Annotated in this window: 100 protein-coding genes, 8 tRNA genes and 2 pseudogenes (1 of these 110 running past the window's edge); 86 read left to right on the top strand and 24 right to left on the bottom strand. The window is 60.2% G+C overall.

From position 1 onward, the window contains the following. The first annotated feature begins 432 nt into the window (after window positions 1–432). The 9 genes from DXD16_RS00005 (at window position 433) to DXD16_RS00045 (ending at window position 8,704) form a co-directional block, all read left to right on the top strand. Window positions 433–696, top strand: a complete 264-nt coding sequence (locus DXD16_RS00005) for an HPr family phosphocarrier protein (RefSeq protein WP_022094575.1) — start codon at window positions 433–435, stop codon at window positions 694–696. A gap of 133 nt (window positions 697–829) precedes the next feature. After that, window positions 830–2,533 carry a phosphoenolpyruvate--protein phosphotransferase gene (gene ptsP / locus DXD16_RS00010; protein ID WP_117654684.1) on the top strand — a complete coding sequence of 568 codons (1,704 nt, stop codon included), beginning with the start codon at window positions 830–832 and terminating at the stop codon, window positions 2,531–2,533. A gap of 74 nt (window positions 2,534–2,607) precedes the next feature. Continuing rightward, the gene (locus DXD16_RS00015; protein ID WP_055250439.1) at window positions 2,608–3,540 is read left to right on the top strand and encodes a 1-phosphofructokinase family hexose kinase; all 933 of its coding nucleotides are present in this window, start codon (window positions 2,608–2,610) and stop codon (window positions 3,538–3,540) included. A gap of 183 nt (window positions 3,541–3,723) precedes the next feature. Further along, on the top strand, window positions 3,724–4,656 hold the full coding sequence (locus DXD16_RS00020) for a 1-phosphofructokinase family hexose kinase (RefSeq protein WP_117564111.1): 933 nt from the start codon (window positions 3,724–3,726) through the stop codon (window positions 4,654–4,656). A gap of 164 nt (window positions 4,657–4,820) precedes the next feature. Continuing rightward, a complete protein-coding gene (locus DXD16_RS00025; RefSeq protein ID WP_117654685.1) occupies window positions 4,821–6,215 on the top strand; it encodes a CCA tRNA nucleotidyltransferase in 1,395 nt (464 codons plus the stop codon). A gap of 127 nt (window positions 6,216–6,342) precedes the next feature. Further along, window positions 6,343–6,419: transfer RNA gene (locus tag DXD16_RS00030), tRNA-Glu, on the top strand. Between the two features lie 22 nt (window positions 6,420–6,441). After that, window positions 6,442–6,518, top strand: a tRNA-Glu gene (locus DXD16_RS00035). 150 nt (window positions 6,519–6,668) lie between these two features. Beyond that, window positions 6,669–7,976, top strand: coding sequence for a lysylphosphatidylglycerol synthase transmembrane domain-containing protein (locus tag DXD16_RS00040; protein ID WP_117654686.1), 1,308 nt, complete (start codon window positions 6,669–6,671; stop codon window positions 7,974–7,976). Window positions 7,977–8,092: 116 nt separating this feature from the next. After that, window positions 8,093–8,704 carry a TetR/AcrR family transcriptional regulator gene (locus DXD16_RS00045; RefSeq protein WP_158551467.1) on the top strand — a complete coding sequence of 204 codons (612 nt, stop codon included), beginning with the start codon at window positions 8,093–8,095 and terminating at the stop codon, window positions 8,702–8,704. Between the two features lie 3 nt (window positions 8,705–8,707). Here the strand turns inward: DXD16_RS00045 and DXD16_RS10425 are convergent. The 6 genes and pseudogenes from DXD16_RS10425 to DXD16_RS00075 form a co-directional block, all read right to left on the bottom strand. After that, a pseudogene (locus DXD16_RS10425) lies at window positions 8,708–8,932 on the bottom strand (DDE-type integrase/transposase/recombinase); the annotation flags it as partial. Between the two features lie 29 nt (window positions 8,933–8,961). Beyond that, the gene (locus DXD16_RS00055; RefSeq protein WP_117654688.1) at window positions 8,962–10,278 is read right to left on the bottom strand and encodes an ABC transporter ATP-binding protein; all 1,317 of its coding nucleotides are present in this window, start codon (window positions 10,276–10,278) and stop codon (window positions 8,962–8,964) included. After that, on the bottom strand, window positions 10,279–11,301 hold the full coding sequence (locus DXD16_RS00060) for an iron ABC transporter permease (protein WP_117654689.1): 1,023 nt from the start codon (window positions 11,299–11,301) through the stop codon (window positions 10,279–10,281). A 22-nt stretch (window positions 11,302–11,323) separates the two neighbouring features. Further along, window positions 11,324–12,895 (bottom strand): ABC transporter substrate-binding protein, encoded by a 1,572-nt coding sequence (locus tag DXD16_RS00065; RefSeq protein WP_117654690.1) that lies wholly within the window; start codon window positions 12,893–12,895, stop codon window positions 11,324–11,326. A 4-nt stretch (window positions 12,896–12,899) separates the two neighbouring features. Then, entirely contained in the window at window positions 12,900–13,433 is a 534-nt protein-coding gene (locus tag DXD16_RS00070; RefSeq protein WP_117654691.1) for a hypothetical protein, read from the bottom strand. A 144-nt stretch (window positions 13,434–13,577) separates the two neighbouring features. Then, window positions 13,578–14,504, bottom strand: coding sequence for a sirohydrochlorin cobaltochelatase (locus tag DXD16_RS00075; RefSeq protein ID WP_117639389.1), 927 nt, complete (start codon window positions 14,502–14,504; stop codon window positions 13,578–13,580). 458 nt (window positions 14,505–14,962) lie between these two features. On the opposite strand from DXD16_RS00075, the gene cobM reads away from it, so the two are divergent. Genes cobM through cobK form a run of 17 tightly spaced genes read left to right on the top strand, consistent with a single transcriptional unit; the run spans window position 14,963 to window position 31,372 of the window. Next, window positions 14,963–15,754 (top strand): precorrin-4 C(11)-methyltransferase, encoded by a 792-nt coding sequence (gene cobM / locus DXD16_RS00080; RefSeq protein ID WP_089571784.1) that lies wholly within the window; start codon window positions 14,963–14,965, stop codon window positions 15,752–15,754. A gap of 1 nt (window position 15,755) precedes the next feature. Beyond that, entirely contained in the window at window positions 15,756–16,940 is a 1,185-nt protein-coding gene (gene cbiD, locus DXD16_RS00085) for a cobalt-precorrin-5B (C(1))-methyltransferase CbiD (RefSeq protein ID WP_233502535.1), read from the top strand. Beyond that, entirely contained in the window at window positions 16,933–17,622 is a 690-nt protein-coding gene (cobI, locus tag DXD16_RS00090; protein WP_117654692.1) for a precorrin-2 C(20)-methyltransferase, read from the top strand. Before cbiD ends, cobI begins: the two co-directional genes overlap by 8 nt. 42 nt (window positions 17,623–17,664) lie before the next feature. Then, entirely contained in the window at window positions 17,665–18,756 is a 1,092-nt protein-coding gene (locus DXD16_RS00095) for a cobalt-precorrin 5A hydrolase (protein WP_233502536.1), read from the top strand. After that, entirely contained in the window at window positions 18,756–19,499 is a 744-nt protein-coding gene (cobJ, locus tag DXD16_RS00100) for a precorrin-3B C(17)-methyltransferase (RefSeq protein ID WP_117654694.1), read from the top strand. Before DXD16_RS00095 ends, cobJ begins: the two co-directional genes overlap by 1 nt. Continuing rightward, the gene (gene cbiE, locus DXD16_RS00105; RefSeq protein ID WP_117654695.1) at window positions 19,487–20,959 is read left to right on the top strand and encodes a precorrin-6y C5,15-methyltransferase (decarboxylating) subunit CbiE; all 1,473 of its coding nucleotides are present in this window, start codon (window positions 19,487–19,489) and stop codon (window positions 20,957–20,959) included. The genes cobJ and cbiE overlap by 13 nt, the downstream gene beginning before the upstream one ends. Continuing rightward, complete coding sequence (locus DXD16_RS00110; protein ID WP_233502537.1) at window positions 20,956–22,338, top strand: cobyrinate a,c-diamide synthase; 1,383 nt, start codon at window positions 20,956–20,958, stop codon at window positions 22,336–22,338. The genes cbiE and DXD16_RS00110 overlap by 4 nt, the downstream gene beginning before the upstream one ends. Continuing rightward, window positions 22,331–23,473, top strand: coding sequence for a nicotinate-nucleotide--dimethylbenzimidazole phosphoribosyltransferase (cobT, locus tag DXD16_RS00115; protein WP_117654696.1), 1,143 nt, complete (start codon window positions 22,331–22,333; stop codon window positions 23,471–23,473). The genes DXD16_RS00110 and cobT overlap by 8 nt, the downstream gene beginning before the upstream one ends. Then, complete coding sequence (locus DXD16_RS00120) at window positions 23,470–24,018, top strand: bifunctional adenosylcobinamide kinase/adenosylcobinamide-phosphate guanylyltransferase (RefSeq protein ID WP_117654697.1); 549 nt, start codon at window positions 23,470–23,472, stop codon at window positions 24,016–24,018. The genes cobT and DXD16_RS00120 overlap by 4 nt, the downstream gene beginning before the upstream one ends. After that, window positions 24,015–24,782 carry an adenosylcobinamide-GDP ribazoletransferase gene (gene cobS, locus DXD16_RS00125; protein WP_117654698.1) on the top strand — a complete coding sequence of 256 codons (768 nt, stop codon included), beginning with the start codon at window positions 24,015–24,017 and terminating at the stop codon, window positions 24,780–24,782. The genes DXD16_RS00120 and cobS overlap by 4 nt, the downstream gene beginning before the upstream one ends. After that, window positions 24,779–25,780, top strand: a complete 1,002-nt coding sequence (locus DXD16_RS00130; RefSeq protein ID WP_117654699.1) for a histidine phosphatase family protein — start codon at window positions 24,779–24,781, stop codon at window positions 25,778–25,780. Before cobS ends, DXD16_RS00130 begins: the two co-directional genes overlap by 4 nt. Then, window positions 25,780–26,754: an adenosylcobinamide-phosphate synthase CbiB gene (gene cbiB, locus DXD16_RS00135; protein ID WP_117654700.1), complete on the top strand. Its 975-nt coding sequence runs from the start codon at window positions 25,780–25,782 to the stop codon at window positions 26,752–26,754. Before DXD16_RS00130 ends, cbiB begins: the two co-directional genes overlap by 1 nt. Further along, window positions 26,751–27,974: a histidinol-phosphate transaminase gene (locus DXD16_RS00140; RefSeq protein ID WP_158551469.1), complete on the top strand. Its 1,224-nt coding sequence runs from the start codon at window positions 26,751–26,753 to the stop codon at window positions 27,972–27,974. Before cbiB ends, DXD16_RS00140 begins: the two co-directional genes overlap by 4 nt. Next, a complete protein-coding gene (locus DXD16_RS00145) occupies window positions 27,967–29,466 on the top strand; it encodes a cobyric acid synthase (RefSeq protein WP_233502538.1) in 1,500 nt (499 codons plus the stop codon). Before DXD16_RS00140 ends, DXD16_RS00145 begins: the two co-directional genes overlap by 8 nt. Further along, window positions 29,463–29,978, top strand: coding sequence for a cob(I)yrinic acid a,c-diamide adenosyltransferase (locus tag DXD16_RS00150; protein ID WP_117639409.1), 516 nt, complete (start codon window positions 29,463–29,465; stop codon window positions 29,976–29,978). Before DXD16_RS00145 ends, DXD16_RS00150 begins: the two co-directional genes overlap by 4 nt. Further along, window positions 29,979–30,620, top strand: a complete 642-nt coding sequence (locus DXD16_RS00155) for a precorrin-8X methylmutase (protein ID WP_117647861.1) — start codon at window positions 29,979–29,981, stop codon at window positions 30,618–30,620. Beyond that, entirely contained in the window at window positions 30,617–31,372 is a 756-nt protein-coding gene (cobK, locus tag DXD16_RS00160) for a precorrin-6A reductase (RefSeq protein WP_117635183.1), read from the top strand. Before DXD16_RS00155 ends, cobK begins: the two co-directional genes overlap by 4 nt. Before the next feature lie 211 nt (window positions 31,373–31,583). On the opposite strand, the gene DXD16_RS00165 is transcribed toward cobK, so the two are convergent. The 6 genes from DXD16_RS00165 to metK form a co-directional block, all read right to left on the bottom strand. Continuing rightward, window positions 31,584–32,798 carry an ABC transporter permease gene (locus DXD16_RS00165; RefSeq protein ID WP_117654703.1) on the bottom strand — a complete coding sequence of 405 codons (1,215 nt, stop codon included), beginning with the start codon at window positions 32,796–32,798 and terminating at the stop codon, window positions 31,584–31,586. Next, complete coding sequence (locus tag DXD16_RS00170; protein WP_117654704.1) at window positions 32,795–33,568, bottom strand: ABC transporter ATP-binding protein; 774 nt, start codon at window positions 33,566–33,568, stop codon at window positions 32,795–32,797. Before DXD16_RS00170 ends, DXD16_RS00165 begins: the two co-directional genes overlap by 4 nt. Further along, entirely contained in the window at window positions 33,568–34,980 is a 1,413-nt protein-coding gene (locus tag DXD16_RS00175) for an efflux RND transporter periplasmic adaptor subunit (protein WP_117654705.1), read from the bottom strand. The genes DXD16_RS00170 and DXD16_RS00175 overlap by 1 nt, the downstream gene beginning before the upstream one ends. 132 nt (window positions 34,981–35,112) lie before the next feature. Further along, a complete protein-coding gene (locus DXD16_RS00180; protein WP_158548922.1) occupies window positions 35,113–36,837 on the bottom strand; it encodes a L,D-transpeptidase in 1,725 nt (574 codons plus the stop codon). Window positions 36,838–36,986: 149 nt separating this feature from the next. Then, window positions 36,987–38,594 (bottom strand): L-serine ammonia-lyase, iron-sulfur-dependent, subunit alpha, encoded by a 1,608-nt coding sequence (gene sdaAA / locus DXD16_RS00185; protein ID WP_117654706.1) that lies wholly within the window; start codon window positions 38,592–38,594, stop codon window positions 36,987–36,989. Window positions 38,595–38,906: 312 nt separating this feature from the next. Then, window positions 38,907–40,187, bottom strand: a complete 1,281-nt coding sequence (gene metK / locus DXD16_RS00190; RefSeq protein WP_117564087.1) for a methionine adenosyltransferase — start codon at window positions 40,185–40,187, stop codon at window positions 38,907–38,909. Window positions 40,188–40,589: 402 nt separating this feature from the next. On the opposite strand from metK, the gene gltX reads away from it, so the two are divergent. From gltX to DXD16_RS00215, 5 genes are all read left to right on the top strand, one after another. Continuing rightward, complete coding sequence (gene gltX / locus DXD16_RS00195; RefSeq protein ID WP_117564086.1) at window positions 40,590–42,065, top strand: glutamate--tRNA ligase; 1,476 nt, start codon at window positions 40,590–40,592, stop codon at window positions 42,063–42,065. A gap of 210 nt (window positions 42,066–42,275) precedes the next feature. Beyond that, the gene (gene priA / locus DXD16_RS00200) at window positions 42,276–44,729 is read left to right on the top strand and encodes a primosomal protein N' (RefSeq protein ID WP_117654707.1); all 2,454 of its coding nucleotides are present in this window, start codon (window positions 42,276–42,278) and stop codon (window positions 44,727–44,729) included. 18 nt (window positions 44,730–44,747) lie between these two features. After that, window positions 44,748–45,284: a peptide deformylase gene (def, locus tag DXD16_RS00205; protein WP_117654708.1), complete on the top strand. Its 537-nt coding sequence runs from the start codon at window positions 44,748–44,750 to the stop codon at window positions 45,282–45,284. A gap of 325 nt (window positions 45,285–45,609) precedes the next feature. Beyond that, window positions 45,610–46,530, top strand: coding sequence for a methionyl-tRNA formyltransferase (gene fmt, locus DXD16_RS00210; protein ID WP_117654709.1), 921 nt, complete (start codon window positions 45,610–45,612; stop codon window positions 46,528–46,530). Then, entirely contained in the window at window positions 46,527–47,927 is a 1,401-nt protein-coding gene (locus DXD16_RS00215) for an RsmB/NOP family class I SAM-dependent RNA methyltransferase (RefSeq protein WP_117654710.1), read from the top strand. The genes fmt and DXD16_RS00215 overlap by 4 nt, the downstream gene beginning before the upstream one ends. A 141-nt stretch (window positions 47,928–48,068) precedes the next feature. Here the strand turns inward: DXD16_RS00215 and DXD16_RS00220 are convergent, their stop codons facing one another. The 7 genes from DXD16_RS00220 to glgB all read right to left on the bottom strand — a co-directional run bounded on the left by DXD16_RS00220 (window position 48,069) and on the right by glgB (window position 61,463). Then, window positions 48,069–48,305 carry an FmdB family zinc ribbon protein gene (locus DXD16_RS00220; protein WP_117564081.1) on the bottom strand — a complete coding sequence of 79 codons (237 nt, stop codon included), beginning with the start codon at window positions 48,303–48,305 and terminating at the stop codon, window positions 48,069–48,071. Between the two features lie 88 nt (window positions 48,306–48,393). Continuing rightward, window positions 48,394–51,690, bottom strand: a complete 3,297-nt coding sequence (locus DXD16_RS00225; RefSeq protein ID WP_117654711.1) for a 4-alpha-glucanotransferase — start codon at window positions 51,688–51,690, stop codon at window positions 48,394–48,396. 218 nt (window positions 51,691–51,908) lie between these two features. Further along, complete coding sequence (glgA, locus tag DXD16_RS00230; protein ID WP_199408028.1) at window positions 51,909–54,203, bottom strand: glycogen synthase GlgA; 2,295 nt, start codon at window positions 54,201–54,203, stop codon at window positions 51,909–51,911. Between the two features lie 90 nt (window positions 54,204–54,293). Beyond that, complete coding sequence (gene glgD / locus DXD16_RS00235) at window positions 54,294–55,421, bottom strand: glucose-1-phosphate adenylyltransferase subunit GlgD (RefSeq protein WP_117654712.1); 1,128 nt, start codon at window positions 55,419–55,421, stop codon at window positions 54,294–54,296. Between the two features lie 4 nt (window positions 55,422–55,425). Next, window positions 55,426–56,574, bottom strand: a complete 1,149-nt coding sequence (locus tag DXD16_RS00240) for a glucose-1-phosphate adenylyltransferase (protein ID WP_035138263.1) — start codon at window positions 56,572–56,574, stop codon at window positions 55,426–55,428. 106 nt (window positions 56,575–56,680) lie between these two features. Next, window positions 56,681–59,107, bottom strand: a complete 2,427-nt coding sequence (locus tag DXD16_RS00245) for a glycogen/starch/alpha-glucan phosphorylase (protein WP_117654713.1) — start codon at window positions 59,105–59,107, stop codon at window positions 56,681–56,683. 94 nt (window positions 59,108–59,201) lie between these two features. Continuing rightward, on the bottom strand, window positions 59,202–61,463 hold the full coding sequence (gene glgB / locus DXD16_RS00250; RefSeq protein WP_117654714.1) for a 1,4-alpha-glucan branching protein GlgB: 2,262 nt from the start codon (window positions 61,461–61,463) through the stop codon (window positions 59,202–59,204). A 331-nt stretch (window positions 61,464–61,794) separates the two neighbouring features. Here glgB and DXD16_RS00255 point away from each other — a divergent pair, with 331 nt between their 5' ends. The 18 genes from DXD16_RS00255 to DXD16_RS00340 all read left to right on the top strand — a co-directional run bounded on the left by DXD16_RS00255 (window position 61,795) and on the right by DXD16_RS00340 (window position 80,355). Beyond that, window positions 61,795–62,484, top strand: coding sequence for an HAD family phosphatase (locus DXD16_RS00255; protein ID WP_117654861.1), 690 nt, complete (start codon window positions 61,795–61,797; stop codon window positions 62,482–62,484). A 9-nt stretch (window positions 62,485–62,493) separates the two neighbouring features. Further along, complete coding sequence (locus DXD16_RS00260) at window positions 62,494–63,135, top strand: thiamine diphosphokinase (RefSeq protein ID WP_117654715.1); 642 nt, start codon at window positions 62,494–62,496, stop codon at window positions 63,133–63,135. A gap of 103 nt (window positions 63,136–63,238) precedes the next feature. After that, window positions 63,239–63,314: transfer RNA gene (locus DXD16_RS00265), tRNA-Ala, on the top strand. Window positions 63,315–64,084: 770 nt separating this feature from the next. After that, window positions 64,085–64,636, top strand: coding sequence for an antiterminator LoaP (gene loaP, locus DXD16_RS00270; RefSeq protein ID WP_233502539.1), 552 nt, complete (start codon window positions 64,085–64,087; stop codon window positions 64,634–64,636). A gap of 66 nt (window positions 64,637–64,702) precedes the next feature. Further along, window positions 64,703–65,452, top strand: coding sequence for a sugar transferase (locus tag DXD16_RS00275; protein ID WP_233502540.1), 750 nt, complete (start codon window positions 64,703–64,705; stop codon window positions 65,450–65,452). Window positions 65,453–65,493: 41 nt separating this feature from the next. Then, complete coding sequence (locus tag DXD16_RS00280) at window positions 65,494–66,138, top strand: sugar transferase (RefSeq protein WP_117654718.1); 645 nt, start codon at window positions 65,494–65,496, stop codon at window positions 66,136–66,138. A 2-nt stretch (window positions 66,139–66,140) separates the two neighbouring features. Beyond that, window positions 66,141–67,361: a glycosyltransferase family 4 protein gene (locus DXD16_RS00285; protein WP_158551471.1), complete on the top strand. Its 1,221-nt coding sequence runs from the start codon at window positions 66,141–66,143 to the stop codon at window positions 67,359–67,361. Window positions 67,362–67,378: 17 nt separating this feature from the next. Beyond that, window positions 67,379–68,596 (top strand): nucleotide sugar dehydrogenase, encoded by a 1,218-nt coding sequence (locus DXD16_RS00290; RefSeq protein WP_117654720.1) that lies wholly within the window; start codon window positions 67,379–67,381, stop codon window positions 68,594–68,596. 30 nt (window positions 68,597–68,626) lie between these two features. Next, a complete protein-coding gene (gene wecB, locus DXD16_RS00295; RefSeq protein WP_117654721.1) occupies window positions 68,627–69,727 on the top strand; it encodes a non-hydrolyzing UDP-N-acetylglucosamine 2-epimerase in 1,101 nt (366 codons plus the stop codon). 47 nt (window positions 69,728–69,774) lie between these two features. Next, window positions 69,775–71,034: a glycosyltransferase gene (locus tag DXD16_RS00300; protein ID WP_117654722.1), complete on the top strand. Its 1,260-nt coding sequence runs from the start codon at window positions 69,775–69,777 to the stop codon at window positions 71,032–71,034. Further along, complete coding sequence (locus DXD16_RS00305) at window positions 71,031–72,104, top strand: EpsG family protein (protein WP_117654723.1); 1,074 nt, start codon at window positions 71,031–71,033, stop codon at window positions 72,102–72,104. Before DXD16_RS00300 ends, DXD16_RS00305 begins: the two co-directional genes overlap by 4 nt. A gap of 19 nt (window positions 72,105–72,123) precedes the next feature. After that, window positions 72,124–73,380, top strand: coding sequence for a hypothetical protein (locus DXD16_RS10185; RefSeq protein WP_158551473.1), 1,257 nt, complete (start codon window positions 72,124–72,126; stop codon window positions 73,378–73,380). Further along, a complete protein-coding gene (locus DXD16_RS00315) occupies window positions 73,352–74,827 on the top strand; it encodes a lipopolysaccharide biosynthesis protein (protein ID WP_117654725.1) in 1,476 nt (491 codons plus the stop codon). The genes DXD16_RS10185 and DXD16_RS00315 overlap by 29 nt, the downstream gene beginning before the upstream one ends. Before the next feature lie 75 nt (window positions 74,828–74,902). After that, complete coding sequence (locus tag DXD16_RS00320; RefSeq protein WP_117654726.1) at window positions 74,903–76,033, top strand: DegT/DnrJ/EryC1/StrS aminotransferase family protein; 1,131 nt, start codon at window positions 74,903–74,905, stop codon at window positions 76,031–76,033. Beyond that, complete coding sequence (locus DXD16_RS00325) at window positions 76,030–77,253, top strand: ATP-grasp domain-containing protein (RefSeq protein ID WP_117654727.1); 1,224 nt, start codon at window positions 76,030–76,032, stop codon at window positions 77,251–77,253. Before DXD16_RS00320 ends, DXD16_RS00325 begins: the two co-directional genes overlap by 4 nt. 639 nt (window positions 77,254–77,892) lie before the next feature. Then, entirely contained in the window at window positions 77,893–78,780 is an 888-nt protein-coding gene (rfbA, locus tag DXD16_RS00330; protein ID WP_117654728.1) for a glucose-1-phosphate thymidylyltransferase RfbA, read from the top strand. 2 nt (window positions 78,781–78,782) lie between these two features. Further along, window positions 78,783–79,802, top strand: a complete 1,020-nt coding sequence (gene rfbB / locus DXD16_RS00335) for a dTDP-glucose 4,6-dehydratase (protein ID WP_117654729.1) — start codon at window positions 78,783–78,785, stop codon at window positions 79,800–79,802. Between the two features lie 373 nt (window positions 79,803–80,175). Next, entirely contained in the window at window positions 80,176–80,355 is a 180-nt protein-coding gene (locus DXD16_RS00340) for a hypothetical protein (protein WP_117654730.1), read from the top strand. Window positions 80,356–80,400: 45 nt separating this feature from the next. On the opposite strand, the gene DXD16_RS00345 is transcribed toward DXD16_RS00340, so the two are convergent. From DXD16_RS00345 to DXD16_RS10260, 3 genes and pseudogenes are all read right to left on the bottom strand, one after another. Beyond that, complete coding sequence (locus DXD16_RS00345; RefSeq protein WP_117654731.1) at window positions 80,401–81,009, bottom strand: hypothetical protein; 609 nt, start codon at window positions 81,007–81,009, stop codon at window positions 80,401–80,403. Between the two features lie 130 nt (window positions 81,010–81,139). Then, a pseudogene (locus DXD16_RS00350) lies at window positions 81,140–81,394 on the bottom strand (hypothetical protein); the annotation flags it as partial. A gap of 15 nt (window positions 81,395–81,409) precedes the next feature. Further along, window positions 81,410–81,583 (bottom strand): hypothetical protein, encoded by a 174-nt coding sequence (locus DXD16_RS10260; RefSeq protein WP_158551475.1) that lies wholly within the window; start codon window positions 81,581–81,583, stop codon window positions 81,410–81,412. 97 nt (window positions 81,584–81,680) lie between these two features. Between DXD16_RS10260 and DXD16_RS10335 the strand changes: the two genes are divergently transcribed. The 17 genes from DXD16_RS10335 (at window position 81,681) to DXD16_RS00445 (ending at window position 95,975) form a co-directional block, all read left to right on the top strand. After that, window positions 81,681–81,857 (top strand): hypothetical protein, encoded by a 177-nt coding sequence (locus tag DXD16_RS10335; RefSeq protein ID WP_199408030.1) that lies wholly within the window; start codon window positions 81,681–81,683, stop codon window positions 81,855–81,857. A 69-nt stretch (window positions 81,858–81,926) separates the two neighbouring features. Further along, window positions 81,927–82,385: a Panacea domain-containing protein gene (locus DXD16_RS00355; protein WP_158551258.1), complete on the top strand. Its 459-nt coding sequence runs from the start codon at window positions 81,927–81,929 to the stop codon at window positions 82,383–82,385. Beyond that, window positions 82,382–82,654, top strand: a complete 273-nt coding sequence (locus tag DXD16_RS00360) for a hypothetical protein (protein ID WP_117654734.1) — start codon at window positions 82,382–82,384, stop codon at window positions 82,652–82,654. The genes DXD16_RS00355 and DXD16_RS00360 overlap by 4 nt, the downstream gene beginning before the upstream one ends. A gap of 55 nt (window positions 82,655–82,709) precedes the next feature. After that, window positions 82,710–83,327 (top strand): hypothetical protein, encoded by a 618-nt coding sequence (locus tag DXD16_RS00365; protein ID WP_147326436.1) that lies wholly within the window; start codon window positions 82,710–82,712, stop codon window positions 83,325–83,327. A 1,243-nt stretch (window positions 83,328–84,570) separates the two neighbouring features. After that, a complete protein-coding gene (locus DXD16_RS00380; protein ID WP_117654738.1) occupies window positions 84,571–85,878 on the top strand; it encodes a nucleotidyltransferase in 1,308 nt (435 codons plus the stop codon). Between the two features lie 10 nt (window positions 85,879–85,888). Then, window positions 85,889–86,425, top strand: coding sequence for a hypothetical protein (locus tag DXD16_RS00385; RefSeq protein ID WP_117654739.1), 537 nt, complete (start codon window positions 85,889–85,891; stop codon window positions 86,423–86,425). A 364-nt stretch (window positions 86,426–86,789) separates the two neighbouring features. Further along, window positions 86,790–88,811 carry a P-loop NTPase fold protein gene (locus DXD16_RS00390; protein WP_158551476.1) on the top strand — a complete coding sequence of 674 codons (2,022 nt, stop codon included), beginning with the start codon at window positions 86,790–86,792 and terminating at the stop codon, window positions 88,809–88,811. Window positions 88,812–89,206: 395 nt separating this feature from the next. Next, on the top strand, window positions 89,207–90,301 hold the full coding sequence (locus DXD16_RS00400) for a hypothetical protein (RefSeq protein ID WP_117654742.1): 1,095 nt from the start codon (window positions 89,207–89,209) through the stop codon (window positions 90,299–90,301). 266 nt (window positions 90,302–90,567) lie between these two features. Continuing rightward, entirely contained in the window at window positions 90,568–91,158 is a 591-nt protein-coding gene (locus DXD16_RS00405; RefSeq protein ID WP_117654743.1) for a hypothetical protein, read from the top strand. A 23-nt stretch (window positions 91,159–91,181) separates the two neighbouring features. After that, on the top strand, window positions 91,182–91,724 hold the full coding sequence (locus DXD16_RS00410; protein WP_117654744.1) for a hypothetical protein: 543 nt from the start codon (window positions 91,182–91,184) through the stop codon (window positions 91,722–91,724). Continuing rightward, window positions 91,724–91,987 (top strand): hypothetical protein, encoded by a 264-nt coding sequence (locus tag DXD16_RS00415; RefSeq protein WP_117654745.1) that lies wholly within the window; start codon window positions 91,724–91,726, stop codon window positions 91,985–91,987. The genes DXD16_RS00410 and DXD16_RS00415 overlap by 1 nt, the downstream gene beginning before the upstream one ends. A gap of 3 nt (window positions 91,988–91,990) precedes the next feature. Continuing rightward, window positions 91,991–92,197, top strand: a complete 207-nt coding sequence (locus tag DXD16_RS00420) for a nucleotidyltransferase family protein (RefSeq protein WP_117654746.1) — start codon at window positions 91,991–91,993, stop codon at window positions 92,195–92,197. Between the two features lie 79 nt (window positions 92,198–92,276). Continuing rightward, a complete protein-coding gene (locus DXD16_RS00425) occupies window positions 92,277–92,465 on the top strand; it encodes a hypothetical protein (protein WP_118449418.1) in 189 nt (62 codons plus the stop codon). A gap of 495 nt (window positions 92,466–92,960) precedes the next feature. After that, window positions 92,961–93,830, top strand: a complete 870-nt coding sequence (locus DXD16_RS00430) for a DUF3825 domain-containing protein (protein ID WP_158551478.1) — start codon at window positions 92,961–92,963, stop codon at window positions 93,828–93,830. Window positions 93,831–93,968: 138 nt separating this feature from the next. Then, window positions 93,969–94,043 (top strand) — tRNA-Val (locus tag DXD16_RS00435). Between the two features lie 369 nt (window positions 94,044–94,412). After that, the gene (locus DXD16_RS00440; protein WP_117654749.1) at window positions 94,413–95,567 is read left to right on the top strand and encodes a hypothetical protein; all 1,155 of its coding nucleotides are present in this window, start codon (window positions 94,413–94,415) and stop codon (window positions 95,565–95,567) included. 335 nt (window positions 95,568–95,902) lie between these two features. Continuing rightward, window positions 95,903–95,975, top strand: a tRNA-Ala gene (locus DXD16_RS00445). Window positions 95,976–96,184: 209 nt separating this feature from the next. Here the strand turns inward: DXD16_RS00445 and DXD16_RS00450 are convergent. Further along, window positions 96,185–96,260: transfer RNA gene (locus DXD16_RS00450), tRNA-Ile, on the bottom strand. 618 nt (window positions 96,261–96,878) lie between these two features. Here DXD16_RS00450 and DXD16_RS00455 point away from each other — a divergent pair. The 20 genes from DXD16_RS00455 to DXD16_RS00550 all read left to right on the top strand — a co-directional run bounded on the left by DXD16_RS00455 (window position 96,879) and on the right by DXD16_RS00550 (window position 114,264). Then, window positions 96,879–96,951 (top strand) — tRNA-Ala (locus DXD16_RS00455). 75 nt (window positions 96,952–97,026) lie between these two features. Then, entirely contained in the window at window positions 97,027–99,060 is a 2,034-nt protein-coding gene (locus tag DXD16_RS00460) for an ABC-F family ATP-binding cassette domain-containing protein (RefSeq protein ID WP_117654750.1), read from the top strand. Next, on the top strand, window positions 99,047–99,343 hold the full coding sequence (locus DXD16_RS00465; RefSeq protein ID WP_168170409.1) for a hypothetical protein: 297 nt from the start codon (window positions 99,047–99,049) through the stop codon (window positions 99,341–99,343). Before DXD16_RS00460 ends, DXD16_RS00465 begins: the two co-directional genes overlap by 14 nt. A gap of 9 nt (window positions 99,344–99,352) precedes the next feature. Next, window positions 99,353–100,036 (top strand): site-2 protease family protein, encoded by a 684-nt coding sequence (locus tag DXD16_RS00470; protein WP_117654751.1) that lies wholly within the window; start codon window positions 99,353–99,355, stop codon window positions 100,034–100,036. A gap of 84 nt (window positions 100,037–100,120) precedes the next feature. Further along, complete coding sequence (locus DXD16_RS00475; RefSeq protein ID WP_117654752.1) at window positions 100,121–100,933, top strand: ScpA family protein; 813 nt, start codon at window positions 100,121–100,123, stop codon at window positions 100,931–100,933. Between the two features lie 11 nt (window positions 100,934–100,944). Further along, a complete protein-coding gene (gene scpB / locus DXD16_RS00480) occupies window positions 100,945–101,664 on the top strand; it encodes an SMC-Scp complex subunit ScpB (RefSeq protein ID WP_117654753.1) in 720 nt (239 codons plus the stop codon). Beyond that, complete coding sequence (locus DXD16_RS00485) at window positions 101,651–102,622, top strand: pseudouridine synthase (RefSeq protein ID WP_117654754.1); 972 nt, start codon at window positions 101,651–101,653, stop codon at window positions 102,620–102,622. The genes scpB and DXD16_RS00485 overlap by 14 nt, the downstream gene beginning before the upstream one ends. A 66-nt stretch (window positions 102,623–102,688) precedes the next feature. After that, a complete protein-coding gene (gene cmk / locus DXD16_RS00490) occupies window positions 102,689–103,375 on the top strand; it encodes a (d)CMP kinase (protein WP_117654755.1) in 687 nt (228 codons plus the stop codon). A 3-nt stretch (window positions 103,376–103,378) separates the two neighbouring features. Beyond that, window positions 103,379–104,107 (top strand): lysophospholipid acyltransferase family protein, encoded by a 729-nt coding sequence (locus tag DXD16_RS00495; protein WP_117654756.1) that lies wholly within the window; start codon window positions 103,379–103,381, stop codon window positions 104,105–104,107. A 2-nt stretch (window positions 104,108–104,109) separates the two neighbouring features. After that, a complete protein-coding gene (locus DXD16_RS00500) occupies window positions 104,110–105,009 on the top strand; it encodes a 4-hydroxy-3-methylbut-2-enyl diphosphate reductase (RefSeq protein ID WP_117654757.1) in 900 nt (299 codons plus the stop codon). Between the two features lie 2 nt (window positions 105,010–105,011). After that, window positions 105,012–106,454 (top strand): DUF512 domain-containing protein, encoded by a 1,443-nt coding sequence (locus tag DXD16_RS00505; RefSeq protein WP_117654758.1) that lies wholly within the window; start codon window positions 105,012–105,014, stop codon window positions 106,452–106,454. A 10-nt stretch (window positions 106,455–106,464) separates the two neighbouring features. Continuing rightward, complete coding sequence (der, locus tag DXD16_RS00510) at window positions 106,465–107,799, top strand: ribosome biogenesis GTPase Der (RefSeq protein WP_117654759.1); 1,335 nt, start codon at window positions 106,465–106,467, stop codon at window positions 107,797–107,799. Next, the gene (gene plsY / locus DXD16_RS00515) at window positions 107,792–108,475 is read left to right on the top strand and encodes a glycerol-3-phosphate 1-O-acyltransferase PlsY (protein WP_117654760.1); all 684 of its coding nucleotides are present in this window, start codon (window positions 107,792–107,794) and stop codon (window positions 108,473–108,475) included. Before der ends, plsY begins: the two co-directional genes overlap by 8 nt. A 9-nt stretch (window positions 108,476–108,484) precedes the next feature. Continuing rightward, window positions 108,485–109,492, top strand: a complete 1,008-nt coding sequence (locus DXD16_RS00520; protein WP_117654761.1) for an NAD(P)H-dependent glycerol-3-phosphate dehydrogenase — start codon at window positions 108,485–108,487, stop codon at window positions 109,490–109,492. An 18-nt stretch (window positions 109,493–109,510) separates the two neighbouring features. Continuing rightward, window positions 109,511–110,182 carry a ribulose-phosphate 3-epimerase gene (gene rpe / locus DXD16_RS00525; RefSeq protein ID WP_022095090.1) on the top strand — a complete coding sequence of 224 codons (672 nt, stop codon included), beginning with the start codon at window positions 109,511–109,513 and terminating at the stop codon, window positions 110,180–110,182. A gap of 6 nt (window positions 110,183–110,188) precedes the next feature. After that, window positions 110,189–111,367 (top strand): cysteine desulfurase family protein, encoded by a 1,179-nt coding sequence (locus tag DXD16_RS00530; protein WP_117654762.1) that lies wholly within the window; start codon window positions 110,189–110,191, stop codon window positions 111,365–111,367. Continuing rightward, the gene (locus tag DXD16_RS00535; protein ID WP_117654763.1) at window positions 111,364–112,173 is read left to right on the top strand and encodes a Nif3-like dinuclear metal center hexameric protein; all 810 of its coding nucleotides are present in this window, start codon (window positions 111,364–111,366) and stop codon (window positions 112,171–112,173) included. Before DXD16_RS00530 ends, DXD16_RS00535 begins: the two co-directional genes overlap by 4 nt. Continuing rightward, window positions 112,170–112,889 (top strand): zinc ribbon domain-containing protein, encoded by a 720-nt coding sequence (locus DXD16_RS00540; protein ID WP_117654764.1) that lies wholly within the window; start codon window positions 112,170–112,172, stop codon window positions 112,887–112,889. Before DXD16_RS00535 ends, DXD16_RS00540 begins: the two co-directional genes overlap by 4 nt. Before the next feature lie 3 nt (window positions 112,890–112,892). Continuing rightward, window positions 112,893–114,107, top strand: coding sequence for a bifunctional phosphopantothenoylcysteine decarboxylase/phosphopantothenate--cysteine ligase CoaBC (gene coaBC, locus DXD16_RS00545; RefSeq protein ID WP_233502558.1), 1,215 nt, complete (start codon window positions 112,893–112,895; stop codon window positions 114,105–114,107). An 80-nt stretch (window positions 114,108–114,187) separates the two neighbouring features. Next, window positions 114,188–114,264 (top strand) — tRNA-Pro (locus DXD16_RS00550). 521 nt (window positions 114,265–114,785) lie between these two features. Here the strand turns inward: DXD16_RS00550 and DXD16_RS00555 are convergent. After that, window positions 114,786–115,343, bottom strand: partial view of an IS3 family transposase gene (locus DXD16_RS00555; RefSeq protein WP_199408035.1) — the 3' portion only. 348 nt of this gene lie beyond the right edge of the window; only the last 558 of its 906 coding nucleotides appear in the window; the start codon falls outside the window, past its right edge — the gene reads right to left on this strand; it ends in the stop codon at window positions 114,786–114,788.

Here is a 115,343-nt window from a genome sequence, read left to right on the forward strand (position 1 = left end):
CAATGTTTTATGTCCTGCTCATATCGTCTCTGCCGGCAGTTTGGGACAGTCCTCAGTCCACAAGAGGGTATAGATAGGCTCCATCAACTAGATCAACCAGGCGAACAAAAAATTAGCCAGAATTCCGTTCGCACGATATTGCTCTGGACCGACCGAGTTTCCGCAGCTTGCCTGCCGGGCGGGGCGGTTAAGTTTGTCGCGAGTTCCGCACGCAAAGGAAAGCACTTAATGTGCTTTCCGTCTTGCGCAGGACTGTAGAGCAGCAAACTTAACCGCCCCGCCCGGCAGGCGAACGTACAGGAACGACATCTGTCCAACAATTCGTGCGAAACACAATGAAAAACCGTTTGATGTGAGTTAATATAAACAACGTCGTGAATCTGACTCCTGCCGCATACACGACAGGGGTTAAACACAAAAAAGGAGTCAATTATGGTTTCTGAGAAGGCTACCCTCGTCAATCCGCAGGGTCTTCACATGCGTCCGGCTGGCCTCTTCGCCTCCACCATGGGCAAGTACGCCTGCGACGTGACGGTCGTCACCCCCGAGAAGGAGGTCAACGGCAAGTCCCCGATGGCCCTCATGGCTGCTGGTATCCCCTGCGGTACCGAGGTCGAGGTCAAGTGCGACGGCGCCGACGAGGCCGAGGCTCTGGCTGCTGCCATCGAGCTCATCAAGAGCGGTCTTGGCGAGTAGAACTCAAACGGGTCGCATGTTGAACAATTAAGTTCATACTTGGGGGCGCAGTGACCTGTATCAAGGTAGCTGCGCTCTTTTGTCATGGATATGGCAAAACGCTTTATCACATGGCACGGAGAGAGGAATGGGAATGTATCAGGGAGTCAACGCATCCGAGGGCATCGGAATCGGCACCGTTATGGTCGCCGTCGATCCCGACTTGACGTTTGAACCGCACGAGGTCGCTGATTCGGCAGCAGAGAAGGAGCGCTATCAGACCGCTCTTTCGGTCTTCTGCGAGAAGACCCAGGCTCAGGCCGACCACATGAAGGAGACGGTGGGCGAGGCCGAGGCCGAGATCATGAGCGGACACATTGTCCTGGCTCAGGACCCGGGCATGACCGACGCTATCAACGCCGCCATTGACGGTGGCACCTGCGCCGAGCAGGCGCTCATGGACACCTCGACCATGTTCGAGAACATGTTCCTGTCCATGGACGACGAGATGTTCCGTCTGCGCGCGGCCGACATCGCCGACATCCGCACCGGTATTCTGGCCGAGCTGCTGGGCAAGGAGGTCGTCGACCTCTCCGTCCTGCCCGAGAACACCGTCGTTGTCGTGCACGACCTTACGCCGTCCATGACCGCCACGATCGATAAGGCCCACGTTGCCGGTATCGTCACCGAGACCGGTGGCCGCACGTCGCACTCCGCGATCATCGCGCGTGCCCTCGAGATCCCGGCCGTCCTTTCGGTTGCCAACAGCTGCACCGCACTGCGCAACGGCATGACTGTCGTCGTCGACGGTGGCAAGGGCGTTGTCGAGGCCGATCCCGACGAGGAGACGCTCGCTGCCTACACCGCCAAGGCCGAGGCCTTCGCTGCCGAGAAGGCAGCCCTCGAGGCCTTCCGCGGCAAGCCTTCTGTGACTGCCGATGGCATCAAGAAGATCATTGCCTGCAACATCGGCAACCCCGATGACGTGCCCAACGCGCTCGATCACGACGCCGAGGCTATCGGCCTGTTCCGTTCCGAGTTCCTGTTCATGGACTCTGCTGAGCTTCCTTCCGAGGAGGAGCAGTTCAACGCCTACCGTAAGGTCGCCAGCGCGCTCAAGGGCGCTCCGGTCATCATCCGCACGCTCGATGTGGGTGGCGACAAGGAGATTCCGTACCTGCACATGGTCAAGGAAGAGAACCCCTTCATGGGCTTCCGCGCCGTGCGTTACTGCCTGGCCAACCCCGACCAGTACAAGGTCCAGCTCCGCGCCCTGCTGCGCGCCAGCGCCTTCGGTGACGTCAAGATCATGATCCCGCTCGTCACCTGCGTCGAGGAAGTCTTGGCTGTCAAGGAGCTCGTCGAGCAGTGCAAGGCCGAGCTGACCGAAGAGGGTCGCAAGTTCAACGAGAACATCGAGGTTGGCATCATGGTCGAGACGCCTGCCGCCTCGCTGCTCGCTGACCGCCTGGCCGAGGTCGCCGACTTCTTCTCTATCGGCACCAACGACCTGATCGGCTACACCATGTGCGCCGACCGTGGCAACGACACCATCTCCAACCTGTACCAGGTTTACTATCCCGCCGTGCTCCGCTCGCTCAAGAACATCATCGAGAGCGGCGTGAAGGCCGGCATCATGGTCGGTATGTGCGGCGAGGCCGCTGCCGATCCGTTGCTCGAGCCGCTGCTGATCAGCTGGGGCCTGGAGGAGTTCTCGATGAGCGCTCCGTCCATCCTGCGCGCCCGCAAGACCATCAGCCAGTGGACCAAGGCCGAGTGCGACGAGCTCGCCGAGAAGGCGCTCGCCTGCAACACCGCTGCCGAGGTCAAGGCACTGCTCGAGTCCGCAGCTCGCTAATTTGGTATCAGAGGTAACCGCGTGGTTGGAATGGGCCGGCCACGCGGCCCTCACATATACAGGGGGTACTGTAAATGTTCTACACGCTAACCGCTAACCCGGCTGTCGACATGACGGTTTCGAGCTCTCCGCTCGAGCCCGATGAGAACGTCCGCACCGGCTCGGCCAGCTACACGGCTAACGGCAAGGGCCTCGACGTGTCCTTCGCCTTTAAGAAGATGGGCGTCGACACCGTCGCGCTCGGTTTCTTCGCCGGCTTCACGGGCAAGTTCATCGTCGAGGAGGTCATGAACCTGGGTTGCCTCTGCCGCCCGGTCTGGACCGACGGTATCACGCGCATCAACACCTACGTCAACGATGGCCAGCACGAGTACGGCATCCTGAACCCCGGTGCTCCGATCACGCCGCAGCATCAGGAGGAGCTCTACAACATCCTGGACACCGCGGGCGACCTTGAGTGCCTGATCGTCTCCGGCTCCGTGCCTCCCAAAGCTACGCCCGACTTCCTGGCTCAGGTCATGGAGCACGCTCAGGCCCGTGGCGCCGACGTCGTCCTGGACCTGTCCTCCGACAAGCTCAAGGAGCTCGCTCACAAGAAGCCGCTGCTCATTAAGCCGAACCATCACGAGATGAAGGCTATCTTCGGCGTGCCGGTCGACACCGACGACGAGGTCCGCGTTGCCATGAAGCTGGCTCACGAGGCCGGCGTCCAGAACGTGCTGCTCACCCGTGGTAGCCGCGGTGACGCTTACTTCTCCAACGGCGAGGACATCTGGTATGCCAAGCGTGAGTTCAACATCAAGCTTGTCTCTTCCGTCTGCGCCGGCGACTGCACCCTCGCTGCGTTCCTGCACAAGTGGTACAGGGATCGCGACAACGTCGAGGAGGCCATGAAGCTCGCTATGGCCACCGGCGCCAACGTTGCTGAGTCCGTCGGCATCGGCGACTTTGGTCACGTCGACGAGTACAGCAAGCGCGTTGCCGTTCGCAAGCTCGATCGCAAGTAAGCGAAACACGACAAACTCGTGCGCATACGGCGTCCCGGTTTCGACCGGGGCGCCGTTTTTTGTCCCACTCGAACCTCGGAGCCGCGCTTCACGCGTTCCACACCGTTCACCGAGTTGTTGTAGCCTTTTGCCGAAGCGTGGAATATACTTTCATTAACACGTTGCTTCGTGAAAGGAACATTCATGATTTACACGCTTACTGCAAATCCCGCTATTGACTACAACATCTCCTGCGATGGCTTGTCCGCCAACACCGTTACCCGCACCCGTAACGCTGTCTACACCCCCAACGGCAAGGGTCTCAACGTTTCGTTTACGCTCGACCACTACGGCGTCGACACCACGATCCTTGGATTCTTCGCCGGCTTCTCGGGCGAGTTCATCGTTAAGGGCGCCGAGGCCCTTGGCGTGCCCGTCAAGCCTGTGTGGACTGACGGTATCACGCGTGTCAACGTGTTCCTCAACGCCGGTCCCGACACCGAGTACAACATGGTTAATGCCGGTGCCGCCATTAACGAAGCCAACGAGCAAGAGATGTTTGAGCTCATCGATTCGCTTGACGACATGACCTGCCTGGTTATCAGCGGCTCGTTGCCCCCCAACACCTCCGAGGGCTTTCTGGCAGAGGTCCTGCGTCGCGTGAAGGCGAAGGGCGCCGAGTTCGTGCTCGATATCTCGAGCCATCAGCTGGCCGACCTCATTGCTATGGAGCCGTTGCTCATTAAGCCTAACGACGACGAGCTGCTCGACATCTTTGGCATTAAGGTGAGCGGTGGCGACGACGAGTCCGTCAAGGGCGCTATGGCCGAGCTTCATGCCAAGGGCGCCAAGAACGTGCTGCTGACCCTGGGTGGCGCTGGAGCGTACTTCTCCAACGGCGAGCACATCTGGTTTGCCAACCGTACCTTTGAGGTCAAGCTGCTGTCGACCGTCTGCGCCGGTGACTCTTCGCTGGCCGCCTTCCTGTCCGTGTGGCACGACGCCCCCGAGCGCGTCGAGGACGCCCTGCGCCTCTCGATGGCCACCGGCGCCAACGTGGTCGAGTGCCCTGGTCTGGGCGACTTTGCCAAGGTCGATGAGTATCAGAAGGGTATCGCCATTCGTCAGGTCTGCTAGTTCCGGCACCTTGCCTGAATAGTTCGATTATTTCGCATCCGTCTCAGACCAGGACGGATGCGTTTTTGTTTATCGGACTTGCGTGTGCAGTGGAGGCCGTTTCTTGTTAGACTTCTTGCAGACGCAATCGATAGCCAATTTGATAGTCGCAGGAGGCCATAGGCATGTGCAATGTTTCGCTCAACGGTACGAAGCCGACCGATGCCTCCATCCGTGTCCTGCGTGCGCTTGAGGCAGCCGGTCTTGAGGCTTGGTACGTGGGCGGTTGGGTACGTGATGCCCTGATGGGGCGCCCCAGCCACGATGTTGACATGTGCTGCAGCGGCCTGTGGCAGGAGTCCAAAGCGGCGCTCGAGGCGGCTGATATTGCCGTGGTTGAGTCGGGCATCAAATTTGGCGGCATCACGGCTATTTGCGATGGCGAGCGTATTGAGGTCACCACGTACCGCCTGGATGGTTTTTATACCGACGGTCGTCATCCCCAGAGCGTGGAGCGTGCGGCGTCGCTTGAGGACGATCTGGCGCGTCGTGACTTTACCGTTAACGCTATGGCCTGGCATCCCGAGCGCGGTCTTGTCGACCGCTACGATGGCCAGGGCGACCTGAAGCGTAAGCTCATCCGCGCTGTTGGAGATCCCAAGCGTCGTTTTAACGAGGACGCGCTTCGCATGCTGCGCGCGGTGCGTTTTGCCTGCCGTCTGGATTTTATGATCGAGCCTAGGACCAAACAGGCACTTGCCGAGTGCGCGCCGCTGCTCGATGCCGTGGCGCGCGAGCGCGTGGGCATTGAGCTCGAGGGCATCCTTTCGACGGGCCACGGGGGAGACGCGATGCTGCGCTACCCCGAGCTTGTTTGCGCCGCCGTGCCCGAGCTCGCGTCCGCTCGCGGGTTTGATCAGCGCAGTGTCTATCATGCGTTTAACGTCTACGAGCATATCGCCCGCGTGCTGACGGTGGCAGGGGAGCTGGCGCTGTGCGACGGCGTCGCGCCCTCGTCGAGCCTTATGTGGGCGGCGTTTTTGCACGACGTTTCCAAACCCGAGTGCTTAACGGTCGATCACGACGGCAGCGGACACTTCTATGGTCATCCCGAGCTCGGCGCCAAGAAGGCGCGCGTCATCATGGATCGCCTAGCGCTCTCGCACGATTTGGTGCGCGATGTGTGCCTGCTGATCAAATACCATGACAAGCCGCTGCGTCCCGAGCGCTCCTGCCTGCTCAATATGATGCGCGCGCTTTCGGGCGAGGGTGTCGATACGCCGCGTCTGATGGACGAGCTCATGGACCTTAAGCGTGCCGACACGCTCGGCAAGGCGCCCTCGTGCTTCTATTACGTCGAGACGATCGAGGAGATGCGTACGCTCGCCCACGATTTGCTGCAGGCGGGGGAGCCTTATACGCTCAAGATGCTTGCCATCAACGGCGGCGACCTGATTCGCGCCGGCGTCAAGCCGGGGCCGGAGCTGGGACAGCTTCTCAACGCCGCCCTCGACGCCGTGATCGAGGACAACATCCCCAACAACCGCGAAGCCCTTTTGGTTCATCTCAACTTGAATTAGCTAATTAGTTGACCTGCGCGTTCCATAACCTGTCGACAATTTTTCGGCAATTTGGAATTTCTTCTTGCGCTGATGTTTTTTGTCCCGTAATATATTTCCTCGTAGCACGGCAGTGCAGATGTCATGTGGCCCGTTCGTCTAGCGGTTTAGGACGCCGCCCTCTCAAGGCGGAGATCACCAGTTCGAATCTGGTACGGGCTACCACTTCTTTTCTGCCGAGGCCTATGGCCCGTTCGTCTAGCGGTTTAGGACGCCGCCCTCTCAAGGCGGAGATCACCAGTTCGAATCTGGTACGGGCTACCACGCATCTGATACCCGGTCTTTCCACGGAAGGCCGGGTTTTTTATTATCAAACAACTGTCTGTCATTCCCGTTTGAACAAGAGCTTTGCGTTCTGCTTATGGCCCTTACGGGTACAATAACCAAGATATTTTGACTGTTAGAAGGAGTCTCATGACGGAGTCCTCTCAGCATACGTCCAAGCCCCAGGTCGAGGTTGAGGCCTCGGGCGGCGATGACAATAAGAGCGCACGCCGCGGCGCAATCTTTATCGGCGTTGTGCTGGTGGGTTATATCGTCTATCTGGTGGTAACCGGGCAGATGGGGCAGTTCTGGGCTGCTATGTCGAGCGTCCAGGCGCCCTGGCTCGTTGTCGCGTGTCTTTGCATGTTTATGTATCTGTTCTTTGGCATTGTGGCCTATGCGATCGCCGTCTGGCTCGACCCCAATTCACCCGTCGGCATTCGCGACCTGATCTCGGTCGAGGCGAGTGGCATCTTCTTTGGCAACCTGACGCCCATGATGATGGGCTCTACGCCTGCCCAGATCTACCGCCTGACCAAAGCGGGCCAAAACGTGGGCGAAGCGGGTGCCACGCAGTTCACCCGATTTATTGTGTATCAGTTTGGCCTCGTTGCCTGGGGCGCTATCCTATTGCTTGCTCGCATGCCGTTTTTTGCCGAGCGCTATGGCGACATGACGCTGCTGTGCGTCTTTAGTTTTGGCGGTCACTGCTGCATCCTGCTCGGCATCTTCGCCGTCGCGCTCATGCCTAAGACCGTCACGCGCGTCGCCCATTGCATCATCAATTGGCTCGAGCGCATAGGTGTCTCGGCCACTAAGATCGATGGATGGCGCTCGTTTGTCGATGGCGAGATCTACTCCTTCTCCGAGAAGTTCAAGCTTTCGGCCGGACATTTTTCTTCCATGCTGCTCACCGTGTTTATCACCATGCTGCAGCTCGCGTTTTTCTATCTGGTGCCGTATTTTCTGATGCTCGCCTTTGGCCACCACGAGGTCGACTTTTTCTCGGTCATGGCCGCGAGCGCCTTTGTCCAGCTGCTGAGCTCTGCGGTTCCCTTGCCCGGTGGAACTGGTGGCGCTGAGGGCGGCTTTGCTTTGTTCTTGGGTCATTTCTTTGGGTCGGCTTCGACCGCCGGCTATCTGCTGTGGCGTCTCATTACGTTTATCGCGCCGACCATTTTGGCTGCGCCCCTGCTGGGCCTTAAGAGCGCCCACAACGAGAGCATCCATGCGCGCTGGGATCGCGTGATGCGCAAGCTCGGCCGTACGCCTCAGACGCCCTCTGCGCCCACTAAGCCGCACCCCACGAATGCTGTTACCGTTGATCCCAGGAAGCACGCTCAGAAGGCTTCTGGGACCGCTAAGCCGGCTCATAAAGCCTATGTGCGCCAGACGGGCGACGGTATCCGCGTATCTCCGTCGGCGCTCAATAAGAAGAAGCACCCTAAGTCGCGGTAGGGCAGTCGTGCGTTCTTCATGATGCGGGGCATATTTGAGCTGTATGGGGGATAATCCTCTTACGTAGATTATCTCTCATCTGTTGATGAATGCTCACATTCCGAAGGGACACGTCCATGGACACCAGCAAACCGCGCCTCGACCGCCGCATCGTTCGCAGCCGCAATGCCATCCTTTCTGCGTTTGAGCGCCTGCTGATGGATAAACCGCTTGCCGATATTACCGTGAGTGCCATCGCGCGTGAGGCAAATGTCGATCGCAAGACCTTCTACGTGCACTTTGGCACGGTCGACGGCCTGCTCGATGCCATCGCCGCCGATGTGGTCGAGATGATCGTCGACTCGGTCGAAAAGACGCTTTCCACTATGGGCAGTGACCCCAACGAGCGCGCCCTTGGAGCGGCGGCTACCTTCTTTAAGACCATCAACGAGGCACTTTGCAATAACCTCGTGCTCAATCGTCAGCTGATCGAGAACATTCCGCTCGATGATTTTATGGCTCGTCTTCGTGCGCCGCTCGAGCACGAGATTGCCGAGCGCGATCTGCTGCCCCACGGTCTCAAGGACGAGATGTTCGACTACTATCTGGCGTTTTTGCTGTCGGGTATTATCGGAATCTATCGCACATGGGCGCTGTCTGACGGCTCGGTTCCTATCGAGCGCGTCTCGGAGGTCGCCAACGACCTGACTCTCAATGGCCTGTCGAGTCTGGAATCTCGCTTGGATTAGGCGCAGGCTCGAGTTCGCGAGGCGCTTGTCGGGGTGCAGCCCGATCGACCAGGCGACGAGCATCCCGCCGAAGCAGTCGATGACCGGGCTCAGGTAGACCTTCTCGCCGCCCGGGAGCCTGAACTCGGTGATGTCGGTGAGCCACAGCAGGTTGGGCTCGTCGGCGTGGAAATTCTTGTTTACGAGGTTTTCCGGCGCCTTGTAGACCTCGCCGGCGTAGGAGCTGTAGCCTGAGGATCCTTAAAAGAAAGTCCAGTTTATCCTTTCCACCCCAATTGGGAATCCTCCGATGCGCCTTCGCACGCTCGCATGACCTCGATACCGTGCGAGCGTGCGAACTCGACGAGCTCTGCGTTGCGGGCGTTTATGGTGCCGAAGGCGGCGGGACACACGATAAGGCGCGCGCAGTGGACGAGGAGCTCTTTGGCGCGGGCTATGGTTCTATCCCCGATCGGCTCGAAGGCGCGCTCGGCCACGCATTCCGCCGCCAGGTCGCGCGCGAGCTCGCAGTCGATGTCCCCTTCGTGCAGAACGCCCGTGTAGAACGCCTTGCCCTGCCGGATGAGCTGGCGAAACACAGCCGACCCCGTACCTGCGCCGGCGATGACGAACGTGTGCGCATCGCCGTGCGGGTGTCCAATTTCCACGCTGCCGAAGCGCTCGTTGAAGGTGCCATGCTGAAGGCCGTAGAGCTCGCCAATCGTCTCGCGCGTGAATATGTCCTCAGGTACGCCGGCGCGGAAGACCCGGCCGTCCTTCACGCAAATCACCTTGTCGGCGCTTTTCTGCGCGAGCTCGAGTTCGTGGATGGACATGATGACAGCCACATTCCGCGATTTCGCAAGGTGGCGAAGTATTCGCAGCAGGTCGATCTGGTAGCGGATATCGAGATACGACGTGGGCTCGTCGAGCACGAGCACACGCGGATCCTGCGCGATGGCGCGTGCGAGCATGACGCGCTGGCGTTGCCCGTCGCTTATCTGCATGAAGTCGCGCTCGGCGAGCTCTTCCACATGTGCGGTTTTCATGGCCTCGCCGACCCGACTATGGTCGTCGGGCGAGAGTGTGCCCATTCGTCCGGTGTAGGGATGCCTTCCCGCCTCTACGATATCGCGGCAGGTGAGGAGCTCGGTCCGGGGGCGATCTGTCAGCATAACGGCAAGGTTCCTTGCGAACTCCGCCGTCTTCCATCGGGAAATCTCCCGCCCGTCGAGCTCGACCGCGCCGGCAAGCGGTGCCAGATGGCGTGTGATGGTTTTCAAGATGGTCGACTTGCCCGAGCCGTTCGGCCCGATGAGTGCCACGACGTCGCCCGCGCGAACCTCCAGATCGACGCCTTCTACTACGACCTTCTTGTCGTAGCCCGCCGACAGGTCGCTTATGCGGAAAAGCGGCGCTCCGTCAGCCTGCGTTTCGACCGGAGTTTCGAGGTTCGGCTCCGCTCGGAGGAGGCGTTCCGCGCGCAGTTCCGCACGAGCCGAAAGTGCCTTCTGGCGCTTTCGTGCGAGCTCAGGACTGTCTAAGCATAGAATGTCGCCTCCGAGCGTTTTGGGCCGCGGCACGAATTCCCCCATCTACCTCACCCGCTTCTTCAACATGAGCGCGATAACCACCGGAGCGCCGAAGATGGCGGTGACGGCGCTGATGGAAAGCTCGACGGGAGAGAACAGCGTGCGCGCGATCAAATCGCAGCCCGCGCAGAAGATGGCGCCTCCCAAGAAGCACGCAGGAATCACGCGGATGGGCTTCGACGACTTTAGCGCCGACTTCACGAGATGCGGAACCGCGATGCCTACGAACGACACCGGACCAGCGAACGCGGTCACGCAGGCGGAGAGCATGCTCGCTAGAAGGACGAGCACCACGCGGAAGCGTTCGACGTTCACGCCGGCGCTTTTCGCGTAGGCTTCTCCCAGCTGGAAGGCGGAAAGGGGCTTCGATATCGCGAATACGCATGCGCTCACGGTGATCACCACGACCGCGATGACCGCGATGTCGTCCCAGCTCGAACCCGAGAAGCTACCCAAAGACCAGTTGTGCAGGTTCACGATGGACTGGTCGTCGGCGAAGGCGATGAGGAAGTTCGTCGCCGCCGAGCAGATGTATCCCACCATGACGCCCGCCACGATGAGCATGGCCATGGAACTTATGCGCCGTGCGATGAGGAGCACGAAGCCGATGGTGATAAGGGAGCCCAGAAACGCTGCGGCCACCATGGCCGGCGAGGACATGGCCTGGTTCGCGCCTAGAAGTACGATCATCGTAAGCGCGACGATGAACTTTGCGCCCGAGGAGACGCCCAAGATGAACGGGTCGGCGATGGGGTTGTTGAAAAACGTCTGCAGCAGGAACCCGGAGAGCGAAAGTGCCCCGCCGAGAAGCACGGCTGAAAGCACGCGCGGCAGGCGAATCTCCCAGATGACCTGGCTTTCCATGGAATTGGCCGCGCCGCCTGAAAGGATGCCGGGGATGTGGTCTGCGGGCACGAGCACGCTCCCGATGCACAGGTTGGCCCCGACGAGCACGATGAGGGCAACAGCGAGCAGCGTCGTCACGGCGCGATACCGCGCGGCGCGCCCCGATTCGTCGTATGCCATGGAAAACCGGCTTCTCATGGCGCTAACCGAGCTTCCTCAGATAATGGAAGTCGCTCGCGTCATCGCCGGTGAACGCCCCGTGCAGCTCGTCGATAATGTCGGCGGTAGAAGTCATCTGCTGGTACATGTCGGTGCTTGTGACCCAGACGTTGCCGTTCTTCACGGCTTTGAACTGCGACAATAGCGCGTTTTTGCCTACGAAGTCGTTCAAGGTGGCAACCGATTCGTCGATGGTGCCGTTGTAGACGATGAGGTCGGCATCCTTCGCCGTCGCGTAGAAGCGCTCCATTTCGAGCGTTACTGACGAACCTGACGTCGACGCCGTCTGCGCGTCATCGAGCGCATAGCTGCCGCCTGCAAGCTCGATCATCTGCGCCACGTAGTCGCCCGCCCGCCGCGTGACGGCGGCCCCGTTCGAGTTAATGTAGAAATACGCCACGGTTTTACCTGACGACGCGAGCCTCGACGTTTGCTCGACGCGGGCCTTCTGCTCGTTGAACAGGTGCGCGGCCTCGTCTTCCTTGTCGAATAGGACGCCGAAAAGCTTAATCCACTCGACGCGCCCGAGTGCTTCGGGCTCGCTCGACGACTGTTCGGTGAGCACGACGAGCCCGAGCTTCTGCAGCTTTTCCTTCACATCGGGCGTGTGGTTGATCATGGTGTTCTCGATGGCGAGCGTGCAGCCCGAGGCCGATATTCGCTCGTAGTCGGGCGCGCTGTACTTGCCGCCGTAGGCGATCGCCCCACTTTCGAGTGCGCTTTTGAAGCCCGCGACCGAGCAATCGTCGGCCTTCGTGCCCGACATGATGATATTGTCGTTCGCATCGAGCGCGTCGACCAGGCACATCGTCGCCGACGACACGAGGTACACCTTGTCGGCAGGGCGCCTTATGACCGCGATGTCGGAGCTCAACCCATCAGGTACCTTCGCATCTTGCGGCACCACGAGGAAACGTTCCCCATTCGAAACGCAGATAAGCCGCAGACCGCCTTCGAACTCGTCGACAGTGAAGTGCTCGGCGTATTCAAGCTGAAGCGCCCCTGTTGGCTCCCAGCCACAGCCCAAATCGGCGTTGTGGAAGTCGGCTGCGGCGCTTGAAGCCGTTCCCGCAGGGGAGCCGCCGCTTGCTTCGTCGCCCGATTTCTTCTTCATGGTGGATGAGTCGAAGTGGATCGCGTAGTCGATGGTGTGCGGCGTCGACATGGCGACGGTCTCGGCCGACACGGCGATGTCCTCGTCGAGCGTGACGGGTATCTCGAACGTGGAGTTGCCGCCGTCGTTTACGGGCGCGTAGTCCACGCCGTCGACGGTCATCTTGTCGTAGTTCGAACTCGACCAGGTGATGGTCGCGGTGTAGGTGTCGCCATCCTTCACAATTGTGGTGGGTGAGGCGATGCTTGCGCGCCCTGACCCGCCGGAAAGCGAGACATTCACAGTGTATTCCTGAGAGCCCGCCGTGCCACCGGTCGTGTTCGGGCTCGCACTGCACCCCGCGAAGGAAAGCGCGAGCAGGGCGACGAGAACGCAGACGATCGCGCGCGCCGCGATGCTGCGGCGCTTCCTGTTTTCCCCCTTGGGAAGAATCGACCGCATGGCGTTACTTCAGTGCGTCGGCGCGCAGATCGACGCCGGCGGATTCGAACACAAGCGTGCGGTCGTACCACTGCTCTTTTCTAATACTCCACGCGGCACAGGCGGTGTCCTCGTCGAGCGCATCAACGGGCACGTCGTAGGTGTACTTGCCTTCCGCGTTTTCCACATAGGGGATGAAGTCGGCCTCGCTCGCGGCGGCAGCCTCGTCGCCCGTGCCCATGAAGAGCTTGCCGTAGCCCGTGCCGGAAAGCGTCATCACGCAGTGCATGGAGCCGTTTTCCACGATGAGCTGGGCGTCCACAATCCTGAACATGTTCGAGCTGGAATCGACGGTGATCGGATAGGTGCCGTCGGCCACCTTGTCGGCGGTAATGGGGGCAGCGCTTGCGCCCTCGGGCGCATCGGCCGCCTGTTCGGTCTTTTCCTGGGAATCGGCATCGCTTGCCTTTGCGCTGTCGATTGAATTTCCGCCGCAGCCGGCGAGCGAGAACGCGAAAAGCGCCGCCGACAGGGCGAAGACGAGGGTTTTCTTCAACATGGAGGGGTTCCTTTCAATCGCTTCGACCGCCCGCGCCGTGCGGTGGGCGGGCGGGATGCGAATGCAACGGGCATGCGTCGTCGTCGGGGAAAGGCGCATGCCCGTTGCACGGGGACGCGACCGGCGCTCCCGTGCGCGGCGAGTTTACAGCTTGGCGATGGCGTCGTCCACGTGCGAGACGTAGATGTCGTCGACCGCGACGTTCTGTCCCAGACCCTGGAGCAGGCACGTCACTTCGAAGCCGGCGGCCACGAACTTCGCAGCCCAGCTGTCGGGGTCGGTCTCGTCTGCCATGTCGTTGTTCGCGTGGTCGCCCGCGACCACCATGAACGGCGCGAGCACGGCCTTCTTGTAGCCTGCGGCGCTCGCGGCGGCGATAACATCCTCGCAGGTCGGTTCAGCCTCGACGGTGCCGACGAAGAACTGCGTCAAGCCCTCGTTCTTGAACACTTCCTGCATCTTGGCATAGTCGGCGTTGGAATCGGCTTCGGTGCCGTGGCCCATGAGGCACAGCGCCGTCTTGCCGTCGTCGAAGGACGCCATGTTCTCCTTAATGGCTGCGGCCACCTTCTTGTAGTCATCGTCGGAGGTGAGCAGCGGGTCGCCGAGCGAGATTTTGTCGAACTTGTCGGCGTACTTGTCGAGCTCGTCTTTCACGTCGGTGTATTCCAGGCCACCCATGAGATGCGTCGGCTGCACGACGATTTCCTTCACGCCGTCTTTCACGCAGCGGTCGAGCGCCTCGGTCATGTTGTCGATCGTGATGCCGTCGCGCTTCTTCAGCTTGTCGATGATGATCTGCGCGGTGAAGGCGCGGCGGATGTCGTAGTCCTGCCAGTACTTCTCGCGGATAGCGTCTTCGATGGCGCCGATGGTGATGTGGCGCGAGTCGTTGTAGCTCGTGCCGAAGCTCGTGACGAGGATGACCGGCTTCACGGCCTTCTCCTTTTCGCTCGATTTCTCGGAACTTGCGGAGGTGCTGGAGCAGCCCGCGAGCGTGATTCCGGCGAGCGCGACGGCTCCGGTTGCTGCGGCGCCCATGAAGCTGCGGCGTGACATCTGGTCGGACATGGTTTTTCCTTTCCTCGGTTTGCCGGTCCCCCGGCGACAGTTGCTTGTCGGCACAAGCGAAAGAAAAGCGCACCCCTCGGGGTTCACAAGGAGCTAACGCCACGGCGATGCCGTGAGGAAAAGGCGAAGCAGTCTGGCTTGGGGCGCGAGGCGGTTCGCCCGCGCGTCCTATACAGTAATGTCCCTTGCCCAGGATTCCCACCTGGTTCCCTCCGCAAGCCAGCGCGGGCTGTGCGGACGCCGCGCCGGTCATTTCCTTTTATCCGATTGTCATATGCTCGTTGCCGAATCTTTTACTATGATAGTGGGCACTTGTGAACGTGTCAAAGCCAGGGCGGGCGGCATTGCGCCTCCTGCCTGCGTATTTGCGCCGATTGCCGCTTCGGGCGCCGTGTTTTGCCCGCTGCGCGAATGGCGGCGTAAACGGTTGCGATGAGAAACGGGAAGGGAAGGCTCGGATGATTCATATCGTTGGCGCAGGCTCGGGCGCCGCCGACCTTATCACGCTGCGCGGGGCTCGTCTTCTGCGCGCGGCCGACGTGGTCGTTTGGGCGGGGAGCCTTGTGAACCCCGAGCTGCTCGCCGAGTGCAAGGAATCCTGCGTCGTCTACGACAGCGCGCACATGACCTTGGAGGAAGTGCTCGACGTGATGTGCGCGGCAGATGCGCGGGGCGAGGAAGTGGTGCGCCTGCACACGGGCGACCCGTGCCTGTACGGCGCCATCCAGGAGCAGATGGACGCGCTCGACGCGCGCGGCGTGGACTACGAGGTGGTGCCCGGCGTGTCGAGCTTTTGCGGTGCCGCGGCGGCGCTTCGCCAGGAATACACGCTGCCGGGAATCAGCCAGTCGGTCGTGATCACGCGGCTTTCCGGGCGCACCCCCATGCCTGCGGGCGAGGGCATGCGCACCATGGCGGAAAGCGGCTCGACTATGGTCATCTTCCTGAGCTCGGGTATGCTCGCCGAGCTTTCCGCCGAGCTTTTGGCCGCAGGCCGCAGCTCCGACGAGCCGGCGGCGCTCGTGTACAAGGCGACCTGGCCTGAGGAGCGCGTGGTGCGATGCACAGTGGGCACGCTCGCCGATGCGGGCGCGCGAGAGGGCATCGACCGCACGGCGCTCGTGGTGGTGGGCCGCGTGCTCGGAGCTCGCGGCGGGCTTGCGCACAACGGCGCGCAAGCGGAGTCGTACGAGCGCAGCAAGCTTTACGACCCTTCGTTTGCCACTGGGTATCGGAAGGCGAGCAGCTAGCGTGGCCTTCGATCATTACATATATACCGGGACGACCCGCCTGCGCTGCGGCTACACCACGGGGAGCTGTGCCGCGCTCGCGGCGAAGGCGGCCTGCGAGATGCTCTTGTCACGAAAGCCCGTCGGCCGCGTGTCGATCGTCACCCCCGGCGGGCTGCCCGTCGAGGCGAACGTGGTCGACGTATGTATCGGCGAGGGGTGCGCCCAGTGCGCCGTGCGAAAGGACGCAGGCGACGATGCCGATGTGACCGACGGCGTGCTCGTGTACGCGCGCGTGGAACATGCGGGGTCGGGCACGGGCGCTGCGGGCAGCAAGGGCGTGCCCGCGCGCGAATCGGAAGTTTCCGTCGATGGCGGCGTGGGCGTGGGGCGCGTGACGTTGCCCGGGCTCGAGCAGCCGGTGGGGGCGGCCGCCATCAACGCGACGCCGCGCGCGATGATCACTTCGGCGGTGCGCGAGGTGTGCGCCGCGCACGGCTTTTCTGGAAATATCGCTGTGACGATTTCGGTACCCGAGGGTGTTGCCCTTGCCGAAAAGACCTTCAACCCGCACCTGGGGATAGAGGACGGCATTTCCATCCTGGGCACGACGGGCATCGTCGAGCCGCGCAGCCTTGCTGCCTTGCGCGACAGCATCGAGCTCGAGATCCGGCAGCATGCGGCTATGGGGCGGCGCGGAGTCGTGCTCACGCCCGGCAACTACGGCGCGCAGTTCATCTCGGGGCATTTCCACCTAAACGGTGCGCCGGTGGTCTTCATCTCCAACTTCGTGGGCGATGCGATTGATTGCTGCGTTCGCGAGGGATTTATCAATGTCCTTCTTGTGGGACACATCGGCAAGCTGGTGAAGGTCGCGGGCGGCATCATGGACACCCATTCGCGTACCGCCGACTGCCGCGCGGAGATTCTGGCCGCTCACGCGGCCTTGGCCGGCGCGGGCACGAAGACCGTGCGCGATATCATGTCGTCGGTCACGACCACGGCGGCGCTCGAGGTAATCGAGGCCGCCGGTGTGGGGGACGCTGCGTGCGCCTCGCTCGCTGTGGCAATCGAGGACAGGTTGCGCCGCCGCGCGGCGGGCGGATGCGACATCGCCGCGGTCGTGTTCGACGCCGAGCGCCGCGAGCTTTTCCGCACGTCGGGCGCCGATGCAGTTATCGGGGAATTGGGGGCGACGTATGAGTAAAGGCGTGCTGTACGGGGTGGGCACGGGGCCTGGCGACCCCGAGCTGCTCACGATCAAGGCCGTCCGCACAATCGAATCGTGTCCGGTCATCGCCGCACCGCAGACGGCGGACGGAGCCATGGTCGCGCTCGACATCGTGCGCGGCGCCGTCGACCTTACAGGCAAGACGGTGATTCCCGTGCGATTCTCGATGACGCGCGACGTTGAGCGCCGCGCGGCCGAGCATGCCTCGCTTGTTCGCGAGCTTGTCGCGCACCTGGATGCGGTCCGCGACGTCGCGCTGCTGAACCTGGGGGATCCGAGCATCTACGCCACCTTCCAGCGCATCGCGCCCGACGTGCGCGCCCGCGGGTTCGAGGCGCGCGCCATTCCCGGCGTGCCGAGCTTCTGCGCGGTCGCCGCGGCGCTCGAGCGCGACCTCACGCCCGAGATGTCGTCGCCTCTGCACATCGTGCCCGGCGGCTACGACGACGTGCGCCGCGCAATCGGCTGGCCGGGGACGAAGGTGGTCATGAAGGCGCGCCGCTCGCTTGCGGACACGAAGTGCATCCTTCGCGAGGAGGGCGCCTTCGACGGTGCCGAGCTCGTAGAGGACTGTGGGCTTCCGGGCGAGCGCGTGTACCGCTCGGTCGACGATGTGCCCGATCGGGGCAGCTACTTCTCGACGATGGTGGTGCGCTAGATGAGGGTTTCCTGCATAGCGTTCACTGAGAGGGGGTATGCGTTGGCGGAGCGCACCGCACACGCGCTTTCCGATTGCGCGCAGACAGGTGAAGATGACCCTGGCTGGGACGTTTCCGTTTCGCGCGGGTTCGGCGAGGGGAAGGCCGACCTGCGCGCATGGACGGCGCTCGCGTGGGAAGCGTCGGACGCGCTTCTGTTCGTGGGCGCGGCGGGCATCGCCGTGCGGGCGATCGCGCCGCATGTCGCCTCGAAGGCAAGCGATTCCGCGGTTGTGGCGATCGACGAGGCGGGGCGCTTTGCCGTCCCGCTTTTGTCGGGGCATTTGGGCGGTGCGAACGAGCTTGCGCAAACTGTGGCACGCGCGGCAGGGGCCATCCCCGTCATCACCACGGCGACCGACGTCCGCGGCGTGTGGGCGGTGGATACGTGGGCGCGCTGTGCGGGGCTCGCCGTTTCGAATCCCGAGGCCATCAAGCGAGTGTCGGCGCGGCTGCTTTCGGGCGGGCGCGTGGCGCTCTATTCCGACATGCCGATTTCGGGACAGCCGCCTGAGGGGGTTGACATTGCGTCCGACCGCGCTCGGGCCGATATTGTCGTGTCGCCGTTCGCTGGCGCGAATGCAGGTGCGTCCGTTCGCGCAGCGGAGACGACGGGCGATGTCGTGCCCGCCGGTGAGACGGGGAAGCCGGCGGGCGTGCGGGCGCAGGCGCCTGCGCCCGAGCCGCTTCGCCTTGTCGTGCCCTGCATCGTTGCGGGCATAGGGTGCCGTCGCGGTGCGTGCGCCGAAGCGATCGGGGAGGCGTTTCTTCTCGCGTGCGGGCAGGCGGGTATCTCGCCTTCGGCCGTGCGCGAGGCGGCGACGATCGACGTGAAGGCGCGCGAGGAGGGTCTGCTCGCCTTCTGCCGCGCGCGCAATATCCCACTCGCGACGTATTCCGCAGAGGAGTTGTCGCAGGTCGAAGGCAGCGTTTCGCCATCTGATTTCGTGCGCGCGACGGTGGGGGTCGACAACGTGTGCGAGCGCGCGGCGCTCGCGGACGGGGGTAAACTTATCTTCACGAAGCTCGCTCACGGCGGCGTGACCGTCGCGTTTTCCAAGGTAACTATTGAACTTTCGTTTAAGGAGCGGTGATGGGAAAGCTCTTCGTGGTGGGGATCGGCCCGGGCGCCCCCGACGGCATGACGATTGCGGCTCGGCGCGCGCTCGAGGCGGCCGACATCGTTGTGGGGTACACGAAATACGTGGAGCTCGCGCTCGCCGCCGTGCCCGACGCGGCGCATCTCGCGACGCCGATGATGCACGAGGTCGAACGGTGCCGCCTGGCGCTTTCGCGCGCGCAGAGCGGAGAAGCCGTGGCGCTCGTGTGCAGCGGTGACGCGGGTGTGTACGGCATGGCGAGCCCCGTGCTGGAGCTTGCTGAGGACTACCCCGATGTAGACGTGGAAGTTATCGCCGGGGCCACCGCGGCTCAGAGCGGGTCGGCGGTGCTCGGCGCCCCGCTTGCCCACGACTTCGCGGTCGTGTCGCTCTCCGACCTGCTCACGCCGTGGGAGGTCATCGAGCGCAGGCTCGCCGCCGTGGCGAGCGCCGACTTCTGCATCTGTTTGTACAACCCGCGCAGCAGAAAGCGCGCCGACAGGCTCTCGCGCGCGGCGAAGATTATGCTCGAATGGAAGGCCCCCGACACGCTCTGCGGCTGGGTACGCAACATCGGGCGCGAGGGGCAGCAGTCGGGCATGTGCAGGCTCTCCGAGCTGGGGGAGTTCGATGCCGACATGTTCACCACCGTGTTCGTCGGCAACGCGGGCACGAAGCGCGTAGGCGGCCGTATGGTCACGCCGCGCGGGTATCGGGAGATTCCATGCGAAAGGTAACGATCATCGGGGCGGGGCCCGGAAACCCCGACTTGCTCTCGCGCGCGGCGCTCGACGCGATCAACATCGCCGACGTGGTCATCGGCGCTCATCGCGCGCTTGTCGGCATCGACGTGCCGCCCGACGTGGTGAGATGCGAGCTCGTGAAGACGGCGGACATCGTCGCCGCGCTCACCGATGCGGCGTCGTGGCAGCGCGCCGTGGTCGTGATGACGGGCGATGTGGGGCTGTTCAGCGGCGCGCGCCGCCTGGTGGAGGCGCTCTCCGGCGACGCGCAGGTGGACGTGCGCGTCATTCCCGGCATAAGCTCAGCGTCGTATCTCGCCGCGCGCCTCGCGCGTCCATGGCAGGATTGGCGCTTCGTGAGTGCTCACGGCGTGGCGTGCGACATCGTGGCCGAGGCCGAGCGCGCAGGTGAGCTCTTCCTCGCCACGTCGGGCGGGGAAGACCCCTCGCGGCTTTCGGGCGAGCTTGTGCAGGCGGGCTTTGAGGACGCGCGCGTGACGGTGGCCGAGCGCCTGTCGTACCCCGACGAGCGCATCACCTGCGCGACCGCAAGTGAAATCGCAGGTCAGACGTTCGACGACTTGAACGTGATGCTTATCGAGTTCGCAGGCTGCGCCGGGTCGCCTGCGAACTCTAGCGCAGCCTCCGAGGCGCCGGCCGGCGCGTTTGCGCCCGCGGCGGCTTCTTTCGCGGCGGACTCTGCGGGCGCATCCCGCGCCGCGAGCTCCCGCTGGCCGTACGCTTCCTCGGGCATTCCCGACGAGCTCTTCATCCGCGGCGACGTTCCCATGACCAAGCAGGAGATGCGCGCCGTCGCGCTCGCGAAGCTGCGCCTTACCGCGACCGACACCGTGTGGGATGTCGGCGCCGGCACGGGGAGCGTGTCGATCGAGGCGGCGCTCGTCGCGCGAGCGGGGTCGGTATGGGCGGTCGAGCGCAACGCGGCCGGCGTGCGGCTCATCCGAGAGAACGCGGATGCATTCGGGTGCGGCAACGTGCATGCGGTCCCCGGTGTTGCCCCCGAAGCGCTCGCGAAACTGCCCGTCCCCGACGCCGTGTTCGTCGGCGGGAGCGCGGGCGAGCTTCCCTCCATCGTGGAGGCGGCGCTCGAGAAGAACTCGCAGGTTCGCCTGTGCGTCCCATGCGTAACCGTTGAGACGCTCACCGAGGCGTGCGCGCTCCTCTCGGGTTCGCGCTTTAAGGGGTTCGAGGCCTGCCAGGTGTCGGCCGCCCGCGCCGAGGCTGTAGGCTCGCACCATCTTATGAAGGCACAAAACCCCGTGTTCCTCGTCAGCGCGCGTGGTACGGGCGCGGATGCCGAGGAGCTTGCCGATGTCGGGGCGCTTGTTGAGTCGCCTGTCGGGGAGGACCCCTCTACCGAGGGGAAACCATCCGTTGAGGTGGTCTCGCTTGCTAACTGCAACGCCGCAGGCGGGGAAGGCGGTGCCCGGTGAGCACGTCCATCCCGCGCTTCATGGTCGCTGCGCCCTCGAGCGGGAGCGGCAAGACGGTCGTCACGTGCGCGCTCCTGCGCGCGCTCGCGCGTCGCGGCCTTGCATGCGCGGCCTTCAAATGTGGCCCCGACTACATTGACCCGCTCTTTCACCGCCGCGTCGTGGGTGCGCGCTCGGGCAACTTAGACGGCTTCTTCGCTGACGCCCCGACGCTGCGCGCCCTGCTCGCACGCGGCGCCGCGGGTGCGGATGTCGCGGTGCTCGAGGGGGTCATGGGCTTCTACGACGGCATGGCGCCCGGCGTGGCCGAAGCGAGCAGCTACCAGGTTGCGCGCGACACGGAAACGCCGGTCGTTTTAGTGGTGAACGGGCGCGGGGCGTCTTTATCGCTCGCCGCCGTAATCCGCGGCATCGCCGAGTTCCTGCCTTGTGCGAACGTGCGCGGCGTCGTGCTGAACAGGACGAGCGCCGCTGCCTGCGCCTACGCGGCGCCTGCGATCGAGAAGCACACGGGCGTCGCGGTTTTGGGGAATATCCCCGCCGACGAGACGTTCTCGCTCGAAAGCCGGCATCTGGGGCTTGTGACCGCCGACGAGGTCGAGCAGCTCTCCGCGCGCATCGACAAGATGGCCGAGCTGGTGGAAAAGAGCGTCGACGTCGACCGCTTGCTCGAAATAGCTGCGACGGCCCCCGATATCCGCGAGGAACCTTACCGGTTGGAGCCGATCGCGGGAGCGCGGCCCATCGTCGGCGTCGCGCGTGACGAGGCGTTCTCGTTCTACTACGAGGAGAACCTGCACGCGCTCGAGGACCTTGGTTGCGAGCTGGCCTTTTTCAGCCCCCTGTGTGATAGCGAGTTGCCCCGGGGGACAAGCGCCCTCTATCTGGGGGGCGGCTACCCGGAGCTCCATGCGCGGCAGCTCTCCGAGAACGCGCCGATGCGCGAGGCGGTGCGGCGCGCGGTGGAATCCGGCATGCCGACGGTCGCCGAATGCGGTGGGTTTCTGTACCTGCAGCGCGAAATCGCCGATAGCGAGGGGCGGCGCTGGCCTGTTGCGGGCGCCCTTGAGGGCGCAAGCGAGAACGGGGGAAGGCTGTCCCATTTCGGGTACGTGGAGCTCACTTCCCAACGCGACGGGCTCTACGGGCCGCGCGGCACACGCATCCGCGCGCACGAGTTCCACTACTGGCAGTCCACCTGCCCGGGCGGCGACTTTTGGGCGCAGAAGCCCCGGCGCGACAAGGGCTGGCCGTGCATGTCGACCACCCCGTCCCTGGTTGCGGGCTTCCCGCATGTGTACTATCCTGCGAACCCCGACGTTGCGCGCGCGTTCGCGTCTGCCGCGGCGTCGTTTGCAGAGAGGAGACGGCATGGCTGAAGCAACCGAAACCGCGCTTGCCTGCATCCGCGAGGAAGTCGAGCGCGCGTTCTCGTCGGCGCCGGGCGCCGTGCTCGAAGCCACGCTCTCCCGGATCGAGCCCGCAGACGAGTGCGCCCGTGCCACCGCGTACGCCGCGTGGGACTCCATCGCGCACCCCTTGGGGGGATTGGGCGACTTTGAAGATGCCGTCGCGTGTATCGCCGCAGCTCAGGGGAGCGCCGAGGTGGCCGAGTTTCCCCGTGCGCTCGCGGTATTCTTCTCCGACAACGGGGTCGTTGCCGAAGGCGTGTCGCAAAGCGGGCAAGACGTGACGCGAGCCGTCGCGCGCAACATGTGCGAGGGGGCCGCGAGCGCCTGCCGCATGGCGGCGTTCGCGGGTGCCGAGGTCGTGCCCGTCGACGTGGGCATGGCCCGGGGCATAGAAGACGCGCGCATGGTGCGCGCGAACGTGCGGCGGGGGAGCGGCAACATCGCTCACGGCTCCGCTATGTCTCGCGATGGGGCCGTGCGCGCGATCGAGGTCGGAATCGCCGTCGCGTGCGGGCTTGCCCGCGCCGGCGTGCGCCTTCTCGCCGCGGGCGAGATGGGCATCGGCAACACGACCACCTCGGCGGCGGTGGCCGCAGTGCTCATCCGGGCGGACGCGCGGAGCCTTGTCGGGCGCGGCGCGGGGCTCTCGGACGCCTCGCTCGCGCGCAAGCGCGACGTGGTCGAGCGCGCTATCGACGCGAACTCGCCCGATCCCGCCGACCCGATCGACGTGCTCTCGAAGGTGGGCGGCTTCGACATCGCTGCGATGTGCGGCTTCTACCTGGGGGCCGCGGCCTCGAAGGCGCCGGCGCTCCTCGACGGGGTCATATCCTGCACGGCGGCCCTGTGCGCGGCGCGCCTGTGCCCCAACGCCTTGGGCTACCTCGTGGGCACCCACGCATCAAGCGAACCCGCAAGCCGGGAGCTCCTTCGCGAGCTCGGCATAAAGGCGCCCCTCGACGCAGGCATGCACTTGGGCGAGGGCGCGGGCGCCATGGCGTATCTCCCCCTTCTGGATTCGGCGCTGCGCGTGTACCGGGATGGGAAGACGTTCACGGCGACTGGCATGGCTGCTTACGAGCATTTCGAGGCCGGGAAATGACGGTGACGCTCGTCATCGGCGCCGCCGCGAGCGGCAAGAGCGCCTACGCCGAGTCCCTGTGCCTCGGGCACGACGGCCCCCGCGTGTACCTGGCAACGATGGAGCCCTTCGGGGAAGAGGGCGCCCGCCGCATCGCGCGCCATCGGGCGCTGCGCGAGGGCAAGGGGTTTTCCACCCTCGAGCGAACGCGTGACGTGGGCGCCGCAGTGTCCGGGCTTCCGCGCGGCTGCACGCTTCTTTTGGAGGACGTGGGCAACCTGGTTGCGAACGAGCTCTTCGCGGAAGGCGGCTTGTCCCCACGTGACCCCGACGCTGCGGCGCGTGAGGTGCTCGGAGGCATCGAACGGCTCGCTCAGGCCGCTGCGTATACGGTGGTGGTCACCGTCGACGTGTTCGCCGATGAGATGCGCTACGATGAGGGGACCGAGGCATGGAGGCGCGCGCTCGCGCGCGTGAACGCGGGCGTGGCGGCGCTGGCCGACCGCGCAGTCGAAGTGGTATGCGGGATTCCCGTGTGGATGAAAGGTGAAGGACCTACAAGGTGAAGATAGCAGAGGCAATCGGCGCGGCGTTCGGAACGTTCTCGCGCATCCCCGTCCCGACATCGGCCTGGACCGATTTCGGGTCAACCCATGCGCTTGCCGCGTTTCCCCTGGTGGGCCTTGCGGAAGGGTTCCTCATGACGGCGTGGGGACACGTTGCGAACCTGCTCGGCGTGCCCGCGACCATCGTCGCGGCCGTGCTCGTGGCGCTGCCCGTGGCGGTGACGGGAGGCATCCACCTAGACGGGCTCTGCGACACCTCCGATGCGCTTGCAAGTTGGGCCCCGCGCGAGCGAAAGCTCGAGATCATGCACGATCCGCGGGCGGGCGCCTTCGGGGTCATCGGTGTTGTTGTGTACCTTATTCTGCAGTTTTCCCTGTTCACCGCGCTGCCGCTTACGGCGGGGGCGTTCCTCGCGCTTCTGTGCTCGCTCGTGTTCTCCCGCGCGCTTTCGGGACTCGCCGTTGAATGCTGGCCTGCCGCGCGGGCGGACGGCATGGCCGCGGGGCTCTCGCCTGCGAAGAAGCGCGCGGCTATCGTCGTGCCGCTTTGCGCTTTCGCTGCGGCTTCGGCTGCAGGGATGGTCGCGTGCGCTCAGGCCGTCGGCGCCCTTATGGCGGTGGCGGGGCTTTTGGCGCTCGCGTGGTACCGCCATGTTGCCCTGTCCCGCTTCGGCGGGGTGACGGGGGATTTGGCCGGATGGTTTCTGCAATGGGCCGAGCTCGCGATGCTTGCCATGCTGGTGGCGGGGGGCATGCTCCTATGATGCTCGTGGTAGGTGGCGCGCATTCGGGGAAGAGGACCTTCGTACGCGAAAATCTCGGGTTCGCGGCAGACGATTTGTTCGACGCGGCGCAGTTTGTGGAGGGCGGCGTGCCCGTGGCTTTTGCCGGCCGTGTCGCTTACCGTGCTGAGGAACTCGTACGCGCGCTCGACGCTGACCGGGCGCTCGAGCGGCTGATCGGCTTCGACGTAGTGATTTTGTCCTTGGTCGGCTCGGGGGTCGTCCCTATGCGTGCGGAAGACGCCCAATGGCGCGAGCGCGCGGGGCGCCTGGGATGCGCGCTCGCTGCGCGCGCCGACGTCGTCGTGCGCATGACGTGCGGGATTCCCCAGGTCATCAAAGGAAACCTTGCCGATGCACCTCGAGGGACGCAGGGCGCGGGTGCGCCTTTGGAAGTCGTCTTCGTGCGCCATGGTGCCACGGCGGGCACGGAAGACCATCGCTACAGCGGGGCGGGCACCGACGAGCCCCTGTCGAGTGCGGGCGAGCGCGCTTTGCGCGACCTCGCGTGCGATCGTGACGTGTTCCGTGTTATCACGAGCGGCATGGCCCGCACCGACCAGACGGCGCGCATCCTCTTCCCGAACGCGGAGCTTATGGCGTGCCCCGGTCTGCGCGAGATGGATTTCGGCGACTTCGAGGGGCGAAGCGCCGCCGAGCTTAAAGAGGATGCGCGCTATCGCGCCTGGGTAGACTCCTGGTGCGAGACGCGCTGCCCGCATGGCGAGGGCAAGAGCGATTTCACCCGCCGCGTCATCGCGGCGTTTCGGGAGGCGTGCGAATCGGAGCGCGCCCAGGGGAGTGGGCGCGCCGTCTTCGTCGTTCACGCGGGTACCGTGAAAGCGCTGCTCTCCGAGCTAGCTGTCCCGAAAATGGGATACTTCGACGTGCATACCGAGCCGGGCGGCGCATGGGCCGCCACTTGGGATGGGCGCTGCCTTCGCGACGTTCGCCCCGCTTCGGGGGGCGATGCCCGGTGATGACGATTCTTGCCGTCGCCGCCGGGTTCGCGGCCGACCTTGCCTTCGGCGACCCGCGCTGGCTTCCCCATCCCGTCGTCGCCATGGGGCGCGCGATCACGTGGGCCGAAGGCCGCCTGCGGGGCGCATTCCCGCAAACGTCCGCGGGTACGCGCGCCGCAGGGCTTGTGCTCGCCGTGGCGCTTCCGCTTGCGTGTGGGCTTTTGACCTGGGGAATCCTGCATCTTTGCGGCATGGTTCACTCCGGCTTGCGCTTCGTGGCCGAGGCATGGGCGAGCTATCAGATTCTCGCGGCATGCGAGCTGCGCCGCCAGAGCCTGGCCGTTGCCCGCGCGTTCTCGAAGGGCGGACTTGTCGCGGCGCGCGAAGCCGTCGGGCTCATCGTGGGACGTGACACGTCTGTTCTCGACGAGCAGGGCGTCGCGCGCGCCGCCGTGGAAACGGTGGCGGAGAACGCGAGCGACGGTGTCATCGCGCCGCTTTTCTACCTTTTGATCGGGGGTGCGCCCTTGGGCATGGCGTACAAGGCGGTGAACACGCTCGACAGCATGGTGGGCTACAAAAACGAGCGCTACATCGACTTCGGCTGCGCCTCGGCGCGCCTCGACGATGCGGTGAACTGGATTCCCTCGCGGTTATCGGCCCTGTTCATGATCGCCGTGTGCCCGATCGTCGGGCTCGACGCGCGCGGGGCGGCGCGCATCTGGCGCCGCGACAGACGTCGCCATGCGAGCCCGAACGCGGCGCAGACCGAGTCGGCGTGCGCGGGTGCGCTCGGACTGCGCCTGGCAGGACCCGCGGTGTATTTCGGCAAGCTCGTTGAGAAACCGACGATAGGCGACGCGTCCCGCGAAATCGAGTGGGGCGACATCGCCCGGGCGACAAGGCTCATGCTCGCCGCGTCCGTATGCGCGCTCGTCGTCTTCGGCGCCGCGCGCGCGGCGGTCGTACTCGCCGTGGGGGCGATGGCATGAGGAAAGACCACGCCGCGCCCCGGGCTGCCGGGGGAATCCTGCGCGCCCGCACGCATGGGGGCAGCGCGCAATCGCTCGGCATCGCTTGCGATAGGGGTGCCTCCGACCTCATTGACTTCTCGGTGAACGTGAATCCGGCAGGCCCCTCGCCGCGCGCCGTCGCCGCAGCTTGCAAGGCGCTTTCTCGAATCGACGCCTACCCCGATAGGGAAAGCCTCGCCCTCGTTCGCGCGCTAGCGCGCGACCAGGGCATTCCCGAAGATACTATCGTCTGCGGCGCGGGCGCGTCCGACATCATCTGGCGGCTCGCAGCGGCGGTGCGCCCGAAACGCATCGTCGTGTGCGCGCCGACGTTCTCTGAATATGCGGAGGCGGCATCGTACTACGGCGCATGCGTGCAGGAGTTCCCGCTCTCCGAAGCGGACGACTTCGACGTGCCCGCCTCCTTCGCCCGCGCGATCGAGGGGCCGGGAGACGTGGCGTACCTCTGCAATCCGAACAACCCGACGGGGCGCCTCGTCGACCCCCGTGTGATCGATGCCGCGGCTTGCCGCTGCGAGCAGGTGGGCGCGCTGCTCGTCGTGGACGAGTGCTTCCTCGGATTTGCGCCCGACGCCCGCGAAAGGAGCGTGGCCGCACGCGCCGCGTGTTCGCGCCATGTGGCCGTGCTCTCCGCGTTCACCAAGCTCTACGGAATGGCGGGGTTGCGGTTGGGATATCTGATCAGCGGAAACGCCCAACTCATCGAGGGGATTCGCCGGGCGGGGCAGGCGTGGCCCGTCTCTTCGGTCGCCGAGGCCGCGGGTATCGCCGCCCTGGAAGACGTCGAATACGTCTCGCGCACGCGCGATGTATTGGAGAGCGAGCGAGCGTGGCTTTCCCACGAGCTCTCCTCGCTCGGGCTTTCCGTCGTGCCGTCGGATGCGAACTTCCTTTTAGTCCGCACGCCGGCGAAAGACATCCCCGAGCGCCTGTATAAACAGGGGGTTTTGGTCCGCACGTGCGACTCGTTTTCGGTACTGTCCCGTTTCTGGTGCCGCGTCGCGGTGCGCACGCGCAAGGAGAATGCCCGGCTTGCGATGGCGTTCAGTCGCGTGCTTCGGGCGGAAGGTGCATCGGGCGAAGGCGAACCCGACGAACGGGGCGGCGCTTCTTTCAGCGGCGCTATGGCGGGCGCGGATGGCCGAGGCTCGGCGAAGGAGGTCGATACCCGTGGGTAGGGCGAAGCCCATCATGATCCAGGGCACCATGTCGAACGCGGGGAAGAGCCTGCTTGCGGCGGGGCTGTGCCGCGTGCTTTCGCAGGACGGCCTGCGCGTGACTCCCTTCAAGAGCCAGAACATGGCACTCAACAGCGGTGTCACGGCCGACGGGCTCGAGATGGGGCGCGCCCAGATCATGCAGGCCGAGGCGTGCGGCATCGCGCCCGACGTGCGCATGAACCCCATCCTGCTCAAGCCCGAAAGCGGCCACCGAAGCCAGCTCATCGTGGCCGGCAAGGCGCAGGGAGCCTTCGCTGCGAGGGACTACTTCGCGCGAAAGAAGGCGCTCATGCCGCAGATTTTGGAGGCGTTCGATTCGCTCGCGGAGGATAACGACGTCATCGTCATCGAGGGCGCCGGCAGCCCCGCCGAAATCAACCTTGCCGAAAACGACATCGTCAACATGGGGCTCGCGCGCGCCGTGTCCTCCCCCGTGCTGCTTGCGGGCGACATCGACCCGGGCGGGGTATTTGCCCAGCTCTACGGCACGGTCGCGCTCCTTGCGCCCGAGGACCGCGCGCTTTTGCGGGGGCTTGTGGTGAACAAGTTCCGCGGCGATGTGGAAATCCTGTGCCCGGGTTTGGCCCCGCTCGAGAAGATGTGCGGGGTTCCCGTCGTGGGGGTCGTGCCGTATCTTACGCTTGACCTGGACGACGAGGACTCGCTCGCGCCGCGCCTATCTGCCCGCGAGGCGCGCGGCGTCATCGACGTCGCCGTCGTGCGTCTTCCGCATCTGTCGAACTTCACCGACTTCGACCCGCTTTCGCGCGTGCCCGGCGTGGGCGTGCGCTACGTTTCCTCGACGAGCGATCTGGGCCGACCCGACCTGGTGGTGCTTCCCGGCTCGAAGACTACGCTCGACGACGCGCGCTGGCTTGCGGCTAGCGGCATCGGAGCCTGTGTACGCGCGCTTTCGGGCGCGGGCACGCCGGTGCTCGGCATATGCGGAGGCTACCAGCTTTTGGGAGACGAGCTTTCCGACCCGCACGGCAGGGAAGGCGCTGGCACCGCGCGCGGGCTCGGGCTCATCCCTGCAAGTACGGTGTTCAAGGAGGAAAAGCGCCTCGCCCAGTCGGAGCTGCGCATCACGGGCGCCCAAGGCGCGTTCTCGGCGTGGAACGGCATGACGGCGCGCGGGTACGAGATTCACGACGGCGAAACGACCGTCTTCTGCGCTCCTGCGGGCACGATTGGCGGCAAACCGGAAGGCGCGGCCTGCGGAAACGTGTTCGGAACCTATCTCCACGGCCTGTTCGACGAACCGGGGGTGGCGCTCGCCCTCGCGCGCTCGCTCGCGCGCATGCGCGGCCTGCCCGAGAGCGTCGTGGGTGCTGCGGGCGCGGCGTCCGCGGCCGATCACCGTGCGCGCGAGTTTGACCGCCTGGCCGACGTCGTGCGCGGGGCGCTCGACATGGAGTATGTCTACCGCATTATCGAGGAGGGCGTATGATCCACGTGTATCATGGCGACGGCAAAGGCAAGACCACGGCGGCGATGGGCCTCGCCCTTCGCATGCTCGCTGCAGGCCGCCGCGTCGTCGTCGTGCAGTTCCTGAAAGACGGCGAAAGCGGGGAGGTGCGCCTGCTCGCCGAGCATTTCGGCGTGCCCGTGTTCGCGGGGAAGGCGTCGGACAAGTTTACCTGGTCGATGACGTCGGAAGAACTTGCCGCGACGTGCGAGCTGCACGATGGGAACCTCGCTTCCGCGCTCGCCGAGCTCGAGGGCGCGCAAGAGGGACTGCTCGTGCTCGACGAGGCGCTCGACGCGCTTTCGAAGGGGCTTGTCGACGAGGCGCTCGTGGACCGCGCGCTCGATATGTCCGCGCGCGGCGTCGAAGTAGCGCTCACCGGGCGCGCGCCTTCCCGCAAGATCGTGGAGAAGGCCGACTACATAACCGAGATGCGGTGCGAGAAACATCCCTACGAGCAGGGGATATGTGCAAGGGAAGGAGTGGAGTACTAGATGGATTCCAAGGAGATGGCGCCCGGCGACATCGAGCGGCGCAGCTTCGAGATCATCACCGAAGAGCTCGGCGGCCGCACGTTCCCGCCGCTCGAAGAGCCCGTCGTGAAGCGCGTCATCCACACCACTGCCGACTTCTCGTACGCCGATTCCCTCGTGTTCACCCATGACGCCGCGCACTGTGCGCTCGACGCACTGCGCGCAGGAGCCACGGTGCTCACCGACACGAACATGGCGCTCGCAGGCATAAGCAAGCCCGCGCTCGCGAAGCTCGGCTGCAAGGCCGTGTGCTTCATGGCCGACCCTGATGTCGCCGCGGCTGCGCGCGCCGCGGGCACGACTCGCGCCGTTGCGAGCATGGACAAAGCTTGCGGCATCGAGGGTCCGCTCATCGTGGCCGTTGGCAACGCTCCCACAGCACTTCTGCGCCTCGCCGAGCTCATGGACGCGGGGAAGATCGCGCCCGCTCTCGTCGTTGGGGTGCCGGTCGGGTTTGTGAACGTGGTCGAGGCGAAAGAGGAACTACTCGCGCGACGCGTGCCGGCCATCGTCGCGAGGGGTCGCAAGGGCGGCTCGACCGTGGCGGCCGCCATTATGAACGCGCTACTCTACCAGATCACGCGCACAGGCGGCCCGAAGTGACGGCGCTGCGCATCTTCGCCGGGACCACCGAGGGCCGCCTTCTGTGCGAATGGGCGAGCGGGGTGGGCATCCCCGCTCGTGCCTACGCGGCAACCGAGTACGGAGGCGAGCTTTTGGGCGAGCTTCCGGGCATCGAGGTGCATGCGGGCAGGCTCGACGAGGCCGACATGGATCGCGAGCTTTCCGGCGCGCGCATCGTCGTCGACGCCACGCACCCCTTCGCTACGCTCGCAAGCGGCAACATCCGGGCCGCTTCGCTCGCCGTGGGTGCACAATGCCTGCGCCTTGCGCGCCCTGTCGAGGCGCTGCCCAAAGGCGTCGTGTCGGTCGCGTCGATCGCCTGCGCGGCGCGCTTTCTCTCCGAGAACCCGGGTCGTGTTCTTCTCACGACGGGGAGCAAGGAGCTTGCTCCCTACACGCGCGTCCCCGATTTCGCGGAACGCTTCTTTGTGCGTGTGCTCCCGCTGCCCGGTGCTATAACGAAGTGCATCGACGCGGGGTTTTCGCCGTCGCACGTCATCGGCATGCAGGGGCCCTTCACCCGCGAGCTCAACGAGGCGATGCTTCGGCAGGTGGGCGCCCAGTGGCTTGTGACCAAGGACTCGGGAACCGTGGGCGGCACGGCTGAGAAGCTCGCCGCAGCGCGCGCCGTGGGAGCGCGCTGCATCGTGGTCACCCGTCCCGCCGAGGGAGGCGGGGCCCTTTCGCTTCGGGAAGTGGAAGACGCGCTCTTACGGGAGTTCGCGCGCTAGGCGCTTGCCGCGCCTGCGCGCCCTCCCGCCCGCGAGGAGGAGCGCCCCGAGCAAGCTCGACCCGTACAAGCCCGTCATCCATCAATAGCTCGAGGACGACGCCCAGAACTGGCGCAAACAGCCCTTCAATAAGTTGCGGTGAAATAGTGTCTGTCTTTGCTGCTAGATAGCATATTCAGTCCCTAATTCACCGCAACTTGTTGGTGGTGGCTTACTGGTAGCGTAGGCACTCCACCGGGTTGAGCTTTGCCGCGCGGCGAGCGGGGTAGAAGCCAAAGATTACGCCGATGCCGACGGAGACGGCGAAGGCCAGCAGCACCGTGGCGATTGAAAAGCTCGGTGTGATTTGCCCGCTGGCGCCGAGCTCGCTGAGAACCCCTGATCCTGCGGCAAACATCGCGAGGCCCCAGGCCAGCAGATAGCCAATCAGGACACCCAGCAGGCCACCGGTGACGCACAGTGCCGAGGATTCGGCCAAAAACTGAGAGGTGATATCACGTCGGCTTGCACCAAGCGCGCGGCGAATACCGATCTCGCGGATGCGCTCGGTCACGTTGGTGAGCATCATATTCATAATGCCAATACCGCCCACGAGCAGCGAAATGCCGGCAACCGCTCCCATGATGAGCGAGAAGGCGCCCATAAAGGAATTGAGGGAGTCGATAGCGCTTTTCATGGAGCTTACCGATACGCTATCGTACTCGTCGTCCTTCGAGATGCCCTTTATGCTACGCACCTTGGACTCGATGGTCTTGCAGAGCCTATCCATATCCGTGCCTTCTGCGGCGAGCGCCGTCACGCTCGGAAACGACGGATTGTCATCGCCGTAGAGCTCGGCGATCGCGGCCCGTGGCATGTACAGGTTCAGCGAACCCATGGATTCGTTGCCACCATCGATAACGCCGACAATTTGCACTTCTCCGCTCGACACCTTGATGGTCTTGCCGAGTGCGTCCTGTTCGTTACCGTACAGCTGCTCGGCACCGCCGCGGCCGATGAGCGCCACGCGCGCACCGGATTTTGACTCGATACCGTTGTAGGTGCGCCCTGCGACGATCTTGCTGGCGCCCACGGCATCGAGCATGTCGCTATCGACGCCGTGTGCCATGACGGTATAGCTTTTATCCCCGACCTTGTACTCGGAATAGGCGCTATCGACGATGCCGATCTGCTCAATCTGCGGCACCAGTTTGCGAAGCTTTTCCACATCCGAATCGGTGAGTTCTTGGGACGAATAGATCTCTACCATGCGGGCTGCATTGAGGCCCAGGCTGTTAACTAGGCTGTTTTGGATGCCGCCGATGAGCGAAGTCATGGCGATGACCGAGGCGATGCCAATGACGATGCCAAGGATGGTGAGCAGGCTGCGTCCCTTGTTGGCCTCGAGCGAGTGAAGGGCTTCTTGGACAAGATCGCGGGTGCTCATGCCTTCGCTCCTTTCGGCTGATTGGTGGTTGCAGAAATCGCGGGAAGGTTGTTGACGGCCCCTCGTAACGTATTCGGTGTATGCGCGACATATGCGCCGTCATGGATTCGCCCGTCACGGATGGTTACGGCTCGATCGGCCTCGGCGGCGATGCCGGGGTCATGCGTGATGAGTACGATGGTCTTGCCGCGTTTCTGGAGCTTGTGGAAGGTTTCCATGACGAGCGCCCCGGTTGTCGAGTCTAGATTTCCCGTTGGCTCGTCGGCCAAAATGATGGGCGGGTCGTTGACGAGGGCGCGCGCGATGGCGACGCGCTGCATCTGTCCGCCCGAGAGTTCCGATATTCGGTGGTCCCAATGGTCGACCGGCAGTGTGACGGCTTGCAGCGCGTGCACGGCGCGCATCTCGCGCTGGCTACGCGGCACATTGGTGTAGGACAGCGGCAGCATGACGTTTTCGATCACCGTCAGACGCGGCAGCAAGTTAAAACTCTGAAAGACAAAGCCGATGCTCAGCGCGCGCACCTCGGTGAGCTCATCATCGTCGAGCTCGGCGACGTTGAGCCCTTGCAGGAAATAATCACCCGCCGTCGGCTTGTCCAGGCAGCCCAGGATGTTCATGAGCGTCGACTTGCCCGAGCCCGAGGGGCCGGTGATGGCGACGAACTCACCGGGGTTCACCGCCAGGCTCACGTTGTGCAGGATGTGGGCGCAACCGGCCTCGCTCTCAAAGATGCGGTGCACGTTGCGGATGTCGATGACGGGACGCATTACTTGCCCTCGTCGGCAGACATATTGTCGCCGCCGTCTGCCGTCATGCCTGTGCCGGCATCCGTCACGATGGTGTCGCCGTCGCGTAACTTGGTAACCGGGACGTCTGGGTTGATCTCGTTGCCCTGGTCGTCGCGCTTGACCTGCGTCTTACCGACTACAGCCTCGTTGTCGTTTTGCGTCACGACGGTCACCTTCACGCGGCGCGTCTTCTTGCCTTCCGAATCGGTGGCCAGATTGACGTAATAGTGCTCGCCATCTTCGGTCATCAGCGCCATGGTCGGCACCATAACCACGTCGTCGAGCTTCTCGGTCACTACCGAGACCTCGGCAGTCATACCCGGCTTAAGGCGACTGTCGGGTGCTTCGATGAGGATGTCGACGTTAAAGGTCACGCTGCCGCCGCTACCGGAGCCGGAGTCAGAGTTTGCCACCGAGGCGATAGCCGTGACGGTGCCCTGACTCACGATATCGGGAAACGCGGGATAGGTCACGTTGGCGCTTTGGCCCACGGCAATTTTGGCGATATCCTTTTCGCCCACCTGAACCGTCACCTTCATCTTGGACAGGTCGGCGATTTGCATGCACTGCTTGCCGCCGCTCGTGTCGCCTTCGCCCATGATCGTGCCTCCGGTCACCGTGGCACCGACTTTGGCGTTGAGCTCGACGATGTTGCCCGAGCTGGGGGCCTTTACGGTGCGCTCGGCCGCCTTTGCAGTTGCCTGCTCCAGCGTTGCCTGGGCCGAGGAGAGGTTGCGCTGGGCGGTCGAGACGGCATTTGCGTTGGCGTTTGCGTCCGATGGGCCGGTCGATCCGTCACTGTCCGTTGTCGGTGCGGCCTGTGCGGCCGCGAGCGTCGCCTTTGCATTGTTCAGGTCTTCCTGGGCGGCCGCGACCGCGCGCTGCGCCTCGGAAACAGCGCTATCGAGCGCGTCGTTCTTAATGGTCATGAGCACGTCGCCCTCGTTGACGCTCTGTCCGGCCTGCACGTTGATCTGCGCCACCGTACCATCGACGGAAGGGGAGACGACCGAGGCTGAAATAGGCTTGAGCTGTCCCTTGGCTTCGACTGTGGTGGTAAACGTGCCTTCGGTGACCATGTCGGTCACCGGTCCGTTGGTGCCTGCGGGTTGCGCGTTGATGACCAGCGTTGCGATGATGGCAATGAGCGCGATGGCAACAACGACACCGACGGCGATACCGCGTCGGATGAGCTTTTTGCGCCGACGCTCGGCACGCTTTGCCTTGAGCTTTGCATAGGCTTCTTCATCGGAAATCTCGGCGGTATCGTTCGTGCGTCCGCTCTGCTTTTCGGCATGTACGTTTGTAATCAAAGGAATCGTTTCGGTGGCACCTTCGGGCGTGTACTCGGCATCATCCGGGCCTGGGGTGATGGTGGGGACATTCGGCATAGCGTCTCCTTTATAGAAAGTTCCTCAATAAGTATATGCGCCCGTCGCGTAAGGCGGGCGCATATGGCGGATTCTTTCGGAACTGTTAGATTGGTCGCAGCGGCTCCACGTTGTGGGAATGCGCGCGTTGCACTACGAGTGGACAACCACGCACAGGCCGACTTTGATGCAGTCGTGAAGTGCCTTTGCATCGGCCAGGCGCAGGTTGATGCAACCGTGGCTGCCGCACCACTTGTACGACTCGGCATTATCGAAGCTCTTGTCGTTTTGCCAGGTGGCGTCGTGGAATCCGACCATATTGCCCTCGAACGGCATCCAATAGCTGACCGGGCTCTCGTATTTGGGCTTGCCGGTCTCGGGGTCCTTGGCACCGATAAGCTTGCTGGCGCCATTGTTGCTGTTGATCTGCCATACGCCCTCGGGGGTGGCGTCCTCTCCCGGCTTGCCAGAAATAAAGTTGGCCTCCCAAACGATATTACCGTTCTCGTCATAGTAGCGCGCGTGCTGCTCGGACAGATCGACGTCGATATACGCCTTCCAGTCGGGCTCTCCCTTTGCGGTAAAGGTGTCGGCCTTCTGGGAGTACTTGATCTCGATTTCGCCGGTCTGCTTGTTGTTAATGGCGTCCTCGACCTGCTTGGCGAGCGAGCTGCTGTCGATGGACCAACCAAAGTCACCGCCTTCAACGGCACACTGCTTGCCATCGGCGCGTGTCCACCAGCGAGTGGAGCCCACGGTATTAAAGCCGTTCGCGAGCTCGGCTGCCCAGCTGCTGATTTGCGACGTATCGAGCGTGGGGTTGGCAGGATCGGCAAAGCTGATCCACTGCAACACGGAGCTGCCATCAACCTTTCCGGCATCCTCGCCGTTGAGCTTGAGGGTCACGTTGACGCCCAAGAAGTTGTTGGCGGCATCGCATGCGGCCTGAATCTGATCATCGGTCAGCGTTCCATTGAGCGGCTCATAGGCATCGTTGCCGAGCTTGGAAAGATCTACGGTCTCGGCCAGCGAGGCAAGCTCGAGCTCGGCATACTTAATGACATGCTCGCGGTTGAGTTTTTCGTTGGAGCGCGCCTTCTCGACGGTAAACTTGCCGGCCTGCTCGTCATAGGAGCTATTGGCCTCGAACGTGCCCGAGCGCCCCTCGTTAAACTCGTCGATGGCGGCGCCCAGATCCTTCTCAAACTTCTTTTGGTCAAAAGTGTCGGAGAGCATGGACAGGTCGACGTCTTGATCAAGATCGACTTCGTTGGAGGTAGCGGTTGTTTTGGTCTTTCCGCTTAAGGATTCCACAAGGCGGACCGGCCATACAAAGGCTTCGTTGTGGCTGATGATCTCTTTTGCGGCAGCTTCGCCGTCGACGATGGGCTCATCGGACTCGGGCTGATACGTCCAGCTAAAGTCATCGCCTGTCACGGTGAGCTTATAGTGCTTCCATGCCGAGTTGACCTTGGTGGCGGCAGACGAAGCGTTGGAGAACGAGACGTCGACGCCGGCGATGGTGGTGTTGGGGTAGGCTAGCTGGGAAAACGCTACGACGCCTACGATATAGACAATGACGATAAGACCCAGGACGACAAAGAGCGTCGTCTTTTTGCCCGACTTATTGTTCTCGGCGGGTTTGCGCGCGGGGTCGCGATCGCCTCGACCGTGCTTGGGGGGCTGCTTGGGCGTATTGCTGTTTGCCTGGCGCTGCTGACGTGGCTGACGCTGCTGGTTCGGGCGTTGGGAAGCGTTTGCCGCACCACGCTCCTGACCGTGGCTCGGCGCGATAGGACGCGGCGACTGAACGCCACCGGTGTGCCTGCTCGGCTGCTGCGGATCGGGAATCAGTTGAGTTCGATCGTTTTGCGACATCGTGTGCATATCCTTCGAATTTCGCCTTGCGGCTCATCGTGTTTTTACTGGGCTTGCATTATAGCGATTACCTAGTTGATTGTGGTATGGAAACGGTGGCATTCAAAAGAGGTGGGACATTTGTCCCACCTTCGAGTCGTTCTTTGTCGCTATCCGCACACACCGCATTTTGCACAGGCCGAAAGTGCGGCCGGAGCCTGCGCGATGCCGCCCTTTGCCGTCTCGCGCAGCGTGGCCGGCAACGCGTGGCCCACCGAGAGCATGACGTGTGCCATCTGGTCAAACGGCACCAGGCTCTTAATGCCGGCGAGGGCGAGTTGTGCGGAGCTAAAGGCGGCTGCCACGCCGATGGCGTTGCGGTTTTGGCAGGGCACCTCCACGAGGCCACCGACGGGGTCACAAACGAGGCCCAGCAGATTACTCAGCGCGATGGAACTGGCGTCGAGCGCCTGCTCGGGTGTGCCGCCGAGCATCTGCACCAGCGCGGCGGCGGCCATGGCGGCCGCACTTCCGACCTCGGCCTGACAGCCGCCCTCGGCGCCGGCAACGCAGGCGCTCGTGGTGAGGTTGAGGCCGATGGCGGCGGCGCAATAAAGGGCATCCATGACCTGCTCGTCGTCCAGCTGCAAATGGTCTGCGAGCGCCAGCACGCAGCCGGGCACAACACCCGCGGATCCTGCCGTCGGAGCTGCGACGATCACGCCCATGGTGGCGGAGCGCTCGAGCACGGCCATGGCGCGGGCCACGGCGTCGGTCTGGACGGCGCCCATCAGGCTTATGCTCAGATCGTTTCGGCTGGTGGCATCGACAAGCTTTGCCTCGCCGCCGATGAGGCCGCCGAGCGAGCGCCGTGGATTGGAAATGGGGGCTGTGGTCTCTTCGCGCATGACGTCGAGTACGCGGCGCATGGCGGCGATAGCGTGTGCCTCGCCGGTCAGACGTGCCTCGCGCACGGCCATGACGGCGCCGATGTTGAGCCCCAGTTCCTCGCACGCATCGAGCAGCTGCTCGCCGTCGTCGAAGATTTCCTTTGCCGAGACGCCGGGGGAGAGCGACGAGGCAGAACCGGGGAGTTCGATAAAGGTCGCGTAATCGACATTGTCGAGCTTGCGGAGCATGGGGACGACGGTGTCGTCGGGGGCGCCGTCGGTCTCAAAGACGGAGTAGGCCTGGCCGCCCACTTCGGTGCGGTAGGTGCGGCAGAAGGCGATGTTCACATGGGCGTAGGCGAGCAGGTTGGTGAGCGCTGCGAGCACGCCGGGGACGTCCTGGTGCGCCACGAAGAGCGTGGAATACATGCCCGAGATGTCGACGCCGACGCCGTTAATGCGGCTGATGCGCATCTTGCCGCCGCCTAAGCTCTCGCCGCGGACCTGCGCCGTGGCGCCCGTGGCGTCGACCATATCGATGTCGATGGTGTTGGGGTGGATGGAGGCGTCGTCGCCCTTGATGTCAAAGTGATATTCGAGGCCCTGCCCACGTGCGAGGTCAAAGGCCTGCTTGATGTTCTCGTCATCGGTGTCGAGGCCCAGAATGCCCGCGACGAGAGCGCGGTCGGTGCCGTGGCCGCGGTAGGTGTGGGCGAAGGAATTCCACAGGCCAAAGGTGACTTTGGTGATGCGGCCTTCCAGCAGGCTGGCGGCAACTTGGGCGCAGCGCAGGGCGCCGGCGGTGTGCGATGAGCTGGGGCCGACCATGACGGGGCCCAAGATCTCGAATGCCGAGGTCGTAGCTAGTGTTTGCGGCTTGCCTGCCATGGGTGCTCCTGTTCTATCCCGTCGTTCCGAGGGCTTTGGTATTTGGTCGCCTGCTCTACAGTCCTGGCTCGCACGGAGGCCACATTAAGTGGCCTCCGGCTCGTGCGGAACTCGCGACCGACCAAATACCAAAGCCCTCAGAACTTAGGATACATGGTTGGAGTGGCTGGATGTCAAAATTTATCAGCTGGGGACGTGCTGTTCATTGCGCATCGAAATATTCACACCACCGTGTAAATAAAAAGAAGTACCGGTTGGGGCCGGTACTTCTTTTGGTTCTAATGCTTTGCTGTCTGGGCTCTGCGAACCTATTTACAGGCCGCAGGCTGCTTTGAGTTCTTCGACTCGGTCGGTATTCTCCCAGGTGAAGTCGGCGTCTTCGCGGCCGAAGTGGCCGTAGGCTGCCGTCTTCTCGTAGATCGGTCGACGCAGGTCCAGGTCGCGGATGATCGCGCCCGGGCGCAGGTCGAAGGTCTTCTCGACGGCCTCGACGATCTTGTCCTCGGCAACATGCGCGGTACCGAAGGTGTCGACCATGATTGAGAGGGGCTTGGAAACGCCGATGGCGTAGGCAAGCTCGACTTCGCAGCGGTCGGCCAGACCGGCGGCGACCACGTTCTTGGCGACCCAGCGCGCGGCATACGCGGCGGAGCGGTCAACCTTGGTGCAGTCCTTGCCGCTAAAGGCGCCGCCGCCGTGACGGCCGTAGCCGCCGTAGGTGTCGACGATGATCTTGCGGCCGGTGAGGCCCGTGTCGCCCATGGGGCCGCCCACGACAAAGCGACCGGTGGGGTTCACGTAGATGTCCGCGTTGTCCCACGGCATGTTCTCGGCGGCCATGACCGGGGTGATGACGTGTTCGATGAGGTCGGCCTTGATCTTGCCCATGCCCTCAATCTCGGCGGCGTGCTGCGTGGAGATGACGATGGTCGTGACCTCCACGGGCTTGCCTTCCTCGTAGCGCACCGTGACCTGGGTCTTGCCGTCGGGGCGCAGGTAGGGCAGGGTTCCGTCATGGCGCACGGCAGCCAGGCGCTCGGCCAGGCGGCTTGCCAGGTAGTGCGGCATGGGCATGAGGGTCTTGGTCTCGTTGGAGGCATAACCGAACATCATGCCCTGGTCGCCGGCGCCGATCAGGTCGATCGGGTCGGTGGTAGCGCCGGTCTGGGTCTCGAAGGACTCGTCAACGCCCTGGGCGATATCGGGCGACTGCTCGTGGATGAGGCTCATAACGCCGCAGGTGTCGCAGTCAAAACCGAACTTGGCGCGGTTGTAGCCAATGCGGCGGATGACGCCGCGGGCGATTTCCTGTACGTCGACGTAGGCCTGGGTGCGAATCTCGCCGGCGACGATGACCGTGCCGGTGGTCACGAGGGTCTCGCAGGCGCAGCGGACGTTCTCCACGTTGGCGGGCACACCGTTGGGCGCAATATAGCCCTGCTCCTGCAGCTCTATTTCTTTGGCGAGGATTGCGTCGAGGACGGCGTCACTGATCTGATCAGCGATCTTATCGGGATGACCTTCGGTCACCGACTCCGACGTAAAAACAAAGGACCCGTGTTGGGGTGGGATGGAACGAAGTTCTTCTGACATGATTGTCCTTTCAAAAACGTGTCCCAGCGACCGTTACCATTCCGCCGGGCTCTCTATGCAAGGGCACATCATAGCGCGTAAATCAAACATTCACACCCTTTCCGCACCTACTCATTGGGGACAGACTTAAATGACCAGCCAATAGGAACACTCTTACGGCACCTGGGGACGTTCCTTATGTGCCGTCACTTGGGGACGGTCCTTTTCTGCCGGCAGTCTAGGAACGTCCCCAAGTGACGGCAGTTTGGGACACTCCTGTTCAGTTAGCTTCGAAGAATGTCCCCAACGAATGGTCATTTAAGTCTGTCCCCAATGAGTGTGTCGGTGCCCTTTGTGCGGAGGTTGCTTTGATGCTTTATACTGATGCGGTTAGACATCCATCCTGCAATCGAGGAGATTTCCATGGCATCAGACGTTCGCGTCCGCTTTGCACCCTCACCGACGGGCAAGCTGCACATCGGCGGCGCCCGCACCGCTATCTATAACTGGGCTTTCGCCCGCGCAAACGGCGGCACGTTCATCCTGCGCATCGACGACACCGACCCCACCCGCTCCACCGACGAGAACACGCAGATCATCCTGCGCGCCATGCGTTGGCTGGGCCTGGATTGGGACGAGGGTCCCGAGGTGGGCGGCGACTATGGCCCCTATGCCCAGACCGAGCGCCTGGACCTGTACAAGCAGGCCGCCCAGAAGCTTTGGGACGAGGGCAAGGCCTATCCCTGCTTCTGCACCAAGGAGCAGCTCGACGCCGACCGCAAGGCCGCGCAGGAGCGCAAGGACCCCTTCCAGGGCTATCAGCGTCGTTGCCGCGATCTTGATCCCGAGGAGGCCCGCCGCCGCATCGAGGCCGGCGAGTCCTACGTCCTGCGCATCAAGGTGCCCGAGGACCGCGGCGACGTCGTCATCCACGACGCCGTTCACGGTGAGGTGACCTTCGACGCCAAGGAGCTCGACGACTTTGTCATCTTCCGCTCCGATGGCACGCCCACGTACAACTTCGCGACCGTCGTCGACGACGCTATGATGAAGATCACCCATGTCATCCGCGGCGACGACCACCTGTCCAACACCCCGCGCCAGGTCATGGTCTACGAGGCCCTCGGCGCGCCCGTGCCCACGTTCGCCCACATCTCCATGATCCTGGGCGCCGACGGTAAGAAACTCTCCAAGCGCCACGGCGCAACTTCGGTGGAGGAGTACCGCGACGCCGGTTACCTTTCCGACGCCTTCGTCAACTACCTGGCGCTGCTCGGCTGGTCGCTCGACGGCGAGACCACGATCATCCCGCGCGATGTCCTAGCCAGCAAGTTCTCGCTCGACCGCATCTCCAAGAACCCGGCGACCTTCGATCCCAAGAAGCTCGATTGGGTCAATGCCGAGTACATCAACGGCATGTCCGACGCGCAGTTTGCCGATGAAATCATGGTCCCCGAACTGCACGAGGCAGGTCTCATCGAGGGCAACGTCGAGTACGGCGAGGACTGGATTGATGCGCTTGCCGCCATCGTCAAGCCGCGCACCAAGATGCCGGCCGACGCCGTGACCGTCGCCGCTCCCATCTTTGCTACGGCCGAGACGCTCGAGTATGACGAGAAATCCGTTAACAAGGGCCTGGCTAAGGAAGGCATGGGCGCCATTCTGGATGCCGCCAAGGCCGCGCTCGAGGGCGTGGACAAGTGGACTGCCGAGGCCATCGACGCCGCGCTTGAGCCGCTGCCCGAGCAGATGGACCTCAAGAAGCGCGTGGTGTTCCAGGCCGTGCGCGTCGCCGTCTGCGGCAACATGGTGAGCCCTCCGCTGGGCGAGACCATGGCGCTCGTCGGCCGCGACGACTGCCTGGCGCGTATCGACCGCGCTCGCACGATGGCGCTGTAGTAGACGCGCAAATGCATGTATCCGAGCCCCGTTCACCCGAGCGGGGCTCTTGTTTCTGTACCGATGAGTGGGTTGCTGGGACAAAATAATCAGTAGTGTTTGTCCCATGTTCGAGTGTCGCAACGAGCTCGACACTCGTATCGGCCATGGGACAAACTCTACTGATTGTTTTGTCCCACCCCTTTCAGGTCCGTTCGTTAGAGGTGGTGTATGGCTCAACAACTGTCGCTGTTTGGTTTGCCGGAACCGGAGGAAGCTCCGGTGAAGCCCAAGCCTGCCGCTGCCTCGGCTCAGTCTAAGCCTTCGCCCGAGCCCCCTGCCGCCTACGCGAGCGTGGTCCTCGACATCCCCACCCGTGCGCTGTCGGAACCGTTTGCTTACGGCATCCCCGAGTCCCTTGCCAACGAGGTCCAGATCGGATCCACGGTCCTGGTCCACTTTGGTAACCGTGCCGCCGCGGGCTATGTCGTCGACATTGCGCCTGATCTGGGCGATCTGCCGGGCAACAACTCCCTCGACCCGGTGCGCATCAAGCCCATCGAGGCCATCCTCAGCAAACCGCTCTTTACCGCCGAAGCCGCCCGCATCGCACGTTGGATGAGCCGCGAGTATGTCGCGACGCTTTCCGAGTGTCTGCGCCTGTTCTTGCCTCCGGGTGGCAGCCCGCGTGTGGTCAAGGGCGACGACGGTGTGTGGACGGTTGAACGTCCAGCCGTCAAACCCATCCAAAACCGCTGGGTGATGCTTACGCCCGAAGGCTTTGACTACACGCCGCCCAAGACCGCGGTCCGCCAGCGCCAACTCATCGAGGCGCTCCAGTGTGGTCCTGTCACGACGCGCGACCTCAACCTTCTCTATAACAGTATGTCGGCGACCATCAAGGCGCTCGAAAAGCGCGGCGTCGTGGTGGTTGAGGAGCGCCGTGCATGGCGTGGCTGCAGCGAGCAGACCACGCTGTCCTCGGCAAGCGGCAAGGCGCCGGTCTCCCTTACCAACGGCCAGCAACAGGCACTCGCGCAGATTGAGCGCGCCCGTCTGGACGCTCATGGCGACGTGGTGCTGGTCGACGGCGTCACCGGCTCCGGCAAAACCGAGGTTTACCTCTCCGCCATCGAGCGCGTGCTCGCAGCAGGTCGCTCGGCCTGCGTGCTGGTGCCCGAGATCTCGCTGACGGCCCAGACCGTCGGCCGCTTTCGTTCGCGCTTTGGCGAGACGGTCGCCGTGTTCCATTCGCGGCTTTCGGCCGGCGAGCGCCTGGACCAGTGGGACATGGTTGCCAGCGGTGCGGCCCGCGTGGTCGTGGGCGCCCGCTCGGCGCTCTTTTGCCCGCTCAGCGACTTAGGCCTCATCATCATCGACGAGGAGCACGAGACCAGCTACAAGCAGGGTTCCAGCCCGCGCTACCATGCGCGCGAGGTGGCGGCCGAGATGGCGCGGCGCTATCGCTGCCCTCTCGTGCTGGGCTCCGCCACGCCTTCTGCCGAGGCCCTCGACCGCTGCCGCCGTGGCACGTATAACGGTGCCACTTGGACACGTGTCGAGATGCCCGAGCGCCCGGGACATGCAGTCCTGCCTACGGTTCGGATTGCCGACTTGCGCCGCGAGTTTTCACACGGCAGCCGCTCCATGTTCTCAAAACCCTTGATGGAGGGCTTGGAGCGTGTGGTCGAGCGTCGCGAGAAGGCTGTGCTGCTGCATAACCGCCGTGGCTTTGCGCCGTTTTTGATGTGTCGCGAGTGCGGCTGCGTTCCCACCTGCAACCACTGCTCCACAGCGCTTACGTATCACGAGCGCACGCACACGCTGCAATGTCACACATGCGGATCCTCCTGGCGCGTGCAGCCGTATCCCGCGCCCACGAGTCGTTGCCCCAAATGTGGCAGTCGCTACCTGGCAAAAATGGGCCTGGGCACGCAGCAGATCGAGGACGCACTGCACCAGTTGCTTCCCGAGGACGTTTCCATCATTCGCATGGATGCCGATTCCACGCGTGGCAAGGATGCGCACAAAAAGCTGCTCGAGCAGTTCGATGCGGCGGATTGCGCCGTGTTGCTGGGTACCCAGATGATCGCTAAAGGTCTCGATTTTCCCGAGGTCACGCTCGTGGGCGTGGTCAATGCCGACTTCGCCCTCAAGCTGCCCGATTTCCGCGCAGGGGAGCGCGCCTACGATCTGCTGGAACAGGTGGCGGGCCGTGCCGGTCGCGGCGATCGTCCCGGTGAGGTGATCATCCAGACCTACCTGCCCGAGGATCCGGTCATTCGCGCCGTCGCTAAGCACGACCGTTCGATCTTTACCGACTACGACCTGGACCAGCGTCGCGACGCGCTGTATCCGCCGTTTGTGCGTCTGGTCAACATTTTGGTGTGGTCGGCGAACCGAGACGACGCGCAGGACTACATTGGGCGCATTGCAAAGCTTCTTAAGCGCCGCTGGCATGCCGCCGCGCCCGATTTTTTGCGGGCGGGGAGTGCCGTGCCGCAGGTGCTAGGCCCGGCTTCGTGTGTAATCGAGAGAGCCAAGGACCGTTACCGCTTCCATCTGCTTGTGAAGTCGCCCGTGGGGTACCATGTCTCTTATGATATCGACGCCTGCCTCAAAGAGGTGGGCTCTGTGCGCGGCGTGAGCGTGAGCGTTGACGTCGACGCCTATGATTTGATGTAACAACCCGAAAGGATGGCCATGGAAGCCAACGGAATCGTACTGTCGCCCGACCCTCGTCTGCGCCAGGAGTGCGCCGTCATCGAGGAGATCACCCCGGCGATCGAGGCGCTTGCCGAGAAGATGAAGAAGATGATGTTCGAGAACGGCGGCTGCGGCCTGGCTGCTCCGCAGATCGGCGAGCTTATTCAGCTCGTCACCATCGACTGCGACTACAGCGACAAGAACGACTACGACCCGTACGTGCTCATCAATCCCGTGATTGTCGAGCAAAGCGACCATCTCGTTCCGTATAGCGAGGGCTGCCTATCCATTCCTGGCATTAGCTGTGAGATCGAGCGTCCCGACCATGTCGTCGTCGAGGCGTATGACCTGGACGCCAACCTGATTCGCTATGAGGCCTCGGGCGATCTGTTCTGCGTGTGCCTGCAGCATGAGATCGATCACCTGCACGGCAACACCATGTTCGAGCGACTGAAGCCGATGCAGAGGATCAAGGCAGTCAAGGAGTACCAGGACGCCCTGGCCCGCGGCGCTCGACCGGGCGAGACGGAGTAGGTTTGTCCGTCCCCGGTGCTGAGCGCCCACATATCATCCCGTGCTCAAACATTCTCGCTGCGCTGCGAAACTGCGCGCGGGACGATATAGGCAGGCGCCCCGGGGACTACGTTGACGCTGCTTGTCTCGCCCAGGTGCCGTCGGGCCAGGGATGGGCGTCTTCGCTGATAGGTGCTTTGCTGAAAGAGCTGCTTTTATTGCGGCTCTTTCTTTGGTTTTGGGTATATTTGTTCTTGTTGAAATGTTATTGCGGATGGGCTGGTGACTTGGCTTTCCGCTGTTCTTTGTAGCCGTCTCGGCTTTGGTTGAGAGGAGACTAACTTTTATGCGTATTGTGTTTATGGGTACGCCTGATTTTGCTGTGCCTTCGCTGACTTCGCTTGTTGCGGCTGGTAATGAGGTTGCGCTCGTTATTACTCGTCCCGATGCTGTTCGTGGGCGAGGTAAGAAGCTAGAGCCGTCTCCTGTTAAGGCTAAGGCGCTTGAGCTGGGGTTGCCGGTTGTTGAGGCTAATCGTATGACGCCTGAGGTTGTTGAGGTGCTCCAGGCTGCCCAGGCTGATATTTTCTGTGTGGCTGCTTATGGCTGTATTTTGCCTGATGAGGTGCTGCATATGGCGCCGCTTGGTATTGTGAATGTTCATGCGTCCTTGCTGCCTCGTTGGCGTGGGGCTGCTCCTATTCAGCGTGCCATTCTTGCTGGTGATGAGATTGCTGGCGTTTCTATTATGCGCATTGGGCATGGCGTGGATACCGGCGCCTATTGTGCGCAGGCCTCGACCTCGGTTGCCGGTAAGCATGCTGAGGCGCTGACCATGGAGCTCGCTGAGCTCGGCGGCAAACTGCTTACCGATACGCTTCCCTCTCTTGCCGATGGCACTGCCGTGTGGACTGAACAGGATGAGGCGCTCGTTACCCATGCTGCCAGGATTTCTAAGCAGGAGATGCGCTTGGATCCGCAAATGGCGGCGCTCGATTGCGTGCGTCATGTGCTCGCTTCGTCCGATACCGCGCCTGCTCGTTGCGTGATTGCCGGCAAGACCGTGCGTGTGCTCGATGCTGCGGCGGCTGATGTGTCGCTCGGCGAGGGTCAGGTTCTCGTTAAGGCCAAGCGTGTTTACCTGGGCCTTTCTGATGGCTCGGTTGAACTGCTCGAGGTTAAGCCCGATGGCAAGCGTGCTATGACTGCTTCTGCTTGGTCTGCTGGCCTGCAGGGTGCCGATCTTATCTGGGGTGTTTTGTCATGAGCAGGCTGTCTCCCGCGCGCAAGCTTGCGCTCGATGTGCTGATGGAGGCCGATCGCCGCGGCATGTATGCACGCGACGTGCTGTCCTCTCGCGCATCGGCCAAGGCTATTGACCAGCGCGATTCCGCTTTTGCCGCCCGCTTGGCGCTGGGTGTTGCCGCCACGCAGGGTATTTTGGACGAGCTGCTCGATCAGTTTCTCGATAAGCCCAAAAAGGTTGCGCCGCGCGTTCGCATGGCGCTTCGTATCTCGGCCTTCGAGATGCTCTACCTGCATACGCCGGGCCGTGTTGCCGTAAGTCAGGGTGTTGAACTGGTTCGTTGCGGTGCTAAGTCCGCCGCCGGCTTGGCCAATGCTGTACTGCATAAGGTTGCGGACAATGTTGAGGACTTTGCCACGGCATCCGACGTGGATGAGTCCGAGCGACGCTTGGTTCGTCTGTCGCGCCTGATGGGCTTGCCGCGCTGGCTGTGCGCTCGCATTATGGCGTCGTTTGACACGCCAGAGGGTGCGCTTAACTTTGCCGGCAATCTGGCCCCCGCACCGCTGGCCCTGCATGAGAACGCCTTTGCGACTAAGCCCGATCCGTATATCTCGCAGCTCGTCGCGCCTGTCTTCCCGGGCTGTCATGCTCCGGTCGATGCTCAGGTTTCGGTTGCGTCGGGCGTATTTGAGCGTGCTGCTGCCGTGGCCTCGGACCTTAACGCCCAGCTTATCGCCACAGCTGCCACGCGTCCTGGTAGCTGCCTTGAGATTGGTGCCGGCCGTGGTACCAAGACCTATGTGATGATGTGCCAGGCCAAGCGTGCGGGCTATGAGCGTCAGCATACGGCGCTCGATCTGCATGATCGCAAGTGCGATCTGAATCTCGCTCGTCTGCATAAGGCCGGTATTCAGGGCGTTCGCACGGTTTCGGGTGATGCCTGCGAGCTTAATGAGGTGCTCACATCGTTTGATGCCATGCTTGGCGAGCCGGTTAAGTTCGACACGGTCTTTATCGATGTGCCGTGCTCTGGCACCGGAACCATGCGCCGTCATCCTGAGATACCGTGGCGCCTGACCGAAAAAGATGTGACGGTTGAGCTGCCCAAACTGCAGCTTACGATGCTCAAAGAGGCTGCTGCGCGCGTGGCTGCCGGCGGCGAGCTCATCTATGCGACGTGCTCGGTTTTCGACGAGGAGAACACGCAGGTCGTGGAAGCGTTCTTGAGCTCTCCCGAGGGTGCCGGCTTTAGCGTGGCACCGCTCTCCGAGGCGCAGATTCTGCAACTCCCCGAGTTCGATCAGGCCAAGAAGCTCGTATCCGTACGCCAGAATGATCGAGGCCTCTTCCAAAGCGTGCCGGTAAATGCCGACTCCTACGACGGCCACTTCTGCGCCCGCCTGGTCCACAAGTAACGACTAAGTTGCGGTGAAATAGGGATTGAATAGCGGCTTCTGCCCGCCAAACAGTCCTTATTTCACCGCAACTCATAAGGAAGCCTGGGCAGCTAAAGAAACAGCCCCGCGATTGGTGTCGGTCGCGGGGCTGATTGGTTTCTAGTGGTTATGCGGGCAGTTGGCGCAGCAGCCGCTGGTGGCGCTGGTGCTTGAGCCACCGCTGCGCTGGTCGGTGTTGTAGAAGCCGCTGCCCTCAAACTTGATGCCGCTGGCCGAGAACGTCTTGGCGGCCGGAGCGCCGCAGTTGGGGCACACGACCTCGGGGGTCTCGGACATGGGATGCTCAACCTCAAACACGTTGCCGCAGCTCGAGCACTTGTAATCGTAGCGCGCCATAATACTTCCTTTTCAGCACAAAGCGGGCAGATTACTCTGCCCGCAAAAATTCAAACGTCTGTAACTGTACCCTATATCGGGCGTTTTATCACGCTTCGCCCCAGAATCTATGCGTGTTGCGCAGGAGCTGTGCGGTTTTGCCCTCAGCGGCCGCAACGTCGGCCTCGTCAGCCTGCCAGGTCCAGTTGCCCGTGGCCACGCCCGGTACGTTCATTCGCGTGTCGTCGCCAAGCCCCAGCACGTCCTGCAGCGGCATCATCACCAGGGGAGCGTCGCTTGTCAGCGCGTCGCTCATCAGCTTGGCTGCCACCTCAAGACCGCTCGGCTCGTCGCCGCCCGCAAAGGAGCGCGTGCACCAACCCGCGAGCGTCGACGTGTCGTGAGTCGATGTGTACAGGATCTTGCCGGGCGTAGGGTGCACGCCGCAACGAACGTCGTAATCGCTAAACTCCAGTACGTCCATACCGGGGAAGCCGCAAGTCGAAGCCATGGCGCGAACACCGGGCGTCAGATAGCCCAAGTCCTCGGCGATAAAGTTGAGCGGACCCAGCTCGTCATAGGCGGTCTGGAACAGGTCTTTGCCCGGGCCCGCAAGCCAGCGGCCATCGGCACAGGCCTTGCCGGCGGGGATGCTAAAGTAGCTGTGGAAGCCCAGGAAGTGGTCCAGACGCACGCGGTCGTAGAGCGAGAACGCGCGACGCAGACGGTCCATCCACCAGCTATAGCCGTTCTGCTTCATGTGATCCCAACGGAAGGTGGGGTTGCCCCACACCTGGCCCTCGGGCGCAAAGTTGTCGGGCGGCGCACCGGAAATCTCAATCGCTTTGCCGGTATCGGACAACCAGAAGTTCTCGGGCTCGCTCCATGCATCGGCCGAATCGTCCGAGACATACATCGGGATATCGCCGATGACCTCGATGCCCTTCTTGTGCGCGTAGTTCATGAGCTCGCACCAGGCTAGGTCAAAGCGGTACTGCATGTACGCCTGCAGCTCTGCCTCGTCGTGGAAACGCTTGTCGTCAATCAGGTGCTCGTTGTAGCGCGCGACATCCGTCGGCCAATCGTGGCGCGACTCGCCCTCAAAGTACTTCTTAACGGCCATGTAGACGCAGTATTTCTCGAGCCAATCGGCGTTGCGATGTTTAAACGCGGTGTAGAGCGGATCGGCATCTTCGCCGCCACGGGCCTTCCAGGTTTCAAAGTCGGCGGCCAGCTCCTCGCGGCTCTCGGGCAGCAGGTCGATATTGCCCGCAAAAGCTGAGGGACCGGCGTAAGGGGAGCGGAAGAAGTCCGTTGGGTTGACAGGCAGGACCTGCCAGTAGCGCATGCCCATAGCGGACAGATGGTCGATAAAGCGACGCGTGGGTGCGCCGATCGTGCCGGGCTTGCCGTCATCGGTCGGTACCGAGGTGATATGGCACACAACGCCCGCGCCGTGATCGAGCGGCTCCTGCAAGCGCTGCTCGGCATGATGATAGATGATCGACGAGCCCAGCGGATACAAATCGAGCGTGACCGTGCCGTTGTGGATCTCGCACTCGTGACCGCTGATCACGTCACTCGCGCATTCATCGAGCGCCGGAATCGTCACGCGGTGCGAATTGCGCAGACTACGGTTGATGATAACCGTCGCGGACTCGCCATCCTTGCCCGTGCGGTTGTATGCCAGCACCTCGTCGTTGAGCGCGAAGGCCTTGATCTCGCCGTCAATCATAAACGGCAGTGCGCGGCGTACGGCGGAGGCGTTTTTGACAATAGCCAGCGTGTCGAAGTCGTGCAGTTGGTCCTTGGTCGGCAGGGTGCGGCGGTTGCCCGGATCGGTTAGACCCTCCAGGCCATATTCGTCGCCGTAGTAGATCGAAGGCACGCCGGGGAAGGTCATCTGCATGAGCGTGGCGAGCCAAAAACGGCTCTTGGCCAGGCCCATCGAGTTCTCGTCCAGGCGCCATTTGCTGCGCTCGCACTCGGGCAGCTGCGACTCGTCGGGGCCGCCGCCGAGCACCGAGATGATACGCGGGCGGTCGTGGCTCGACAGCAGGTTGAGCGCGCAGGACAATGCCTCGCTCGGGTAGTTCTCGCGCAGGGTCTCGATATCCTCAGCGGCCTCGTAGGCGTTCTTGTAGCCCATCAAAAAGCCGATGACCATGTCGCGGAAGGGGTAATCCATAGCAGAGTCCAACTCGGAGCCCTGTAGGTAGCGACGCAGATGGCCGTAGCTGATCTTGTTGGAGGCGTCTTCCCAGACTTCGCCGAGCAACAGTGCATCAGGCTTCTCGGCGAGCACGGCCTTTTTGATCTCGGCCAGGAAGTCGTCGGAAAGCTCGTCAGCGACGTCCAGGCGCCAGCCATGAGCGCCGGCACGTAGCCATTTACGGATCACGCCGTCCTTGCCCAGAAGCCGCTCGCGTACCAGCTCGGAGCTCTCATTGATGGCGGGCATGTTGCCCACGCCCCACCAGCAGTCGTACGAGCCGTCCTCGTGGAAATAAAACGCATCGCGCCACGGCGAATCCTCGCTCTGCCACGCGCCCACACCGGGGTAGTTGCCGTAGCGGTTAAAGTAGATCGAGTCGTCGCCTGTGTGGTTGAAGACGCCATCCAGAATGATGGAGATGCCCAGCTTCTCGGCCGCCTGGCACAGCTCGGTAAAGTCCTGCTCGGTGCCCAGGATCGGGTCGATCTTGGTGTAGTCGGCCGTGTCGTAGCGGTGGTTGCTCGCAGCTTCAAAAATGGGGTTGAGGTAGATGGCTGTAAAGCCCAGCTCGGCGATGCGAGGCAGGTCTTCCTGGATGCCCTTGAGCGCCCCGCCGTAGAAGTCCCAGGTTTTGATGGAGCCGTCTTCGGCGCGCTCGTACACGGGCGGCTTGTTCCAGTCCTCGACCATGCGGCGCTGGATTCCGTTGCGTGGTTTTTCGACCTCGGCCAGCGTGCGCTCGCGCCAGTGCTCGTCGCGGGCGTAGCGATCGGGGAAGATCTGGTAGACCATGCCACGCTCGTACCACTCGGGACGCACTTCGCGGTGCTTATAGACGGTAATCTGGAAGGACGGCACCTCGGCGTAGTCGTAAGTTACACCCTCGCCACCGGTGCGACCCTGCGGTGCGCCCAAGCGGACCTCGGGCTGGCCCTCGATATTGCAGATAAAGCTGTACCAGATAAGACAGGGCTCGGTGTACTCAAGCTCTACGGTAAATATGCCGTCGCCCTCGTGCGTCATGGGATACCGAGACTCACCGATCTCATCGACCCAGGTACGCAACGTAAGCGTTGCCTGGTTGGGATCGGCATCCTCCAAAATCACCGAGAGGGAAACGGAAGTTCCAGTGGTCACAGCGCCAAACGGAGTGCGAAACTGCGGCAGACGGCTGTTGTGTATCAATCTCATAGTACGGTCCAGTTCAATAGAATCATGGCCTGCGGGCCATGGGTTTTACGCCTAAGATGTAAGTATATCTGTAGTACACAGGGTGTATAAACAACATCCGTTTACCATCGGCGAACGGTTGTCCTAGAAAATCGTTTTACCAACTATCTACAGCGAAGGGGCGCCCGGTTGGAGCGCCCCTTGCTTAGGGTTTGATGAGGTTTTGGATCGTCTGTGGGCTAGCGGCGCTTGCGGGTGGCCGTTGCCTTACGGACGGACGTCTTCTTGGTCGGAGCCTTTTCCTCGGTCGAAGCGGCGGGGGAGACCGGTGCCTCCTTGGCGGGTTCGACCTTTGCCGTAGCCTTCGGAGCGGTCTTGACCTCAGCGGCCTTCGGTGCCGGCTTGGGCTTTACTGCGGGCTTGTCCTCGGCCTTAGCCTCTGCCTTGGGAGCAGCAGCCTTGGCCGTGGTCTTTTTGGCCGTCGTCGTAGTGCGCTTGCGCGTGGTGGTCTTGGCGGACGGCTTGGCCTCGACAGTTGCCTCGGCCTTGGTCGTCGACTTCGCCGCCGTGGCCTTCTTGGCGGTCGTTGCCTTCTTGGCGGTCGTGGTCGTCTTCTTGGCAGCGGTCTTTGCCGGAGCCTTGGCGGCCGGCTTGGCCTCTGCGACCTCGGCCTTTACCTCGGGAGCAGCCTCGGCCTCGGCGGCTTTCTTGGCAGCGGCGGTGGTGCGCTTGCGCGCGGTCGTTGTCTTGGCAGCGGTGGCCTTGCTCGCAGTCGCAGTCTTGCTCGCAGCGGCCTTCGTGGTCTTTGTCTTCTTAGCCGTCGTCTTACGAGTCGCGGTCTTCTTTGCCGCAGGCTTCGCAGCAGGCTTCTCCACGGACTCGGGCTCAGGAGCAACCTCAGCCTTCACCTCAGGCTCGGCCTTTGCGGGCTCAGGCTCAACCGGCTTCTCCTCGGCCTTGGGCTCATCAGCGGCAGCGGGCTCATTAAGGGGCGCCGCAGGCTCGGCCTCAGCGGCCACCGGTTCAGCAACAGCCTCAGGCTCGTCGACAACAGCCGCCGGCCTCTCAATCTCCGGATGCATAAAGAAGTACAGGTCCAGATACTTGTCGGCCGAGCGTGTCCAGCTAAAGTCCTGGCTCATGGCCTGCGTGACCAGTTGGTTCCAGGCATCGCGGTTGTCCCAGAACAGGCGTGCCGCGCGGAACACGGCGTCGCCCATCTCGTCGCCGTTAAAGTTACTAAACGAGAATCCCGTGCCCTCGCCGGTAAACTCGTTATACGGGATCACGGTGTCCTTCAGACCACCGGTCTCGCGCACGATGGGCAGGGTGCCGTAGCGCATGGCGATGATCTGCGACAGGCCGCAGGGCTCAAACTTCGACGGCATCAGGAACATGTCGGCGGCAGCATACATGCGCTGCGACAGCGCCGGATCGAACTCGATGCGCGCGGCCATGGTGCCGGGGTACTTGTCCTGGAAGTAGCGCAGGCCGTCCTCGTAGTCGCGGTCGCCGGTGCCCAGCACCGCCACCTGCACGCCGCCGGCCAGAATGCGGTCGAGCGCGTACATGACCAGGTCCATGCCCTTTTGGCGCGTCAGGCGCGTGACCATCACCATGAGCGGGCGGTCGTCGCGAACCTCGAGCCCCAGCTCTTCCTGCAGCTTGGCCTTGCACACGGCCTTGCCGGAACGGTCCTCCACGGTGTAGTTGGCGGCAATGCGCTTGTCGGTCGCCGGGTCAAAGCCTGCCACATCAATGCCGTTCAGGATGCCCTGCAGCGCATAGGAGCGCTCGCGCAGCACGCCGTCCAGGCCCTCGCCAAACTCGGGCGTCTGGATCTCGTTGGCATAGGTGGGGCTCACCGTAGTGATGGCGTCGGCATAGCGCAGGGCGCCCAGCATGTAGTTGATGCTGCAGGCGTCGCAACGCAGCTGCGAGGCGGCCGCCGGAATGTGCGCCACACCCAGGATGTCCTCCATCACGGTGTCGCTAAACTGGCCCTGGAACGCCACATTGTGGATCGAGAACACGGTCTTGACGCGGTCGTACAGCGGCAGGCCCTGGTAGAACTCGCGCAAGAACACGGGCGCCAGTGCCGTTTGCCAGTCGTTGCAGTGCAGTATGTCGCACTCAAAGCCGGCCGGCAGGTGCTGCAGACTCTCGGTGATGGCCTTGGAGAAGAACGCAAAGCGCTCGCCGTCGTCAAAGAAGCCGTACGGATAGTCGCGCGCAAAGTAGCGCTCGTTGTCGATGAACATATAGGTGACGCCGTCGTGCTCGAGCTTCTCGAGTCCGCAGTACTCGTTGCGCCAGCCCAGGCTCACGTAAAAGTCGGAGAAGTGCTCCATCTGTGCCTTGTACTCGTCCTTGATGGTGGCGTACTTGGGCACCATCACGATAACCTCGGCGCCGGCGCGCACGAGCGCCGCAGGCAGCGAGCCCGCCACGTCGCCCAGGCCGCCGGTCTTCACAAACGGCGCGCACTCGGCCGAGGCAAACACGATCTGCATCTTTTTACTGGAATCTGCCATATTGTCTCCCATGTTGCAATTCGAGAATAGCCGCCTGGCGCTAACCGGGCGGCTATTCTACATGTTACGAGCGATGTTGCGGTGCCAACGTTAACGTACGATGGTGGTGTCGGAAGTTAACGGAGCCTTGCCCAGCACCAGGATGTTCTCGGGCGTGCCGCGAAGCTCGGTGTTGGTGGGAACCACGTTGTTCTTGTCCAGAATGGCGTTCTCAACGCGGGCGCCGCTCTTGATGATGCAGCTCTGGTTGATGATCGAGTTGGTCACCGAAGCTCCTTCCTCGACCACGACGCCGCGTGACAGGATTGAGTTGCGCACGGTGCCCTTGATGATGCAGCCGGCCGAGATGATCGAGTTGCACGCGTGGCTGCCGGTCGCATAGCGCGAAGGCGGCACGTCGTGAGCCTTGGTCAGGATCGGGCGCTCGGGATCGAAGAGCTGGTCGGCGACGGTCTGGTCGAGCAGGTCCATGCTGCGGCGATACAGCGACTTCTCGCTAAACACGCCCACGACCTCGCCCTTGTACTCGTAGCTGCACACGTCGATGTTGCCAAAGTCGCCCTGGAGTGCCTCGAGCAGGTCCAGATAGTCGGCGGCCTGGTAGTGGTCGATGATCTCGAGCAGCGTCTCGCGGTTGACGATGCAGCAGTCCATGGAGGCGTTGTCGCCGTACACGACGCCGGCGCTCACGCCCGTCAGGCGGCCGTTCTCGTTAATCTCGAGCTTGGTCTCGTCATCGACGTTGCGCGTGGCCTTGCAGTACACCACGGTCATCTGGGCACCGGAGTTCTCGTGCGCCTCGATGATGGTGTTGAGGTCCATGTTAAAGATGATGTTGGTGCCCATCATCACAACATAGGGCATGTCCGAGCGCTGGAACAGCGTCTTGTTGGAGATGATGTCGCGCAGCAGGAAGCGCATGCCGCCCTTGGTGGTGCCATACGCGTTGCCGGGCACCATGAACAGGCCGCCTTTCTTGCGGTCCAGGCCCCAGTCCTTGCCCGAGCCCACGTGGTCGATCAGCGAGCGGTAGTTGCCCGGCATGACGACGCCGACGGTCTTGATGCCGGCATTCATCATGTTGGACAGCGGGAAGTCGATCAGGCGGTAGCGGCCCAAAAACGGAACGGACGCGATGGGGCGGTCCTTGAGCAGCACGCTGCCGTAGGTCGAAGAGTAGTTAGCGGTGATGTAACCGATGGCCTTGCGATTGATCATCGGATCATTCCCCCTTCCCGATAACGACGTCATTTCCAACGACGGCCGTATCCTTGGTGGTATCGACAGAGCCGAGCTTCACGCCCTCTTCGACCGTGGAGTTCTCGCCCAAAATAGCGCGGCAGATGTGCGCGCCGCTCTTAACGTGCGCACCCGGCAGCAGCACGGAGTCCTCGACCACGGCGCGCTCCTCGATGATGACATCGGTCGAAAGGATCGAGTGGCGAGCGGTGCCGTAGATCTTGCAGCCGTTGGAGACCAGGCAGTCGTCCAGGCGGCCGTCCGGGCCAATGTAGTGCGGCGGACGCGTAGTGATGTTGGACATGATGGGGAAGTTCTTGTCGAACAGATCGAACTCGGGGTTGTTGCCCAGCAGGTCCATCGAGGTCTCGTGGAAGCTGGCGATGGTGCCAACATCCTTCCAAAAGCCGTGGAACTCGTAGCTGTACAGGCGCTTGTTCTCACCGAGCAGCTTGGGGATGATGTCCTTGCCAAAGTCGTGGCTCGAGCGCTGGTCCAGAGCGTCCTCCTCGAGCGCCTCGATCAGCACGTCGGCCGAGAAGATGTAGATGCCCATGGACGCGAGGTTCGAATCGGGCTTCTCGGGCTTCTCGGTAAACTTGGTGATGCGGCCGTCTTCGGGGTCGGTGGTCAGGATGCCAAAGCGGCTGGCCTCCTCCCACGGCACGGGCATAACGCTCACCGTGAGGTCGGCGTTGTTCTCAATGTGCGTCTTGAGCATCTTGCGGTAGTCCATGCGATACAGGTGATCGCCCGAAAGAATCAGGACGTACTTGGGGTCGTTGGCCTTGATGTAGTCGAGGTTCTGCGTAATGGCGTCGGCCGTGCCCGCATACCAGGCGCCGCCGGTCTGCGTCTCGTACGGCGGCAGGATCGACACGCCGCCGTCGCGGCTGTCCAGATCCCACGCCTCGCCGGAGCCCACGTAGGCATGCAGCAGGTAGGGACGGTACTGCGTCAGAACGCCCACCGTGTCGATGCCCGAGTTGGAGCAGTTGGAGAGCGAAAAGTCGATAATGCGGAACTTGCCACCAAAGCTAACCGCCGGCTTGGCGATCTTTTGGGTGAGTGCCCCCAATCGGCTGCCCTGTCCTCCTGCGAGGAGCATCGCGATGCATTCTTTCTTACTCATCGATTTCTCCTTCTGTCATCGATGTTCCTAAACCCATTAGCGACGGACGCGGCGCTCTGCCACGCCCGTCGAATAATGCCGTGCGGCAAAGGGAGCTCGCGCGCCTTTATGCGTGCCAGATCTCGTCGCGGTACTCGCGAATGGTGCGGTCGGACGAGAACCAGCCGGAGGAGGCGGTGTTGAGCAGGGCCTTGCGGTTCCAGGCCTCCTGGTCGCCGTAGCTGCCGGTGAGCTTTTCCCATGCATCCACGTAGCTGCGGAAGTCTGCCATAACCAGGTCGGGGTCGTTGTTGTTCATGAGCTCGTTGTAGATGCTCTCGAAGTTGCCCGAAAGACCCGCAAAGGCGTTGTCCTTGAGCTCGTCCATCACGCGGCCCAGACGCTCGCGGTCGCCGTTGAGCGTATCCCACGCAAAGTAGCTGTTGGATGCCCAGAGCTGCTCGACCTCGGGAGCGGTCAGGCCAAAGATGGCCTCGTTCTCGCGGCCGGCCAGGTCGGCGATCTCGATGTTGGCGCCGTCGAGGGTGCCCAGCGTAATGGCGCCGTTCATCATGAGCTTCATGTTGGACGTGCCCGAGGCCTCCTTGCCGGCCGTGGAGATCTGCTCCGAGATCTCGGCGGCGGGGTAGATGAGCTGGGCGTTGCTCACGCGGAAGTTGGGGATAAAGCAGACCTTCATGACCTCGTTGACGCGGGCGTCGTTGTTGATGACGTCGGCAACGGAGTTAATGAGGCGGATGGTCTCCTTGGCAAAGGTATAGCTCGAGGCAGCCTTGCCGCTAAAGATGAAGGTCGTCGGCGTCACGTGGAAGTTGGGGTCGGCGATGCGACGGTTGTAGATGTCCATCACCTTCATGATGTTCATGAGCTGGCGCTTGTAGGCGTGGAAGCGCTTCACCTGAACATCGAAGACGGTGTTAGGGTCAATGACCAGACCGGTCTCGGCCTTAACGTAGGCGGCCAGGCGCTCCTTGTTGGCGCGCTTGGAGGCTCCCACGGCCTTCAGGAACTCGGTGTCGTTCTGGAAACTTTTAAGCTTCTCCAGCTCAAAGGCGTCCTTCAGCCAGCCATCGCCAATGGCCTCGGTCACGAGCTTGGCATAGGTGGGGTTGGCCTCGGCAAAGAAGCGACGGTGCGAGATGCCGTTGGTCTTGTTGTTGAACTTCTCGGGCGTCAGGGCATAGAAGTCTTTGAGCACGATGTTCTTGATGATGTCGGAGTGGATCTTGGCCACGCCGTTGACGCTGTGGCTGCAGATCACGGACAGGTTGGCCATGCGAATCTCGCCGTCCCACAGAATGGCGGTCTGGCGCAGACGCTCCTGCCAGCCCTCCTGCGTGGTGTCGAACGACTCGTGCCAACGACGGCTGATCTCGTCGATGATCTGGTACACGCGGGGGAGGAGCTTGGAGAACGTGCCGATGGGCCACTTCTCCAGAGCCTCGGGCAGGATGGTGTGGTTGGTGTAGCTCACGACCTGCGTCACGATGTTCCAGGCGTCGTCCCACTCGAGTTTCTTCTCGTCGATGAGGATACGCATGAGCTCGGGGCCGCACATGGCGGGGTGGGTATCGTTGGTGTGGATGGCCACAAACTGCGGCAGCAGCTCCCAATTCTCGCCGTGCTCCTTCTCAAAGGTGTCGAGCAGGCTGTAGATGCCGGCCGAGACAAACAGGTACTCCTGCTTCAGGCGCAGCAGACGGCCGTGCTCGCCGGCGTCGTTGGGGTAGAGGATGGCGCTGATGGCCTCGGCCTCGGCGCGCTCGGCGTCTGCCAGGGCGTAGTCGCCACGGTTGAAGGCCTCAAGGTCAAAGTGCTCCTCGACCGGCTCGGCGGCCCAGACGCGCAACTTGTTGACGGTCTCGCCGGCATAGCCCACTACGGGGATGTCATAAGGGACGGCCAGGATGTCCTGCGTGTCCACCGTGCGGTAGAACGTGCGGCCGTTCTCCTCAAAGCCCTCGACGCGGCCGCCAAACTTGATGGTTACGGCCTTGTCCTGACGACGGACTTCCCAAGGATAGCCGTGGGTGAGCCACTCGTCGGTGACCTCGACCTGGCTGCCGTTGACGATCTCCTGCTTAAACAGGCCGTAGCGGTAGCGCATGCCGTTGCCGTAGCCGGCAATGCCCTCGGCTGCCATGGAATCCAGGAAGCACGCGGCCAGACGACCCAGGCCACCGTTGCCCAGAGCCGGATCGGGCTCCTGGTTCTCGATGACGGACAGGTCAAAGCCCATGTCGTCGAGCGCCTCGGCGACCATGTCGCGCACGCCAAAGTTGAGCAGGTAGTTGTCGAGCAGTCGGCCGATCAAAAACTCGATCGAGAAGTAGTACACGCGCTTCTTGCCCTCGGCGGTGGCGCGGGCGTCACTCTTGGTGGCAACGGTGCGCGCCTTCTCGGCCACGAGCTTGGCCAGGGCGTTAAAGCGGTCGAGGTCGCTGGCGGCCTCGACGCTCTTGCCGCTGATGCTCATGACGGCATCGCGATAGAGCTCGGTAAACTCCTGCTTGTTGTCGAAGATCTTATTCATACGTTCCTTTCCCCCGGGGATGTTTCTCCCGGAACGGTTATGACTTGTATCCTACGCCTCGTCGGGGCGGGTAATTACAGCTGTAACGGTTTTGTTACGCATCCTTGGCAGACGGCTTAACAGAAGCAGACTTGGCCTTGGTAGCGGCCTTTTTGGTGGCTGCCTTTTTGGCCGTGGCGGACTTGGCCGTGGCCTTGGCAGCGGGCTTGGTTGCCTTCGCCTTAGCCGGAGCCTTCTTGGCAGCCGCAGACTTGGGCTTCACCGAGGACGTGCGCTTCTTGGGCGCAGCCTTGGGGGCCTCGACCACCGGCGGCTTGTAGCTGCTGGGACCACGGCGCTTAAGCACCACGCCTGCCAGGCCGGGAACCTTAATCTCGATGGAGTCCATTTGCCCGTTCCAGGGATAGGGCTCGCTCGAGCAGGTGTAGGGCTCCTCACCGGCGTATCCGCTGCCACCGAACTCGGGACGGTCGGAATCGAAGATGACCTCCCAGTCACCCTCGCGCGGCACGCCCACACGGAAGCTCTCGTAGCTTGCCGGATCAAAGTTGATCAGGATCACCAGGTCGTCATCGACGTCCTCGCCCTGGCGCACAAAGCTCACGATGGACTGCTTGGAGTTGTCCGCGTCAATCCAGGTAAAGCCGTCGTCGTTGTAGCCGCGCTCGTACAGGGCGGGCTCGGCGGTGTACAGGTGGTTGAGCGCCTTGATGAACGCCTGATGATGACGGTGAGTCTCGTACTCCTCGGTCAGGAACCACTGGATGGACTCGTAGTAGCGCCACTCAATAAACTGGCCAATCTCGTTGCCCATAAAGTTGAGCTTGGCGCCGGGGTGCGTCATTTGGTAGAAAGCCAGCGTGCGCAGGCCGGCAAACTGACGCCACCAGTCGCCCGGCATACGGCCGATCAGCGAGCACTTGCCGTGGACGACCTCGTCGTGGCTCAGTGGGCAGATAAAGTTCTCGGTAAAGGCGTACATGATGGAGAACGTGAGCAGCCCGTGGTTGCCGGGGCGCCACGGAAAATCGGTCTGCATGTAGTGCAGGGTGTCGTTCATCCAGCCCATGTCCCACTTGTAGTGGAAGCCCAGGCCGCCGTCCTGCGGCGGATAGGTCACGAGCGGCCACGCGGTGGACTCCTCGGCCATCATCATCACGTCAGGGTAGTGCGCCTCAACAGCGCAGTTGACCTGACGGATAAACGCGCTGGCGTCCAGGTCCTCCTCGGTACCGTACTTGTTGAACTTCTTTTGGCCCGGATCGTCGATGCCAAAGTTGAGGTACAGCATGCTGGACACGCCGTCCATGCGAATGCCGTCAACGTGGAAGTTCTCGAGCCAATACAGCACGTTGGAGACCAGGAAGGAGCGGACCTCGCCGCGGGCGAAGTCGAACTTGTGCGTGCCCCAGTTGGGGTGAATCTCGTGCTCAAACAGCATGTGGCCATTAAAGGTGGCAAGGCCGTGGGAGTCGGCGCAAAAACCGCCGGGCACCCAGTCCATGATTACGCCAATGCCCGCCTTGTGACACGCATCGATAAAGTGCATGAGCTGCTGCGGGTTGCCGTAGCGCGACGTGGCGGCGTAGTAACCGGTTGTCTGGTAGCCCCAGGAGCCATCGAAGGGATGCTCCATAAGCGGCATGACCTCGATATGCGTGTAGCCCATGTCGCGCACGTAGTCCACGAGCTCCACCGACAGGTCGTCGTAGGTATAGAACTCGCCGCGCTGCGCGGGGAAGGGATCCATGGGGCCAGGATAGTTGCCGTACTCGTCCGGATCGCCCTGCGGCGCATCGCCGTGGCGCTTCCACGAGCCAATATGCACCTCGTAGATGTTCAGCGGCTGCGACATGTGGTTGTGGCCGGCGCGGCGCTTGAGCCATGCGGCGTCGTTCCACTTGTAGCCGTCGAGGGTCCACAGCACGCTCGCTGTTCCCGGAGGGCACTCGGCCTTAAAGGCATACGGATCGGCCTTGTAGAGCTTCTCGCCCTCGTTGGTCTCGATGAGATACTTATAGAGCTGGCCCTGCTCGGCACCAGGAATAAAGCCTTCCCAAATAGCGCTCGTATGCACGGGCACCAGCGGGTTGGCTTCCTCATTCCAGTCGTTAAATTCGCCAATGACATGGACGCTCTTTACGTCGGGCGCCCAAACGCAAAAGCGCCAACCGCGCGTACGGTTCTGCGTGTCGGGGTGCGCGCCCATCTTTTCCCAGCTGCGCTCCCACATGCCAATGCCAAACAGGTAGACATCGTCCTTAGAGAGCTCCGGTGCGTGCGGGGCGGCTTTACGGGTAGCAGGCTTTTTGGTTGCTGGCTTTAGCTTTGTATCGCTCACGTTTGATCCCATCATGACGCGGCAGCGTGTTGCCTTGGTGACTAGATGCGAAAGGTCCAAGGCTGCACGAATCGAGGGGACGGCGATAGTTCTATGATTCGTTCCACCTCGCGTGCTCGGTGGAACTTTCGGCACGAAATACGATAACACCTGTTCGTTACTTTTATGGAGAAAAGTGGATTTGCGGCGGCGTTTAATCGGCGAGCGCCATGTTTATACCACTGGCAGAATTGCGATGGTAAAACTCTTGACAGTTTTACCAAATAGGGTTTCTAGACTAGTAGATTAACGTTTGGTAAAACGTTTTTAGCAGGTTGTTTACCATTTGACATCGAAAGGTATGTTTATGTCCCAGACCGCCGCACACAATGTCGCTTTTATTTTCGATTGCGACGGCACACTGGTTAATAGCACCCCCGTTTGGGCCTATGCCCAGCCCGAGTTATTGCACCGCCACGGTATTGACGTGACGGTCGACGATTTTGCCCAGTTTGAGCATTTGTCGCTCGAGGACGAGTGCCAGGCCTACCACGACACGTGGGGCATTGGCGCGAATGGCGAGGAGCTGTATCGCGAGCTGAGCGACATTTTGATTGATGGGTACTCCAAGGTGCCGCCGCGCGAGGGCCTGCTTGCGTTTTTGAAGCAGGCGGAGGAGGCCGGTATTGCCATGTGCGTTGCTACGTCCACGCCAACAGAGCTGGTGCAGTCCGCGCTCGCTGGTGCCGGGCTCGACGCTTACATGGAGTTTGTGACCACCACGGGTGAGGCGGGACGCTCCAAGCAGTTCCCCGACGTATACGAGCTTGCGTTGCACCGCCTGGAGGAGTGCCATGGGCATAAGCTTGAGCGCACGTGGGTGTTTGAGGATGCGGTCTTTGGCCTAAAGAGTTCTGGCGCCGCCGGCTTTAAGCGTGTAGGCATCTATGACCCGCATGGCCGTATGGAGCGCGACGAGGTTCGCGACAACTGCGATATCTTTATCGACAGTTATGAGGACCTGGACCTGGCCTGTGTGCTTTCGTTTGAGGGATAGGCGAGGGCTGTGGCTTGCAAGGTATTAGTGGTCTGCGGCTCGCCCGTGGTGGCGAGCGCGGATCTGTTGCATAGGTTAGCAGGGGAGTGCGACCACGTTGTCGCCGTGGACCGCGGGCTCGACGCGCTGCTGGGCGCGGGACTGGGCTGCGACGTGTATGTGGGGGATGCCGACACGGTAAGCGATGAGGGACGCGCTCTGGTCGATGCAGCCGAGGACTTTGAAGTTGAGCGCCACGACCCCTACAAGGACTATACCGATCTGGCGCTGGCGCTCGATTCCGTCCGCCGCCGCTGGCCGGGTGCCGAAGTGGTTGCGACTTGCGCTACGGGCGGCCGTCCGGACATGGCACTTTCCGTACTGGGCCTGCTTGCGGGCTACGATGACGCCCCAGTCTGGATTGCCGAGGACGAGACCACGGCCCGCATCCTGCACGAAGGCGAATCCTGGATCATCGAAGGCCACGAGGGCAGCACCTTCTCCATCATCGCCGTAGCCCCCAACACCAAGGTAAGCGAACACGGCCTAGAGTGGGAACTAGATCACAGCCCCCTGGGCCTGTTAGCTGACACGGGCATCAGCAACATAGTAAGAACCACAGCCACCATAACCGTCCACCAAGGAGCCGCGATCGGATTCCTACTGCGGTAGGGATTTTTAGGACCTGTCCCAAAAATCCCGTAAGTCACCCCAACAACCCGAAAAAAAGTCCTTGCATCAAGCAAAACATTCCCCTATAGTACTTCCTCGTCACGGGGGCGTAGCTCAGCTGGGAGAGCGCTTGACTGGCAGTCAAGAGGTCAGGGGTTCGATCCCCCTCGTCTCCACCATCGTGAATGCAAAGGCCTTCGGAATTCCGAAGGCTTTTTCATGCCAAAATACCTCGCGCCACAAACCCAATCCACTCCAACAAAAAGTTGCACAATTTATTTCCCATCTCTGTACATAGTTTGTTAGCCAAACGTGATTATCAGTGTAGATCGCCGTTCCATTTGGGCTTCAGGAACGCCCCTAATCACCGTTAGCATCCCAATAACCTGCATCAACGTGAACAACATCCCAAAACAACTCCCTTAAGCACGCCAAATGAACGATATGTTGTCCGTTGCAACCCAAATCAATTTCGCTATCAGCTTGTGCTAGGATACCTAACGATACATGAGTTCAACTGTGCTCGCGGCTCCAACGGGCCACATAGCGCAGGGTCGATCAGCATCCGGCCGTAACGGCGGTGTCAGAAACACCACGAGCTCCAATAAAGACGTCATGCAGCTCTTTTTATTTGCGTTGATTTATTTATGAGATGCAAAGTTTTGGTAGTTCGTATGCCAAAACGTAGCAGCCTGCAGCTGTTTGCGTGCGGTCCAGTTTTGTACCCGCTTGACTGGATCGCACGCAGTCAGCTGGGGACGCGGTCATTTTGCGATACACGTCCGCGTCTCTAGCAACTGCGCTTATACATACCGTTCACGGTGGGGCAGAGCCACGTGCTTGTCTGACTGGGCTCAGGGTTTGAATATGGAGCGCCTTCGCGCACAAGCGCCCTGGCGAAGCCATACCCAAACCCCGTGAGCCACACGTAAGACAGCAGGGGGGGGTGGTGCTCGTGTGGTATGTGATCCAAGTCATTAACGGTCGCGAGGACGTAATGCGCGAGCGCATCGAGCGTATGGTGCCGGCGGGCGCCATGCAGGAGCTCTTTTATCCCCAATATCAAACCGAGATTAAGGCACACGGCGAATGGGTTGATACGACCAAGCCGCTCTTTCCCGGTTATCTTATCTGCGATACGGCAGATCCCCGAACCGTGCAACAGTATCTGCTGCGCATGGACGACTTTGCCCGGGTGTTATCCCAGGACGGACAGTTTGTGCCGCTGGCAAAAGAAGAGGTCCAGCTTATTGGCGGCTTTACGCATAGGGGAGACCGCGTAGTACCCATGAGCGAGGCCCTAAAAGACGGCGACCAAGTCGTAGTTACGGCAGGTCCGCTTTTGGGTCACGAAGGCCTTATCAAAACCATTAACAGACGCAAGAGCACTGCCTATTTGGAGCTCGATCTATGCGGCCGTCGCGTTACTACGCGCGTTGGCCTTGCCGTACTTTCGGCCGAGCAGCGCGTAATGCGAAACCTTAAAAAGGCGATTGCCTAGCTGCAGGCGATTTTCTCGCAAAACAGGGAGGATCCTCGATCTGGGGACGAAGTCTTGGAAGAAAACGTGTCGGATAAAACAGAATTTGAAACGGATGCGCCCGCCGGAGCGGCGCTAGTTGCTCTGGCCATGGACCGGCGCGAGGGTGCCGGCCGCAACAAGGCCATGCAATCCATCATGGACTGGGACCGCTCTCGCCTGGCCTACCGGGCCGTCAAGCGCACGTTTGACATCGCTTTCAGCGGTGTCGCGCTTGTCCTCATCGCGATTCCTAGCCTGGTGCTGGCAGCCGCCATCCGCCTGGAGAGCGATGGCAACCCCTTCTACAGCCAGATCCGCGTGGGCCAGACCCACCGCGACGGCAGCCTGTCAACCTTCCGCATGTGGAAGTTCCGCTCCATGTACAGGGACGCCGACGAGCGCCTCGCCGAGCTCAAGGAGCAGAACGAGATCGCCGGCGCCATGTTCAAGATGAGGGAGGACCCGCGCGTCACCAAGATCGGGAAGTTCATCCGCAAACACTCCATCGACGAGTTCCCGCAGTTCCTGAACGTCTTTTTGGGCCAGATGTCCGTCGTCGGCCCGCGTCCGCCGCTGCCCCGGGAGGTTGAGCAGTACACCGAGTACGACCTGCAGCGCCTTGCTGTTAAGCCAGGTATCACCGGCTGGTGGCAAGTTACGGACCGCAACGACACCGACTTTGACGGCATGGTCCGCCGCGATTTGGAGTATATCGCGAAGCGTGGCGTGGCCACCGACTTGAAGATCGTGGCGCTCACAGTCGTCGAAATGATAACGGGGGGGGGTGCCTGCTAGAGGCATTTCCCGAGACTTTTCCGTTGGCGGGGTGCTAGCCCATGCCTAGGAAACCTACCGGGACCCTCTTCTACCGCATATGCAAGAGAACGTTCGATATAGCCTTCAGCGCCGGGTGTGCTGCAGTGCTGGCGATTCCCATGGCCTGTGTCTGCGCCGCGATCTGCGTGGAGTCCCCGGGCTGCCCAGTCTACACGCAGGAGCGCGTGGGCAGGGGAGGCCAGGTGATTCGCGTGCTTAAGCTTCGCAGCATGGTCTCTGATGCAGGTGATGTGCAGAAGTACCTGAGCCCCGAGCAGCTGCACCAGTGGAAGGTGGAGCGCAAGGTCGATAACGACCCACGCATCACAAAGGTGGGCCAGTTCATCCGTAAGTGCTCCATCGACGAGATACCGCAGTTCCTCAACGTGCTCAAGGGCGATCTGTCCGTGATCGGTCCGCGCCCCATCACGCGTGACGAGTTGGAACAGCACTTCTCCGAAGAGGAGAAGGAAGAGCTGCTGAGCGTCACGCCGGGCATTACCGGCCTGTGGCAGGCCACCGACCGCAATGCCGCGACATTTGAAAGCGGCTTGCGACAGAAGATCGAGCTCCGTTATGTGCGGAACCGTTGCTTCCGTATGGATTGGAAATGCTTTACCGGCACTTTCGGTGCAATGTTTGGAAAACACAGGACAGGTCGATAATTTTGAAAATTCTATATTTTACGCAATTCTATAAGCCTGAAAATATTGCTGCCGCATTTCGTGCTTCTGATCACTCTCAAATTTGGGCATCTTTGGGACATGAGATAACTGTATTTACTGGATGGCCAAATTATCCGACCGGGCGTCTCTATGATGGCTATGAAATGACTAAGCTCGCTGTTGAGAATATTGGCGGAGTTCGCATCTTCCGCTCTGCTTCTAAGATTCAGCCAAACACAAGTTTTAAAAAGCGAATTGAAGCAGGCGCTAGTTTCATAATCAACGGACTTAAGAATCTTAAGCACGATTCTCCGGTAGGCACTGATTATGATGTCGTACTTGTAACTTATGGAACGGTCTTTTCTGCTTGGCTTGGGGTTCACTATGCCAAAAAACATGGACTACCTCTAGTAGTTGAATTTCGTGACCTTACTTATAAACAGATGATTGCTACTGGATCTCCGGCTACCAGTTTCAAAGTTAGAGCAATAAAGGCACTTGAGCTATCGTTCTGCAAATCAGCTGATCGCATAGTGGTTCTTACTAAAGGTTTTAGAGACGACCTCGCTGCCGAAGGTGTTGAGCCGTTGAGAATAACGGTTGTCCCAAATGGGGCTGACCTTGTCCCCTGCAACCATGCTTGGAACAACTGTCTTCGCTTTGGCTACTTCGGCACAATGGGCCTATCCCAGGATGTCCCTGTCACTGTAAAGTACATTGGTTCGCTTGCGAAGAAGGGACTAGCTTCTTCTTATCTTTTAATTGGAGAAGGTGCAGCTCGATCTGAAGTTGAATCAGAGCTCACATCGTCTTCTCAGGGCTTTCTCAGGCTTATGCATGGTATGCCGATGAATGAGCTGGAGCGCTATTACGCTGATGTCGATATGACCGTAGTTTCGCTCCAAAAGAGCGACAGCTTTGCTGGAACAATACCTTCCAAGATTTTTCAGTCGTTTGCGCGCGGAGTTCCCGTGCTTTACATAGGTCCAGATGGAGACGCTTCTAACCTAATTCGTGAGAGCGGAGCGGGGATTGTCCTCTGCGGCACCATAGATGAGGATCTTGAAACGCTTGAGTGTTTCGCGTCCCGTTCTGACCTCGCGGAGGAGCTATCGAGAATGAGCACTTCTGCGATCAACTTCATGGAACAAAACTATACACGCAAACGAATGGCAGACCAGATGCTTTTGAGCCTGGTAGGCGCTGTTAAAAACGCTAACTAGAAAAGGAGTAATAACAAATGGTTAACGTTATCGGTCTCGGCTATATCGGCCTGCCCACCGCCCTCATGATGGCTTCCCACGGCGTGGAGGTCGTGGGTACCGACTACAACGAGGAGCTTGTCGCTACTCTCAACGCTGGTAAGACCACCTTCAAGGAGGATGGCCTGGACGAGCTGTTCACCGATGCCCTGAAGGCCGGCATCAAGTTCTCCACTGACTACCAGGTCTGCGACACCTACATCGTCTCGGTTCCCACGCCCTATGATAAGCTCGACAAGAAAATCGACCCGTGCTACGTCGTAGCCGCCTGCAAGACCGTCCTCGAAGTCGCCCCCGAGGGTGCCGTGCTTGTCATCGAGTCCACCGTTTCTCCCAACACCATCGACCGCTTCGTGCGCCCGCTGCTTGTCGAGGCCGGCCGCGGTGACGTCAGGCTCGTCCATGCCCCCGAGCGCATCATCCCGGGCAACATGGTCTACGAGCTGCTTCACAACAACCGCACCATCGGCGCCGACGACCCCGAGGTAGGCGAGGCCGTGGCAAAGGTCTACGCCAGCTTCTGCCGGGGCGAGATCTCCGTCACCGATATCCGCACCGCCGAGATGACCAAGGTCGTCGAGAATACCTTCCGCGCGGTGAACATCGCCTTCTCCAACGAGCTCGCCAAGATCTGCCGTATCGGCGGCATGGACGTCGCCGAGGTCATCCGCATCGCGAACAAGCACCCGCGCGTGAACATCCTCAACCCCGGCCCGGGCGTCGGCGGCCACTGCATCCCGGTCGATCCGTGGTTCCTGGTCGGCGACTACCCCGAGACGGCCAACTTCATCCGCCTCGCCCTGCAGACGAACGCCTCCATGCCCGAGTACGTCATGCACCGGGCCCACGAGGTCATGGCGGAGCGCGGCATCACGGACGCCTCGAAGGTCGGCATCTACGGCCTCACCTACAAGGAGAACGTCGACGACATCCGCGAGTCCCCGACGCTGCAGATGCTCGAGTCCATGTCCGAGCACCTCTGCGCCGGATCCGTCAAGGTCTACGACCCGTGGGTCGAGCGCGATGAGGTTTCCGGTCAGGTCCACTCCATGGAGGAATTCCTTGACGGCTTGGAGATGGTGATCGTGATGGTCGGCCACTCTCAGGTCAAGGACAACCCCGGCATCTTCGGCGACCGTGTTCTCATCGACCCGCGCAACGTCTGTGGCGACGGCGAGAACGTCTACAAGCTCTAGGGCCTAGTGAATCTTCAGGGAGAATCCGGTTTGAAGAAAGTAATGCTCGTCTTCGGCACCCGTCCGGAGGCAATCAAGATGTGCCCGCTTGTGAACGAGCTGAAGGCGCGCGCCGATGAGTTCGAGACCGTCGTCACCGTGACCGGCCAGCACCGTGAGATGCTCGACCAGGTCCTGCGCGTCTTCGACGTGACGCCCGACCACGACCTGGCGATCATGAAGCCGGGCCAGACGCTGTTCGACGTGACGTGCGACGTGCTGCTCAAGCTCAAGGCCATCCTCGAGGACGAGACGCCCGACGTGGTCCTGGTCCACGGCGACACCACGACCAGCTTCGCCGCGGCGCTCGCTTGCTTCTACCTGCAGATCCCCGTGGGGCATGTGGAGGCCGGCCTGCGCACGCACGACATCTACAGCCCCTGGCCGGAGGAGTTCAACCGCCAGGCCGTCGACATCGTGAGCGAGTACTACTTCGCGCCCACGGAGGCCAGCAAGAAGAACCTCCTCGCCGAGGGCAAACCCGAGTCCGGGATCTGGGTCACCGGCAACACCGGCATCGACGCCCTGCGCACCACCGTGCGCGAGGGCTACTCCCACCCCGAGCTCGATTGGGCTGAGGGCTCCCGCCTCATCCTCATCACGGCGCATCGCCGCGAGAACTTGGGTGAGCCCATGCACCGCATGTTCCGCGCCATCCGCCGCGTGATGGAGGAATACCCCGACACCAAGGCGATCTACCCCATCCACATGAACCCGCTCGTCCGCAAGGCCGCCCACGAGGAGCTTGACGGCTTCGACCGCCTGCACATCATCGACCCGCTCGAGGTGCTCGACTTCCACAACTTCATGGCCGCGAGCCACCTCATCCTCACTGACTCGGGCGGCATCCAGGAGGAGGCCCCGAGCCTGGGCAAGCCGGTGCTCGTCATGCGAGACACCACTGAGCGCCCCGAGGGCGTGGCGGCCGGCACGCTGAAGCTCGTCGGCACCGAGGAGGACGTCATCTACCGCGAGTTCAGCCGTCTGCTCAGCGATCAGGCCGAGTACGAGGCTATGAGTCACGCCTCGAATCCTTACGGCGATGGGTATGCGAGCGAGCGAATCGCCGATGTGCTGGTGTTAAATTGCTAGTACCTTGTAATAAAGATTATGGCTCGTTGAAAGGCGATACGCTATTAATGCTCACCAAGCATTTTCCCTTTAACGACGGCGCCACTCCAGCCGAGTCATATCTTGAAACAGAAATAAAATTCATAGCGCCTCATTTTGCTTCAGTGGTAATTGTTGCCACTGAAGCGTCTTCATCCGCAGTGCAGATTCAGAATACTCCCGAAAATGTTATATCGCTTGCTCTCGGATTCCCCCAGACTCTTATCGAAAAATGCTTCTGTTTGATTGAGGGGCTTATCAGCTTGAGGCTTAAGCAGATTACTGCCGATGCCGTCAAAACTGACAGTTTGTTTTCAGTTGATCAACATCTTTTCCAACGGTATTACGTTGGAAAAGCTTTTAGAAAATGGAAGGCACTGAAGGGCCAGCTTGAGATTCGTGAAATCATTCCAACCAACGTTTATAGCTTCTGGTTTCACGATACTGCACTTATTGCCTGCTGGTTGAAGCAAAAGCATTCATGTCAGTCGGCAATAGCACGTGCACACAGATATGACCTCTACCACGACCGTACACGCTGCAATTATCTTCCATGTAGGTATTATCAACTTTCTTGCTTGGATACTGTAATTCCGTGCTCCGAGGATGGAACTTTGTATCTTAAGAAAACATATCCTGCCTTTACCGAGAAGATAAGGACAGGTTATTTAGGAACCTGTTGGCTCCCCGATATGTCCAGTGAAAATAGGGGTGCTTCTTTTAAAATAGTATCCTGCTCTGCTGTAACCGACGTCAAGCGTGTGTCCTTGCTTGCTAAGGCGTTAATGTTGCTTGACGCAAGGGGATTTGAGATTGAATGGACTCATTACGGCGATGGGCCCAAATTGGCTGAAGTCAAAGAAATTGCAAAGCATTTCAACAAAATAAGCAGTTGTTTCGTTGGAAACATCGCAAATAAACAGCTGTTACGCGAATATCGTGAGAATCATTTCGATCTCTTCATAAATGTTTCAGTTAGCGAAGGACTGCCCATATCAATTATGGAGGCGAGTGGCCATGGAATTCCTGTTTTGGCCACTGACGTTGGGGGTACACATGAAATTGTATCCGATGGTTTTAATGGAATGCTAATACCCGAGCAGAGCAGTGCCGAGGATATTGCTGCTTCAATTCTGCAGTTCCTTAATATGAATGATGAAGATTACTCCCTCATGAGGGCTGCTGCGCGCAAACAATGGAAAACCAAATTCCAAACAAATTGCAATGCTCGAATTCTAATCGATGCGCTTTTTTCACCCCAGATCTCTCTGGATGGTGAATCTAAATGATTGTTTTATTGGCCAACTCTATTCTGATATTACTATTTGCCACCATCTTCTATAGAAGTCCAAAGGCGGCATGCTTCATATGCGGACTTCAAGCTTTCCTTATCTTGGCAATGAGAAGCGAGTTTTATGGCGCAGACGCTCTTTATTACTACAACGGCTATCATTTAATTTCAGGATATAGTTTTGAAGGTATATGCTCGGTTTTAAGCTCTTCTCCAATTAAGGTTGCAAGCTTACCGTATCCTTATGCGTACGAGAATGGTTGGGTCATTGTGAACTGGCTATTCTCCCATATAGGCTTTACTTATAGACAGTTCATCATTGTTCTATCGGGATTAACATCTTTTTCGCTTTCGTTTTTCGCGTATAGATATTCAAAAAAACCTGGCTATTCCATTTTTATTGCAACTTGTTTAATTTTCTATCTCTATTCTTTCTACGTTCTTCGTCAGACCCTCGCCTTCTGTGTCTGTCTGTTTGCAAGTAAATATTTATTAGAGAGAAAACCAGGTAAGTTCTTCATACTTCTGCTGCTCGCTATCTCATTCCATAGAAGTGCAGCCATCTTTGCCGTTCTATACCCATTCGTCAATCGTCCTGTAACTAAAAACACCATTGAAAAGTCTTTAGTTGCTTGTGTTGTTTTAATATTGGTATCCGCTTTCTTCTTACCAAACATAATGCCACGAGTGCTTGCTTTATTTGGTAAATCGCATTATGCGCTTTCCTTCAAGTTTAATAACCTTCTTATGCTTCAATTACTTACCGTCGGTTGCTTACTGTTTTTCGATATAGATAAATTAACTAAAAGTAAGACGACTTCCATTGCTATCTGGTCTTCGATATTAAGCATGCTTTTGTACTCACTGTTTTTAAGTAATGAGGTAATGGCTAGGGCTATCGAATATGTTTGGGTGTTCGTAATCGCCTTGATACCGGCAATTCTTGAAGAGCTTGAGAAGCATCAACAATTGATAGCTTATATGGGAATATCTCTCTTATTGCTCATTTACCTTGCACATCAAATCCAGGGAACGACTTTCGATCCATATTTGTTTGCCTCTTTTTAACAATATTGGAGATCAAGAAATGAAATGTTTGGTAATTGATCGACCGTATATGGGTATCGGCGGTATCGAAAACATACAAATACAGCTACTTAAATATTGTATCGATCAAGGATATCGTGTTATTTGGCTTACAACCAAGGAGCATGAAAAATCTTCCGCCTATAAAAACATTACAGATGCTCCTGAGGTTGAAAAGCATTATCTGAAGCGGACGCCCTTTGGACCAATATATCCCTCACTTAAATTTGCTGATGATGAAGATGCTGTCGTCCTTACAACTGATTTGCTTCGCTACTGCATTTCCCAACATGTGATGAAGGATTGGCAGTGCCATACTGTATCTCATTTACTTACTATTCCTCACTTTAAAGGCGGCGCCGTTCTGCCTGAAACATGTCTACGCTCCGGTCGTACTCGTGAACGCTGGAGACTGCGACTTTCAAATGCTGCCAAGTGGATTGATCGAACGGGAAATCTTATAGGGTTCAGCGACATTCACCTTACGGCTTATGAGAAGGAATATGGAATAAACGTAGCCAATAAAGAGTCAAAGGTCTTAAAAGCCATATTTCCACTGGATGCACCAGCGGATGAAATCATAGAAAAAAAGGCAAAAAGCCGGAGGGATAAATTTAATATCATCACTTGCGCTCGTTTCGATTTCCCGCATAAGGGATACATGCTTGGTCTGATAAAAGCATTCAGCGACATATATGAACGACATCCGGAAGCGAGACTTTTCATTGTCGGATACGGGCAAGGGGAGAAGCAGGTTAAGGATGCTCTCTCACGTCTTCCCGAACCGGCTCGTTCTCAAGTTGTGCTTACGGGTCCTTTATCGCCAGAGCAGCTCAAGACTAAAATGCTTTCCTGTCATCTTAACGTCGGAGTTGCTGGTTCGTTATGGAGGGGGGCTGAATGCGCCCTACCGTCTATTTGCATGCGCCACTACACGTATGAGTGCGAGGGATATGGCTTCATTGATGATGTTGGAGACATCATGTCCGATTCTGCAGGATTTAATGTTGTTCCACTTATCGAAAATGTAATCAAAATGGATGACAGCGCGTACATAGAGAAATCTATTAAAAGTTTCAACGCAGCTCAATCGCAGATCGATGTCGACCCTGAATTTGTGTTTAAGCTACCTGCCACCAATCTTGATACGTTTCCACTGTCTGAACTTGAGGCAAGAGGCATGTTCTTTCAGCGTTTGTTATTAGAGAGAATTTGCAAAAGATCTATGTATGAGGACCAACTTAATGCAAGTAAATAATTTGAAGGGTGCAACAGTAAGTGCCTTATTCTGGAAGGTGTTTGAAAAAGGCGGGCGTGCCGTAGTTGAACTTGCTATCCAAGTTGTAATGGCAAGGCTTCTTTCACCTAAGGAATTTGGCGCACTCGCAATAATGCTTGTATTTGTTAATGTGGGCAATGTGATTGTTACGTCTGGTCTCAATACTGCACTGGTACAGGCTGAAGAGATTGATGAGACTGATTTATCAACTGTATTCTGGCTAAGTTTTACCGTATCAGCAGTTTTATTTACGTTAGTATTTTTTTCCGCTCCTGCAATTGCAACTTTTTACGCCCTGCCAAACATCGTCTGGCCTCTTCGTGTCCTTGGATTCTTATTGCTAGTCACTGCTTTCAACTCGGTGCAAGTTGCAATAGTTCAACGTGAACTTGAATTTCGTAAGGTATTTAACGCCACTATAGGTGCAGTTATCGTTTCTGGCATTCTCGGCATAGGAGCTGCTTTTGCCGAAGCTGGGCTGTGGGCACTTGTGTTACAGCAACTCGTCTACCAAGTTGTTAATTGCTTCGTTCTCTGGCTTCAGGCTAGATGGGTTCCAAGTTTTGTATTTAACAAGCGGAAAGCCTACAAACATTTTGGATTCAGTTGGAAGCTCCTCATTTCCGGCTTACTTGAACAGGGTTACCAATCACTATCTGATTTAATAATTGGCAAGCAATTTAGTGCTTCAAATCTTGGTTTAGTATCACAGGGAAAAAAGTACCCTCAAGCATTGGGATCCGTGCTTGATGGGGCAATTCAGCCAGTGATGTTATCAGCAGTTTCGCGTGTACAAAACAACGCCTCCTACGTAAAAAGGCTCGTGCGAAGAGCATTAAAAACCTCGACCTTCCTTATCGTTCCTTCCATGACGTTATTTGCTGTGGCTGCCGAGCCGATAGTCGGGGTTCTTTTGGGCCCAAAATGGTTGTTCTGTGTTCCATTCCTGCGAATGTACTGCTTCATCTATGCCTTACTGCCAATTCACACGACAAATCTTCAGGCATTAAATGGCATGGGGCGATCTGATTTATTTCTTGAACTTGAACTAGTAAAAAAGGCTTATGGCATCTGCTTCATTTTGTTTGCGGCGTTTGTGCTAAACGATATTTACCTAATGGTCGCCATGTATATGATTACCGGCATCATTTCAACGTTTGTTAACGCATATCCTAACAAACGTGTTATCGGGTATTCCTATTCTGAGCAATTGCGTGATATCGCTCCTGCATTTGTAATCTCTGCAATTGCAGGAGGGTTTGCGCTGTTTTGTGGCTCATTTACTGCCCTCCCTGCACTTCAGATTCTTGCCGAAATTGCCGCAATGGCGATTGCCTATTTTGGTATTGCTGCCATTTTTAAACTTGAAGCATTTGAGTACCTCATCAATACCGCCAAGGATTTCTTGGGTGCAAAACGTCGTTAAAGACGTTGCGTCAATACTGTAACCGTTTTAGCCATCGTTCTTTGAAAGCTGCATAGCGAAGGGAAGGTACCTGATATGGGTAACCGCATTCTTGTCACACGATCATCCATGCCTCCTATGGAGGAATACTTTGAAGAAGTCGCGCCTCTTTGGGAAAGCCATTGGCTTACCAATATGGGTGTTGAGCATAAGAAGCTCGAGGCAGACCTCAAGGAGCGTTTGGGGATCGACAACCTTGCTCTGTTCACTAATGGTCACAATGCTTTAGAGTGCATCCTCGAGGCCATGGCTCTTCCGACCGGCGGAGAGGTCATCACTACACCGTTCACCTTTGCCTCGACCACTCACGCTATAGTCCGAAAGGGACTTACTCCCGTATTTGCCGACGTGAATCCCGTGAATCTAACGTTGGATCCCGAGAGCATTGAACGATTAATCACCCCGCGCACCTGCGCCATCGTGCCTGTGCATGTTTACGGCAATCTTTGCGATGTTGATACTATCCAGGAGATCGCTGACCGTCACGGGCTTAAGGTCATCTATGATGCTGCCCATGCCTTCGGCGTCGAGCGCGTGAACGAAGACGGAAGCAGCGATAGCGCGGCGTCTTTCGGCGATGCAGCCATGTTCAGCTTCCATGCGACCAAGGTATTCAACACCATCGAAGGTGGTTGCGTCTGTTTCAAGAACGAGGATCTGTATCCGCTGCTCAACCAATGGAAGAACTTCGGCATCACGGGACCCGAGGACGTCGAGTACGTCGGTGGCAATGCCAAGATGAATGAGTTCTGCGCGGCTATGGGCGTCTGCAATCTTCGTCACCTGGACGCCGAGATCGGCAAGCGCAAGACCGTTGCTGAGCGTTATTGGGACAACCTTGAAGGCACAGCCGGCGTGACCGTTTTCCGTCCCGCCAAGAACATCCGCCACAACTATGCGTACCTTCCCGTGTTGTTCGATCCGAGTGTCTTCGGCGCCACTCGCGATGACGTTTTCGATGCCTTGGACAAGGCTGGCGTCGGCGCGCGCAAATACTTCTATCCGTTGGTCAACGATTACGCTTGCTATAGAAGCGTGTACTCCAGCGACCGCACTCCAGTTGCTAAGAAGGCGGCATCCCAAGTGATCACGCTGCCCATGTACGCCGATCTTGCATTGGAAGACGTTGATCGCATCAGCAATATTGTGCTGGGGTGCGCACGATGAGTGTTTCCAAGAAATCAATCCTGATGTTGGGTGGCTCACGCCAACAAGTTGTTGCCATAGAGAAAGCGAAGGCACTGGGGTTTCGCACGGTGCTCTGCGACTATCTACCGGATAATCCTGGGCAGTTTGTGGCCGACACTTTCTACCAAGCAAGTACCACCGACCGCGAGCTGATGCTCAAAATAGCTCGAAAAGAAGACGTTTCGGGCGTACTTGCCTACAGCAGCGATCCAGCTTCCCCTACGGCGGGGTACGTCGCAGAGGCAATGGGGCTGCCTACCAACCCTTTGAAGGCAATCGTAACCATGTCGGAGAAGCACCTGTTCCGGACTTTTCTCAAAAAGGCTGGGCTTCCGTGCCCTCAGACGGCTTCGTTTTCAAGAAACGCCACCATTGAGGAAGTATCGCACCTTGTGGAGGGTTTCAGGTTCCCCATCGTTGTTAAACCAACAGATTCTTCTGGCTCTAAGGGAGTAAGCGTACTTAATGACCTTTCTGAGCTCAGTAGGGCAATTGATCACGCCGGCGATTTTTCGCGTAACGGGACGCTGATTTGTGAAGAGTATATTAGAAAGACATTCCCTTATGTGATCGGCGGAGACATATTTGTTGTTGACGGCAAGGTGCATTTTTGGGGTCTTATGTCTTGCTTGCGTGACGAGGGCTTGGGTGGTCTTGTTCCTGTCGGCAAAAAAATACCTTCCGGGCTTTCTGCTGACGAAAATAGCGCTGTGAAAGACGTTCTTCAGCGGCTCGTGACAGCTCTGGGTGTGCGCTTCGGGGAGCTTAACGTTGAAGTCATCTTGGGCGAGGACGGGGTGCCCTATGTGCTGGAACTGGGAAGCCGTGCGGGCGGAAACATGATTCCCGTGCAGCTTTCTGATGCGAGCGGCATCGACCTCGTGGGCGCCAATGTTCTCTGCGCAATGGGGGAGAATCCTGGGGACATCTCTTGGGATTCCTCTATATGCGAGGGTGCTTACGCGACTTATGTGCTGCACTCGAGCGTGGACGGAGTATTCAGGGGTATTGCGAACTCAGTTGCCATTAGACCTCACATGTATCGCAGTGTCATCTATAAGCAGCCTGGTGAATCTGTCGAAGCGTTTGACGGCGCCAACAAGGCACTGGGCATCGAGTTCCTCCGCTTCGACGGGGGAGCGGAGATGAACGGGTTTCTAAGCAGCATCGGCAATCATATATGGGCTGAGATAGAGTAGTCATAACATGAACAATATCGTGCTCATAAGCGTTATCACATACTGCCACTAGCTCCTCGACTCTGAGCCTGGATAGGGATGAATCGACCTACGATGGGGCTTCAACTGAGTACGGCTTCATTGATTTCCTAGGGAATTTAGGACGAGACGGAATTGAACGGGTTCAGAGGCCTTGGATGTTGCAAAAAGGGTCTGTCTTTTTGGCTAGTGCGTTTGCAAGATGTCAGTGCGATTGCCAACTAATTAGTTGGCACCAGACCAGCTACGACGCTTATCTAGCCAGGTTGTGTTGAATTTCTCGACGATGCAGATTATCGAGATCGACGGACTGGTTGTCGACCACATTTCACTTTACGACAATAACGCCATCACAAGCTACGGTTATTAAGCTTGTGATGGCTGTAGTTGAGTTCAAGAAACTCGGTCTAAGCGTGAAGCTGCACGCAAGGTACGAAGCCAAGCGTAAGAGACGGGCATGAAATCCAATGGCCTTGACAGGTAATGAGAGGCAACGAAAACGTTTAAATTTTGCACATACCGTGCGACTTCCTGGTTTATAGGAAGACGGAGACCGGCTGGTTTATGGAATGACTTCTCAGCCAGGCCGAATAATCATACAAAAGAAAGAACGGTTGGCTAATGAAGGGCATAATTCTCGCAGGTGGATCAGGGACCCGGCTGCACCCCATAACAAAATCGGTGAGCAAGCAGCTGCTGCCGATTTACGACAAGCCTCTGGTATACTACCCACTCTCAGTGCTGATGCTCGCCGGTATTCGAGAAGTGCTTGTCATCTCGACGCCGCGTGACCTCCCAGCGTTCAAGGAACTTCTCGGCAACGGTACTGAGTTGGGCATGCGCTTAGAGTATGCCGAGCAACCCGAGCCTCGCGGCTTAGCTGAAGCTTTTACCATCGGACGTGACTTTCTTGCTGGTGAGCCGTGTGCGCTGGTTCTGGGTGACAACATGTTCCATGGTCAAGACCTCACTCGCGTGCTTACACGCGCAAAGGATAAGGTGGAATGCCATGGCGGGGCCGTTGTATTTGGATACCCCGTGCAGGACGCCAGGGCCTTCGGTGTGGTGGAGTTCGATAAGAATCATCGTGTGGTTGGCATCGAGGAAAAGCCCGAGGTTCCGAAGTCGAACTACGCAGTACCGGGTCTGTATTTCTATGATGGACAAGTTTCCGACATCGCGGCAAATGTTAAACCAAGCGCGCGCGGCGAGCTGGAGATCACGAGCATCAACAATGCCTATCTAGAACAAGGTCAACTGTCGGTCGAGCTGATGGGCCGGGGCATGGCGTGGCTGGATACGGGCACGCCAGAAGGTCTTTTGAAGGCCGCCGAGTACGTGGAGGCCGTGCAGAGCCGCCAGGGGTATTACATTGCGTGCCTGGAAGAAATCGCTTATCGCCGCGGTTTTATCGGCCATGATCAGTTGTACGAACTTGGCGAAGCGCTGAAGAAGACTGCGTATGGTAAGTATCTTTTGAATGTCGCAAACGAGGCAAAGAGGGGGTAAATATGTCTGAGATTTTTGAACCCAAGAACATCATCGTCACGGGCGGCTGCGGCTTCATCGGCAGCAACTTCGTGCACTACGTGGTCGACAACCACCCCGATGTGCACGTTACCGTCCTGGACAAGCTGACCTACGCCGGCAACCCCGAGAACATCGCCGGCCTGCCGGCGGACCGCGTGGAGCTCGTCGTCGGCGACATCTGCGACGCCGGGCTGCTGGACAGGCTCGTCCCGGGCCACGACGCGATCGTGCACTACGCCGCCGAGAGCCACAACGACAACTCCATCGCCGACCCGGAGCCGTTCCTGCGCACCAACGTCGAGGGCACCTTCCGCCTGCTGGAGGCCGTCCGCAAATACGGCGTCCGCTACCACCACGTCTCCACCGACGAGGTCTACGGCGACCTGGCGCTCGACGACCCCGCCAAGTTCACCGAGGAGACGCCGTATAAGCCGAGCTCACCGTACAGCTCGACCAAGGCCAGCTCCGACATGCTCGTGCGCGCCTGGACCCGCACCTACGGCCTACGGACAACGATCTCCAACTGCTCCAACAACTACGGCCCCTACCAGCACGTTGAGAAGTTCATCCCCAGGCAGATCACCAACATCGTCGACGGCGTGCGCCCCAAGCTCTACGGCCGCGGCGAGAACGTCCGCGACTGGATCCACACCGAGGACCACTCCTCGGCCGTCTGGGACATCCTCACCAAGGGCCGCACGGGGGAGACCTACCTCATCGGGGCCAATGGGGAGAAGAACAACATCACCGTGCTCCGAATGATCCTGGAGGCGATGGGCCGCGACCCCGAGGACTTCGACTGGGTCGCCGACCGCCCCGGCCACGACCGCCGCTACGCCATCGACTCGACCAAGCTCCAGCGCGAGCTCGGCTGGACGCCTGCGCACACCGACTTCGCCGAGGGCCTCAAGGCCACCATCGACTGGTACGTGGAGAACGAGTCCTGGTGGCGCCCGGCCAAGGAGGCCACCGAGGCCAGGTACAGGGCGCAGGGGCAGTAGAGGTAGCAGCCCTTGCGAAACAAAGCGGGGTCCCGGACTAGCGCTCCGGACCCCGCTTTGTTTAGTGCGCAGTTGGCCGAATGTGTCCCTGAATGGCGGTTGGTTGGTGGAGCGTCGTGCGTCGTGTATTGTATTTCTTGCGCCTTTGCTTGTGGCCTTCCTCGCCATAAATACTGTGGTGATGCTATTCACCCAGTTGTACGCCTACGCGGACGAGCCCGGCGGGGACGTATACCTGCACGGCGATCTGATCTGGTGCGGCGAAACGCCCGAATGCAAGCAGTCGATGGCCATGTGCCGCGCAAGGTGGGGCTGCAGGTGAGGCTCGTGCCCAAGAGCAACACGAGGCGGCTCTCCTACGAGTGCTGGCAGGGTGCGCAAAATCTGCATCGACCCGGTGCGCTGCCCGCTGGCGCATGAGAAGTCCAGGCTCAAGAAGTACGACCACGACCACGACTGCGACGGGACGTGGCTTGAGGGCATCCCCGACGGCAACGACCACTCGATCGAAGCAGTGAGGTTCGCAATTATGGACGACATCTTGCGTGGGTGAGGGCGCAGCGTGCTGCTTCTCCTCGCCACTGAAAGGCGCTAAAGGTTAATCTGCTGTCTTCTCCGTTGTCTTAGGATCAGCCTCCTCGCCCTGCTCGTCAGATACTCCCTTGAACTTCGCCATAACGTTTTTCTTTGTCTTGACAATCTTTGGACGCGCGGTCTCACGCCACCATTTTTCGACATGAGGCTTTGCCGCCTGAGCACCTTTCACCGCCAGAAAGCTAACGGCAATTACGGTAATCGCAGCAGCCGCCACCTTGCCACCGTTCGAATCGGAGGCATCATTGCCATCGCGCTGGCCGTCATCAAGACTGTCATCGCCATTTGCCGCAAGCGATGCCTCCCACTCTTCTCTCTGCCTTTTCTTTTCGGCGCGATTGGCTGCAACCGAATCGGAAAGCTCACGTCTGCGTTCCGGGGAAAGCGGGCCAATTTCATTGAGGATTTCCTCTTTCCATGACGTGGAAACATAGCCAGCATGATTAGGGCTTCCGGTTTCCCAGTGCCTCTGCGTGGCATAAGGACGCCCCTTCTCGGTGACCCTATAATCTCCAGGTTCGCCTTCGAGGTAGCCTTCTTCCTTCAGCCAGACATTCACCTCCTCTGCGTTAAGCCCAACATCCCGCCCCAAGCATCTTGCTGACTTACGCATCGCAAGCCCCTTTCGCTTATCAACAGTATGGTAGTGTCGCGAATCATGATGTAGGGCTCGGTTCTCGAGGGTGGCCACAGGCTGCCCGAGGAACCGAGAATCATCTAGAATGCCGTCATTCTAGCCTATGTCACGCCGCCTTCCTGCCGACAACGGGGTTACCGGCCGCGACGAGTGCGATGATCCCGGCCGCGTGCTCGGCGGCAGGGCCCTCGTAGGCAGGCGCGTTCACCTTGGCGCCCTCGACGGCCCTGCCGATGGGGTCTTCGTTGAACTGGCGGCGTCCGGCCCAGCCCTCGTCCATCTCTGAGAACACCGCTCCCATCATCCTGATGAGCGACTTCCTGCTGGGGAAGACCTGCACCACGCAGCCGCGGCGCTTGGGCTCGCGGTTGGCGCGCTACTGCACGTTGTTGGTGCGAAGTCTCACGTGGTGCTCGTAGGGGAAGTCGAGGTAGGCCAGCGCGTCGGCCTCGGCCTCTTCGAGCGCCTCGGACGCCTTGGGGCAGAACCCCTCGATCTGCTCGGTGGTCAGCTGGGTGCTCGAGTCCGGGCTCGCCGACCGCAGGGCCACGCGCGCCATTAGCGAGGGATGTGGTGATCGCGAGATACACGGTAGCGACCTTGGGCGCATGTGCGCGCTTCTGCAGGTTCGAGCGGAAGGAGATGAAGTGATTGGCGAAGACGTGAAATGGGCGTTGGGCATTGCGGTCACGGCGCTCGTGCTCATGGCGTTCCTGCTGCACGTGCCGTTCGTCCTAGTGCTGGGGCCGTGGAGGACTAGGGGGCGCGTCCGAGACCGGAACCCCCGCTGGAGGGACCGTCCGTTTTTTGTCCGGGCGAGCTGAGATGCTTTTATCACGATAAGCGCAGATGGGAAGCACATCACTGGTATGATTTGGGAAAGGAGGAAACAGATGAAAGTCCAAATCGGGACAGAGTACTGTGCGATGGAAATCGCCGAGTACGCCGTCAGCAGGCGATATCGCCACGACACGCCAATCAGCAATCTTCAGCTCCAGAAGATTCTTTACTTCCTGCAAGTCATACACGCGAGCGAGACCGGCGAGCTGCTATTCGCCGACCAGTTTGAGGCATGGCCCTACGGCCCGGTCATCAGAGATGTCTACGTTAAGTTCTCTGACTGCGGCGGCTTCCCGATAAAACGCGAGTTCGACACCGAGATAAATGATTCCATCCGCCCGTTTCTGGATGCGGGGGTGGACATGCTCGCCGAGAAATCCCCATGGGAGCTCGTCAGGATCTCACACGCCGAGGGGTCTCCGTGGGACGTCATCTACAACCAGAAGCGCCTACACAAGGGAATCATCCCAAATGAATTGATCATGCAGTGCGCTAGCGAGGTCTCTGAGTGACCGAGCAAGACTACGCAAAGGCGGCCGAAAACTTCGAAAGGGCCCTCTCTCTGCTCACCAGCAAGATTGGGACTCTTTCGAAGCCACCCCTGAAAGTTCCCCCAATAAACGCAGGCAGCGACGACGCAGAGAAACGCAAGGCTCTCCGCGACATGCTCGAATCCCTCGCCAGCACGGATGATGCTGCGGTGCTCTCCCAGGATGACATCCGCCGAGCCTCGAACTTCTTCGTAAAGCTATATGGGGGGGAGCGAGCCCTATCGCCATAGATATGCCGACATCTGCGACCTGGTATTCAATGCACTCGGGCAGTCCCCTGGGGACTTGGACGAAGGGGTCCCCTATTCGGTCAACTGCCTCGCCGAGAACATTCGCATCATCCATGACAACCTGACGAAACATGGATTTTGTGACCAGGCGAAAAGTGTCCTCAAACTCGCCGACCACATCGACCTGGAAAAGACGAGGCTGAGCCACGACATCGAACAGCAGCAGGCCATGCGCACATTCAAAGCGGCAATCGCCGAAGTGAAAGCGGAAAGGGACGAGGCGGACCAGAAACGCGCAGAGCTGGAAAGGGAGTTCGACGAGCGCCTCGACAAGACGAGGATGGAGTACATCGCGATCCTCGGCGTGTTCGCGGCGGTCGTGCTCGCCTTCAACGGCGGCGTCGGGTTCTCGACCTCCGCGATGGGCGCGCTCGGCATCGACGGCGGCATACGCGCCATCGTGCTCCTCGCCGCGCTCGTGGGCTTCGTGCTCATCAACACGGTCTGCATCCTGCTGGTCTTCATCTGGAAGATGTCCTTCAACCATCGGAATGTCGAGCTGGGAAAATGGCCGAGGAACTGTCTGATCGCCGCAGACGTCGTCCTCGTGGCCATCATGGCTGCGATGATGGCGCTCTCCCACCCTGGACTCAGGGGGCTCATCGGGCTGTAGCCCGAACGCCATGCCGAGGGCCGTCCTCCGGGGCGGCCCTCGGCATGGCGACACGTCTAGGAACATAGCCGTGCGGTCATCCTCCGCCGCACGGGACACTGGGGAGCCGTCCTTCGGGTCGGCTTCCTGCTTTTCGCGGCGGGGCGAGATTGATTGGATGTGGCGCTTGGACGCCGGCGAGCCGATGGCGAAGGTAGTGTCGCGATTGTTGGTGTAGGGTCTCCATAAGGCGGAATCTGTAGAGGAAGGAGACTGTGATATCGTGCGCTCCGATGATGATATGCCTGGAGAAGGGTTTTACGAGCGCTACCGCGTGCTCTTTTACCCATGGATTCACGAGAGGCCTACGGCCAGAATGCGGGATGTGCGACGGGAGAAGCGAGCCGTTCGCCAAGTGGAGCCCGACGACTTGAAGCCTCTCCTTGAGGCGGCGGCACTGGCGGATGGGTTAACCAAATGAACCCGGATGGCGTTATAATTAGCTTCAATGGTCAAATCGATTTCGGCACGGTTGTTGCTTTCCTATCTTTGGCGCTCACACTCCTCCAGTGGATTGTCTCGCTGGTACGGGGCCGCCGGGCAGCCGCGCGGAGCCAGGCGTCGGCCATCTGTGCCCGTGTGGTCAGGATGCCCGAGGGGGAGACGGCCACGGTTGGCAGGTGCAGGGTTGATTTCGGGCCGCAGTTCGGACTAGAAGTGATGAACAATAGCAACGACGTCGTTTACCAAGTTATCCTCACTGCCGCGCTCGTCCAAGGTGCCGGGCCTCAAGACGGGAGGGACGTCGAGGGGTGTGGCTGCAGAGTTCTACTCTCGTCCGTTGCTCCGGGTAAAACCGTGAGGCGCATCGGGTATCTCGATTGCTCGATGCATAAGACCTTCGGCTGCGAGGTGGCTTTCACCGATCGCTACGGACGCAGTTGGGTGCGGAAGAGTGACGGTCATTTGTGCAGGATTCGATTCAAAACGCCCGTCGATTATACGGTCTGATGCTGCCTGTGGAGTGGATGGACTTCGATGAATGGTAATCGACACGCTCTGGTTTTGAACGAAGAGTCCCCGAGACGATCGATAACGATTCTTCTTTGATAATGCATGCGGCGCTACCATTAGCAGCGCCGCTTCTTCTATGTTTCGCTCGTAGGTCCATCTTGTGCCTAGCAATGACTCTAAAACCCGCATTTTTTGAGGTAGGGTTGCTATAATGTCAGACACTAGAACATCTGTTTGAAAAGGCGGTTATATGGCCAATAGCGCAGACTTTGAATCATTCTTGAAGGATATCAATCCCAGCAAGAGCACCATTGATGAAGCGAGTCGACTTCACCGTAATCTCAGGGACCATCTCAAGGCAAGTGAGACCTATGGGGCTGTATGCAAGGACACATATCTCTCTGGTTCATACGCCAAGCAGACCTTCATACGACCGAAGAAAGATTCTGACAGCTGCGATATTGACATCATCGTTGAGACAAACCACTCCATCAACGAATCCCCGTTTTGCGTTTTGCTCGAGCTCGAGGATGCGATACGTGAGCGCGAGTGCTACAAGAGCGTCAAAATGCAAACGCATTCCATCGGCATTGACATGGCGAACTTCCATCTTGATGTCGTCCCCTTGGTCAAAGATGAAAACGGTCTTCTCTACATCGGTTCCAAAGCCGATGGCGAATGGAGGCAGACGAATCCCAAAGAGCATCTCACTTGGTCGACTGAGATTAACAAAGAGTTCAACGGGGATTACAAACCTCTAGTGAAGATAATGAAGTGGTGGAGAAGGGAGAACTGCCCAAGTTTGGTGAAGTTCCCAAAGGGCATCACTCTTGAGAAGATGATCGCCGACAACCTCCCTGAAGCAGGGTTGTCGATCGAGGATTGCGTCATGCAGGTAATGGCAAACCTTGCAGTTGCATACGCCGATGAACTCGACTCGTACCAGGTGCCCTTCATTGAGGATCCAGCCATAGAGGGAAACAACCTTGCCGGAAAGTACTGCTATAACGATTTCGCCCAGTTCGTGGACAAACTCAACGAGCACCTCTCGCTTCTTGCGGACGAGGGAACCGGCAACAGCGTTTGGAAGCAAATATTTGGAAACAACTTCCCTTCGGGAGGCTCTACGTACGGAACCACGGTATCAGATAAGTCAATAAGCCAACAGCGCGCATTGTCTGTTCAGCACAGGCAGCCGTTAGGCTTCCCCATGCAGGCTCGTAAGCCAAATGCAACAATTACGGCAACGGTCAAATTGCCTTCAGGAGAAATACGAGCACTCGAAAACGACGGCGCGGCCATACCGAAGGGCTCCACTATCGTGTATAGAGTGAACTGTGGGCCGCTAAAAGATGGCAAGGTAATGTGGCAGGTCACGAATACCGGCGATGAAGCTATGAGGGTTTGCTGCAGGGGCGGTTTCGAGATCCCAAACATAGAAAAGACCTCCCGTCGCGAGGAGACAGCGTATACAGGAAAACACTATGTTCAATGTTTTGTAATTCGAAGGGGATATTGCGTCCGTTGGAGCAAACCATTCTTCATCAATGTTGAGTAGGTGGTCATCGATGGATATCAGCAACGTAATCTCTGGCATCCTTTCTGTCAAAGAAACCATATCTATCTTCCTCGAATTCTTCGGATTCCTGTCGCTCTCCGCATTCGCTATCGGAGCCTTCTCGCGTCTCGGTAAAGCCGCGTGGCGCTTCGGCCTTGCGCTGTACGGCAAGAAGATAATGATTGTTGCGAGTGACGAGGACTACTGCGACCTTGAAGAGGACCTTTCCGACTCTGGACTGATCAAGAGGAAGAACATACAGCGCGTTTCGGACAAACATATATCTAAGGTAAAGGATGCGCTCCTGCTGATAGTGGTCTACGGATATTTAGACAAAGATGGCTTTAGGCAGATTATCAACGGGAAGAGTTCTCGATGCGGCCTTATCGTCCACTGTCCGCCGGAAAAGGGCCGAATCGACGATGAGGAGATGAGGCTCCTTAGCAAAACCGCATTTACCGCGCTTTGCAATTTCCGAGGCAGGTTAGTGAACGACGTTCTGCTCATGATGCTATCCACTTCATTCAAAAAGAGCGACCTGAAATAGACTGATGTCGCAAGGTTTTTGGAGCCCCGAAAACTGCACTTTCCGCAAATAATTACCACGGAATCCCAATACCCAACATGGAATTAGCAAAGGAAAACTTTTTACAGGCTGTGGCGAGCTTGGAATGAGATAGATGAAGAGTGCGGGCATGAAGGAGCTTAGAAATAGCGACTTGCTCATGATGGTGAGCGCCCGCTTCTCGCCGGTGACGAGGTTGCTGTGTTTGTGCTTGCAGTAGATTCGGCGGTATCCTAGCGCCCCCTTGCAAAGACCGCGCCTCGCGGCGATGGTAAGTGAGGTGGTCGCGAGAGGTGTTCCCTCTACAATTTCTCCAATCCAATTTTACATAAGGGAGGTAGTGGCCTTGGATAAATCCAACCTATCTCTTGCCACGGATACACCAATCAAGGCGGGGGAGCAAGATCTTATCGGAAGGACCCCTTTCGCTGAGAGGCTGGCAGATATTCTGAAATCCGCAGCTGGTCCCGAGTCCCTTGTCATTGGTTTGTATGGGCCTTGGGAATCAGGCAAGACTTCGGTTATAAACCTCGTTGAAAATGCGCTCTCCCGAAAAGACGATGACGGCAAGGCGGGCGTCTCTGTCGTCCGTTTTGAGCCCTGGAATTACCTCACGTCCGAGCAGCTGCTCGCTCAGTTTCTTAAGGAAGTCGGGAGTGCGCTTGATAAAGATGTACATGGGCGGCGCACGCTATTCGGCAAGTTATTCGGCAAGCTGTGCGGTAAGCGCCCCGAGGTGCTCAATGCTTTCGCGGCATATTCTGAAGCCTTGTTGATTACCGCCGGTGCCGCTGCCAGTTTGGCGGGCGCGCCGCTTGCAGGCGTTGCTGTGCCTGCCTTCGGCAAACGTTTGGCGAGCAGGTTGAGGAAATCCGCAGAAAGGGCGGGAGGCGTCTCTTCGAAGAAACAGAGACTTGAGGAGGAGCTCCTCAAGTTCGATGGGCGGGTCGTAGTGATCATCGACGACATTGATCGGCTGCCGAACGATCAGGTGCGTATGGTGTTTCAGCTCGTCGCCTCCCTGGCGAAGCTTCCGAAGATAAACTACCTTCTTTCATTCGATGAGGAGGTGGTTACGCGGGCTTTGAGTGAAGTCCAGAATTGCGATGGCGCCGAATATCTGGAGAAGGTGGTCCAAGTCCCTGTGCACCTGCCGTCCATTTCATCGGGCGATTTGGAGCGGGTGCTTCTCAAGGACATCAATGCGATTTTCAAGTCGTTTGCATACAGGCTGGAGGACCTCGACGACAAGAGGTGGAACGGCGTCCGCCTGACGTTTCTGAACAATCGGTTCTTCACCATAAGGGAGGTTCGACGGTTCACGAACGCGTTAAAGGCGAAGTTGAGCATCCTGCCGCGATTCTGCTGCTTCGAGGACGTCGTCGCCTTGGCGGTACTGGAACTCAAGGTGCCAAAACTCGTTGATTGGATTCGCGTGCACAAGGACCTCCTTTGCGGCACAATCGGATCGTCATTATATATGAATAACATGGATCCAAAAGACAACCTCGCCAATTTGGAGGAGCTGATTTCTAGGATAGTCCCGAGATCTGAAGCCAAGTGGGCGGTCGAGGCCGTCTGCAGGCTTTTCCCGCGGGTGGCAAATAAAACTGGCATGAGTCATTGCGTCTCTTACTCGAGGGAGAGCTTGAACGCTATCTGGCGGGCCGATTCCTTCGATCAATACTTCCATTCGAACATGCCGGACGGAATCGATATTCATGAGGTGCAGGATGCGTTAAATGTGAGCGAGGGCGGAGTATTGCTCGAAGACCTGCAAAGGCACGCCGAAGCGGGAAGCATGATCGACTTTGTATCGGCTATGAGGGCCCGTGTATCGACATTGGAGGAAGACCGTGCCGAGGTCGTCACTAGGGCGTGCCTTTTGGCCTTGGGTCTGAGCGAGGAAAAGAGCTACGCCCCTTTGGCCTCGACTAGCGCCGACCTGGAACTCATCAGACTCATCGAGTTGCTGTTCAAACGGTTGGGGCCTGCTAAGTCTGGCGAGATTCTGCGAGCGTCGGTGGACGAGAGCGAGGGGAGAGTAATCTATCCGCTCGTGCCTTTCTTGATATATCAGCTGGACAGCATGAATGCCACGGAAAATAGCGATTGCAAGACGCTTTTGCCCGAAGGCAGTATTTTCGAGCTTTCTGATGCCGTTTGCGCCAAGGTAGGCGAGGACGCCGCCGCGAGAAACCTGTTCCTAGACGATGAGTATCATTATGCGCTGATCTTGCTCAAGAAGCGTAAACCCAATGAATTTATGGCTTATGCGAAAGGGTTGCCAATGCTGACGGGGCGGGGTGCGCGTCTTTTCTTTCGTTCGGGACGGGTCGCTACACATCGCTGGACAGCGGCGAAGTAACGAGCTTCTTATTCGATAAGACTGGTGTCGCAGAGGTGGTCGAGCTCGCAAAGATCGACGGTCTTCTTACTGCGGCGCGCGCAGACGGCAGCTTTTTCGAGTTGCCGGAAGACTGCCAGCTGGTTGCGGCAGCTTTCTGTGTTGCGAATGAAGATGATGCTAGGAACGAGGTCTCTGCTGAAGAAGCCGGTAGGTTCCTCGCGCGTTGGAGGCGAAATGCCAGGAGGGCGTGATTCTTCCTTTCACCGATTGGCAAAACGATTTACACCTAATTGTGAACATTGCCCACGCGATTTTTCTTTGCCCCCGCATTGATCTCGCTAGACTAATACTTGCTGCTACCAGCGCATTTTCTGGTGCACATTCTATTGGCTCCTTCGAAGATCGGAGCGGGTATGTTTGCTGCCGAGTCCCACGCCAGCCGTCATCACATTGCGATCGCTGCCATGGCCTGCCTATGCGTTTTGCTGGGCGGGCCTTCTTATGCCGCGGGCGCGGAGAGCCTCATCATCGCGGGCGCGACGTACTACGAGCCGGGCGTGTCAGGCCCAGGCTGGGCCTGGACCGATGCCGACCACCTGGAGCTTAACGGCTACGCGGGCGAGGCCATCGGCGCCGAGGGCGACCTGGTGCTGACGCTTGCCGGGCAAAACTCCGTGACGGAGTCGCATGCGCCCGATGCAGACATCACGCTGTGCGGCATGGAGGTGTGGGGCAACCTGACGCTTCGCGGCTCAGGGACCCTGATGGCGACGGGCTCGCAGTGCGGGATCCACGTATCGCAGGCACTCGTGGTGGACGGCTGCACTGTCGATGCCCGGGCGGACGGGGCCGATATTACGGACGAGGCGGTCGCCGGCGTGATCGCAGGCGACATAGCCGTGCGCGGCGGCGGGCGCGTCGTTGCCGCGGGCGCCGGGACCGGAGCGGGCGTGCGCGCCTACGGCGTGTATCTGCAGGATGCGGGCCTTGGCGTTGGTACGGCCGGCTGTCGGCTTTCCGTCGATGCCTCGTGGCTTGATGCGGTCAGTGCCGATGGCGGCGTTGCGTGTACGGGCGGGTCGCTTGTGTCCGCGCGCTTTGTGACGCCTGCTGGTGGGGCCTTTGGTGCTAGTGGCGTGGTGGATGCCGTAGGGGCCGTGGCACAGCATGTGGTGGTTGAGCCCGATGTCACCACGCCCCCGGCGGGGGAGACCGACAGGAACGAGGTACCGAGCGATAGCGCGGACAAGTCTCCCGCCGATGCTAACCCCGCTGCCGGAGAGCCCACCACAGGACCCACGGCAAATCCGGCGCTGAAACCAGCGGCCGCGACAACCAAGATAACAACGACAGTAACCAAGACCACGGTCGCCAAAGTCCCCAAGCCCAAAGCTGCCACCGCGGCAACTGCGGCACTCCCCAAGACCGGCGACAGCAACTGGGTCGTCGCCTCTGTGGCGCTTTTCCTTCTGGGGACAGCGCTCTTGGCTGCCGCATATCGCTGCTAGGGCCCCGTTTAAGCGAGACCAGGGGGTGGTAAATGCAGCTATTGCAGAAGTCTATAGCCTTCTACTAAATCATCTTCTTAGAGATTGGTGCCGTATCAGCTATCGCTGCGACGGCACTATTTTGTTTAGCTCGACTGCCTCTCGATCTGTTACCGATGTTGAGCCCTACACCCCATCCGCCAGAGCGATAAGATAATTGCAATCCAAATGCTGCCGTTTATAAAGCTTCATTTGGACCCAATTGCCTACATCACTGGAGACCAACCATGGGAAACTACTATCAAATTAAAACCGTCGCTTTGGCCCCTCCAAGAAGGCAAATTCAGGCAGGAAAGGTCATTTGCGTTAGCGGGCTTATTTTTACCCTTGGCAGCCCATTTATAGCTTGGCTGCTCAGCGTTGGCGTAAATCGAGTGCCGTCTTTCCCCTTGATATTTTTCGGCTTATTCTTGTTTTTGGACGGTCTCCTAATTATCTTGATCGCTTCGAAGCAGCAAGAAGCACTTCTTAAACTACGCCAATCCCTCCTAGAAGATGATCCACAAATCGTCGCAAGCGCCGAAGAGTTTATGGCTCAGCGAAAGGCCCTGACACAGCAAGGCGAAATTACTGGCATCTTCATTGTCCATAATGCAACCAAGGATCTGTACTACGTAGGCCAAAGAACAAAGGCAATTGATCGGGCGGCCATACAGTTTCTCGGTAGGGGAAATTGCGATGTGTATGCCGACTACAAGTACGGTGACTCATTCAACATACGAATAATCCCGCTGTCGGGAAGCGGCTACGAAAGTCTCAATGAGCTAAAACGCGCAGCGATACAAGCGCTCGAAACTGCTGGCGAGGAGCTTTATTAACGGCGAATGTTAGGATAAATGATATGGCAAACTCAAATAACACAGGCAACAACAAGGAATTAACGCCGTCCGTCGAAGAAACGCTTCTTAACGAATCCGGCTCGATTGCCAGGGTCAAATCGTTCTCGTGGATCTGGTTTATCAATAAGGAACGAATCCACGACATAGATCCCGTCCAATGCGGCAAATGGATGTTCTTCTTCTCTCCATTCAAAACCGCCCTCATGGACGACATTGTCGGAACCGCAGTTCTTGATGGCGTCGTCGTAGAGGCCAAATACTCGAATCCCGAAACGCTCATCGCGGCGGGCTCGAAACAAGGTGTCTGCTGCTTTTACCTAAACGGTAACGATAGAGAAAGCCATAAGAGGGTACTGAGCTACATGCTGGAAAACGGGCTAGTCAGGAGGACAAAGAGCGGCAAGCTGTATAACATTTCGTTCAAGTTCGACTCTGAGACCTATGCGGGAAAGTACAAGGGGAGCGGCTTCTCCGGAAAGATAAAGCTCGCGGACTTCGTAGACCTGGAGACGGGAGAGTTTATCTTGGACAGCGGGGCGGATTAATGAACTCTGCTTATGCTAGGGATGACGGGACCGTTCGCGTAGCCGTCGAGCGTCCGGTTGACCTTGGCTTTGACCATGCGGAATGCTTCTTGCCTGCGGTTAATTGGTTCAATGTCGAATGTTTTTCTACTGACGATCTGGATTTTTTGACCGAGTTCGTTAGATCAAACGCTCCGTTTATCTTCGAGCTAGCAGAACGGCAAAAAGCCGGATCGGCGGTTTCGGCGCTGGCCCCTGACGTTCTACTGTTGAACAGCAAATAACCCATGATTTCGCCTACCGACATATCCACCGCCGCCTCCCGCGTGCTTGCTCAATACGACGTCAGCAAAGCATATTTATTTGGCTTCTTTGCCCGAGGCGAGCAAACGCCTGATAGCGATATTGACTTGCGCCTAGTCTGCGGCAACACCATGACGTTCGGCACGCTGTACGAACTCTCCCATGAGCTCGAGAAGGAACTTAGACGATAGGTTGATATCGTCACCAACCCTCCAGAGCACATGCGCCCGGCTTTCCGCAAAAACATCGAACGGGAAGAGGTACGCCTTTATGTCTCAACATAAACGAAACGATGAGTTTACGGATGCAACCATACAGCCCTATCCGCCCAAAGAGCCTAACGCCGAAAGCCTACAGGCCATCCGCGAAGGGGATGCGTTCTTTGCCAGTGAAGAACCAGGCCGTTTCGACAACTCCGCCGACCTTATCAATGCGGCTCTAAATGCCCCTGAAATGTGAGAAAATTCATTCACCGAAGAGACAGTCGTCTTGGAGGTGCCAGATCGGCGAGGTACGTACCTCGCCATTTTTGACAACGACGGATATTGGCACTATCCCGCTTCCTGGCATAGCCCGAGGGCTGACGAGCGCGACCGTGTGACTTCTGGGTATGCCTTGCAGCTCTTCCCATTCATTTGTATGCTTGACTTTGATTTTGGTCGTAAGGCGCGACCAACGGAATCAAAAGAAAGCCTACCGGGAAGATCTTGGTCGCAGAGCACGACCAACGCAATCAAAACAATGCTCGCGGAGAAGGCGCCTTCAGTCGCATTGATTGGAGGCGCCTCTAATACCAAGAGATATCTACTCTGCCGGAGAGCCAGGAGCAAAGGTGGCGGTCGAACGCGCCTGATAACGGGTATCGCTCTAACGAAACCAGTACTACGCTTGGATCCAGGGTCTCGTTTCCAGAAGCCGCTCCCGCGACAAGCTCGTCAAAGAGCTAAGGCGCAATTGCGTTGTGCGTGCCGGCGACCCGTCGCGCGTATAGAATCTAAGCATCCGCACAACAGCAATGAAATTGATTGGACGCCACATGGAGATCCCCAACACCTGTGCAGCAATGTATACGACTTTGCGTTTTGCCCCGAGCCCTGCTACGACCGCCTAGTCGACCTCACCGATCCCGAGGACTGGGGTCCCAGTAACCGCATCCTCAAAAACTACCTGTTGTTCTCGTTTAGTCGCGCGGTGTTCCTGACCGAGCGCGACGTGGACCAGACCGCGCCGTCCAACCTGCCGTTGGTGTTCGACGACGATCGCTGCCTATTCAACACAGGCCTGTACACGCGCCGTTACGAGACCATCTACGGTCTGTTTGAGCCCAACACCAAGCCCGATGCGCGCCAGCGCTGGTTTTTGAAGGGTTTCTTTAAGGAAAGCGATCCCATGCTGGTCTCGTTTGAATACCTGCCGTGCCGCGTGCGCTTTGCCGAGGACCCCTCCGAGCTGGTCTTTGACTACCGCCTGCCCATCCGTTCCAACATCGACCACATTCTGGGCGACGAGGAGAACCTCCCGCGTATTCCCGCCAGCCTGATGGGGGAGGGCAACTCGCTGCTGCTGCGCCGCGCCTTTGAGGGAGCCGTCGTCGAGGCCGCCCGCCGCGCCGCCGCCAATTACACGCTCGCCGTGCCGCAGTTCTACGGCGGTCGGATCCAACTGCTGCTGCCGCTGTGCCTAACCGGCGACAAGCCCGAACTGGCGCTGACCATCCAGCGCGAGGACGGCTTCTACGCCGCGCGCACCTGCCTCACGCTCGACATGGCCTATAACAATGCTCGACTTATCTGCCGTCCCGAGACCTCGTGGATTAAGCGATAAAGGGTGGCTTAACTGCGGTTTTGCCGATTGCCTTGGTTGTTTTGGCTTGGCTAGCACCCACGAATTTAAAATCGAGGGCAAAAAGTTCTTGGTAAACCGCGCGCGGCTATGTTAGTATCTCTTTTGCCGAAAGGCGACGGGCGATTGGCTCAGGGGTAGAGCATATCCTTCACACGGATGGGGTCACAAGTTCGAATCTTGTATCGCCCACCATCTAAAGCACAGGTCAGAGGTGTTAAGCCTCTGACCTTTTTCTTTTTGACACCAAAATTGAAGCGAAGTTACCTAAGGCGTTATATGTTACGCAGTTCACCTTAGGTGTCGTCATTGCGCGTTTTGCAAAATGCGTCTGCGTTCATTCATTGAATTCCCTGCGTAATCTATGTGCAATTGTGGAGACAGAGACCGCTGGCTCACAGCTTGTACCAGCGCGTTCATGCCTATGGCGGCTTTTCAACGGATTGCGTCAAGCTTTTGGTCAGCGTTTGGTCAGCTTCCGGTACTTACCCGCATGATGCCCCGGTAGATAATCGTCCACGACCACAACCGCACGGTCTACGGCCGATACCAGGGGAGGCGCAAATGGACGAAATCGTCTGCGCAAACACCGCATTCCGCTATTGGCGCTGCCCACCGCAGGTGCGCGACCTCTACCCGCGCCTACCCAACTCCGAAGAAGGCTGGCGAGCTCTATCCCAAGCCCCTTTCGTAACCGACGTCCTCAAGACCCCAGTCATCACAGCAGCATCAACTCGAAGCAACCTACATTCCGAGACAAGACGGACCATCCGATGGAACAGCGCCTATACGGAGAAGGTCTCGATCGACACGGGCATGGGCTTTAGCGTCACAGACCCTCTTCATACGCTATTCACCATGACTCGAAGCGTTTCTTCATGCGACCTGGTTCTGGCCATGTACGAGCTCTGCGGATGGTTTTCGGTTTTTAAACCATCGCCCGCGGTCGACATGGCACTTGAGCAAGCAAAATCAGAAGAAGAGCAGTACACCACAGAAAGTCTTTTTGAACTAGATGAAACCCAAGACGAGGCCCCATGGAAGCGAGTCTATGCTCGGGCGAGCCAGAAGGACAGCGAGAATGATCAAAGTGGGCAGCAGAATGACGGATCCGGAAATAAAGCAAACGGAAAAGGCACATCGCTCTGGATGAGAAAGCCTCTTATTGAAATAGAAGAACTGCACAAATTTGCAGCGAAGGTTAAGGGCGAGATGTGGGGAAAACAATTCTACGAAGCCGCACGGCAGGTAATGGGTATTGCGGCATCCCCGCTAGAAGTTGCTGGAATCATGTTGCTAAGTCTTCCGAGGCGTACTGGCGGAGCGGAGTTTAAAAACATATACGTCAACGACTTAACACCGCTGTCGAATTCAGCTCGAAAAATCGCAGGTCAGAAAATCTGTTACGGCGATATCGTCATCGTAAACCCAATAATAATGAAAGCTGTGATTATCGAACTTCAGGGAGAGGTTATCCATGGTTCAGGCGCCGTGCTGGACCACGATGCCGCACGAATGACAGCATTACAAAGCATGGGATACGACGTATTTCTTGTAACCCATGACATGCTCAATGATCACGATCAGCTTGATGCCATCATTCACAGTGTGTGTGAGCGATTGGAGTTGCGCTACAAACCAAAAACCGAGGCGATGAGATGCGCTGAGACCAGATTGCGAGCCAACGTTCTGTGCAATTGGCTTGGTATTGGTAAGTAATAATTTCAATGTGAGCAATTTTAATACTTTATATTCTGTTAGTAATTAAGTGCCACTTTAAAACCATGCCGGTTTACTACGTTGGATTGAGGGTGGCTGAGCACACCGAATTCGCCGCTCGTAAAACCGCAGGTAGATCACCTGCCCGTTATGCGAAAGTAAGCGAGAGGTCGGAAATCCGGGAATTAGCGTAGTAAACCGGTCTGTTTTTGAAACGACAGGATGGATCGGGCATCGTGGGTCCTTTCGGCCCCACACCCGTTCCACGCGCCGCAAAATTGTTCAAAATTGTCCTTGCATCGCCGTCGAAGTTCCCGTATAGTACTTCTTCGCACGGGGGCGTAGCTCAGCTGGGAGAGCGCTTGACTGGCAGTCAAGAGGTCAGGGGTTCGATCCCCCTCGTCTCCACCCGAGCATTGAATGAGGCTCCAACGCAAGTTGGGGCCTATTTTCATATTAATCGATTTACACATCTGTTGGCTGGGCAGCATCTTGGCTACATATCCATTGTTAATCATGAATATGAATGTTAATAACTTTACGTCTGTGGATGGCAAAGCTAGTCCGCAGCACCAATAACAAAGAGGCCAGGCGTAACGCCCGGCCTTAAAACTCTCTGGTGGGCCCTCCGGGATTCGAACCCAGAACCCAGGGATTATGAGTCCCCTGCGCTAACCGTTGCGCCAAGAGCCCTTATGAACAGTGAATGCAATTCTAACAAAGGCAACTCAGACCTAATTTCTTCGCTTCACGACGTGAAATACTACCATGCACGAGCAAGTCGCACAACGCAAGATCAAGCCCGATGCTAATCAACAGCAATTCTAGGCGCGTCGCAGAAAAGACGCGATCTAAAAAATTTAAGGCCTTTAATTCAGGGCTCCAACACACTTTTGCGTGAAATCAACCTGATGCCATTTCAAAACCATGCCGGTTTACTACGACGAATCGGCGACCCCCGAGCACCGTGTGTTCTCCGTTTGCAAAACCGCAGGTAGGTAGCCCTCCGGTTGCACGAAAAGGCGTGCGTGGTTGGACATTCCTGATTTATCGTAGTAAACCGGCATGGTTCTGAGGCGCTGGGGAGGGGCGCTTCGCAATCGGACCCGATAATGGGACTGGCGGCGCACGGAAAACCCTGTTGAACGGGGCGCGTCGTGTTCCACGCGCCAAGTCGGCCGGCGTACGGGCTGTGCGGGGGCCAGGCGCCCCGCGGGCTGGCGCGATCCCGTGCGCGCCGACACTCGCGAAAATTTTTCCAAAAATGTCCTTGCATCGTGGTCCGAGTTCCCGTATAGTACTTCTTCGCACGGGGGCGTAGCTCAGCTGGGAGAGCGCTTGACTGGCAGTCAAGAGGTCAGGGGTTCGATCCCCCTCGTCTCCACCCGAGCATTGAATGAGGCTCCAACGCAAGTTGGGGCCTTTTTTCATATAGGCACACAAGGTCAAAGGCGGCACCATGATCCTCCTGGTCGACAAGATCGAAAAAAGCTTCGGCGCGCGCGTCCTCTTTAGCGGCGCGTCCTTCCAGATCAACCCCGGCGAGCGCTTTGCGCTCGTTGGGCCCAACGGCGCCGGCAAAACCACCATGCTCAAAATCATCATGGGCATCGACAGCCCCGACGCCGGCCAGGTCCAGTATGCCAAAGACTGCCAGGTGGGCTACCTAGAGCAGGAAACCAACCTAGAGCACAAGGACACCACCATCCTTGCCGAGGTCATGGCCGCCGCCAAGGAAATCCGCCGCATGGGCGAGCGCGCCAACGAACTGCAGGCCCAAATCACCGAGCTCTCCGAGCAGGGCAAGGACGTCGACGCGCTCCTTAACGAGTACGGCCAGGTCCAGGACCGCTTTGAGCACCTGGGCGGCTACGAACTCGAGAGCAACGCCCGCAAGATCCTGTCCGGCCTGGGCTTTAAGGTCACCGACTTTGAGCGCCCGTGCTCCGAGTTCTCGGGCGGCTGGCAGATGCGCATCGCGCTTGCCAAGCTCTTCCTGCGTCACCCCGACCTGCTGCTTCTGGACGAGCCCACCAACCACCTGGACCTCGAGAGCGTCCAGTGGCTGCGCGGCTTTATCGCCAACTATGACGGCGCTGTGCTCATCGTCAGCCACGACCGCGCGTTTATGGACGCCTGCGTCGACCACGTCGCCGCGCTCGAGAACCGCCGCGTAACCACCTACACCGGCAACTACAGCAGCTACCTCAAGCAGCGCGAGGACAACCTGGAGCAGATGCGCGCAAAGCGTGCCGCCCAGGAGCGCGACATCGCCCACATGCAGGTCTTCGTAGACAAGTTCCGCTATAAGCCCACCAAGGCCGCCCAGGCGCAGGAGCGCATCCGCAAGATCGAGCAGATCAAAAAGGAGCTCGTCATCCTGCCCGAGGGCCACAAGCACATCGACTTTAAGTTCCCCGACCCGCCGCGCTCCGGCGACATGGTCGTCGGCCTTGAGGGCGTGTCCAAGTCCTACGGCGACAAGCACATCTACAGCGATATCGACCTCAAGCTCTACCGCGGCGAGCACGTGGCGCTCGTCGGCCCCAACGGCGCCGGCAAGTCCACGCTCATGAAGATCCTCGCCGGCCTGGAGCCGCCCACCACCGGCACCCGCGATCTGGGCACCAACGTCGGCGTCGCCTACTATGCCCAGCACGCGCTCGAGGGCATGACCGAGTCCAACACCGTCCTGCAAGAGATCGACACCGTCACGCCCAAGTGGACCGTGCCGCAGCAGCGCAGCCTGCTGGGTGCCTTCCTGTTTAGCGACAACGACGCAATCGAAAAGCAGGTACGCGTCCTCTCCGGCGGTGAAAAGGCGCGTCTAGCCCTGGCAAAGATGCTCGTGGCCCCCGAGGCGCTCCTGTGCCTGGACGAGCCCACCAACCACCTGGACATCGACTCGGTGGACATGCTCGAGAACGCCCTGCAAAACTTCCCCGGTACCATCGTGCTGATCAGCCACGACGAGCACCTGGTACGCGCCGTGGCCAACCGCGTCATCGACATCCGCGACGGCCAAGTCACGGTCTACGACGGCGACTACGACTACTACCTCTACAAGCGCGAGGACCTCGCAGCCCGCGCCGCCGCCGAGGCGTCCACGGAGAGCGCGCCGGCCACGACCAAGTCCACCAAGGCCAGCGCCGCCCAGGCCGACACCCCCGTCGCCGCCCCCAAGCCTGCCGAGGGCAAAAAGACCAAGGAGCAAAAGCGCGCCGAGGCCCAAGCCCGCGCTGCGCTCAACAAAAAGCTCAAGGGCGTGCGTAACCAGCTCAAGAAGATCGAGACGGAGCTCGACAAAAAGCGCGCCCGCTATGACGAGCTTATGGAATTGATGGCAAGCGAAGAGCTTTATGCCGATCAAGACAAGTTCAACGCCGCGCTGGGGGAATATAACGGCCTTAAGCAAGAGCTGCCCAAGCTCGAGGACGAATGGCTGGAGCTTTCCACCCAGATCGAAGAGGAGACCGCGCGTGAACTCTCGTAAGGCCGCTGCCGTGGCGATGAGCATCATCGCCATCGCCTGTCGCATCTGCGGCATCTTTATGAGCGCGATGACCGTGCTGCTGTGCTTTAGCGGCCTGACCGCCAAGCTGCAGATCGTAGGCTTTGTCGTTGAGCTTTCGCGCGCGCTGCCGAGCGCCATCGCCGGCTACGGCGTCATCACATCGCCTTTTGGCGGCGTGTTCCGCCTAGATTACGCCATCGTCGCCGTGATCCTGTTTGTGATCGACTACCTGCTCACGCGCGCCTCGCGTCGCGTCCGCTAGAGGAGCGCCATGTCCAGCAGCTACATCATGAACCTGCTCGCCAGCGCCGTCGCCGTCATCGTGGGCATCGTCATCCACGAGAGCGCGCACGCCGCTGCGGCCTGGGCACTCGGCGACAAGACGGCCCGCTCGCGCGGCCGCGTTTCGCTCAACCCGCTCAACCACATCGACCCGTTTGGCACCATTCTCCTGCCGCTGCTGATGCTTGCTGCCGGCGGCCCGGTGTTCGCCTTTGCCAAGCCCGTGCCCGTCTACCTCAACAACCTCAAGCACCCCAAGCGCGACGAGGTCCTGGTGAGCGCGGCCGGCCCCGCATCGAACATCGCGCTGGCATGCCTTGCCGCAGCGCTCATGCACCTGGCTTACGGCAGCCTCTACGCCAGCATGTCCTTTACCGTGGCGTCCCACATCATGAACTTCGGCGCCACCTTTATCGTGGTCAACCTGTCGCTCTCCTTCTTTAACCTCATCCCGATCCCGCCGCTCGACGGCTCGTCGATCATCGTGCCGTTCCTCAAAGGCAAGGCGCTCGCCAACTACTACCGCCTGCAGCAATACGCCATGCCCATCCTCATCCTGGTGCTGTACCTGCTGCCCATGTGGACCGGCATCGACGTGATCGGCCGGTATTTCGACGTTACCGTGTATCCGCTGGCCGAGTGGCTGCTCAACTTCGCAATCGCCGGCATCTAAGGTAAACTTACAGGTCGACCGTGCAAATCGGTCGCAACATGCACCCAAACCGCGCCGCGAAGGCGCCGTCAAAGGAGGTCGAAGATGTCGTATCGCGTGTCGACGCAGGTCTACAGCGGACCGTTCGACCTGCTGCTGCAGCTGGTAACCCGCCAAAAAGTAGATATCGGCGCTATCTCCATCAGCGAGGTGGCCGAGCAGTACCTTGCCGAGGCTGAGCGCATCGAGGCGCTGGACCTGGACGTGGCGAGCGACTTTCTGCTGGTCGCGGCAACCCTTCTGGACATCAAGGCCGCCTCTCTGGTCCCGCAGGAGGCCCCGCGTAAAATTGATGACGACGATGGCGAGTTCGACGAAGACCTCGAGGAACTCAGCGCGCTCGACGGCGACGCCCTGCGCGAGGTCCTGATTCAGCGTCTGATTGCCTACAAGCAGTTTAAGGGTGCGGCTGCGGCCCTCGGTGCCCGCATGCAGGCCGAAAGCCGCATGCACCCGCGTGTGGCCGGCCCCGACCCCGAGTTTTTGGGCCTTATGCCCGACTACCTGGCCGGCATCACCCTGCGCGGCCTCGCCGTCATCTGTGCCGACCTGGACGGCAAGCGCCAGACCTTCCTGCTGGAGGCCGAGCACGTGGCGCCGCATCGCGTGCCGCTCGATCTGACCGTAGCCTCGGTCGACCGCTTTACCATGGCGCACCAAACTTGCACCTTCCGCGAGCTGTTGGACGGCGACGCCACCACCGAGCAGCTCGTCGTCACCTTCCTGGCCATGCTCGAGCTCGCCAAGCGCGGCTCGCTCACGCTGAGCCAGGACGAGATCTTTGGAACCATTCAAATCAACCGCGTCGAGGGCGCCGAGGCATACGTGCCCGGCGAGGGCCCCGAGCTCACCGAATAGGAGCCGCAACCATGTCAACCCTTTCCACGCTGGAGGTAAACAGCCTCAAAGGCGCCCTCGAGGCGCTGCTGCTGGTGTCGAGCGACCCGGTGAGCGCGCCTGCGCTGGCAGGTGCGCTAGATATCGCCCCTGGCGAATGCGCATCGCTGCTCGCCGAGCTCAAGGTTGAGTACGAGGAAGCCAACCGCGGCTTTCAGCTGCGCGAGGTCGCCGGCGGCTGGCGCCTGTTTACGCATCCCGCCTACCACGATGTGGTCGAGGCCTATGTGCTGAGCTGGGACACGCAAAAGCTGTCGCAGGCGGCGCTCGAGACCCTGGCCGTCATCGCCTATCACCAGCCCGTCACGCGCGAGGTGGTCAAGGGCATCCGCGGCGTCAACTCCGACGGCGTCATCGCGTCGCTCGTGGATAAGGGTCTGGTGCGCGAGCTCGGTCGCGACCCCGAACGCGGTCAGGCCATCATCTACGGCACGACCAACGCCTTCTTGGAAAAGTTCGGTCTGCGCTCCACTCGCGACCTGCCCGATCTGGAGCAGTTTGCGCCCGACGAACAGTCGCGCCAGTTTATCCGCGAGCGCCTGAGCGGTCGCAGCATTCAGTCCACGCTTGAGGAGCAGGCTGAGGACCTGGACGAAGAGCGCGAACTGCTCGATACCGATGTTGAAGACACCGATGGCGAGGAGCTTCTGCCCGCAGGTGTTACCTCGGAGGACATGCATGACGAGGACTAACGAAGCAGAGGAGACGCGCACCGCAAGTGCCACGGGCGCCACAACGCCCGCAGGCGACGCCCAGCCCGTCTACCCGCACACCATGCGCCTGCAGCGCTTTTTGGCTCGCGCGGGCGTGGCGAGCCGCCGTGGCTCGGAGGACCTGATGACCGCCGGCCGCGTGACCGTCAACGGCCAGGTCGCGACCGAGTTGGGCACCAAGGTCGATGTGGACCGCGACCATATCGAGGTCGACGGCATACCCGTCAAGCTCAACCAGGGCGCCGTGTACCTGATGCTCTACAAGCCGACCGGCTACCTCACCACCATGAGCGATCCGCAGGAGCGCCCTTGCGTGGCCGACCTGGTCCCGCGCGACCGCTTTCCGGGGCTCTTTCCGGTGGGTCGCCTAGACCGCGACACCACGGGCCTTTTGCTCTTTACCACCGACGGCGACCTGTCGCAGGACCTGCTGCACCCCAGCAAACACGTCTACAAGACCTACCAGGCGCTCGTGGACGGCCACCTGACCGATCGCGACTTGGAACCACTCCGTCGCGGCATCGAGCTCGACGACGGCCTGTGCCAGCCGGCAATCTGCCGTGTCATCAACGCGCGCGAGGCCGAGGCCGTGGCTCCGCAGGGTGTGAAGCCCGGAACCACCGCCGTTGAGGTCATCATCCGCGAGGGCCGCAAGAATCAGGTCAAGCGCATGCTGAGCAAGATCCACCATCCGGTGATCCGCCTGCACCGCTGCAACTTTGCCGGCCTGGAGCTCAAGGACGTGGCCAAAGGCTCGTGGCGCGAGCTAACCGACCGCGAGGTGCAGATTCTCAAGGACGGCGGAATCCCGCCCAAGCAGGCCAGCTCCAAGCGCGGCGCCGCGCCGGCGACTAACACCGCGAGTCGCACGCGGCACCACGGCAGCCACGGCTCCGCGCCCAAGCGCAACACCTACCGCGAGCGCTACACGAGCTAGGCAACCCGCCAAGCCGCAGCGCCTGCGTCCCATACCAACACGTCAACCACCGAAAGGAAGCATTGCATGATCGTTGCCATCGACGGCCCCGCCGGTTCCGGCAAGTCCACTATCGCCAAGGAGATCGCCCGCCAGCTGGGCTTTAACAAGCTCGACACGGGCGCTATGTATCGCGCCGTCACCTTCGCCGCGCTCGACCGCGGCATCGACCTGGACGACGAGGCGGCCATTGACACCCTCGCCGAGCAAATCGAGATCCGCTTTACCAACGGCACCGGCGAGGACACGCGCCTGACCATCGACGGCAAGGACGCATCGGCCGCCATTCGCACCCCGCAGGTCGACGCCAACGTGTCCAAGGTCTCGGCCTACCCGGGCGTGCGCGCCGCCATGCTCATCCACCAGCGCCGCGCCGCCGAGGACCGCGATATCGTCGCCGAGGGTCGCGACATCGGAACCGTCGTGTTCCCCAACGCACAGGTCAAGGTCTTCCTGACTGCCGACCCGCGCGAGCGCGCCCGTCGCCGCGTGCTGCAGCGCCACCAGAACGACGCCCAGACGCTCACCACCGAGCAGCTCGAGGCCGAGGTCGACGAGACCCTCGACGCCCTCAAGCAACGCGATAAACTCGACAGCAGCCGCGAGGTGGCGCCGCTCGTGCCCGCCGAGGACGCCGTGCACGTCGACTCCACCGCCCACACCATCGACGAGGTCGTCTCGATAATCGAGGACCTCATCAACCAAAGGAGGTAGGCCATGCGCCTGTTTAAGCAGACGCCCGAGGATTATTACAACGCTCCCTACGCCGAGTTCCCAGCGCTCATCCACGGCACCGTCGTCGTAGTCATGGCCATCCTTTGGGCCTTCTCCAAGCTCATGTGGCGTTGGAAGGTCGAGGACGCTGACCTGCTGTTTGAGCGTCAGGAAGGCCGCGGCAGCGTGGTCATCTGCAACCACACCTCGATGGCCGAGCTCTTGGCCGTGGAGACGGCGTTGTTCTTTGGGGGCCGCCGCATTCGTCCCATCTTTAAGTCCGAATTTGCCAAGAGCAAGATTGTGCGCTGGGCCTTTAGCCGCGTTGGCGGCATTCCCGTGGAGCGCGGCACCGCCGACATGAAGTGCCTGCGCGCCGCCCAGCATGCGCTGCAGCGCGGCGAGGACGTCCTGATCTTCCCCGAGGGCACGCGCATCCGCTCGCGCGAGATCAAGCCCGAGGTCCACGGCGGTTTTGCGCTCATCGCTCAGATGGGCAAGGCGCCCGTCAACCCGCTCGCCATTTGCGGCTGGTCCGACATCACGCCCGCGGGCAAAAAGCTCATGCGTCCCAAGAAGTGCTGGATTCGTGCCGGCAAGGCCGTCGCGCTTTCGGACGCGCCGGCCGGGCTTAAGCGTACGGAGCGCCTGACCTGGTTTGAGTCCGAGGCCATGAGCCGCGTATACGCCATGCGTGACGAGCTGTGCGCCGAGCATCCGGGCAGGTTCTAGCCATGATCGAGAACGTGACGAACACCGCCGCGACTGCGTCCGACCACGCAACCGCGCCTACCATCGAGATCGCCGCCCACGCCGGCACTTGCTACGGCGTACAGCGTGCGCTCGATATGGCGCTGGCCGCTGCGCCGCAGGCAGGGGAGTGCAATCAGGTCCATACCTTGGGTCCGCTCATCCATAACCCTATCGTGGTGCGCGAGCTCGCTGAGGCAGGCGTTAGCCTGGCTGAGAACCTGGATAGCGCCGCAACCGGTACCGTGATCATCCGCGCCCACGGCGTGGTGCCGCAAGTGATCGATGCTGCCCGCGAGCGCGGCCTTACCGTGGTCGACGCCACCTGTCCCTACGTGAAGAAGGTCCATGTGGCCGCCGAGCGCCTGGTACGCGAGGGCTACCGCGTGGTAGTCGTAGGCGAGCCGGGCCATCCCGAGGTTGAGGGCATCTTGGGCCACGCCGGCAATGATGCACAGGTCGTGAGCTGTGCCGCCGACGCCACCGCCTTGTCGCTCAAGGGCAAGGTAGGCCTCGTCGTGCAAACCACCCAGACTGCGCAGAACCTCGCCGAGGTCGTGGCTGCTATCACCCCGCGCGTGCAGGAGCTGCGCGTGATCAACACCATCTGCGCCGCCACGAGTGAGCGTCAACAGGCAGCAGCCACACTTGCCAACCGCTGCGACTGCATGGTCATCGTGGGCGGCAAGAACTCGGGCAACACCCGCCGCCTGGCGCAGATTTGCGCAGACGCCTGCGAGCGCACGCATCACATCGAGGAAGCTTCCGAGCTCCAGGCCGCGTGGTTTGCCGACGCTCACCACATCGGCATCACCGCCGGAGCCTCCACCCCGCAAGAACACATCGAACGCGCCGTCACGCGCATCAAGGAGCTTTGCCGCTAACCATGGACCAGACCGTACCCGCATACGCCGCCGAGGTGGCCGATTACGGGCGCAGCCGCGACCCCGAGCCGGGTGAGGGCGCGCTCGTCAAGAACGTGCGTCCCGAATCGCCCGCGTGGGATGTGGGTATCGAGCCGGGCATGCGCGTGCTCACGGTCAACGGTGAGCAGCTTACCGACATGATTGTGTGGCTCTGGGAGGCCGACGATGATACCGTCGAGCTCGAGGTTTTCGACCCGCGCGACGGCACCGTCACCCCCGTCGAGCTCGACCGCTTTCCCGGCGAGGATTGGGGTTTGGAGTTCGATGGCCCCATCTTCGACGGCATGCGTACCTGCGTCAACGCCTGCGTGTTCTGCTTTATGACCATGCTCCCCAAGGGCGGCCGCTCCACGCTCTATATTCGCGACGACGACTATCGCCTAAGCTTTTTGCAAGGCAACTTTGTCACGCTTACGAACCTCACCGACGAGGACGTGCAAAACGTCATCCAGCGCAACATGAGTCCCATGAACGTGTCGGTCCACGCTGTGAGCCCCGACGTCCGCCGTCGTATGATGGGCCGTAACGCTCAGCGAGGCATGGACGTACTCGAGACCATCATGGCCGCCGGCATCGAGATTCACGCGCAGATTGTGCTGTGCCCCGGCATGAACGACGGCGAGGAGCTGGAAAAGACCCTGCGCTTTTGCGAGGAGCACGAGCAAATCACAAGCCTGGGCATCGTGCCGCTCGGCTTTACCAAGCATCAGAACCGTTTTAGCTGGTCCTACAGCGACAAGCCCGAGCTGGCGCGCGAGACCATTGCCATGATCCGTCCCTACCAGGACCGTGCCTTCGAGCGCTTTGGCCGCCACACCTTCCAGATGAGCGACGAGTTCTATCTGGACGCCGGCATCGATCCTCCCGAGGCGGACTTTTACGACGGTTACCCGCAGTACTACGACGGCATCGGCATGATCCGCTCGTATCTAGACGAGACCGACGACGTGCTTGCCGCCGATACCGAGCGTCTGGCCCGCGTCCGCGAGGCCATCGCCGCCCGCAGCCAGCACCTGCTGTGCCTCTCGGGCGCCAGCGCACGCGACACGGTGGCCCGCTTTGTGGAGTCGCCCCAGGGACTCGCCGGCACTGTCACGGCCATCAAGAACCGCTACTTTGGCGGCAACGTGGACGTGACCGGCCTCATCGTCGCGTGTGACATCTTGGAGCAGCTGCCACAAGACCTGTCGGGGGTTATGCTCTTTGTGCCTAAGCTCATGTTCAACGCTGACGGCATGACGCTTGACGAGTATCATCGTGACGATTTACTCGCAAGCCTTACCAGTCGCGGCGCCGAGGTTCATGTGGTGTCGACCATGCCGCATGAGCTACTCGATACCCTGGAGCACATCCTTGGCATTGTGCCTGCCGACTCTACTAATTCCGCTGACCCTACCCATTAAAGGAGAGCAGATGAAACCTATCGTCGCCGTCGTCGGACGCCCCAACGTGGGCAAGTCCACGCTCGTTAACCGCCTGGCCCAGACCTCGGACGCCATCGTCCACGAGTCTCGCGGCGTCACGCGCGATCGCTCATATCACACGGCCGATTGGAACGGCCGCGAGTTCACCATCGTCGACACGGGCGGTATCGAGCCGCTCAAGAGCGACGACGTCTTTGCCACGTCCATCCGCGACCAGGCGCTCGCCGCCGCCGAGGAAGCCGCCGTCATCCTGTTTGTGGTCGATGGCCGCACCGGCGTCACCGAGGAGGACGAGTCGGTCGCTCGCATGCTCAAGCGCTGCGACAAGCCGGTCTTTCTGCTGGTGAACAAGCTCGACAACCCCGATCGCGAAAACGACAGCATCTGGGAGTTCTATTCGCTCGGCGTCGGTGAGCCCACGCCCCTCTCGGCCCTGCATGGCCACGGCACGGGCGACCTGCTCGACGATATCGTGGCCCTGCTTCCGGAGGAAGAGGACGAGGTCGCCGATGAGTTCCCCGACGCCCTGAACGTCGCCATCATCGGCCGCCCCAATGCCGGCAAGTCGTCGCTGTTCAACCGCATCCTGGGCGCCGATCGCTCTATCGTGTCCAACATTGCCGGCACCACGCGCGACGCCATCGACACCGTCGTGGAGCGCAACGGCAAGCACTACCGCATGGTTGACACCGCGGGTATTCGCAAGAAGAGCACCGTGTACGAGAACATCGAGTACTACTCGATGGTCCGCGGCCTGCGCGCCATCGATCGCGCCGACGTGGCACTGCTCGTCGTCGACGCCTCTGTGGGCGTCACCGAGCAGGACCAGAAGGTCATGGGCTTGGCCATCGAGCGCGGCTGCGCCATCGTGGTGCTGCTCAACAAGTGGGACCTGCTCGACGACGACCGCAAGCGCGAGGCCTGCATGGAGACCGTCGACCGCCGTCTGGGCGTTATGGCTCCCTGGGCCCAGTACCTGCGCATCTCTGCCCTGACCGGCCGCAGCGTCGAGAAGATCTGGGCGATGGTCGACGCCGCCGAGAAGACGCGCTCGCAAAAGATCACCACCTCGCGCCTCAACACCTTCCTCACCGACCTGCGCGAGTTCGGCCACACCGTGGTGGACGGCAAGCGCCGCCTGCGCATGCACTACGTGACTCAGACGGGCATCAACCCGCCGACGTTCACGTTCTTCGTCAACCACAGCGACCTGGTCAACGACACCTACCAGCGCTACGTGGAGAACCGCATGCGCTCGACTTTCGATTTTGCCGGCACGCCCATTCGACTCTTCTTTAGGAAGAAGGAACAAAAGGATGCATAATCCGATTCTGCTGACCGCCATCTGCGCCGTGGTCTCGTTCTTTATCGGGGCGATTCCGTTTGGCCTGATCCTGGGCCGCGTGTTCAACCACACGGACATTCGCAAGGCGGGTTCCGGCAACATCGGCACCACCAACGCGCTGCGCGTGGCCGGCCCCAAGGTGGCCGCGCTCACGCTGCTGCTCGACTGCCTTAAGGGCGCCATCTGCGTCCTTATCGCCCGTCCGCTCATCGCGGGCGTGGGCTATGGCTTCCCCGTAAGCATCATGGCGCCCGGAGCCCCCGGCGACTGGATGCTCGGTGTCATTTGCCTGGCAGCCGTGTGGGGCCATATCTTCTCGCCCTATCTCAACTTCCACGGCGGCAAGGGTATCGCCGTTGGTCTGGGCGTGATCCTTGCCTGGTACTGGCCCATTGGCCTGTCGCTGCTGGGCATGTTTATCGTAGCCGTTGCCATCACCAAGTATGTGTCGGTGGGTTCGCTTGCCGCAGCCATCGGACTTCCTATCGCTGCTTGCGCGGTCTTTCCGTACAGCAGCCTGGGCCTCAAGTTCTGCATGGCGATGATCGGCATCACCGTGGTGTGGGCCCATCGCGCGAATATCCAAAAGCTCATGACGGGTAAGGAGTCCAAGCTCTCGTTTACCAAGCGCGTCACCGAGCCCGACGATAAGTAGGAGAGAGTCATGAATGTTGCGCTGATTGGCTCCGGCTCCTGGGGAACCGCCGTCGCCGGTCTTGCCGCCGCGCGAGCCGAGCGCGTGACCATGTGGGCCCACAGCGAGCAGACGGCCGCCGGCATCAATGCCGAGCACCGCAATCCCCGGTATCTGGTGGACTACGAGCTGCCCGGCAACGTTGTCGCCGCCACGGACCTGTCGCAGGCGCTCGACGGTGCCGAGGCCATCATCTTTGCCGTGCCCTCCACGCACCTGCGCAGCGTATGCCATCAGGCAGCACCCTTCATCGCCGCCGATACCCCGGTGCTCTGCCTCACCAAAGGTATTGAGCCCGAATCCGGCCTGCTTATGAGCGAGGTCATCGCCAGTGAGATCGGCAACGAGTCGCGTGTCGCGGCGCTCTCGGGCCCAAACCATGCCGAGGAGATCTGCCGCGGCGGGCTTTCTGCCGCCGTCATCGCCAGCAAAGATCCGCAGGTAGGGGAGACCTTTAAGGACCTGCTCCTATCCACGGCCTTCCGCATCTACCTGTCGCAGGACATGACCGGCGTCGAGGTTTGCGGCGCTATGAAAAACGTCATCGCCATCGTGTGCGGCATCTCCGCCGGTAGCGGTGCGGGCGACAACACGCTCGCCCTTATCATGACGCGCGGCCTGGCCGAGATCAGCCGACTGGTGCACGCCCGCGGCGGCCAGGCTATGACCTGCATGGGGCTTGCCGGCATGGGCGACCTCATTGCCACCTGCACCTCCGAGCATTCGCGCAACCGCACCTTTGGCTACGAGTTTGCCCACGGCGTCTCGCTCGACGAGTACCAGGCACGTACGCATATGGTGGTCGAGGGCGCCGTCGCGGCCCGCAGCGTCAGTGAGCTTGCCCGTTCACTGGGTGTAGACATTCCGCTCACCTTTGCTGTGGAGCAAACGCTCTACAACGGTGTTACTTTGGATAGGGCGCTCGAGATTCTTACCGATCGCGTCCCATCGCAAGAGTTCTACGGACTCACCGACTAGCGCAGAAAGGCTTCTACCATGGGTTCCATCAAAATCGCTCCGTCCGTCCTTTCAGCCGATATGGCCAACCTCAAGGGCGAACTCGACAAGATTGCCGGCGCCGACTATGTGCACTTCGACGTCATGGACGGTCACTTTACCGGCAACCTCACCTTTGGCGTCGACATCCTTAAGGCCGTCAAGCGCTCCACCGACGTGCCGGTCGACGCGCACCTGATGGTGTCGAACCCCGACGAGACCGTCGATTGGTACGCCGATGCCGGTGCCGACATGATCACCGTGCACTACGAGGCCTCCACGCACTTACACCGCACACTCACCCATCTGCAGCAGCGCGGCGTCAAGGCCGGCGTGGTGCTCAACCCCGCAACGCCTGTCTGCGTTCTCGAGAGCATCATCGACGTCGTCGATATGGTGCTGCTGATGAGCGTGAACCCTGGCTTTGGCGGCCAGAGTTTTATCCCCGGTACCATTGCCAAACTCCACGAGCTTAAGGCCATGTGCGAGCGTCACGGCGTTTCGCCCCTCATCGAGGTCGATGGCGGTATCTCTTCCAAGAACATCGCCGAGGTCGTCAAGGCCGGCGCCAACGTACTCGTAGCCGGCTCCGCCGTATTTAAGTCCGAAGATCCCGCCGCCGAGGTTGCGCTGCTGCAGAAGCTGGGCAATGAGGCCGCACAGGAGGCATAAACCCTTATGACCGCAGGTCAAAACCGCATACCCGTGAATCTTGACTATGCCGCCTCGACGCCCATGCGCGCCGAGGCGCGTCTTACGCAGCGTGAGTACGATGATAGCGAGCTTGCCGGCGTCAACCCCAACTCGCTGCACTCGCTTGGCCGCAAGGCCGCCGCGCGTCTGGAGGCCGCACGTCGTGAGATCGCCCGCAGCTTTGGCGCACGCGTCCGCCCGTCCGAGATCGTCCTAACCAACGGCGGCACCGAGGCCAACCAGCTGGCGCTTCTCGGTCTTGCCGAGGGCGCTCGTCAGCGCGATCGCAAGCGCGATCGAGTAATCGTGTCGGCCATCGAGCACGATTCGATCCTGGACAACCTGCCGCTGCTGCGTTCCGCCGGCTTTGCCGTCGACCTAGTGCAGCCCTGCCGTGCGGGCTACATCGAACCTGCCGCGCTGGGCGACTTGCTTGGCGACGACGTGGCACTCGTGAGCATCATGGCCGCCAACAACGAGACCGGCGTGGTACAGCCCATCCGCGAGCTTGCCGCAGCTGCGCACACCGTGGGTGCCCTGTTCCACACCGATGCCATCCAGGGCTATCTGCACATTCCGCTCGATGCCGCCGAGCTGGGCGTTGATGCCATGTCCGTCGCTGCACACAAAATTGGCGGTCCTGTGGCATCCGGCGCGCTTTACGTTAAGACCCGCACGCCGCTGCGCCCCCGCATCTTTGGCGGCGGACAGGAAGCCGGACGTCGTGCCGGCACGCAGGACCTGCGCACGCAGCTGGCCTTTGCCGCTGCCGCCCGCAAGCTGGCACCCCATGTGGCCGAGGAGCGCGCGACGCTGCAGGCCCTGTCCGATAAGCTCTACGCCACGCTTACGGCCCATCCGCGCATTCACGCCACCATGGGCGACTACATGCAGGCCGACCGTCTGCCCGGCATGGTTTCGATCTACGTCGACGGCATGGACTCCGAGGAACTTATCATCAAGCTCGACGCCGCCGGCTTTGAGGTGTCGGCAGGCTCGGCATGCTCGAGCGGCAGCATGGACCCCAGCCACGTTTTGAGCGCGATGGGCATCGGTCGCGAGCAGGCGCTGGGCGCACTGCGCATCTCCTTCGACGACCGCGTGAATCCGGGCGATCTGGACGACTTTGCCCAGACGCTGCTCTCGATCGTAGGCGCCGCATGATCGTCGCCGAGCTTGAACGTGCGCTGCTGGCGCGCTATCCCAAGGCGGACGCCGAGGGCTGGGATCATGTTGGGCTATCTGTGGGTGATCCCGCTGCAAAGATCACCGGTGTTGCCTGCGCCCTCGACGCGACCGAGGCCAACGTGCACCGCGCTCTCGAGGACGGTGCCAACGTGCTACTGACGCATCATCCCATCTATATCAAGGCGCCCGAGGCCTTTTGTCCGGCCGATTCCGCGCGACCCCAGTGCAGCGCTGCGCTGTACGAGGCAGCTCGTTGCGGCGTGAGCATCATCTCGCTTCACACCAACCTGGACCGCTCGCACGAAGCGCGTGTTCGCCTGAGTGAGTTGCTGGGCGCTGAGCCCATGAGCTCGCTGGAGCATGTGGACGAGCCTGAGCTCACCGGTCTGGGCGCACTCTCGACCCTCCACGATGCCTGCAGCCTGCGCGATCTCGCCAACCGTGCCGCCACGGCCTTTGGCAGCGACCTTCGCGTGTGGGGCGACGCCGATCACCCGTGCCGGACCGTCGCCATTTTGGGCGGCTCCCTGGGCGACTTTGGCGAGCTCGCCATCGCCGCAGGCGCAGATGTCATCGTGACGGGTGAGGCGGGCTACCACGTGGCGCAAGACCTTGCCTTGCGCGGGCTGGCGGTGATCTTGCTCGGCCACGACCGCTCCGAGGAGCCGTTCGTTGATATCTTGATGAACTCTGCAGTTGACGCCGGGGTCGACCCCCGTCATGCGATTAAAATACTGAACCCTTGCCAATGGTGGACTGTGACAAAAGGAGAGAACTTATGAGCGCCGGCGCTACGCTACTCAAGCTGCAACAGATCGATTTGGAGCTCGCCCGCAACAAGAGCGAACTTGCCAATATGCCGGAGCTCAAGGAGCTCGCTTCCAAGCGCAAGACCTATGTAAAGCTTAAGTCCGAGATGACCAAGCTCTATGCTCAGCGCAAGGACCTGGACATTGAGCTCGACGACCTCAACACCACCGAGATTCAGACCAACAACGCCATCGAGGCCGCCAAGAAGCGACATGTTGATGGCTCTGACTACCGCGAGGTTCAGGACCTAGAGAACGAGCTCGCCACGCTGGCTAAGCGTCTTGACAAGATCGAGCACACCCGCAAGGATGTCGTCGTTGCCCACAAGGAGGCGCTCGACCGCGAGGCTCGCGCGCAGGCCATCATCGCCAAGTTCGAGGAGGGCGTGAAGGCCGACACCAAGGCCGCCCGCGCCAAGGCCGCCGACCTCCAGGCACAGATTGATGCCGCCACCAAGGAGCGCACCGCGCTGGCTGCCACGCTTCCGACTGACGTGCTCACCGACTACGAGCGCCTGCTCAAGCAGTTCCGCGGTCTGGCCGTCGAGACCATCAAGGGCAACATTCCTACCATCTGCCACACCGCACTGCAGGCATCGTCCATGAGCGACCTCAACCACGACGGTAGCGAGATCGCGCACTGCCCGTATTGCCACCGCCTGCTGGTGCTTCCCGGCAAGGAAGCTTAAATGATGACGGCGGCATCCAACAATTCAATGCAACTTGAGGGAAATACGATCCTGCTGGGCATTACCGGCGGGATCGCCGCCTATAAGTCGTGCAATATCGTGCGCCTGCTGCAAAAGCGCGGCGCGCGCGTCAAGGTCGTTATGAGCGAGTATGCCACCGAGTTTGTGGGCCCACTCACCTTCCGTGCGCTCACCAATGAACCGGTCGCCGTAGGCCTGTTCGATGATCCCTCCGACCCCATCCACCACATTTCGCTGGCGCAGGAGCCCGATCTGGTGGTCGTAGCGCCCGCAACGGCTAATATCATTGCCAAGATGGCCAACGGTATCGCCGATGACCTCATCTCCACGACGCTGCTTGCCACACCGCGACCCATTGTGATCGCGCCGGCCATGAACAACGGCATGTGGAAGGCTCCGGCGACACAGGCCAACATGGCCACGCTGCGCGAGCGCGGTGTTCACGTGGTGGGACCAGGCAGCGGCTACCTTGCCTGCGGCGACGTGGACACGGGACGCATGAGCGAGCCCGAGGACATTGTCGAAGCCATCTGCGAGGTGCTCAATCCCGTGCCGCAAGACCTGGCGGGCAAGCGCATCGTCATCACCGCCGGCCCCACGCACGAGCCGATCGACCCCGTGCGCTTCATCGGCAACCGGTCGTCGGGCAAGATGGGCATCGCCCTGGCGGGGGAGGCCGCTCGCCGCGGCGCTGCGGTCACGCTTGTGCTGGGACCGACATCGCTCGATGTCCCCAGCGGCGTGGATTGTTTGCGCGTGCAGACCGCCGCAGAGATGCTACAAGCGGCGTTAAACGCGTTCCGGACGGCCGATGCGGCCATTTGTGCCGCAGCCGTCGCCGACTACACCCCCGCAGCCCCTGCCGACCATAAGCTCAAAAAGGCCAACGAGCGCCTGGATCGCATCGAACTGGTCGAGACGGTCGATATCTTGGCCGAGCTTTCGCGCCAAAAGGGGGAGCGGTGCGTGATCGGCTTTGCGGCCGAGACCGATAACGTCGTGGAGTACGCGCAGCGAAAGCTCACCCGCAAGGGTTGCGATGCCATTATCGCCAACGATGTCTCGCGCGCCGATTCGGGATTTGGAACCGATACCAACAAGGCGTGGATCGTGAGTACAGCGGGCACGCAAGAACTTCCCGTGCTAACAAAACCCCAGCTCGCAGATACAATTTTGGACTTGCTTCAAAATTTGTAAAAAAGTTCTTGCACAAGGACAAAGTTTCGGGTTAATATACTCCCTGTTGCGAGCGAGAGCAGAGCAACAAACAAAAGCTTCGGGACGTGGCGCAGCTTGGTAGCGCACTTGACTGGGGGTCAAGGGGTCGCTGGTTCGAATCCAGTCGTCCCGACCAGAAGTTTGCAGGTCAGGCATCTAGTGCCTGACCTTTTTTGTTTTAAGCAATTGATTAATTTTCAGTAAGCAACAGGGTGCCAATAATCTACCTACGCGATAATCGCTTTTTGCGGTTACTTGCGCGTTTTGCACGCGCTTGAGCCGATTTAATAACGCGATATGAATCTACATACGCGTAGCTGGTATACAGCCGAGTACAGGCTGTATTTATCGCGGCGATTTACATAGATATAGCGACTGTAACGAACAAGCGTGTCGCTATATTTATTCCAGTAGTTCACTAGATCGGTGGACAAGTGGGCTGTTGCAACGAAACGCCAAGCAGGATGGGCTCCATACGAGGATGCCGCAGCGGTAATGGCGGGAGAGTTCGGCTGGCGCTCTGAGAGCCGCTGTGTGACCCCATTTCTACTCAAACCGATAACTATGCTTCAAGACGAGAATCGTTCGTTTGGTTGCCAAATGAAAAGCCCGCGCAGAATGAACTGCGTCCCAAATCTTGGACGCCCTAAATAGCGACTAGGCCGCGAGGGCCTGATTCCGGAACTCCTCCGGGGTCAGGCCCTTCAATCTTACCTGCCTCCGGCTCGTGTTCCAGTGGACTATGTATTCCTCCAGGTCGCGTTTGAAATCCTCGAACGTCTCCCACTCGCGGCCCCGGTAGAACTCGTCCTTGACGTGGCCGAAGAGCTGCTCGGTGGCGGCGTTGTCGATGCAGTTCGCCTTCCTGGACATGCTCTGGACGATGCCGGCGGCCTCGAGCCTGGATGTGTACGAGGCGTGCTGGTACTGCCAGCCCCGGTCCGAGTGCATGGTCGGGGCGGCGCCCTCGGGGATCTTGGACAGCAGCTCGTCGAGCATCCTGACCTGCTGGGCCATGTCGGGCGTGGTCGATATGTCGCTCGCCACGATCTCCTTGGTGCAGAAGTCCAGCGTCGGGGCCCAGTAGGCCTTGCCGCCCGCCACCTTGAACTCGGTGACGTCCGTTCCCAGCTTCCGCCACGGGGCCCCGGCGTCGAAATCCCTCGCGATCACGTTCTCGAACGTCCTGCCGACGACGCCCCTGTACGAGTTGTA

The sequence above is a fragment of the Collinsella sp. TF11-5AC genome (genome assembly GCF_003436775.1).
Lineage (GTDB): Bacteria > Actinomycetota > Coriobacteriia > Coriobacteriales > Coriobacteriaceae > Collinsella.

Excerpts from the sequence above, each read along its gene's own strand:
- DXD16_RS00015 (WP_055250439.1), top strand. The coding sequence starts at position 2,608 with ATGTTCTACACGCTAACCGCTAACCCGGCTGTCGACATGACGGTTTCG.
- DXD16_RS00040 (WP_117654686.1), top strand. The coding sequence starts at position 6,669 with ATGACGGAGTCCTCTCAGCATACGTCCAAGCCCCAGGTCGAGGTTGAG.
- DXD16_RS00170 (WP_117654704.1), bottom strand. The coding sequence starts at position 33,568 with ATGCGTCCCGTCATCGACATCCGCAACGTGCACCGCATCTTTGAGAGC.
- DXD16_RS00020 (WP_117564111.1), top strand. The coding sequence starts at position 3,724 with ATGATTTACACGCTTACTGCAAATCCCGCTATTGACTACAACATCTCC.
- scpB (WP_117654753.1), top strand. The coding sequence starts at position 100,945 with ATGTCAACCCTTTCCACGCTGGAGGTAAACAGCCTCAAAGGCGCCCTC.
- DXD16_RS00055 (WP_117654688.1), bottom strand. The coding sequence starts at position 10,278 with ATGGGGGAATTCGTGCCGCGGCCCAAAACGCTCGGAGGCGACATTCTA.
- DXD16_RS00155 (WP_117647861.1), top strand. The coding sequence starts at position 29,979 with ATGGATTCCAAGGAGATGGCGCCCGGCGACATCGAGCGGCGCAGCTTC.
- glgD (WP_117654712.1), bottom strand. The coding sequence starts at position 55,421 with ATGATCAATCGCAAGGCCATCGGTTACATCACCGCTAACTACTCTTCG.
- DXD16_RS00220 (WP_117564081.1), bottom strand. The coding sequence starts at position 48,305 with ATGGCGCGCTACGATTACAAGTGCTCGAGCTGCGGCAACGTGTTTGAG.
- DXD16_RS00425 (WP_118449418.1), top strand. The coding sequence starts at position 92,277 with ATGTCTCAACATAAACGAAACGATGAGTTTACGGATGCAACCATACAG.
- DXD16_RS00410 (WP_117654744.1), top strand. The coding sequence starts at position 91,182 with ATGGCAAACTCAAATAACACAGGCAACAACAAGGAATTAACGCCGTCC.
- DXD16_RS00400 (WP_117654742.1), top strand. The coding sequence starts at position 89,207 with ATGTTTGCTGCCGAGTCCCACGCCAGCCGTCATCACATTGCGATCGCT.
- DXD16_RS00325 (WP_117654727.1), top strand. The coding sequence starts at position 76,030 with ATGAGTGTTTCCAAGAAATCAATCCTGATGTTGGGTGGCTCACGCCAA.
- DXD16_RS00025 (WP_117654685.1), top strand. The coding sequence starts at position 4,821 with ATGTGCAATGTTTCGCTCAACGGTACGAAGCCGACCGATGCCTCCATC.
- DXD16_RS00500 (WP_117654757.1), top strand. The coding sequence starts at position 104,110 with ATGATCGAGAACGTGACGAACACCGCCGCGACTGCGTCCGACCACGCA.
- DXD16_RS00280 (WP_117654718.1), top strand. The coding sequence starts at position 65,494 with ATGCCTAGGAAACCTACCGGGACCCTCTTCTACCGCATATGCAAGAGA.
- DXD16_RS00420 (WP_117654746.1), top strand. The coding sequence starts at position 91,991 with ATGATTTCGCCTACCGACATATCCACCGCCGCCTCCCGCGTGCTTGCT.
- cobJ (WP_117654694.1), top strand. The coding sequence starts at position 18,756 with ATGGGAAAGCTCTTCGTGGTGGGGATCGGCCCGGGCGCCCCCGACGGC.
- DXD16_RS00320 (WP_117654726.1), top strand. The coding sequence starts at position 74,903 with ATGGGTAACCGCATTCTTGTCACACGATCATCCATGCCTCCTATGGAG.
- DXD16_RS00140 (WP_158551469.1), top strand. The coding sequence starts at position 26,751 with ATGAGGAAAGACCACGCCGCGCCCCGGGCTGCCGGGGGAATCCTGCGC.
- DXD16_RS00130 (WP_117654699.1), top strand. The coding sequence starts at position 24,779 with ATGATGCTCGTGGTAGGTGGCGCGCATTCGGGGAAGAGGACCTTCGTA.
- DXD16_RS00070 (WP_117654691.1), bottom strand. The coding sequence starts at position 13,433 with ATGTTGAAGAAAACCCTCGTCTTCGCCCTGTCGGCGGCGCTTTTCGCG.
- der (WP_117654759.1), top strand. The coding sequence starts at position 106,465 with ATGAAACCTATCGTCGCCGTCGTCGGACGCCCCAACGTGGGCAAGTCC.
- DXD16_RS00495 (WP_117654756.1), top strand. The coding sequence starts at position 103,379 with ATGCGCCTGTTTAAGCAGACGCCCGAGGATTATTACAACGCTCCCTAC.
- gltX (WP_117564086.1), top strand. The coding sequence starts at position 40,590 with ATGGCATCAGACGTTCGCGTCCGCTTTGCACCCTCACCGACGGGCAAG.
- DXD16_RS00405 (WP_117654743.1), top strand. The coding sequence starts at position 90,568 with ATGGGAAACTACTATCAAATTAAAACCGTCGCTTTGGCCCCTCCAAGA.
- DXD16_RS00530 (WP_117654762.1), top strand. The coding sequence starts at position 110,189 with ATGACCGCAGGTCAAAACCGCATACCCGTGAATCTTGACTATGCCGCC.
- DXD16_RS00215 (WP_117654710.1), top strand. The coding sequence starts at position 46,527 with ATGAGCAGGCTGTCTCCCGCGCGCAAGCTTGCGCTCGATGTGCTGATG.
- DXD16_RS00240 (WP_035138263.1), bottom strand. The coding sequence starts at position 56,574 with ATGAGTAAGAAAGAATGCATCGCGATGCTCCTCGCAGGAGGACAGGGC.
- DXD16_RS00045 (WP_158551467.1), top strand. The coding sequence starts at position 8,093 with ATGGACACCAGCAAACCGCGCCTCGACCGCCGCATCGTTCGCAGCCGC.
- DXD16_RS00165 (WP_117654703.1), bottom strand. The coding sequence starts at position 32,798 with ATGAGCACCCGCGATCTTGTCCAAGAAGCCCTTCACTCGCTCGAGGCC.
- ptsP (WP_117654684.1), top strand. The coding sequence starts at position 830 with ATGTATCAGGGAGTCAACGCATCCGAGGGCATCGGAATCGGCACCGTT.
- glgA (WP_199408028.1), bottom strand. The coding sequence starts at position 54,203 with ATGGCAGATTCCAGTAAAAAGATGCAGATCGTGTTTGCCTCGGCCGAG.
- DXD16_RS00540 (WP_117654764.1), top strand. The coding sequence starts at position 112,170 with ATGAGCGCCGGCGCTACGCTACTCAAGCTGCAACAGATCGATTTGGAG.
- DXD16_RS00520 (WP_117654761.1), top strand. The coding sequence starts at position 108,485 with ATGAATGTTGCGCTGATTGGCTCCGGCTCCTGGGGAACCGCCGTCGCC.
- DXD16_RS10185 (WP_158551473.1), top strand. The coding sequence starts at position 72,124 with ATGAAATGTTTGGTAATTGATCGACCGTATATGGGTATCGGCGGTATC.
- cobT (WP_117654696.1), top strand. The coding sequence starts at position 22,331 with ATGGCTGAAGCAACCGAAACCGCGCTTGCCTGCATCCGCGAGGAAGTC.
- DXD16_RS00290 (WP_117654720.1), top strand. The coding sequence starts at position 67,379 with ATGGTTAACGTTATCGGTCTCGGCTATATCGGCCTGCCCACCGCCCTC.
- DXD16_RS00305 (WP_117654723.1), top strand. The coding sequence starts at position 71,031 with ATGATTGTTTTATTGGCCAACTCTATTCTGATATTACTATTTGCCACC.
- DXD16_RS00175 (WP_117654705.1), bottom strand. The coding sequence starts at position 34,980 with ATGCCGAATGTCCCCACCATCACCCCAGGCCCGGATGATGCCGAGTAC.
- DXD16_RS00470 (WP_117654751.1), top strand. The coding sequence starts at position 99,353 with ATGTCCAGCAGCTACATCATGAACCTGCTCGCCAGCGCCGTCGCCGTC.
- cmk (WP_117654755.1), top strand. The coding sequence starts at position 102,689 with ATGATCGTTGCCATCGACGGCCCCGCCGGTTCCGGCAAGTCCACTATC.
- DXD16_RS00120 (WP_117654697.1), top strand. The coding sequence starts at position 23,470 with ATGACGGTGACGCTCGTCATCGGCGCCGCCGCGAGCGGCAAGAGCGCC.
- DXD16_RS00440 (WP_117654749.1), top strand. The coding sequence starts at position 94,413 with ATGGACGAAATCGTCTGCGCAAACACCGCATTCCGCTATTGGCGCTGC.
- DXD16_RS00300 (WP_117654722.1), top strand. The coding sequence starts at position 69,775 with ATGCTCACCAAGCATTTTCCCTTTAACGACGGCGCCACTCCAGCCGAG.
- DXD16_RS00385 (WP_117654739.1), top strand. The coding sequence starts at position 85,889 with ATGGATATCAGCAACGTAATCTCTGGCATCCTTTCTGTCAAAGAAACC.
- DXD16_RS00415 (WP_117654745.1), top strand. The coding sequence starts at position 91,724 with ATGAACTCTGCTTATGCTAGGGATGACGGGACCGTTCGCGTAGCCGTC.
- metK (WP_117564087.1), bottom strand. The coding sequence starts at position 40,187 with ATGTCAGAAGAACTTCGTTCCATCCCACCCCAACACGGGTCCTTTGTT.
- DXD16_RS00255 (WP_117654861.1), top strand. The coding sequence starts at position 61,795 with ATGTCCCAGACCGCCGCACACAATGTCGCTTTTATTTTCGATTGCGAC.
- DXD16_RS00535 (WP_117654763.1), top strand. The coding sequence starts at position 111,364 with ATGATCGTCGCCGAGCTTGAACGTGCGCTGCTGGCGCGCTATCCCAAG.
- DXD16_RS00505 (WP_117654758.1), top strand. The coding sequence starts at position 105,012 with ATGGACCAGACCGTACCCGCATACGCCGCCGAGGTGGCCGATTACGGG.
- DXD16_RS00065 (WP_117654690.1), bottom strand. The coding sequence starts at position 12,895 with ATGCGGTCGATTCTTCCCAAGGGGGAAAACAGGAAGCGCCGCAGCATC.
- DXD16_RS00315 (WP_117654725.1), top strand. The coding sequence starts at position 73,352 with ATGAGGACCAACTTAATGCAAGTAAATAATTTGAAGGGTGCAACAGTA.
- sdaAA (WP_117654706.1), bottom strand. The coding sequence starts at position 38,594 with ATGGCAGGCAAGCCGCAAACACTAGCTACGACCTCGGCATTCGAGATC.
- DXD16_RS00475 (WP_117654752.1), top strand. The coding sequence starts at position 100,121 with ATGTCGTATCGCGTGTCGACGCAGGTCTACAGCGGACCGTTCGACCTG.
- DXD16_RS00460 (WP_117654750.1), top strand. The coding sequence starts at position 97,027 with ATGATCCTCCTGGTCGACAAGATCGAAAAAAGCTTCGGCGCGCGCGTC.
- DXD16_RS00225 (WP_117654711.1), bottom strand. The coding sequence starts at position 51,690 with ATGAGATTGATACACAACAGCCGTCTGCCGCAGTTTCGCACTCCGTTT.
- fmt (WP_117654709.1), top strand. The coding sequence starts at position 45,610 with ATGCGTATTGTGTTTATGGGTACGCCTGATTTTGCTGTGCCTTCGCTG.
- DXD16_RS00380 (WP_117654738.1), top strand. The coding sequence starts at position 84,571 with ATGGCCAATAGCGCAGACTTTGAATCATTCTTGAAGGATATCAATCCC.
- priA (WP_117654707.1), top strand. The coding sequence starts at position 42,276 with ATGGCTCAACAACTGTCGCTGTTTGGTTTGCCGGAACCGGAGGAAGCT.
- glgB (WP_117654714.1), bottom strand. The coding sequence starts at position 61,463 with ATGATGGGATCAAACGTGAGCGATACAAAGCTAAAGCCAGCAACCAAA.
- DXD16_RS00345 (WP_117654731.1), bottom strand. The coding sequence starts at position 81,009 with ATGCGTAAGTCAGCAAGATGCTTGGGGCGGGATGTTGGGCTTAACGCA.
- coaBC (WP_233502558.1), top strand. The coding sequence starts at position 112,893 with ATGACGGCGGCATCCAACAATTCAATGCAACTTGAGGGAAATACGATC.
- cobM (WP_089571784.1), top strand. The coding sequence starts at position 14,963 with ATGATTCATATCGTTGGCGCAGGCTCGGGCGCCGCCGACCTTATCACG.
- DXD16_RS00150 (WP_117639409.1), top strand. The coding sequence starts at position 29,463 with ATGATCCACGTGTATCATGGCGACGGCAAAGGCAAGACCACGGCGGCG.
- DXD16_RS00075 (WP_117639389.1), bottom strand. The coding sequence starts at position 14,504 with ATGTCCGACCAGATGTCACGCCGCAGCTTCATGGGCGCCGCAGCAACC.
- rpe (WP_022095090.1), top strand. The coding sequence starts at position 109,511 with ATGGGTTCCATCAAAATCGCTCCGTCCGTCCTTTCAGCCGATATGGCC.
- DXD16_RS00245 (WP_117654713.1), bottom strand. The coding sequence starts at position 59,107 with ATGAATAAGATCTTCGACAACAAGCAGGAGTTTACCGAGCTCTATCGC.
- cbiE (WP_117654695.1), top strand. The coding sequence starts at position 19,487 with ATGCGAAAGGTAACGATCATCGGGGCGGGGCCCGGAAACCCCGACTTG.
- DXD16_RS00005 (WP_022094575.1), top strand. The coding sequence starts at position 433 with ATGGTTTCTGAGAAGGCTACCCTCGTCAATCCGCAGGGTCTTCACATG.
- cbiB (WP_117654700.1), top strand. The coding sequence starts at position 25,780 with ATGACGATTCTTGCCGTCGCCGCCGGGTTCGCGGCCGACCTTGCCTTC.
- rfbA (WP_117654728.1), top strand. The coding sequence starts at position 77,893 with ATGAAGGGCATAATTCTCGCAGGTGGATCAGGGACCCGGCTGCACCCC.
- def (WP_117654708.1), top strand. The coding sequence starts at position 44,748 with ATGGAAGCCAACGGAATCGTACTGTCGCCCGACCCTCGTCTGCGCCAG.
- DXD16_RS00355 (WP_158551258.1), top strand. The coding sequence starts at position 81,927 with ATGAAAGTCCAAATCGGGACAGAGTACTGTGCGATGGAAATCGCCGAG.
- DXD16_RS00180 (WP_158548922.1), bottom strand. The coding sequence starts at position 36,837 with ATGTCGCAAAACGATCGAACTCAACTGATTCCCGATCCGCAGCAGCCG.
- DXD16_RS00485 (WP_117654754.1), top strand. The coding sequence starts at position 101,651 with ATGACGAGGACTAACGAAGCAGAGGAGACGCGCACCGCAAGTGCCACG.
- plsY (WP_117654760.1), top strand. The coding sequence starts at position 107,792 with ATGCATAATCCGATTCTGCTGACCGCCATCTGCGCCGTGGTCTCGTTC.
- rfbB (WP_117654729.1), top strand. The coding sequence starts at position 78,783 with ATGTCTGAGATTTTTGAACCCAAGAACATCATCGTCACGGGCGGCTGC.
- cobI (WP_117654692.1), top strand. The coding sequence starts at position 16,933 with ATGAGTAAAGGCGTGCTGTACGGGGTGGGCACGGGGCCTGGCGACCCC.
- DXD16_RS00060 (WP_117654689.1), bottom strand. The coding sequence starts at position 11,301 with ATGGCATACGACGAATCGGGGCGCGCCGCGCGGTATCGCGCCGTGACG.